Source organism: Nonomuraea sediminis (assembly GCF_018531495.1).
Taxonomy (GTDB): Bacteria; Actinomycetota; Actinomycetes; order Streptosporangiales; family Streptosporangiaceae; genus Nonomuraea; species Nonomuraea sediminis.
On sequence record NZ_JAHDTI010000002.1, the window covers coordinates 1,012,141 to 1,122,467 of the forward strand.

At 69.3% G+C, this 110,327-nt stretch carries 110 protein-coding genes, 3 tRNA genes, 4 pseudogenes and 1 riboswitch (2 of these 118 only partly in view); of the genes and pseudogenes, 58 read left to right on the forward strand and 59 right to left on the reverse strand.

Going from position 1 to position 110,327, the window contains the following annotated elements:
• Both KIK09_RS12890 and KIK09_RS12895 read right to left on the reverse strand, forming a co-directional pair.
• Positions 1-1,015, reverse strand: the 5' portion of a protein-coding gene (locus KIK09_RS12890; RefSeq protein WP_214319289.1) for a hemolysin family protein. 2 nt of this gene lie to the left of the window's left edge; the window shows 1,015 of its 1,017 coding nt (coding positions 1-1,015); its start codon is at positions 1,013-1,015; its stop codon straddles the left edge of the window (only 1 of its three bases is visible, at position 1).
• On the reverse strand, positions 1,012-2,355 hold the full coding sequence (locus tag KIK09_RS12895) for a hemolysin family protein (RefSeq protein WP_214319291.1): 1,344 nt from the start codon (positions 2,353-2,355) through the stop codon (positions 1,012-1,014). The genes KIK09_RS12890 and KIK09_RS12895 overlap by 4 nt, the downstream gene beginning before the upstream one ends.
• A gap of 245 nt (positions 2,356-2,600) precedes the next feature.
• Between KIK09_RS12895 and KIK09_RS12900 the strand changes: the two genes are divergently transcribed.
• The gene (locus KIK09_RS12900) at positions 2,601-3,809 is read left to right on the forward strand and encodes an LCP family protein (protein WP_308164056.1); all 1,209 of its coding nucleotides are present in this window, start codon (positions 2,601-2,603) and stop codon (positions 3,807-3,809) included.
• Here the strand turns inward: KIK09_RS12900 and KIK09_RS12905 are convergent.
• Complete coding sequence (locus tag KIK09_RS12905; protein WP_214319299.1) at positions 3,806-4,468, reverse strand: GOLPH3/VPS74 family protein; 663 nt, start codon at positions 4,466-4,468, stop codon at positions 3,806-3,808. The genes KIK09_RS12900 and KIK09_RS12905 overlap by 4 nt on opposite strands.
• Positions 4,469-4,491: 23 nt before the next feature.
• On the opposite strand from KIK09_RS12905, the gene KIK09_RS12910 reads away from it, so the two are divergent.
• From KIK09_RS12910 to KIK09_RS12920, 3 genes are read left to right on the forward strand one after another with little or no spacing between them, the layout of a single operon-like run.
• Complete coding sequence (locus KIK09_RS12910; protein ID WP_214319301.1) at positions 4,492-5,097, forward strand: TenA family protein; 606 nt, start codon at positions 4,492-4,494, stop codon at positions 5,095-5,097.
• 39 nt (positions 5,098-5,136) lie between these two features.
• Positions 5,137-6,015: an Fpg/Nei family DNA glycosylase gene (locus KIK09_RS12915; RefSeq protein ID WP_214319303.1), complete on the forward strand. Its 879-nt coding sequence runs from the start codon at positions 5,137-5,139 to the stop codon at positions 6,013-6,015.
• A 7-nt stretch (positions 6,016-6,022) separates the two neighbouring features.
• Positions 6,023-6,346 (forward strand): rhodanese-like domain-containing protein, encoded by a 324-nt coding sequence (locus KIK09_RS12920; protein ID WP_214319305.1) that lies wholly within the window; start codon positions 6,023-6,025, stop codon positions 6,344-6,346.
• Here KIK09_RS12920 and KIK09_RS12925 read toward each other — a convergent pair.
• Together KIK09_RS12925 and KIK09_RS12930 are read right to left on the reverse strand one after the other, a co-directional pair.
• Entirely contained in the window at positions 6,343-7,005 is a 663-nt protein-coding gene (locus tag KIK09_RS12925) for a response regulator (RefSeq protein ID WP_214319307.1), read from the reverse strand. The two genes, KIK09_RS12920 and KIK09_RS12925, sit on opposite strands and share 4 nt — an antisense overlap.
• Positions 7,002-8,105 (reverse strand): sensor histidine kinase, encoded by a 1,104-nt coding sequence (locus KIK09_RS12930; RefSeq protein ID WP_214319309.1) that lies wholly within the window; start codon positions 8,103-8,105, stop codon positions 7,002-7,004. Before KIK09_RS12930 ends, KIK09_RS12925 begins: the two co-directional genes overlap by 4 nt.
• Positions 8,106-8,197: 92 nt before the next feature.
• Between KIK09_RS12930 and KIK09_RS12935 the strand changes: the two genes are divergently transcribed.
• Positions 8,198-8,581, forward strand: coding sequence for a hypothetical protein (locus KIK09_RS12935; protein ID WP_214319310.1), 384 nt, complete (start codon positions 8,198-8,200; stop codon positions 8,579-8,581).
• A gap of 256 nt (positions 8,582-8,837) precedes the next feature.
• Here KIK09_RS12935 and KIK09_RS12940 read toward each other — a convergent pair whose 3' ends face one another.
• Positions 8,838-9,422: a site-specific integrase gene (locus tag KIK09_RS12940; RefSeq protein WP_214319639.1), complete on the reverse strand. Its 585-nt coding sequence runs from the start codon at positions 9,420-9,422 to the stop codon at positions 8,838-8,840.
• A 2,237-nt stretch (positions 9,423-11,659) separates the two neighbouring features.
• Positions 11,660-11,773, forward strand: a riboswitch (TPP riboswitch).
• Here KIK09_RS12940 and KIK09_RS12945 point away from each other — a divergent pair.
• Positions 11,763-13,073 carry a purine-cytosine permease family protein gene (locus KIK09_RS12945; RefSeq protein ID WP_214319311.1) on the forward strand — a complete coding sequence of 437 codons (1,311 nt, stop codon included), beginning with the start codon at positions 11,763-11,765 and terminating at the stop codon, positions 13,071-13,073. (Overlaps the previous riboswitch by 11 nt.)
• On the opposite strand, the gene KIK09_RS12950 is transcribed toward KIK09_RS12945, so the two are convergent.
• Entirely contained in the window at positions 13,039-13,605 is a 567-nt protein-coding gene (locus tag KIK09_RS12950) for a methylated-DNA--[protein]-cysteine S-methyltransferase (RefSeq protein ID WP_214319312.1), read from the reverse strand. The genes KIK09_RS12945 and KIK09_RS12950 overlap by 35 nt on opposite strands.
• 73 nt (positions 13,606-13,678) lie before the next feature.
• Here KIK09_RS12950 and KIK09_RS12955 point away from each other — a divergent pair, with 73 nt between their 5' ends.
• Both KIK09_RS12955 and KIK09_RS12960 read left to right on the forward strand, forming a co-directional pair.
• On the forward strand, positions 13,679-15,535 hold the full coding sequence (locus KIK09_RS12955) for a PAS domain S-box protein (RefSeq protein ID WP_308164057.1): 1,857 nt from the start codon (positions 13,679-13,681) through the stop codon (positions 15,533-15,535).
• A 136-nt stretch (positions 15,536-15,671) separates the two neighbouring features.
• Positions 15,672-16,109: an ATP-binding protein gene (locus tag KIK09_RS12960; protein WP_214319314.1), complete on the forward strand. Its 438-nt coding sequence runs from the start codon at positions 15,672-15,674 to the stop codon at positions 16,107-16,109.
• On the opposite strand, the gene KIK09_RS12965 is transcribed toward KIK09_RS12960, so the two are convergent.
• From KIK09_RS12965 to KIK09_RS12975, 3 genes are read right to left on the reverse strand one after another with little or no spacing between them, the layout of a single operon-like run.
• Positions 16,106-16,747 (reverse strand): YidC/Oxa1 family membrane protein insertase, encoded by a 642-nt coding sequence (locus KIK09_RS12965; RefSeq protein ID WP_214319315.1) that lies wholly within the window; start codon positions 16,745-16,747, stop codon positions 16,106-16,108. The two genes, KIK09_RS12960 and KIK09_RS12965, sit on opposite strands and share 4 nt — an antisense overlap.
• Positions 16,748-16,801: 54 nt before the next feature.
• Positions 16,802-17,020, reverse strand: a complete 219-nt coding sequence (locus tag KIK09_RS12970; protein WP_214319316.1) for a DUF6412 domain-containing protein — start codon at positions 17,018-17,020, stop codon at positions 16,802-16,804.
• The gene (locus KIK09_RS12975; RefSeq protein ID WP_214319664.1) at positions 17,017-17,196 is read right to left on the reverse strand and encodes a hypothetical protein; all 180 of its coding nucleotides are present in this window, start codon (positions 17,194-17,196) and stop codon (positions 17,017-17,019) included. Before KIK09_RS12975 ends, KIK09_RS12970 begins: the two co-directional genes overlap by 4 nt.
• A 95-nt stretch (positions 17,197-17,291) precedes the next feature.
• Here KIK09_RS12975 and KIK09_RS12980 point away from each other — a divergent pair, with 95 nt between their 5' ends.
• Together KIK09_RS12980 and KIK09_RS12985 are read left to right on the forward strand one after the other, a co-directional pair.
• On the forward strand, positions 17,292-17,981 hold the full coding sequence (locus KIK09_RS12980) for a response regulator transcription factor (protein WP_214319318.1): 690 nt from the start codon (positions 17,292-17,294) through the stop codon (positions 17,979-17,981).
• The gene (locus KIK09_RS12985) at positions 17,978-19,051 is read left to right on the forward strand and encodes a sensor histidine kinase (protein WP_214319320.1); all 1,074 of its coding nucleotides are present in this window, start codon (positions 17,978-17,980) and stop codon (positions 19,049-19,051) included. The genes KIK09_RS12980 and KIK09_RS12985 overlap by 4 nt, the downstream gene beginning before the upstream one ends.
• On the opposite strand, the gene KIK09_RS12990 is transcribed toward KIK09_RS12985, so the two are convergent.
• Entirely contained in the window at positions 19,048-19,578 is a 531-nt protein-coding gene (locus KIK09_RS12990) for a hypothetical protein (protein ID WP_250572913.1), read from the reverse strand. The genes KIK09_RS12985 and KIK09_RS12990 overlap by 4 nt on opposite strands.
• Before the next feature lie 199 nt (positions 19,579-19,777).
• Here KIK09_RS12990 and KIK09_RS12995 point away from each other — a divergent pair, with 199 nt between their 5' ends.
• From KIK09_RS12995 to mptB, 3 genes and pseudogenes are all read left to right on the forward strand, one after another.
• A complete protein-coding gene (locus tag KIK09_RS12995; RefSeq protein ID WP_214319322.1) occupies positions 19,778-20,125 on the forward strand; it encodes an STAS domain-containing protein in 348 nt (115 codons plus the stop codon).
• The gene (locus KIK09_RS13000; protein WP_214319329.1) at positions 20,122-20,841 is read left to right on the forward strand and encodes a glycosyltransferase family 2 protein; all 720 of its coding nucleotides are present in this window, start codon (positions 20,122-20,124) and stop codon (positions 20,839-20,841) included. The genes KIK09_RS12995 and KIK09_RS13000 overlap by 4 nt, the downstream gene beginning before the upstream one ends.
• Before the next feature lie 294 nt (positions 20,842-21,135).
• Positions 21,136-22,020, forward strand: a pseudogene (mptB, locus tag KIK09_RS57620) (polyprenol phosphomannose-dependent alpha 1,6 mannosyltransferase MptB); the annotation flags it as partial.
• Positions 22,021-22,297: 277 nt separating this feature from the next.
• Here the strand turns inward: mptB and KIK09_RS57625 are convergent.
• On the reverse strand, positions 22,298-24,640 hold the full coding sequence (locus KIK09_RS57625; protein WP_250572914.1) for a hypothetical protein: 2,343 nt from the start codon (positions 24,638-24,640) through the stop codon (positions 22,298-22,300).
• 109 nt (positions 24,641-24,749) lie between these two features.
• Between KIK09_RS57625 and KIK09_RS13015 the strand changes: the two genes are divergently transcribed.
• From KIK09_RS13015 to serS, 4 genes are read left to right on the forward strand one after another with little or no spacing between them, the layout of a single operon-like run.
• Positions 24,750-25,949, forward strand: coding sequence for a glycosyltransferase 87 family protein (locus KIK09_RS13015; protein ID WP_308164058.1), 1,200 nt, complete (start codon positions 24,750-24,752; stop codon positions 25,947-25,949).
• A 22-nt stretch (positions 25,950-25,971) separates the two neighbouring features.
• The gene (locus KIK09_RS13020; RefSeq protein ID WP_308164059.1) at positions 25,972-26,388 is read left to right on the forward strand and encodes a DUF4446 family protein; all 417 of its coding nucleotides are present in this window, start codon (positions 25,972-25,974) and stop codon (positions 26,386-26,388) included.
• Positions 26,389-26,405: 17 nt separating this feature from the next.
• Positions 26,406-27,326, forward strand: a complete 921-nt coding sequence (pheA, locus tag KIK09_RS13025) for a prephenate dehydratase (RefSeq protein WP_214319348.1) — start codon at positions 26,406-26,408, stop codon at positions 27,324-27,326.
• 51 nt (positions 27,327-27,377) lie between these two features.
• Positions 27,378-28,640, forward strand: coding sequence for a serine--tRNA ligase (serS, locus tag KIK09_RS13030; protein ID WP_214319350.1), 1,263 nt, complete (start codon positions 27,378-27,380; stop codon positions 28,638-28,640).
• Here the strand turns inward: serS and KIK09_RS13035 are convergent.
• Positions 28,604-29,968 carry a beta propeller repeat protein gene (locus tag KIK09_RS13035; RefSeq protein ID WP_214319352.1) on the reverse strand — a complete coding sequence of 455 codons (1,365 nt, stop codon included), beginning with the start codon at positions 29,966-29,968 and terminating at the stop codon, positions 28,604-28,606. The two genes, serS and KIK09_RS13035, sit on opposite strands and share 37 nt — an antisense overlap.
• 135 nt (positions 29,969-30,103) lie before the next feature.
• On the reverse strand, positions 30,104-30,307 hold the full coding sequence (locus KIK09_RS13040) for a cold-shock protein (protein WP_043619750.1): 204 nt from the start codon (positions 30,305-30,307) through the stop codon (positions 30,104-30,106).
• Between the two features lie 250 nt (positions 30,308-30,557).
• Between KIK09_RS13040 and KIK09_RS13045 the strand changes: the two genes are divergently transcribed.
• Positions 30,558-31,337: an HAD family hydrolase gene (locus KIK09_RS13045; protein WP_308164080.1), complete on the forward strand. Its 780-nt coding sequence runs from the start codon at positions 30,558-30,560 to the stop codon at positions 31,335-31,337.
• Here KIK09_RS13045 and KIK09_RS13050 read toward each other — a convergent pair.
• Positions 31,328-31,840: a bacterial proteasome activator family protein gene (locus KIK09_RS13050; protein ID WP_214319355.1), complete on the reverse strand. Its 513-nt coding sequence runs from the start codon at positions 31,838-31,840 to the stop codon at positions 31,328-31,330. The two genes, KIK09_RS13045 and KIK09_RS13050, sit on opposite strands and share 10 nt — an antisense overlap.
• A gap of 5 nt (positions 31,841-31,845) precedes the next feature.
• Positions 31,846-32,805, reverse strand: coding sequence for an NAD(P)H-quinone oxidoreductase (locus tag KIK09_RS13055; RefSeq protein WP_214319358.1), 960 nt, complete (start codon positions 32,803-32,805; stop codon positions 31,846-31,848).
• A 114-nt stretch (positions 32,806-32,919) separates the two neighbouring features.
• Here KIK09_RS13055 and KIK09_RS13060 point away from each other — a divergent pair, with 114 nt between their 5' ends.
• Complete coding sequence (locus tag KIK09_RS13060; RefSeq protein ID WP_308164060.1) at positions 32,920-34,818, forward strand: MinD/ParA family ATP-binding protein; 1,899 nt, start codon at positions 32,920-32,922, stop codon at positions 34,816-34,818.
• A 30-nt stretch (positions 34,819-34,848) separates the two neighbouring features.
• On the opposite strand, the gene KIK09_RS13065 is transcribed toward KIK09_RS13060, so the two are convergent.
• Both KIK09_RS13065 and KIK09_RS13070 read right to left on the reverse strand, forming a co-directional pair.
• Positions 34,849-35,112, reverse strand: a complete 264-nt coding sequence (locus KIK09_RS13065; protein WP_214319360.1) for a hypothetical protein — start codon at positions 35,110-35,112, stop codon at positions 34,849-34,851.
• Positions 35,113-35,243: 131 nt separating this feature from the next.
• Complete coding sequence (locus tag KIK09_RS13070) at positions 35,244-35,801, reverse strand: TetR/AcrR family transcriptional regulator (protein ID WP_214319362.1); 558 nt, start codon at positions 35,799-35,801, stop codon at positions 35,244-35,246.
• A 121-nt stretch (positions 35,802-35,922) separates the two neighbouring features.
• Here KIK09_RS13070 and KIK09_RS13075 point away from each other — a divergent pair, with 121 nt between their 5' ends.
• The 6 genes from KIK09_RS13075 to KIK09_RS13100 are packed head-to-tail and all read left to right on the forward strand — an operon-like array spanning position 35,923 to position 40,463.
• Positions 35,923-37,728, forward strand: a complete 1,806-nt coding sequence (locus KIK09_RS13075; RefSeq protein ID WP_275956087.1) for an MDR family MFS transporter — start codon at positions 35,923-35,925, stop codon at positions 37,726-37,728.
• A complete protein-coding gene (locus KIK09_RS13080; protein ID WP_214319366.1) occupies positions 37,725-38,150 on the forward strand; it encodes a hypothetical protein in 426 nt (141 codons plus the stop codon). Before KIK09_RS13075 ends, KIK09_RS13080 begins: the two co-directional genes overlap by 4 nt.
• The gene (locus tag KIK09_RS13085) at positions 38,147-38,386 is read left to right on the forward strand and encodes a hypothetical protein (RefSeq protein ID WP_214319368.1); all 240 of its coding nucleotides are present in this window, start codon (positions 38,147-38,149) and stop codon (positions 38,384-38,386) included. Before KIK09_RS13080 ends, KIK09_RS13085 begins: the two co-directional genes overlap by 4 nt.
• A gap of 17 nt (positions 38,387-38,403) precedes the next feature.
• Positions 38,404-38,883, forward strand: coding sequence for a universal stress protein (locus KIK09_RS13090; RefSeq protein ID WP_214319370.1), 480 nt, complete (start codon positions 38,404-38,406; stop codon positions 38,881-38,883).
• 32 nt (positions 38,884-38,915) lie between these two features.
• Complete coding sequence (locus tag KIK09_RS13095; RefSeq protein WP_214319376.1) at positions 38,916-39,611, forward strand: M15 family metallopeptidase; 696 nt, start codon at positions 38,916-38,918, stop codon at positions 39,609-39,611.
• A 12-nt stretch (positions 39,612-39,623) separates the two neighbouring features.
• Positions 39,624-40,463: an NUDIX domain-containing protein gene (locus KIK09_RS13100; RefSeq protein ID WP_214319377.1), complete on the forward strand. Its 840-nt coding sequence runs from the start codon at positions 39,624-39,626 to the stop codon at positions 40,461-40,463.
• Here the strand turns inward: KIK09_RS13100 and KIK09_RS13105 are convergent.
• Positions 40,452-40,766: an STAS domain-containing protein gene (locus KIK09_RS13105; protein ID WP_214319378.1), complete on the reverse strand. Its 315-nt coding sequence runs from the start codon at positions 40,764-40,766 to the stop codon at positions 40,452-40,454. The genes KIK09_RS13100 and KIK09_RS13105 overlap by 12 nt on opposite strands.
• A gap of 52 nt (positions 40,767-40,818) precedes the next feature.
• Between KIK09_RS13105 and KIK09_RS13110 the strand changes: the two genes are divergently transcribed.
• A tRNA-Ser gene (locus tag KIK09_RS13110) sits at positions 40,819-40,905 on the forward strand.
• A gap of 1 nt (position 40,906) precedes the next feature.
• Here the strand turns inward: KIK09_RS13110 and KIK09_RS13115 are convergent.
• Entirely contained in the window at positions 40,907-41,434 is a 528-nt protein-coding gene (locus KIK09_RS13115) for a GNAT family N-acetyltransferase (protein WP_214319379.1), read from the reverse strand.
• A gap of 128 nt (positions 41,435-41,562) precedes the next feature.
• Here KIK09_RS13115 and KIK09_RS13120 point away from each other — a divergent pair, with 128 nt between their 5' ends.
• The 3 genes from KIK09_RS13120 (at position 41,563) to KIK09_RS13130 (ending at position 45,708) form a co-directional block, all read left to right on the forward strand.
• Positions 41,563-43,170 carry a PucR family transcriptional regulator gene (locus KIK09_RS13120; RefSeq protein ID WP_214319380.1) on the forward strand — a complete coding sequence of 536 codons (1,608 nt, stop codon included), beginning with the start codon at positions 41,563-41,565 and terminating at the stop codon, positions 43,168-43,170.
• 103 nt (positions 43,171-43,273) lie between these two features.
• Positions 43,274-44,626: a tryptophanase gene (locus KIK09_RS13125; protein ID WP_214319381.1), complete on the forward strand. Its 1,353-nt coding sequence runs from the start codon at positions 43,274-43,276 to the stop codon at positions 44,624-44,626.
• On the forward strand, positions 44,623-45,708 hold the full coding sequence (locus KIK09_RS13130; protein ID WP_214319382.1) for an alanine racemase: 1,086 nt from the start codon (positions 44,623-44,625) through the stop codon (positions 45,706-45,708). Before KIK09_RS13125 ends, KIK09_RS13130 begins: the two co-directional genes overlap by 4 nt.
• Here KIK09_RS13130 and KIK09_RS13135 read toward each other — a convergent pair.
• The 5 genes from KIK09_RS13135 to KIK09_RS13155 form a co-directional block, all read right to left on the reverse strand.
• The gene (locus tag KIK09_RS13135; protein ID WP_214319383.1) at positions 45,690-46,598 is read right to left on the reverse strand and encodes an ABC transporter ATP-binding protein; all 909 of its coding nucleotides are present in this window, start codon (positions 46,596-46,598) and stop codon (positions 45,690-45,692) included. The genes KIK09_RS13130 and KIK09_RS13135 overlap by 19 nt on opposite strands.
• Positions 46,595-48,448, reverse strand: a complete 1,854-nt coding sequence (locus KIK09_RS13140) for a dipeptide/oligopeptide/nickel ABC transporter permease/ATP-binding protein (RefSeq protein ID WP_214319384.1) — start codon at positions 48,446-48,448, stop codon at positions 46,595-46,597. The genes KIK09_RS13135 and KIK09_RS13140 overlap by 4 nt, the downstream gene beginning before the upstream one ends.
• 1 nt (position 48,449) lies before the next feature.
• Positions 48,450-49,385 (reverse strand): ABC transporter permease, encoded by a 936-nt coding sequence (locus KIK09_RS13145; protein WP_214319385.1) that lies wholly within the window; start codon positions 49,383-49,385, stop codon positions 48,450-48,452.
• A 6-nt stretch (positions 49,386-49,391) separates the two neighbouring features.
• The gene (locus tag KIK09_RS13150) at positions 49,392-50,921 is read right to left on the reverse strand and encodes an ABC transporter substrate-binding protein (protein ID WP_214319386.1); all 1,530 of its coding nucleotides are present in this window, start codon (positions 50,919-50,921) and stop codon (positions 49,392-49,394) included.
• Positions 50,922-51,038: 117 nt separating this feature from the next.
• Positions 51,039-53,393: a serine hydrolase gene (locus KIK09_RS13155; protein WP_214319387.1), complete on the reverse strand. Its 2,355-nt coding sequence runs from the start codon at positions 53,391-53,393 to the stop codon at positions 51,039-51,041.
• A 132-nt stretch (positions 53,394-53,525) separates the two neighbouring features.
• Between KIK09_RS13155 and KIK09_RS13160 the strand changes: the two genes are divergently transcribed.
• Both KIK09_RS13160 and KIK09_RS13165 read left to right on the forward strand, forming a co-directional pair.
• A complete protein-coding gene (locus KIK09_RS13160) occupies positions 53,526-53,876 on the forward strand; it encodes a nuclear transport factor 2 family protein (protein ID WP_214319388.1) in 351 nt (116 codons plus the stop codon).
• Positions 53,877-53,878: 2 nt separating this feature from the next.
• Positions 53,879-54,937, forward strand: a complete 1,059-nt coding sequence (locus KIK09_RS13165) for a Glu/Leu/Phe/Val dehydrogenase dimerization domain-containing protein (RefSeq protein ID WP_308164063.1) — start codon at positions 53,879-53,881, stop codon at positions 54,935-54,937.
• Here the strand turns inward: KIK09_RS13165 and KIK09_RS13170 are convergent, their stop codons facing one another.
• The 5 genes from KIK09_RS13170 to KIK09_RS57630 form a co-directional block, all read right to left on the reverse strand.
• The gene (locus tag KIK09_RS13170; protein ID WP_214319389.1) at positions 54,938-55,816 is read right to left on the reverse strand and encodes a serine hydrolase; all 879 of its coding nucleotides are present in this window, start codon (positions 55,814-55,816) and stop codon (positions 54,938-54,940) included. It abuts the gene before it with no gap.
• Position 55,817: 1 nt separating this feature from the next.
• On the reverse strand, positions 55,818-57,185 hold the full coding sequence (locus tag KIK09_RS13175; RefSeq protein ID WP_214319390.1) for a serine hydrolase domain-containing protein: 1,368 nt from the start codon (positions 57,183-57,185) through the stop codon (positions 55,818-55,820).
• 148 nt (positions 57,186-57,333) lie between these two features.
• The gene (locus tag KIK09_RS13180; RefSeq protein WP_308164064.1) at positions 57,334-57,870 is read right to left on the reverse strand and encodes an HAD domain-containing protein; all 537 of its coding nucleotides are present in this window, start codon (positions 57,868-57,870) and stop codon (positions 57,334-57,336) included.
• Between the two features lie 200 nt (positions 57,871-58,070).
• Positions 58,071-58,703 carry a hypothetical protein gene (locus KIK09_RS13185; protein WP_214319392.1) on the reverse strand — a complete coding sequence of 211 codons (633 nt, stop codon included), beginning with the start codon at positions 58,701-58,703 and terminating at the stop codon, positions 58,071-58,073.
• 45 nt (positions 58,704-58,748) lie between these two features.
• On the reverse strand, positions 58,749-58,901 hold the full coding sequence (locus tag KIK09_RS57630; RefSeq protein WP_250572917.1) for a hypothetical protein: 153 nt from the start codon (positions 58,899-58,901) through the stop codon (positions 58,749-58,751).
• Positions 58,902-59,014: 113 nt separating this feature from the next.
• On the opposite strand from KIK09_RS57630, the pseudogene KIK09_RS60570 reads away from it, so the two are divergent.
• Positions 59,015-59,122, forward strand: a pseudogene (locus KIK09_RS60570) (GntR family transcriptional regulator); the annotation flags it as partial.
• 165 nt (positions 59,123-59,287) lie between these two features.
• Here KIK09_RS60570 and KIK09_RS13195 read toward each other — a convergent pair.
• Positions 59,288-61,309: an alkyl/aryl-sulfatase gene (locus tag KIK09_RS13195; RefSeq protein ID WP_214319393.1), complete on the reverse strand. Its 2,022-nt coding sequence runs from the start codon at positions 61,307-61,309 to the stop codon at positions 59,288-59,290.
• 629 nt (positions 61,310-61,938) lie between these two features.
• Here KIK09_RS13195 and KIK09_RS13200 point away from each other — a divergent pair.
• Positions 61,939-62,733 carry a CPBP family intramembrane glutamic endopeptidase gene (locus KIK09_RS13200; RefSeq protein WP_214319394.1) on the forward strand — a complete coding sequence of 265 codons (795 nt, stop codon included), beginning with the start codon at positions 61,939-61,941 and terminating at the stop codon, positions 62,731-62,733.
• A 149-nt stretch (positions 62,734-62,882) separates the two neighbouring features.
• Here the strand turns inward: KIK09_RS13200 and KIK09_RS13205 are convergent, their stop codons facing one another.
• Positions 62,883-63,548: a DUF4097 family beta strand repeat-containing protein gene (locus tag KIK09_RS13205; RefSeq protein ID WP_214319395.1), complete on the reverse strand. Its 666-nt coding sequence runs from the start codon at positions 63,546-63,548 to the stop codon at positions 62,883-62,885.
• A 303-nt stretch (positions 63,549-63,851) separates the two neighbouring features.
• On the opposite strand from KIK09_RS13205, the gene KIK09_RS60575 reads away from it, so the two are divergent.
• Positions 63,852-64,184 (forward strand): tyrosine-type recombinase/integrase, encoded by a 333-nt coding sequence (locus KIK09_RS60575; RefSeq protein ID WP_214319396.1) that lies wholly within the window; start codon positions 63,852-63,854, stop codon positions 64,182-64,184.
• A gap of 81 nt (positions 64,185-64,265) precedes the next feature.
• Here the strand turns inward: KIK09_RS60575 and KIK09_RS13215 are convergent.
• Together KIK09_RS13215 and KIK09_RS13220 are read right to left on the reverse strand one after the other, a co-directional pair.
• A tRNA-Ser gene (locus KIK09_RS13215) sits at positions 64,266-64,355 on the reverse strand.
• A 120-nt stretch (positions 64,356-64,475) separates the two neighbouring features.
• Complete coding sequence (locus KIK09_RS13220; protein WP_214319397.1) at positions 64,476-65,036, reverse strand: YceI family protein; 561 nt, start codon at positions 65,034-65,036, stop codon at positions 64,476-64,478.
• A gap of 101 nt (positions 65,037-65,137) precedes the next feature.
• Here KIK09_RS13220 and KIK09_RS13225 point away from each other — a divergent pair, with 101 nt between their 5' ends.
• The gene (locus tag KIK09_RS13225; RefSeq protein ID WP_214319398.1) at positions 65,138-65,689 is read left to right on the forward strand and encodes a MarR family winged helix-turn-helix transcriptional regulator; all 552 of its coding nucleotides are present in this window, start codon (positions 65,138-65,140) and stop codon (positions 65,687-65,689) included.
• Here the strand turns inward: KIK09_RS13225 and KIK09_RS13230 are convergent.
• Positions 65,622-66,119, reverse strand: a complete 498-nt coding sequence (locus KIK09_RS13230) for a SigE family RNA polymerase sigma factor (protein ID WP_214319399.1) — start codon at positions 66,117-66,119, stop codon at positions 65,622-65,624. The two genes, KIK09_RS13225 and KIK09_RS13230, sit on opposite strands and share 68 nt — an antisense overlap.
• 218 nt (positions 66,120-66,337) lie before the next feature.
• Here KIK09_RS13230 and KIK09_RS13235 point away from each other — a divergent pair, with 218 nt between their 5' ends.
• Positions 66,338-67,285, forward strand: coding sequence for a hypothetical protein (locus tag KIK09_RS13235; protein WP_214319400.1), 948 nt, complete (start codon positions 66,338-66,340; stop codon positions 67,283-67,285).
• Positions 67,286-67,290: 5 nt separating this feature from the next.
• The gene (locus tag KIK09_RS13240) at positions 67,291-68,076 is read left to right on the forward strand and encodes a MauE/DoxX family redox-associated membrane protein (protein WP_308164066.1); all 786 of its coding nucleotides are present in this window, start codon (positions 67,291-67,293) and stop codon (positions 68,074-68,076) included.
• A gap of 104 nt (positions 68,077-68,180) precedes the next feature.
• Here the strand turns inward: KIK09_RS13240 and KIK09_RS13245 are convergent, their stop codons facing one another.
• The gene (locus KIK09_RS13245) at positions 68,181-69,362 is read right to left on the reverse strand and encodes an ATP-binding protein (RefSeq protein ID WP_214319402.1); all 1,182 of its coding nucleotides are present in this window, start codon (positions 69,360-69,362) and stop codon (positions 68,181-68,183) included.
• 196 nt (positions 69,363-69,558) lie between these two features.
• Between KIK09_RS13245 and KIK09_RS13250 the strand changes: the two genes are divergently transcribed.
• From KIK09_RS13250 to KIK09_RS13260, 3 genes are read left to right on the forward strand one after another with little or no spacing between them, the layout of a single operon-like run.
• Entirely contained in the window at positions 69,559-70,044 is a 486-nt protein-coding gene (locus tag KIK09_RS13250) for a SigE family RNA polymerase sigma factor (RefSeq protein ID WP_308164067.1), read from the forward strand.
• Positions 70,041-71,297: a TolB-like translocation protein gene (locus KIK09_RS13255; protein WP_214319404.1), complete on the forward strand. Its 1,257-nt coding sequence runs from the start codon at positions 70,041-70,043 to the stop codon at positions 71,295-71,297. Before KIK09_RS13250 ends, KIK09_RS13255 begins: the two co-directional genes overlap by 4 nt.
• A gap of 11 nt (positions 71,298-71,308) precedes the next feature.
• Complete coding sequence (locus KIK09_RS13260; protein ID WP_214319405.1) at positions 71,309-71,770, forward strand: MaoC family dehydratase; 462 nt, start codon at positions 71,309-71,311, stop codon at positions 71,768-71,770.
• On the opposite strand, the gene KIK09_RS13265 is transcribed toward KIK09_RS13260, so the two are convergent.
• The 6 genes from KIK09_RS13265 to KIK09_RS13290 are packed head-to-tail and all read right to left on the reverse strand — an operon-like array spanning position 71,749 to position 76,484.
• On the reverse strand, positions 71,749-71,988 hold the full coding sequence (locus tag KIK09_RS13265; RefSeq protein ID WP_214319406.1) for a hypothetical protein: 240 nt from the start codon (positions 71,986-71,988) through the stop codon (positions 71,749-71,751). The two genes, KIK09_RS13260 and KIK09_RS13265, sit on opposite strands and share 22 nt — an antisense overlap.
• Positions 71,985-73,538 (reverse strand): radical SAM protein, encoded by a 1,554-nt coding sequence (locus KIK09_RS13270; RefSeq protein WP_250572918.1) that lies wholly within the window; start codon positions 73,536-73,538, stop codon positions 71,985-71,987. Before KIK09_RS13270 ends, KIK09_RS13265 begins: the two co-directional genes overlap by 4 nt.
• Positions 73,535-74,266: a prolipoprotein diacylglyceryl transferase gene (locus tag KIK09_RS13275; RefSeq protein WP_214319407.1), complete on the reverse strand. Its 732-nt coding sequence runs from the start codon at positions 74,264-74,266 to the stop codon at positions 73,535-73,537. The genes KIK09_RS13270 and KIK09_RS13275 overlap by 4 nt, the downstream gene beginning before the upstream one ends.
• A gap of 1 nt (position 74,267) precedes the next feature.
• Positions 74,268-74,618, reverse strand: a complete 351-nt coding sequence (locus KIK09_RS13280; protein ID WP_214319408.1) for a hypothetical protein — start codon at positions 74,616-74,618, stop codon at positions 74,268-74,270.
• A 13-nt stretch (positions 74,619-74,631) separates the two neighbouring features.
• Complete coding sequence (locus KIK09_RS13285; protein WP_214319409.1) at positions 74,632-75,261, reverse strand: response regulator; 630 nt, start codon at positions 75,259-75,261, stop codon at positions 74,632-74,634.
• Positions 75,258-76,484, reverse strand: coding sequence for a sensor histidine kinase (locus tag KIK09_RS13290; RefSeq protein ID WP_214319410.1), 1,227 nt, complete (start codon positions 76,482-76,484; stop codon positions 75,258-75,260). The genes KIK09_RS13285 and KIK09_RS13290 overlap by 4 nt, the downstream gene beginning before the upstream one ends.
• A gap of 133 nt (positions 76,485-76,617) precedes the next feature.
• Between KIK09_RS13290 and KIK09_RS13295 the strand changes: the two genes are divergently transcribed.
• Entirely contained in the window at positions 76,618-77,163 is a 546-nt protein-coding gene (locus KIK09_RS13295) for a hypothetical protein (RefSeq protein ID WP_214319411.1), read from the forward strand.
• Positions 77,164-77,219: 56 nt separating this feature from the next.
• A tRNA-Arg gene (locus KIK09_RS13300) sits at positions 77,220-77,292 on the forward strand.
• Positions 77,293-77,420: 128 nt separating this feature from the next.
• On the opposite strand, the gene KIK09_RS13305 is transcribed toward KIK09_RS13300, so the two are convergent.
• Complete coding sequence (locus KIK09_RS13305; RefSeq protein WP_214319412.1) at positions 77,421-77,798, reverse strand: hypothetical protein; 378 nt, start codon at positions 77,796-77,798, stop codon at positions 77,421-77,423.
• 510 nt (positions 77,799-78,308) lie between these two features.
• On the opposite strand from KIK09_RS13305, the gene KIK09_RS13310 reads away from it, so the two are divergent.
• On the forward strand, positions 78,309-78,812 hold the full coding sequence (locus KIK09_RS13310) for a hypothetical protein (RefSeq protein WP_214319413.1): 504 nt from the start codon (positions 78,309-78,311) through the stop codon (positions 78,810-78,812).
• A 62-nt stretch (positions 78,813-78,874) separates the two neighbouring features.
• Here the strand turns inward: KIK09_RS13310 and KIK09_RS60580 are convergent, their stop codons facing one another.
• A complete protein-coding gene (locus KIK09_RS60580; RefSeq protein ID WP_372455653.1) occupies positions 78,875-79,264 on the reverse strand; it encodes a transposase domain-containing protein in 390 nt (129 codons plus the stop codon).
• 944 nt (positions 79,265-80,208) lie between these two features.
• On the opposite strand from KIK09_RS60580, the gene KIK09_RS13325 reads away from it, so the two are divergent.
• The 3 genes and pseudogenes from KIK09_RS13325 to KIK09_RS13335 all read left to right on the forward strand — a co-directional run.
• On the forward strand, positions 80,209-80,778 hold the full coding sequence (locus KIK09_RS13325; RefSeq protein WP_214319416.1) for a cupredoxin domain-containing protein: 570 nt from the start codon (positions 80,209-80,211) through the stop codon (positions 80,776-80,778).
• A complete protein-coding gene (locus tag KIK09_RS13330) occupies positions 80,775-81,743 on the forward strand; it encodes a metallophosphoesterase family protein (protein WP_214319417.1) in 969 nt (322 codons plus the stop codon). The genes KIK09_RS13325 and KIK09_RS13330 overlap by 4 nt, the downstream gene beginning before the upstream one ends.
• 51 nt (positions 81,744-81,794) lie before the next feature.
• Positions 81,795-81,989, forward strand: a pseudogene (locus tag KIK09_RS13335) (helix-turn-helix domain-containing protein); the annotation flags it as partial.
• A 237-nt stretch (positions 81,990-82,226) separates the two neighbouring features.
• Here the strand turns inward: KIK09_RS13335 and KIK09_RS60585 are convergent.
• Positions 82,227-82,418: pseudogene (locus KIK09_RS60585) on the reverse strand (response regulator transcription factor); the annotation flags it as partial.
• A 782-nt stretch (positions 82,419-83,200) separates the two neighbouring features.
• On the opposite strand from KIK09_RS60585, the gene KIK09_RS13345 reads away from it, so the two are divergent.
• On the forward strand, positions 83,201-83,395 hold the full coding sequence (locus tag KIK09_RS13345) for a DUF5999 family protein (RefSeq protein WP_214319418.1): 195 nt from the start codon (positions 83,201-83,203) through the stop codon (positions 83,393-83,395).
• Positions 83,392-83,868 (forward strand): ATP-binding protein, encoded by a 477-nt coding sequence (locus KIK09_RS13350; protein ID WP_214319419.1) that lies wholly within the window; start codon positions 83,392-83,394, stop codon positions 83,866-83,868. The genes KIK09_RS13345 and KIK09_RS13350 overlap by 4 nt, the downstream gene beginning before the upstream one ends.
• A gap of 320 nt (positions 83,869-84,188) precedes the next feature.
• Here KIK09_RS13350 and KIK09_RS13355 read toward each other — a convergent pair whose 3' ends face one another.
• The 6 genes from KIK09_RS13355 to KIK09_RS13380 form a co-directional block, all read right to left on the reverse strand.
• Positions 84,189-84,614, reverse strand: coding sequence for a hypothetical protein (locus tag KIK09_RS13355; protein WP_214319420.1), 426 nt, complete (start codon positions 84,612-84,614; stop codon positions 84,189-84,191).
• Positions 84,615-84,795: 181 nt separating this feature from the next.
• The gene (locus tag KIK09_RS13360) at positions 84,796-86,349 is read right to left on the reverse strand and encodes a sugar ABC transporter ATP-binding protein (protein WP_214319421.1); all 1,554 of its coding nucleotides are present in this window, start codon (positions 86,347-86,349) and stop codon (positions 84,796-84,798) included.
• On the reverse strand, positions 86,346-87,332 hold the full coding sequence (locus KIK09_RS13365; protein WP_214319422.1) for an ABC transporter permease: 987 nt from the start codon (positions 87,330-87,332) through the stop codon (positions 86,346-86,348). The genes KIK09_RS13360 and KIK09_RS13365 overlap by 4 nt, the downstream gene beginning before the upstream one ends.
• A complete protein-coding gene (locus tag KIK09_RS13370; protein WP_214319423.1) occupies positions 87,329-88,390 on the reverse strand; it encodes an ABC transporter permease in 1,062 nt (353 codons plus the stop codon). The genes KIK09_RS13365 and KIK09_RS13370 overlap by 4 nt, the downstream gene beginning before the upstream one ends.
• Positions 88,387-89,469, reverse strand: a complete 1,083-nt coding sequence (locus tag KIK09_RS13375; protein ID WP_214319424.1) for a mandelate racemase/muconate lactonizing enzyme family protein — start codon at positions 89,467-89,469, stop codon at positions 88,387-88,389. Before KIK09_RS13375 ends, KIK09_RS13370 begins: the two co-directional genes overlap by 4 nt.
• Before the next feature lie 9 nt (positions 89,470-89,478).
• Positions 89,479-90,567 (reverse strand): sugar ABC transporter substrate-binding protein, encoded by a 1,089-nt coding sequence (locus tag KIK09_RS13380; protein ID WP_214319425.1) that lies wholly within the window; start codon positions 90,565-90,567, stop codon positions 89,479-89,481.
• Between the two features lie 95 nt (positions 90,568-90,662).
• Between KIK09_RS13380 and KIK09_RS13385 the strand changes: the two genes are divergently transcribed.
• The 3 genes from KIK09_RS13385 to KIK09_RS13395 are packed head-to-tail and all read left to right on the forward strand — an operon-like array spanning position 90,663 to position 92,532.
• Positions 90,663-91,355, forward strand: coding sequence for a GntR family transcriptional regulator (locus KIK09_RS13385; protein WP_214319426.1), 693 nt, complete (start codon positions 90,663-90,665; stop codon positions 91,353-91,355).
• Between the two features lie 12 nt (positions 91,356-91,367).
• Positions 91,368-91,688 (forward strand): L-rhamnose mutarotase, encoded by a 321-nt coding sequence (locus KIK09_RS13390; protein ID WP_214319427.1) that lies wholly within the window; start codon positions 91,368-91,370, stop codon positions 91,686-91,688.
• A complete protein-coding gene (locus KIK09_RS13395) occupies positions 91,678-92,532 on the forward strand; it encodes an amidohydrolase family protein (protein WP_214319428.1) in 855 nt (284 codons plus the stop codon). Before KIK09_RS13390 ends, KIK09_RS13395 begins: the two co-directional genes overlap by 11 nt.
• Before the next feature lie 397 nt (positions 92,533-92,929).
• Here KIK09_RS13395 and KIK09_RS13400 read toward each other — a convergent pair whose 3' ends face one another.
• The 3 genes from KIK09_RS13400 to KIK09_RS60590 form a co-directional block, all read right to left on the reverse strand.
• Entirely contained in the window at positions 92,930-93,379 is a 450-nt protein-coding gene (locus KIK09_RS13400; RefSeq protein ID WP_250572919.1) for a VOC family protein, read from the reverse strand.
• Positions 93,380-93,808: 429 nt separating this feature from the next.
• The gene (locus KIK09_RS13405; protein WP_214319429.1) at positions 93,809-94,582 is read right to left on the reverse strand and encodes a methyltransferase domain-containing protein; all 774 of its coding nucleotides are present in this window, start codon (positions 94,580-94,582) and stop codon (positions 93,809-93,811) included.
• A gap of 272 nt (positions 94,583-94,854) precedes the next feature.
• Entirely contained in the window at positions 94,855-95,112 is a 258-nt protein-coding gene (locus tag KIK09_RS60590; protein ID WP_372455661.1) for a GMC oxidoreductase, read from the reverse strand.
• Between the two features lie 707 nt (positions 95,113-95,819).
• Between KIK09_RS60590 and KIK09_RS13415 the strand changes: the two genes are divergently transcribed.
• Genes KIK09_RS13415 through cydB form a run of 3 tightly spaced genes read left to right on the forward strand, consistent with a single transcriptional unit; the run spans position 95,820 to position 98,446 of the window.
• Positions 95,820-96,011 carry a hypothetical protein gene (locus KIK09_RS13415; RefSeq protein ID WP_214319431.1) on the forward strand — a complete coding sequence of 64 codons (192 nt, stop codon included), beginning with the start codon at positions 95,820-95,822 and terminating at the stop codon, positions 96,009-96,011.
• A 19-nt stretch (positions 96,012-96,030) separates the two neighbouring features.
• A complete protein-coding gene (locus KIK09_RS13420) occupies positions 96,031-97,419 on the forward strand; it encodes a cytochrome ubiquinol oxidase subunit I (RefSeq protein ID WP_214319432.1) in 1,389 nt (462 codons plus the stop codon).
• Between the two features lie 7 nt (positions 97,420-97,426).
• Positions 97,427-98,446, forward strand: a complete 1,020-nt coding sequence (gene cydB, locus KIK09_RS13425) for a cytochrome d ubiquinol oxidase subunit II (protein ID WP_214319433.1) — start codon at positions 97,427-97,429, stop codon at positions 98,444-98,446.
• Here cydB and KIK09_RS13430 read toward each other — a convergent pair.
• From KIK09_RS13430 to KIK09_RS13445, 4 genes are all read right to left on the reverse strand, one after another.
• Complete coding sequence (locus tag KIK09_RS13430) at positions 98,418-99,761, reverse strand: NAD(P)/FAD-dependent oxidoreductase (protein ID WP_214319434.1); 1,344 nt, start codon at positions 99,759-99,761, stop codon at positions 98,418-98,420. The genes cydB and KIK09_RS13430 overlap by 29 nt on opposite strands.
• A 20-nt stretch (positions 99,762-99,781) precedes the next feature.
• Complete coding sequence (zwf, locus tag KIK09_RS13435) at positions 99,782-101,155, reverse strand: glucose-6-phosphate dehydrogenase (protein ID WP_214319435.1); 1,374 nt, start codon at positions 101,153-101,155, stop codon at positions 99,782-99,784.
• 97 nt (positions 101,156-101,252) lie between these two features.
• Complete coding sequence (locus KIK09_RS57635) at positions 101,253-103,802, reverse strand: helix-turn-helix transcriptional regulator (RefSeq protein ID WP_250572920.1); 2,550 nt, start codon at positions 103,800-103,802, stop codon at positions 101,253-101,255.
• 86 nt (positions 103,803-103,888) lie between these two features.
• Positions 103,889-105,730, reverse strand: a complete 1,842-nt coding sequence (locus KIK09_RS13445; RefSeq protein WP_214319436.1) for a glycoside hydrolase family 15 protein — start codon at positions 105,728-105,730, stop codon at positions 103,889-103,891.
• Positions 105,731-105,990: 260 nt separating this feature from the next.
• Here KIK09_RS13445 and KIK09_RS13450 point away from each other — a divergent pair, with 260 nt between their 5' ends.
• A complete protein-coding gene (locus KIK09_RS13450; RefSeq protein WP_214319437.1) occupies positions 105,991-106,395 on the forward strand; it encodes a hypothetical protein in 405 nt (134 codons plus the stop codon).
• Positions 106,396-106,629: 234 nt separating this feature from the next.
• Positions 106,630-107,829 (forward strand): cytochrome P450, encoded by a 1,200-nt coding sequence (locus KIK09_RS13455; RefSeq protein ID WP_250572921.1) that lies wholly within the window; start codon positions 106,630-106,632, stop codon positions 107,827-107,829.
• Positions 107,830-107,994: 165 nt separating this feature from the next.
• Here KIK09_RS13455 and KIK09_RS13460 read toward each other — a convergent pair whose 3' ends face one another.
• Positions 107,995-109,131, reverse strand: coding sequence for an FAD-dependent oxidoreductase (locus KIK09_RS13460; protein WP_214319439.1), 1,137 nt, complete (start codon positions 109,129-109,131; stop codon positions 107,995-107,997).
• Between the two features lie 165 nt (positions 109,132-109,296).
• Between KIK09_RS13460 and KIK09_RS13465 the strand changes: the two genes are divergently transcribed.
• Both KIK09_RS13465 and KIK09_RS13470 read left to right on the forward strand, forming a co-directional pair.
• Positions 109,297-109,920: a TetR/AcrR family transcriptional regulator gene (locus KIK09_RS13465; protein WP_214319440.1), complete on the forward strand. Its 624-nt coding sequence runs from the start codon at positions 109,297-109,299 to the stop codon at positions 109,918-109,920.
• Positions 109,921-110,011: 91 nt separating this feature from the next.
• Positions 110,012-110,327: the 5' portion of an ATP-binding cassette domain-containing protein gene (locus KIK09_RS13470; RefSeq protein WP_214319441.1), read on the forward strand. Its footprint extends 629 nt past the window's final position; only the first 316 of its 945 coding nucleotides appear in the window; the start codon lies at positions 110,012-110,014; its stop codon lies off the right edge, out of view.

Genomic DNA, 110,327 nt, shown 5'->3' on the forward strand with positions numbered 1-110,327 from the left:
ATGCTGCCGTGGTTCGGGTGTCCAGGAGTTCGCCCAGGAGGTCTGTGAGGCTGACCATGCCGATGACCTGCTCTGATTGGTCGATCACAAGCGCCAAATGCGCTCGCGCGTCCTGGAGTGCGGCTACGGCTTCCGGGACCTGGGTGACGCAGGCCAGGCGTGGCATGGGTCTTGCCAGCTCCTCTGCGGTGCGCTCAGGGGCGAGCAGGGCATCGCGGGCGTGGAGGACGCCTTCCACACGATCGTTGGTGCCCACCAGGAGCCTGAGGTGGCCGCTTGTTCTGGCCGCTTCTCTGATCTCGGTGGCGGTTGCCCTGGGGAGGACCATCGTGGTGTCGGCGATGGGGACCATGAGGCGTTCTATGCCTTCTGCTTCCAGGCGGAGGGCTCTGGTCAGGAGGTCGTGTTCCTGTCTGTCCAGCAGGCCCATGCGGCCCGACTCGCCCACGAGCATGGCTAGCTGGCGGGGGGTTCTGGTGGTGGCCAGCTCGTCGCGGGGCTGGACGCCGAACAGGCGCAGGATGCCGTTCGTCAGGGCGTTCAGCACGCTCAGGAGCGGTCTCATCAGCCAGGTGAAGGCTCTGAACGGGAACGTCAGCAGCAGCGCGGCGCGCTCGGGGTGGGTCAGCGCCCAGGACTTGGGCGCCATCTCGCCGACGACCATGTGCAGGAACGTGACCAGGGCCAGCGCGATGGTCAGCGAGATCGCGATCCGCAGGCCGTCCGGCACGCCGACGGCGCCGAAGACCGGCTCGAGCGCGTGCTCGATGGCGGGCTCGGTCACCTGACCCAGGCCCAGCGTGCACAGCGTGATGCCGAGCTGGGCGCCGGCCAGCATGAGCGACAGCCGTCGCCCGCCGCCCACAGCCGACTTGGCGGCGAGCCTGGTCAGACGGTTGCCGCCGGCCGCCGCCTCCTCCAGGCGGTGGCGGCGTGCCGAGACGAACGCGAACTCCGCGGCCACGAACAGCGCGTTGAAGGCCAGCAGGGCCAGGCTGACGAGCAGCATCGTCATCGGGCCACCTCCGCGGCCTGCTGGACGGGCGCCAGCCGCACCCACTCGGGCACCCGGCGGTTGAGCGACAGCACGGTCAGCTCGGCCTCGGCCTCCTGCGGCTCGTCGGCGAACGGGTCGCTGTCGGGCGTGAAGGACACCGTGACCGCGTCGCCCGGCTCGGGCATCCGTCCCAGCCTGGCCAGGACAAGGCCGCCGAGCGTGTCGTACTCGTCGCTCTCGGGCAGCGCGATGCCGGTAGCCCGCTCGACCTCGTCGAGCCTGAGCCGGCCCGGCACGTCCCAGCCGCCGTCGGGCTGCTCGACCACGCCGGCGGGCTCCGGGTCGTTCTCGTCCATCAGCTCGCCCACCAGCTCCTCGGCCAGGTCCTCGACCGTGATCACGCCGGCCAGGTCACCGTACTCGTCGATGACGCAGGCGATCTCGTCCTTGCCGGCCCGCATCCTGTCCAGTACGGCAGGCAGCGGCAGCGAGTCGGGCACCAGCAGCGGCGGCCGGGTGACGTCGCCCACGGTCCCGTCCTCGAGCCCGGCGGCCAGCAGTTCGCGCACGCCGGTCACGCCGAGCACGTCGCCGTCATCGCCGAGCACCGGGTAGCGGGAGTGCCCGTACATGCGCATGGCCTCGAGCAGCTCGGCCAGCGGCTGCCCGCCCCTGAGCACGACCACGCGCGGCCGCGGCACCATGATCTCCTCCGCGGTCCTGTCGCCGAACTCCAGCGCTCGCTCGAGCAGCTCCGACAGGCGCGGCGGCAGCTCACCGGCCTGGGTGGACTCGGCGATGATCCGGGAGAGCTCCTCAGGGGTCGCGCCGTGCTCCACCTCCTCGACCGGCTCGATGCCGACGCGCCGCAGCAGGCCGGTGGCCGCCGAGTCGAACAGCCGGACCAGGGGCCCCACCGCGGCCAGGTAGACCAGCGTGGAGGCGGCCAGGAACTTGGCCACGGGCTCGGGCCTGGCGATGCCCAGGTTCTTGGGAGCGAGCTCGCCCAGCACCATCTGGACGACGGTGGCGACGAAGACCCCGATCGCCACCGAGACTCCCGTCACCATCGGGCTCGGCAGCGCCGTGAGCCAGGGACGCACCAGTGCGGCGATGGCGGGCTCGGCCAGGAAACCCACGAGCAGGGCGGTGACGGTGATGCCCAGCTGCGCGCCGGACAACATGAAAGAAAGACGTGAGGTCACCTGCAGGGCCTTTTCGGCTGCTCTGTCGCCGGAGGCGGCCTGCTCGCGCAGGATGCCGCGGTCCGCGGCGACGAAGGCGAACTCCTGGGCGACGAAGTAGCCCGTCGCGGCGGTGAGCAGGAAGAGGGCGATCAGCCCGAGATAGGCGCTCACCGCAGTGAGCCTTCAGAGGAACCCGTGCACGCGCACGGGCGACTACTCCAAGGGTCCGGAGCGGACACGATCATCCTTTCGATAGACGCAGTCCGTAAACGGTAACGATCCTGGTGGCTCCAATGTTTCCGGGGTGGCGTTCCGCGAGTTTGTGCGTACTTTTCCGTTGCAAAACCTTGGCGAGATGTCTGCACTGGTTGGTGACCCGACGTAGCGTTTATGGCACCCGAAGGAAGAGGACACCAGTGCAAGAGGACGAGCGGACGCGAGCCATGCGCCAGCCGGGCGACGGCCGGCCGCTGCCGCGCCAGGAGCCTGACCGCCTGCGCTCCGGTGGCGCTCCGGCCCACCAGATCCCGTCCGCCCCCTCGGACGACGACGAGCCTCGCGCCCGCTCCCGGGTGTACGGCAAGCAGCGTGGCGGCAACAGCCCCGTCCAGCCCCTGAAGTCCCGAGGCGAGCCCGCGGGTCCCAAGCCGCCGCGCGGCCCCCGCAGGGGGTTCCCGTGGAAGCTGGCGCTCGGCCTGCTGGCCGGGCTGCTGGTGGTGCTGCTGGTGGCCGCGGTCGGCGGGTTCTTCTGGATCAACGGCCGCATCAAGGGCATCGACGGCGTCCTGGCCGACTACCCGGGCAGGGTGGCCGACACGCCGGGCACGAACTGGCTGCTGGTCGGTTCCGACAGCCGCAAGGGCCTGTCGGCCGCCGATCGCAAGAAGCTGGCCACCGGCCGCGCCGCGGGCCAGCGCACCGACTCGATGATGCTGCTGCACATCTCCGACAACGGTGACAAGCCCACGCTGGTGAGCCTGCCGCGCGACTCGGCGGTGACGATCCCCGGCAAGGGCCGCAACAAGCTCAACGCCGCCTACGCCTTCGGCGGACCCAAGCTGCTGGTCCAGACGGTGGAGACGGTCACCGGCGTGCACGTGGACCACTACATGGAGATCGGCTTCGCCGGCTTCGTGGGCATCGTCGACGCGGTCGGCGGCGTCGAGATCGACGTGCGCGCCGACGTCAACGACCCCAAGGCCGGGCTGAACCTGAAGAAGGGCAAGCAGGTGCTCACCGGCGGGCAGGCGCTCGGCTACGTCCGCACCCGCAAGGGCGGCGCGCTGCCCGACTTCGAGCGGACCAAGCGCCAGCGCCAGTTCCTCGGCGCGGTGCTGAAGAAGGCGACCAGCCCCGGCGTGCTGATCAACCCGTTCACCTCGATCCCGCTGGCGATGGCCGCGACCGACTCCGTCACCGTCGACGCGGGCGCCGGCGCCTTCGACATGCTGTCGCTGGCCAGGGCGATGGGCGGCGGCCCGGTCACCACGGTCGTCCCCTTCGGCGGCAACACCAACGCCGGCGGCGGCTCGGCCGTCCAGTGGGACAGGACCAAGGCGCTGGCCCTGTTCAACGCGTTGAAGGACGACAAGCCCGTCCCGCAGGACGTCCTGGACAAGGGCTAGCCGCCCGAGGCGCCCGCCGTGGTGCTGACGCTGACGGCCGCGGAGATCGCCGCGATCATGGCGCCGTTGATCGCCGCGATCGTCTGCGCGACGGCGTCGGCCGCCCAGGTGCCCTCGGAGATCTCCTTGATCCGCGCCTTGCTCGCTTCGGGGAAGGCCTTGCGGTCGAGCTTGGCCGCGTGCAGCAGCGCGATGAGCACGGCGGTGCGCGGCTCGGGCTCCCCGCCCGCGAGCGCGCTGGAGACCCGCTCGCGGACCTCGAGCTCGACGGAGGGGTCGGCCTCCGGCCAGCGGCTGGCGGGGAACATGCCGAGAACCTTGCGCTGCTGCTCGCTGAGCACGCCGCGCTCGGCCAGCCCGTTCAGCAGCCGGTTGCGGAGCTTGCCCGACTGGAGCTTCTGCACCCACCACGCCGGCCTGCGTTCCTTGCCGTCCTCGGCCATGCGGGCGAGCGCGGCGTCGAGTTCGGTCTCGCCGAGCGGGGTGGCGTCCCTGACAGTGACCTTCTTCTTCGACAGCTCCAGCCGCTCGTTCACCGCCAGCTCGGCCAGCAGCGCTCCCGCCAGGGCCGCGTCGAGCGGGATGCCGCTGATGACGGGCTTGCCCTCCTGATCGGAGTAGGCCAGCAGGAGCAGTTCCTCCGCGATCGTCACAGTCATGCCTCAGACACTAACGTGCGGTTATGGCTATTTCAGCGGACCTGCACGCGCTCGGCACGCCCTTGTTGGACAAGCAGCTCGCGCACCCCACCGTGGCCGGGATCGGGCGTGGCGACCTGCCGGAGCCGGTGTTCCGGTCGTGGCTGGAGCAGGACTACCTGTTCCTGCTGGACTACGTGCGGGTGTTCTCCCGGCTGGCCTGGCAGGCGCCCGCCGGGCACCTGGGCGACCTGGTGGACCTGGCGCACACCACCTTCCACGACGAGCTGAACCTGCACAGGTCCATGTCGGCGGAGTTCGGCGCCGACCTCGACGGCGCGGTCAAGGGGCCCGCCTGCGCGGCCTACACCGCCTTCCTGCTCGAGTCGGCCGGTAACTACGCCGAGGGACTGGCGGCGCTCTACCCGTGCATGTGGGGCTACTCGAAGCTCGGCAGGAAGCTGGCCGAGAACCCGCCGGCCGAGCCGCGCTACCGGGCCTGGGTGGACACCTACGCCGATCCGGGGTTCGCCGCCCTGGCCGAGCGTATCGCCCAGATGATCGACGAGGCCGCCCCCGACCCCGGACGGGCCAGGGAGCTGTTCGCCCAGGGCATGGCGCACGAGCTGGCGTTCTGGGACGTGCCGTAACCGTCCACAGGCTGTGGACAGTGCCCGTACCCTGGTGCCATGCCGGAACTTCCCGAAGTGGCCTCGCTCACCGACTTCCTGCGCGAGCGGGCCGTCGGCCACGCGGTCCTCGGCGTCGACGTGGTGGCCTTCCAGGCACTGAAGACCTTCGACCCGCCGGTCAGCGCGCTGAGCGGGCTGACGGTCACAGGCGTCTCCAGGCACGGCAAGTTCCTCGACCTGGACTGTGACGGACTGCACCTGATCATCCATCTGGCCAGGGCGGGCTGGCTGCGCTGGAAGGAGGACCTGTCGGGCGCCAAGCCGGTGCGACCCGGCAAGGGTCCCCTCGCGGTCCGGGTACGGCTGTCGCCGAACGAGCTGGGCCTGGCGCCGGGGTTCGAGCTGACCGAGGCCGGCACGCAGAAGCGGCTGGCCGTCTACGTCACCAAGGACCCGCGGGAGGTGCCCGGCGTCGCCGCGCTCGGCCCCGACCCGCTCGCCGAGTCGTTCACGGTCGAGGTGCTCAAGGGGATCCTGGGCGGCAACCGTACGCAGATCAAGGGGTTGCTGCGCGACCAGAAGGTGATCGCGGGGATCGGCAACGCCTACTCCGACGAGGTGCTGCACGCGGCGAGGATGTCGCCGTTCAAGATCGCGGCGACGCTGACCGACGAGCAGGTCGCCGGCCTGCACGAGGCCATCGTGACCACGCTGCGCGAGGCCGTGGAGCGGGCGCACGGGGTGGCGGCCAAGGACCTCAAGGCCGAGAAGAAGTCCGGGCTGCGCGTGCACAACAGGACCGGGCAGCCGTGCGATGTATGCGGCGACACGATCCGCGAGGTGTCGTTCGCCGACTCCTCGCTGCAGTACTGCCCGACCTGCCAGACCGGCGGGAAGCCGTTGGCCGACCGCCGCATGTCCAAGCTGCTGAAATGATGGAAGCATGACGGTTCCCGAGATCGAAGTGAACGACGTCCCCGCCGACGGCTACCTGCTCGACGTGCGCGAGCGGGAGGAGTGGGTGGCGGGCCACGCGCCTGAGGCCGTGCACATCCCGATGTCCGAGATCCAGGGCAGGGTGGACGAGGTTCCCGCCGACCGCACCGTCTACGTGGTGTGCCGCGTGGGCGGCCGCTCGTTCCAGGTCGCGGCGTGGCTGACCCAGCTCGGGCGCGAGGCGGTCAACGTGGACGGCGGCATGCAGTCCTGGGAGGCCTCGGGCAAGCAGATGGTCAGCGAGTCAGGACAGCCGCCCTTCGTGGCCTAGCCCTCGCCGGGCGTGACCAGGCCGCTCTCGTAGGCGGCGATCACCAGCTGCGACCTGTCACGCGCGCGCAGCTTGGTCAGCAGCCTGCTCACGTACGTCCTGGCCGTGGCGGGACTGATGAACAGGCTGCGGCCGATCTCGTCGTTGGACTCACCCAGGCCGACCTGGCGCAGCACCTCCCGCTCGCGCTCGGTCAGCCCGGCCAGCAGGTCGCCGCGGCGGGACGCGCGCGGCCTGCTCGCCACCCAGCCCATCACGCGGCGGGTGATCGCGGGGGACAGCAGCGCCTCGCCGCCCGCGACCACGTGGACCGCCCTGCGCAGCTCCTCCGACGGCATGTCCTTGAGCAGGAACCCGGCCGCCCCGCAGCGGATCGCCTCCACCACGTTCTCGTCGTCGTCGAACGTGGTCAGCACCACGATGTGGACCCCGCCGAGCGCGGGGTCGGCCACGATCCGCCTGGTGGCCTCGAGCCCGTCCACCTCGGGCATGCGGATGTCCATCAGCACCACGTCAGGCCGGTGCTCGGCGGCCGCCCGTACGGCCTGGCGGCCGTCGCCCGCCTCGCCCACCACGCGGATGCCCGGGTCGCGCTCCAGCAGCGCGCGCAGCCCCGACCTGATCAGCTCCTGGTCGTCGGCGATCAGCACCGAGATCATGAGACGTCCCCCAGCGGCAGCGTGGCCCGCACCTCGAACCCGCCCGCTCGGCGCGGCCCGGCCAGCACCTCGCCCTCGACCAGCCCCGCACGCTCCTTCATGCCTCGGATGCCCGCCCCCTCCGGTCCCGGTGGACCGGCTGTTCCGTCGTCGACGACGGTCACCTCCAGCCGGTCGGTGTGTCGTCGTACGGTGACCCAGATGCCCGTGGCCCGCGAATGCTTGATCACGTTGGTGACCGCCTCCTGGACGATGCGGAACGCGGTGGCGTCCACCGCGACCGGCAGGTCGTCCGCCTCGACCTGCGCCTCGGCGGTCAGGCCGCTGGCTCTGGCGTCGTCGAGCAGCGCGTCGAGCCGTGCCACGGACTGGACGTCCCGCTCCGGGCCGCCGGTGTCGCGCAGCAGCCGGACCGTGGCCCGCAACTCGCGCATCGCCCGGGTGGCCGCCTGCTTGATGCGCACCAGCGACGCGCCGGTCTCCTCGTTGCCCGGTGCGAGCGCCTCGCGGGCCACGTCGGCGTGCAGCGAGATGATCGCGATGCTGTGGCCCACGGCGTCGTGCAGGTCCCGCGCCAGCCGTACGCGCTCCTCGCGGACGCGGCGCTCGGCCTCGCGCTCGCGCTCGAGCCGCGCGGTGCGCACCCGCTCGCCGAGCAGCACGGCCGCCGCCATGAGCGCGACTGTGGAGATGAGCTCGTAGCCCAGCAGGTAGCGTGCCGACTCGCCCTGGCGGAGGCGGAAGTAGGTGGAGACCAGGACGAGGATCACGCCCGTCACCACGCAGGCCCACACCCGGCCCGCTTCGGCGGCCGAGTACAGCGCCGCCACCACCGGCACCGCCAGCCCGATCGCCGGGTAGCCCAGCCCGTAGTAGGTGAACAGCGCCAGTGCCGTGGCCGTCAGCACCGCGCGGGGGAAGCGCCTGCGGGCCAGCATGAGCGCGCCGAACCCCAGCGCGAAGCCGTACGCCACCAGATCGGGCCGCTGCTTCCCGCCCTGGTCGGAGGCCATCACCAGGGCGAGCACGAGCGCGACCGCCACGCCGAGCAGGGCGTCGATGACCACGGCCGGGACGTGGCCGTTCGGCCGTGTCTCCATGCGAACAGCTTAGAGAAGCGTCGAGTCTCGACGTATCCCTCGTCGACACGCGGCGGATGCCGATCCATGTGATCGTTTCCTAGCGTGCAGGTATGAAATCACCGCAGTGGTCACTGGTCATCGTTCTGGGGGCACTCGCTCTGATACGCCCCTTCCTCAGCATCGTGGGGATCATGGACGCGCTCGGCAAGCCCGCCGCCCCCATCGCCGTCACCATCGCGATCTCGCTGGCGTGGCTGCTCGTCGTCGTCCTGTTCAACGCGCGGCAGCCGCTGCTCACCCTGGTCGGCGCGGGTCTGGTGTACGGCGTGCTGGCCATCGTGCTGGGCGCCACGCTCGGCACGTTGACCGGGGAAGGCGGCATGTCGATCCTCAGGCCGCTCACCGTCGTGAGCATCCTGATCACCAATGCCATCTGGGGCGCCGTCGTCGGCCTCATGGCGTTCGGCATCCAGAAGGCCAGGGGCAGGGGGTAGTTGCCGGATGACGAATGGTGCATCATAGGGGCGCACGTTAGGACAAAACCGGCGTGCGATCACAGCTGAACCGCGGGAGCTTGGGGCAACCAGGCTGAGAGGGCAGATACCGCTGCTGCCGACCGCATGAACCTGTCCGGATGGTGCCACTCTCCGGTGGTAGGTCGCTCCGGTGCAGGTCAAGGGCCACTCACGGTGGTGTGAATGGCCCCAGCGCTCCCCGTACAGCTACGAAGTACAGCAGTAGCCGCCTGAATCAGCCGTCCAAGGCACTCCCGAGCTTCCGCAGGGCCGCCCCGGTGGCCTCGTCAGTGGCGTCGGTGTAGACCTCCATCGTCATCTTGATGTTGCTGTGGCGAAGAACCCGCATGGCCACGCGAGGGTGGACGTCCAGGGCCGCGAGCAGAGTCGCGCACGTGCCGCGCGTGCCGTGAACGGTGATGCGACGCACCCCTGCCCGCATCACGCGGGCATCGAACCGGCCGTTGAACTTCGTCGGGTCCAGGGGCTTGCCGACTGGTGAGGTGAAGGCCAGACCGGTGTCCTGCCAGGCGTCCCCGGCTTCCTGCCTGTCGAGTTCCTGCTGCCGTTTGCGCAGCCTGAGCGCGGTCAGGCAGATGCCAGGGAGGGGAAGTGGGGCCTCGGAATCCTCGGTCTTCACCGGCCGTCGGCGTAGCTGATCGCGGATGCGTTGAAGCTGCTCGCCGACATACAGCTCTCCGGCGTCCAGGTCCACGTACTTCCAGTCGAGCCCGAGCACCTCACCCTTGCGCAGCCCGAGTACCAGGATGAGGACGTAGACCGCATACAGCGGGTCGGCCTCATCTCGCGCGTTCTCCAGGAAGCGGTGCCGAGTGGCTGCATACCGCGGTCGGCGAACTCGTCAAGACAGTCCATCGGCGGTTCCTTGCCGCCGATGGCAGGACCATCATGATTTCCGACATCTCATATCCCCGAGATCGCTACGACGCGTTCATGTTCGTTATGGCTCTTTGAGAAGAGACCTTCGCATTCCGCGTGGGGGGCTCGTTCGCTGTCCCCAGTGTCCCCGCTGTCCCCGTTCAGGTTCTGACTAGGGGAAACGCTCGGAATCTGTGGGGACACTGCCGGAGATATGGCCTCCCCCAGTGTCCCCGGCAGGCATTGAACGCCTGAGGGCGCTTCTAACAAGACCATCCCCGGCGGGAAGCAGTTCGTCAGAACGAGCGAGAACGACCATCTACGGCCGTCTCAAGGCTCCGAGTCAAGCAGGAGAGGCGCTTCGCGCGTCTATCAGCGCTTCGCGCATGAGCTGAAACACTAGGGGGTAGCGGCGAGACGTGGCCCCCCGCTACCAGAGGAACGCCCTCCCGATCATCGATCCGGAGGGCGTTTTCATGTCTATGTAACCAGAACGGTAACCACTGAGGCCCTAGGAAGCCGCTTGGCCGGCCGGATCGTCTCTTGCCCCGACCGGAGCCGAGCAGGTTTACACACAGTCCGGCGGCCCGTGCCGAGGGTGATCCTGTGATGGCTGCCGCCAGCCAGCGGCCAGCTACTGGCTGTTTGGTAGCCGACCATTTGCCAGCTGGCCGGACGGGTCATCAGCTGGGACGGACACCGGTGTTCGGAGTGTACGGAATCGTACGGGATTCTGGCTGCCACCCAGCGCCGCCCATAGGCTCGGCCGAGAAAAGAGCATCCGTTCTCGTAGCGACAGCAGCTAGATATTCGAGCAAGAGAAAAGGCTCTATCAGGCCCCCCCAACGGGCTCGAAAGCAGAATGTGCGCAGCTTTCCTCCTGTCAGAACCCAGCACGGTTGAGCTTGAGCCGACCGCTTCGATGACAATGCACGCCGCGACTGTGGGCGCTTGCATCCCCTAGGCCGGACTGCACGCGAGATTCCCAACTCAAGAAAGGCCTGAAGAAAATGCGAAGACTGCGAAACCACCTGACCAGCACAGCCGCGAAGCCGCGTCCAGACACAACCGACTACCACAGCCTTACAGCCAAGACCGGAACAAGCCCACGCCGGCGGGGATGGCGCCGATTGATTCTGCTCGCCGCCTCGCTCCTCGTTGGAGCCTTCGGGATCACCGCTCCGGCACACGCATCATCAGGCTACACAATTGTGAGCTGGGGCGAGAAGACAAACGATTGTCTGGACGCGGGTGGTGGCTGGCTCAGCACCTGGCCCTGCAACGGCAACGCGAACCAGCGATTCACCTTTGCTTCGGTGGGAACGGCGGGACATTGGGGCTTCCAGGCCCGCTCCGACAACGGCCTGTGCATTGATGCCGGGACCAGTAGTGGCCTGGGATCATGCGACACCTCCCGCACTTCGCAGTGGTTTACCACCACTTCGTTGGGCAGCACCGAACATATGCATCCATATGCATCGTCGAACCTCTGTTGGGATGCCGGCCACAGCCACCAATGGCTACTCATCCAGCCCTGCAACATTAACTACATTAACCAGCAATGGTACACCTCGAATAGGTAGCGGCCTGCGGGCTCCAGTCAAACTGGAGCCCGCACCGGCACAAACTTCGGGCCGGATCCGACGTCCGTTGCGGGCAGCTGGAATCGTCGTCTCGCGCAGTGGCGGCAAGCCCTGGCGGGAGAAACCAAATACCGGCGGTGAACGGCGTCGGTGAGCCGTGTGCTGGAGAACGGCATGCACGGTTCGATGCGGCGGGAGCTGGAAACGGAACGATCGCGACCACGGTCACTGGGGGAAAGCACAGCTGACCGGAAAACCGGCGGAAGATGATCGCCAGCGCGCCAGCTCCCGACCCTACCGCCAACGGCTGTTCCTGGGGTCCTTGACCCCGGTATCCAACAGCCGTGTGGGTCTACCACAAGGACTCCGGCTGGCAACCGGCCGCGTTGGACACGTGCGCCCAACGGTGTAAAGGGCCTGGTCAGGTGGCTGCCGTACAGCTGGAAAGTACAGCTACCGCCACGGATGTAGCTGTACTTTGGCGGACGTTGAAGGACTCTCACCGCACGGCGGATCTCGGCACCCCAGGGTGGCCGAACGCGGGCGTATGGGGCATCATGGGGGCCGCGAGCTGGGGAAGCCCAGTTCTGGATATCAACTGAACCGCGGGAGCTTGGGGCAACCAGGCTGAGAGGGCAGATACCGCTGCTGCCGACCGCATGAACCTGTCCGGGTAATGCCGGCGTAGGGAGTGTGCGATGACGGACGTCGTCGACGATGCGAAGCATGCCGAAGTTCCGCTGACCCTCGAGGGCGCTCCTCCGCCCAAGACGCTCGGCGTGCTCGACCAAGGAGCGCTCTGGGCCAACCTCGGCGTCAGCCTCCTGGGCTTCTCCGGAGCCCTGCTGCTCCTCGAACCGATCAAGGGCCTGCGGCTCTCGGTGCCCGCCGCGCTGGTGGCGGCGGTCGTCGGGAGCCTGATCGGCTCGGCCATGGTGGGCCTGTCCGCGATCCCCGGCACCCAGACGGGGCGGCCCGCGATGGTCCTGCTCCGCGGGCTGTTCGGGGCCAGGGTCTCCTACCTGCCCACCGTACTGAACATCGTGCAGATGCTCGGCTGGGGCGCCTTCGAGCTCTGGGTGATCGCCACCGCGGCCCAGGCGGTGTTCGGGGCCGTGCCGTACTGGCTGCTGGTGGTCGCGGCGGGGGTGCTCACGACCGGGCTGACGATCTTCCCGCTGGGGGCCGTCAGGCTGCTGCGGCGCTACGTGACGATCGGGGTGATCGTCTCGCTCGTCTGGTTCGCCGTGGCGTTCCTGCGGGAGGCGCCGCCGCAGAGCGGTGGATCGTGGACGGCGTTCGCGCCCGCGGTGGACTACGTGATCGCGCTGTCGGTGTCGTGGGTGCCGATGGCGGCCGACTTCGCCAGGCACTCGCGCTCCAGCGCGGCCGCCTTCACCGGCGTGGTCGGCGGTTACACGATCGCCCAGGTCGCCTGCCTGGGGCTGGGGATCTACGCGGTGGCGATGGGCGAGGGGTTCGCGCCGTTCATCGCGGCGCCGCTGGGAACGCTGTTCTTCTCGATCCTGATCCTGCGCGAGACCGACCAGTCCTTCGCCAACAACTACTCCACGACCATGTCGCTGCAGAACCTGATGCCCCGGATCGACCGGCGGATCCTGTCCGCCACGATCGGCGTGGTCACCGTCGGGATCGCGCTGCTGGTGGACGTGAACTCCTACGGCGCCTTCCTCGGTGTGATCGGGGCCGTCTTCGTGCCGATGTTCGCCGTGCTGGCGATCGACTACTTCGTCCTCGGCGGCGCCAGGAACTGGGACACCTCCGAGGAGGCGCCCACCCGCTGGTCGATGCTGATCCCCTGGGCGCTGGGGTTCGTCGCCTACTGGGTGACCACGTCCACGCCCACCGTCGAGGCCTGGGACGCCATCTGGCAGCCCATGCGCGATGCCATCAGGCAGCCGTGGATGAACGGCGCGCTGGGCGCGGCACTGGTGGCCTCGCTGGTGACGCTGGCTATCGGCCTGCCACGGCGCGGGCTTCGACGTTGAGCAGGTGGCGCTTGGCGGCCGCGCCTCCTGGGTAGTCGCCCTGCTCGCCGTTCTCGACCCGGTGGGACGGCACGATCACGCACACGGGGTTGGCGTTGACCGCGTTGCCGACCGCGCGCAGCGCGCGCGGCCGCCCGATGAGCTCGCCGATCTCCTCCAGGGTGGTGGCCGTGCCGTACGGCACGGCCATCGTCTTCTGCAGCACCGTGCGCGCGAACGGCGTGGCCAGCGCCAGGTCCACCCGCGTGGCGAAGGTCCGCAGGCGCCCGGAGAAGTAGGCGTCCAGCTCCCTGCGCACCGGGTCGAGCCGCCCCGGGTCCGGCCCGATGAACGTGCCCACGTGCCGGGTCAGCTGCTCGAACACGCTGTTCTCCGGCTCGAAGCTGCAGGCCGCGATGCCCCTGGCCGTCACGGCGAGCACCAGCCTGCCGACGGCTCCGTCGTAGGTGCCGAAGGCGATGTCGGGTGGAGTTTCGCCACGATATGTGCCAGACGTCACCCGCAGCAGTGCATCGAGGTCGCCAGCCGACATACCCTCACCTCCTCGGGCAGCGTATCGGACGGATCCGCCGTCGTCGGCGCGATGGCACGGGCACTATGGAGGTGTGGGGGACGACAGCGCCGGAGGTGACGACGAGCTGGCCCGTGCGGTGCTCGCCAGCTCGCCCAACGCCGTCGTCGCGCTCGACAGGGATCAGACCGTCCTGGTCTGGAACCCGGCCGCGGAACGCCTCTTCGGCTGGAGCGCCGAGGAGATGCTCGGCCGCAGGGCGCCGATCGTGCCGGAGGAGCTGACCGCCGAGCACAACGCGGTGCTCGAGCGGGTGCGCACGGGCGGCCAGGTCTCGCTGCGCACCAAGCGGTTCCGCAGCGACGGCACGATGCTCGACCTGCGCGTCGACACCAGCGCCCTGCGCCAGGGCAGCTCGGTCGTGGGCTACGTGTGCGTGCACCACCTGACCGAGGTGGACGAGAGCGCCAAGCACCGGATGGCGCGCAGGGCCAGGCTCGTGCGCCGGCTCACCGACGTGGTCGGCGACATCAACGCCGAGCTCGAGCTGCCCGCCGTACTCGACCGGATCTCCGCCAGCCTGACCGAGCTGACCGGCGCCGACGCGGGCGGGTTCGTGCTCATCGAGGGCGAGCGGCTGCGCCTGGTCAGCACCTACCAGCTGCCGGGCTCCATCCGCGACACCACCACCGACCTGCGCACCAGCCTCGTCGGCAAGCTGTTACGCACCGGCAAGACCGTGATGCTGGAGTCGCAGGGCCTCGACGACCTGGTCTGGGCCGAGCTGGACGGCCTGCACACGATCGCGCTCGGCCTGGCCGCCGTGGGCGGCCGCCCCTATGGAGCGCTCTACGCCCTGTTCGCCGGCACCAAGCCGGAACACGTGGAGCTCGAACTACTCGAACTGCTCGCCGGCCACGCGGGCATCGCCGTCGGCAACGCGATGGCCTACCAGGACGCGGTACGGCAGCGCGCCCACGAGCGGGCCGTCTTCGACGCCAGCGCCGACGGCATCGCCGTACTCGACGGGAAGGGCAGGGTGATCCAGTGGAACCCGGCCGCCGCCGAGCTCACCGCCTTCTCCGCCGACGTCGTGCTGGGCGGGCCGCCGCCGTTCCCGCTGCCCGAGCCGGGCGAGAAGCTGACCTTCCAGCTGGAGACCGGACGCTGGCTCGACGTTGTCAGCGCCACGATCGACGAGACCGGCGAGGTGGTCGTCGACTTCCGCGACGTCACCAGGGCCAAGGAGCTGGAGGAGGCCAAGGACCTGTTCCTGGCCACGACCAGCCACGAGCTGCGCACCCCGATCACGATCGTGCGCGGGTTCGCCAGCACGCTCGACTCCCGCTGGGACAAGCTGACCGACCTGGAACGCCGCTCAGCCGTGCACACCATCGCCGAGCGGGCCAAATCCCTCGGACACCTGATGGACCACCTGCTGCTCGGCTCCAGGGCCGGCGCCGACGAGCTGGCGGTGCGCATCGAGATCTTCGACCTGGGCGAGCGCATCCACGCCGCGACGCTCGGGCTGCCGGTGCTGTCCGACCGGCATCGGGTCGAGGTGGTCATCCCCGACGGCCTGCCGTACGTCAGCGGGGACGCGCTGGCCACCGACATCATCCTGGGGCAGTTGCTGGAGAACGCCTTCAAGTACTCGCCGCAGGGCGGCCTGATCAGCGTCGAGGCCTGGCCGGAGGACGAGCACGTGGTGGTCGTGGTGGACGACGAGGGCGTCGGCATCGCGCCGAACGACCGCGAGCGGGTCTTCGAGCGGTTCGTCCAGGTCGACAGCGGCGACAGGCGCCGCTTCGGCGGCGTCGGGCTCGGGCTCTACATCGTGCGCAGCCTGGCCAGGGCGCAGGGAGGGGACGTGACGGCGCATCCGCGGCCCGGCGGAGGGACGCGGATGAGGCTGGTTCTGCATAGCGGATCCGACACACCGATGCGGTAACGAGGTGGTCACGGATCTGCTGATCTATCGTCCAATGTGTACAAGCTGTGATCGAGATGCGGTTTCTGGGAATGGGGAACGGGGCATTTCGGTCGTACCGGGGAGTGTTCCCGCGGGGGGCACTGGGAGCGGGGAGGTGAGCGTGTCCAGCGTGGTGCTGTTGCCATACGCACCGTCGAGCGTCGCCGTTGCCCGTCAGCGTCTCAGCACCGATCTCGAGGACAGCGGGGTCTCCACCGGCTGCATCGACGATGCCGTGCTCGTGGTGAGCGAACTGCTCAGCAACGCCCTGAGGCACGCGCATCCGCTGCCCTCCGGGATGGTCAGGGTCGCCTGGCTCTGGAGTGAGGACCACATCGAGGTCGCCGTCAGCGACGGGGGAGCGGCCACCGAGCCGCGCGCCGGCCGGCCGACCCTGTCCTCGCTGGGTGGCCGGGGGCTCGGAATCGTGGAGTACGTGGCCGAGAGCTGGGGAGTTCGCCACGACGGCGACACCACGACGGTCTGGGCGGTGCTGCCCGCACCGAACGGATCGGTGAACGGGCGCACGCCCGCGCTCAAGGAGGCCGGCTAGCCGGCCCTGCCTGCCAGCACGGCCCGTTCGGTCGTGGCCCACGTCGTCGACACCAGCAGGTACAGCCCGGCGGCCAGCGGCAGCCAGAGCGCGGCCAGCACCGAGGTGAACGGCAGCGCCGGCAGCAGCCTGCGCATCCAGGCCGGCTGGTCCTCCGTCACCGTGATCCGCCGCGACGACCACCAGGCCACGAGAGCCGTCGCCACGATCAACAACGCGAAGACCAAAAATGGCCAGCTGAGCAGACCGTAACCCGCCACCACGCCGGCGATCGGCTGCCCGAGAGGCGCGCCGAACAGGTAGTGGCCCGCCAGCGCGGTCGGATGCGTGGCGACCCTGAACATCACCCACATGAACGGCAGCTGGGCCAGCCCCGGCAGGATCCCGGCGAACGGCGAGCTGCCCTCCTTGGCGTAGAGCGCGGTCAGCTCCCTGCTCAGCCGCTCAGGGTTGCGCCCGTGCCGCTTCTGCAGCTCGCGCAGCTTCGGCGCCAGGCGCTCCTTGAGCTTGGCGCTGCGGGCCTGCTTGACGCTCAGGGGCAGGATGGCCAGCCGTACGGCCAGCGTGAACACGACGATGGCCAGGGCGGCGTTGCCACCGGCCATGCCGACGATGAACGTGACAAGAGAATCGATCATGAGCCCTTCGTTTCATGAGAAGTTGACGGGCTCGATCGACGAGCCCCGCTGGAATCAGAGAGCGGGGCTGGGTGATGGTGCTCGTGGACGCGGCCTGCCCGCCGCGTCGGGATCGCGCTGGCGCTGGAAGGACGTGCGCCGCGCGTAGCTCAGCGGGAACGCGGGCGATCGCCCTGTGCCGAGCGGCAGCAATCTGGCGGCCCACTCCACCAGGAGCAGGACTGCCAGCATGGTGACCCCGATGAGCCAGGGGTCGAGGAGGAACAGCGTCACTGCGACGAGGAGGATCCCGAGCCGCTCATCACCCGGACGGCGATGAAGACGATGACTCCCACGACGGCCACCAGCAATGCCACCTTCAGCAGGGTCGCGAGCAGCGGAAGGATGAAGGTGAACAGCACGAACATGGCGGCCAGGGCGCCAATGACGAGCATGATGACTCGACTCATGGATCCCACCGTACGTCCTCCCGGGGTGATCCGCGAGGCTTACGAACCAATGACGTGCATATGGGAACCGGACCCGCACGCCGTACCGTGAAGGTGTGGACACCCGCATCCTGGTCGTGGACGACGACCCCACGGTCGCCGAGGTCGTGGCGCGTTATCTGGAGCGCGACGGGCACCGTGTCGAGTGCGTGGGCGACGGCGCCGAGGCGCTGCGCCGGGCGCTGGCCAGCCCGCCTGATCTGATGGTGCTCGACCTCATGCTGCCCAAGGTCGACGGGCTGCAGGTGTGCAAGAAGCTGCGTGAGCGCTGGCCTGTCCCGGTGATCATGCTGACCGCCCTCGGCGAGGAGATCGACCGGGTGGTCGGCCTGGAGACGGGCGCGGACGACTACGTGACCAAGCCGTTCAGCCCGCGCGAGCTGGCGCTGCGCGTGCAGTCGGTGCTGCGCCGCGCCAGGGGCGCGTCGGTCACCGGCGGCACCGGCGTGCTGCGCGACGCCGACCTGGTCGTGGACGTCGGCGCGCACGAGGTACGGCTGGGCGGCGCGGAGATCATGCTGACCGCCAGGGAGTTCGACCTGCTGGCCTACCTGATGCGCAACCCGCGGCAGGCCTTCAGCCGCGCGGCGCTGCTCGACCAGGTGTGGGGATGGTCCTTCGGCGACACCTCCACGGTGACCGTGCACGTCAGGCGGCTGCGCGAGAAGATCGAGGCGGACCCCACGGAACCGCGGCGGATCGTCACGGTGTGGGGCGTCGGATACAGGTACGAGCCGATACCATGATCGTCCTTCCCGCCCTGCTGTCCGGGCTCGTGGTGGCCTTCATCGGCCTGCTGGCGATGTGGCTGCTGCGGACGCGGTCGATCGGCGTGATGCTGGCGCTGGCCGTGGTGGTGGCCGTGGCGGCGACGCTGGCGGGCGTGATCGTGATCATCCTGAAGATGATCATCGGGGGCGAGGCGCAGGACGTCGTGCTCATGGTCGTGGCCGTGGGCGGGCTGGTCGGCCTCGGGGTGGCCTTCGTGCTGGCCCGCCGGGTGCTCACCGAGAGCAGGCGCTTCGCGGACGCGGTCCGCTCGATGCCGTTCACGGCGCCGCGCGGGCTGCCCGCCGAGCTGCAGACCATCGCCAACGCCCTGGAGGAGTCCTACGCCCGCGAGCAGGCACTGGAAGGCGCGCGGCGGGAACTGGTGGCCTGGGTCAGCCACGACCTCCGCACGCCGCTGGCGGGCATGCGCGCCATGGTCGAGGCGCTCCAGGACGGGGTGGTGTCGGATCCGCCGACCGTCAACCGCTACCACGCCCAGATCAAGCTGGAGGTGGAGCGGCTGTCGGGCATGGTCGACGACCTCTTCGAGCTGTCCAGGATCCACGCCGGCGCGCTGCGCCTGTCGACGGCCAGGATCGGGCTGGCCGACCTGGTCGCCGACACGCTGGCCGCGGCCGAGCCGCTGGCCAGGGCCAAAGGGGTACGGCTGGCCTTCGAGCCGGCCGAGGCCGTGCCCGTCGAGGCCGACCCGGGGGCGCTCGGCCGGGCGCTCGGCAACCTCGTGGTGAACGCCATCAGGCACACGCCGTCGGACCACACGGTGGTGCTACGGGCGGCGACGGTGGAAGGGATGGCATGCCTGTCTGTGGCCGACGCCTGCGGCGGGATCCCGGTGGAGGATCTGCCGCGGGTGTTCGACGTGGCCTTCCGTGGTGAGGCCGCCCGGACGCCCGCCGCAGGGGGTGGGGCGGGGCTCGGGCTCGCCATCGCCCAGGGGATCGTCGAGGCGCACGACGGGGTGATCGGCGTGGTCAACGAAGGGCAGGGGTGCCGGTTCGAGATCCGGCTTCCGCTGGAGCACTAGGCGGACTCCGGCATCGGGGCGCGGGCCGCGGCGTCTTCGGGTGCGGTGCTCGGGATGTTGGTCAGCGCGACGCTCGGCGCGCTCGCCGCCAGGGCCGCGTTCGGGCCCGGGGGTGTGATGGTCAGGTCGGTGGGTTCGCTCGCCGTACTCGCTGACGTGGAGCCGAAAGACTCGGACATCGCACGAAATGTCGGGCAGGGCCAGCGCCACATGCAGCTGCGGCAGCGCAGGATCGGGTGCGCCGCGTCGCTGGTGATGCCGCCCGCGTCGCGCGGCTGGTGCAGGTCGAGCAGGCGCAACCCGAGCTCGGCGAACGTCAGCAGATCGTCGCGGGCGCCGGCGAGGAAGTCGAGGTCCTCGGTGGCCAGGCGGGTGCTGACCGGCACGTATCCCTCGTGGTTCACCAGGCCACGCAGGCGTCCTGCCTCGTCGTGCCATGAGGATGCCTTCGCTGTGCGGATCTGAATCTCCTCCAGCCGCTCGCGCACTCGCGCGCGCTGGGGGTCATCCGGTTGGTCTGTTTTCATCGATGCTTGGGCCCGTACTCCCTTTTAGCCACGTTGTGACCTGACTCGGGCCACCCCCCTTTCTGGCCTCGCCGGTATCACAGTGTCAAGCTTCGCGTACTCTCTGTTTTCATGGAGGCCAAATGGGGGACAAAAACCAGTCGTTCTCCGATCGGCGTGAGAACGTGACCCAGGGCGCTCGCGCCGCTAGCCTGCCCATGTGGAGCTCAAGGTCTCGACTCGATCACATGCCGGCCATGCCCTGGTGGCCATCGCCGGTGAAATAGACCTCTATACGGCACCCCACCTGCAGTCGGAGTTCACCCGGCTCCTGCAGGAGGGGCCAAGCCGCGTGGTCATCGACATGTCCGCCGTCGACTTCTGTGACTCGACGGGGATGAACGTGCTGCTTTCGGCACTCAAACGGATCAAGGAGCAGGGAGGCGCGCTCGACGTGGCCGCCCCGCGGCCCGCCGTCCGCAAGATCCTTCAGGTGACAGGGCTCGACTCGGTGTTCACCGTGCACGACGAGGTGCCCGAGGAGTTCCTGATCGCCGAGGGGTCATGACGGCCGACACAGCGGTGGTCATCCCGGCCAAGAACGAGGCCGGGCGGATCGGACCGACCGTCGCGGCGGCGCTCGCGCTGCCCGGCGTCGACCTCGTCGTGGTCGTCGACGACGGCTCGGTCGACCGGACGGGCAAGGTCGCGCGGGAGGCGGGCGCCCGGGTGGTCCGCCACAGCCGCAACAGGGGCAAGGCCGCGGCCATGGAGAGCGGCGCGGAAGCGGTGCGCCTGCTCGACGGCGAGACGCCACGGCACCTGCTGTTCCTCGACGCCGACCTGGGCGAGACGGCCGCGGCGGCCGCGGCGCTCGTCGAGCCGGTGCGCGCGGGCAAGGCCGACCTGTCCATCGCGGTCTTCACCACGCTGGTGAAGCTCGGCGGTCACGGGCTGGTCGTACGGCTGTCGCGTGAGGGCATCAAGCGGGCCACCGGGTTCGAGGCGGCCCAGCCGCTGAACGGGCAGCGCTGCATCACGCGCGAGGCCTTCGAGGCGGCCAGGCCGCTTGCGCACGGCTTCGGCGTGGAGACGGGCATGACCATCGACCTGCTGCGCAAGGGATACCGCGTGGTGGAGGTGGAGGTGCACATGGCGCACAGGGCCACCGGCACCGACTGGCGGGCCCAGCTGCACCGGGCCGTCCAGTTGCGCGATGTCGGCCTGGCGCTGGCGGCCCGCGAGCCGATCATCCGCGACACGATCCTTCCGCGGCGTTCCTGACGGCGCTCCCCCCGCGTTGTCCACAGGGCTGGTGGGGGGTGGCCGGTTGTCCACAGGCGGGCGACGAAGGCGTGGCGCGCGTGGTGGATGTGCTGGAATCTCTGCGTGACCTCGACGACCCCTCTGATCCGCCGGCTGCCCGTCGCCGCAGCCGTGGCGATCGGCGCGTCCATCGTCCTGACGATCACGATCTCCCTGCTCGGCCCGTCCGCGATGGTCCCGGCGCTGCCGGGCCCCGCGTGGCAACCGCCTTACTTCCTGAGCCTGCATCCCGCCCCTCATCTGGTCGTCGCCATGGGCGCGGCCGCGATCGTCCTCGGCGCCCTGGGGCTGCTGCTCGGGCTGCGCGGCCTGCCGGGGAAACCGTCGACGTGGGTCATGATCGGCTGCGTCGCGGCCGGGCTGCTGGCGTTCCTCCCGCCTTCGGGGTCGGGCGATCACCTCAACTACGCCGCCTACGGGCGCATGGTCGTCCTGGGCGTCAACCCGTACACCCACGGCGCGACCGCCCTTCCCGGGGATCCGATCGCCGACGCCGTGGAGGCTCCCTGGCGCGAGGAGCCGAGTGTCTACGGTCCCGTGGCCACGGCCGTCCAGGCGCTGGCGAGCTGGATCGGCGGCGACTCCGTCCGGCTCACCGTCTTCGTCCTGGCCTTGGTGAACGCCGCGGCCTTCATCGCGACCGCCCTCCTGATCGACCGCTTCACCCGTGACGACCCGGCCGTGCGCCTGCGCGCCGCCCTGCTGTGGACGGCCAACCCGCTGCTGCTGTACCACCTGGTGGCGGGGATGCACATCGACACGCTGGCGATCGCCTGCATGGTCGCCGCCGTCCTGTCCCGCACCCGCCTGGTCCGCGCCGGTCTCCTGCTGGGGCTGGGCGTCGCCGTCAAGCTCAACGCCGGTCTCGTGGCGCTCGGCCCCGCCTGGGAGCTCCGCCGCCGTCCTGCCCGCCTGGCGGTGATGGCGGGCACGGCCGTGGGCGTCGTCGTCCTGGGCTACGCCCTCACCGGCCCGTCCGCGCTGGCGCCCGTGAGCAGGACCAGCAAGTCGGTCTCCTTCGCCTCCTACTGGAAGCTCGTCCAGGGCTGGCTGCAGTCACTGTTCGGCTCGGGCGCCTACCGTGCCGAGCTCCAGGTCGCCTCCGTCGCGGTCATCGTCCTGCTGGCCTACCTGCTCTTCCGCCTCGTGGCGGCCACATCTTCCGGTGGCGCGCCCGGCTTCCTCGGGGTGGGTCGGGAAGGGGTGAGCGCGCCCGTGGTGGCGGTGGTGGTGGTCACGGCCTACGTGTTCGCCACGCCGTACATCCTGCCCTGGTACGACGGCATGGCCTTCGGGTTGCTCGCGCTGGTGGCGGCCTCGGCGCTCGACAGGTTCCTGATGGTGCACCTGCTCGTGCTGTCCCTGGGTTACCTGCCGGCGCGGGTCGCGGGGCAGCCGGAGGATCTGGTGTGGCTCACGACCGTGGTTCGGTCCCGGATGGTGCCGTGGGCGCTGCTGGCGTTGACGATCGCGCTGGGGTGGTGGGCTTGGCGAGCTGCAGCGCGCGCACGCAGGCCGCGAGCGTCAGCGGGACGGCCACGGTGAGCGCCATGGCCGGGATGGCGATCCCGGAGTCGTTGCTCAGGAAGCCGATGAAGGCACAGGTCAGCGCGCCGAACAGGCCCGCGCGCAGCGCCGGCGCGAGCCGGTAGGCCTGGCCGAGCGCCGAGGCGCCCCAGCGCGACGGCCGGTCCAGGACGAAGAACAGGAAGGCCAGCGCCACCACCGTGAGCAGCGTGAGCGACCAGTTCCCGACGGTCACGCCGACCATCGCGCTGAACTTGCGCCACACCACGGTCCATGCCTGCCCGTCGATGACCTGCTGCACGAACGTGCCCAGGTGGGTGCGCTGCTCGGCCGGCCGTAGCCAGTCGAACACCGCGATCGCCGAGATCAGCGCGGCTCCCCCCACCGCGACGAGCAGCAGCTTCACCACGGAGACCCGGCGGCCTGACAGCAGGATCAGCAGGACGGCGACGCCGATCACGAAGGCGGGCACGCCGCCGAAGTCGGCTCCCCAGGACGGCCAGCCATCGGCGAAGACGGCCAGCCCGCCGTACGTGGCGCAGAGGAGCACCACGAGTGCGCGTGGGAAGCCGCGCTCGCGCAGCCACTGCGCGACTCCGGCCAGGGCCAGGATGGTGCCGGTCGAGTACACGGCGAAGGCGATGTTACTGAAGCCGTAGAACCGGCCGCCGGTGACGGGTTCGTAGCCGGTGACGGCGTTGACCTGCAGCGTGGATCCGGTCATCACGTCGATCAGCAGCGCCACCGAGCTGATGCCCGCCACGACGGTCAGCGGGCCGAGCACGTGTGTCCGCCACGGTCCCGCGAAGGCCAGGGCGGTGATCAGCACGGCGATGCCGAGGATGGTGCCGATCAACGCGGCCATCGGGGCCCCGAGGCTCCACCACGGCACCAGCTGCGCCAGGAACGTCGACACCGCGATGGCGCCACTGACCACGGACACCAGCTGCACCGCCACCAGCAACCGAGACGTCGCCGCATCGCCGGTCCCGCTGCGGTCGGTGGCCTGTGGGCTACCCGGCCCGATCCTGCCCGTGACGCCGCTTCCGTTCTGCCCGGAACCCGCGGGAAGCGGCCCGTGATCGTGCGCGCTCTCGGCGGGGTTCGAGTTCTTAGCGGGGGTGCTTGCGGAGCGGCGGCGGCGGAGGGCCAGGGCGGCGAAGGCGTAGAAGAGGAGCTGCACGGTGACGAACACCGCGAAGAAGGGGCCGCGGACGTCGCGGAGGACCTGGCTGGCCAGGTCGCTGTCGGCGAGCTGCGTGACCGTGTCCGCGACCGTGGCGGGGGTCGCGCCGTCGTTGTCCCAGGTGCGGCCGACCACGGCGCGCGGCTCGGGCAGGCCGAGCAGGTGGATCGCGGTGGCCGTCAGGTCGGTGATGGTGACCAGGCCGTCCTGGCGCGTGGACGTCGCCGTGAGCAGGCCACGGCGGTACGGCGTGCCGTCCGGTGACGGGCCGGTGGCGATGGCGACGTGCAGGTGGGCGTTGGGGGTGACGTCGGAGATCCCGGCCACCAGGACGGTCGTGTCCGCGGGGAGCTCGCCGAGCAGCGCGCCGATGCTGCTGTCGGCTTCGGCGACGGCCGCCTGCCTGGCCGAGGCCGAGAGCGGGAGAGGCACGCCGTACTCGTCGAGCGGCTGCCGCAGCCAGGCGTCCGACAGGGCGCCCGCCTCGAAGACGACCAGGTTGTACGGCGTGAGGTCGCCTGCCGATCGCGTGGAGTCGGCGTACTTCGCGACCATGCCGGTCTTGTCGGCGGCGCCGATGGCGGCTCCCGGGCCGATCGCCGCGACCTTGCCGCCGGAATCCTTGACGAGCTGCCCCAGAGTGCCCAGCTCCGCGTTGTACCCGGTCGACGCCTGGTATGCCACCAGGTCTGACCAGCCCGGCACGCTCGCGCCCCCGCCCTCCGGCTGGGGTGTGGGCGGACGCGGGCATCCGCGGCCTGCCGTACCTGCTCGCTGGCCGGCCGAGACGGTCAGCCAACCCGCGGTGGGGCAGGTGATGCCGCGGTCGGGCGGCGGTACGGCACGCGTGGACAGCGACGCGGCGCCGCCCTGGCCGACGAGCTTCCACAGGTTCGGCGTGCGAGCCTGGTCGAGGTCGCTCCATTCGAGCCCGGGCACGCCCACGACGGCCACCCGCCCCCGCGCACCGTCGGCCGCGCCCGCCGTACCGGCTCCCAGCACCATCACCGCCAGCCCCGCGAGGACCGCCCCTACCCACCGCAAGAAACCGCAGGGGAGGGCGGGAGGGGTGGGGGTGGTGCGGTGTGGCATGAGTGGAGACCCCCGGTGTCAGCGCGCTCGATCAGCAATAGCCACGGTAACGTGCCACACCGTGACAGGTGGTGTGGCGACGACGATCAGGCGGCAGTGGTGGGCGTGGGCTGTCGCCGTGCTGCTCATCGTGGCGGCGGCGGCCCCGCTGGTGCTGCAGTGGCTGACCAACCCGGACGACCAGCGCCTCGTCGACCTGGACGTGTACCGCACCGGCGGGGAGATGCTCCTGCAGGGGCGGCCCGTGTACGACTTCTTCACGCCTGCCCCGCAGTTGCTCCCGTTCACCTACCCGCCGATCGCGGCGATGCTGGCCGTACCGCTGGCGGAGCTGCCGTGGACCACGGCCCAGTGGGTGTGGACCGTGGGGATCTTCGTGTCGCTGGGGGTGACGGTCGCCTTCGCGTTCCGCCAAGTCCTGACCAGGCGCGAGGTCCAGGCCAGGTACGCGCCGTGGCTGTTCGCCCTGTTGATGATCGCGTGCACCTACCTGATGCCCATCCGCGACCAGGTGCGCTTCGGCCAGGTGGACATCCTGCTGGTGGCGCTGTGCGTGGCCGACTGCCTGGCCAAACGGCCGTGGTGGCCGCGCGGCTTCCTGATCGGCCTGGCCACGGCCGTCAAGCTGACCCCGGGCGTCTTCCTGATCTATCTGCTGGTGACGCGGCAGTGGCGCACGTTCTGGATGGCCTCGTTCGTCACCGCGCTGCTGACGTTGCTCCCGTTCGCGGTGATCCCGAAGGACGCGGCCGACTTCTGGTTCAAGGCGCTGCTCGACCCCGAGCGCCTGGGAGCCAACGCCGCCACCACGAACCAGTCGATCCGCGCCATGCTGCTCCGGCTCTACCTGCCGAGCGACACGCTGACGTGGGCCTTGTGGCTGGTGCTGGTCGCGGTCGTCGGCTGGTACGGCTTCCGCGCCGCCAAGCGGGCGCTCGACGCCGGAGACGAGACCACGGCGGTGGCGCTGACCGGCCTCATGGCGGTGCTTCTGTCGCCGGTGGCGTGGATCCACCACCTGGCCTGGGTGGTCGTGGTGCTGGCGGCGATCGTCGGCGACGGGCGCGACCGGGTGCGGCTGTGGGTGGCGGGGGGCGTCTGGCTGTATTACGTGGTGCCGGTGCCGTGGTGGGGCGTGTCGCTGAAGGTGGCCGGGTGGAACGTCGTCGGCAAGATCGTGCAGGACGGGTTCGGGCTGGGCGCGCTCTTCCTGGTGTGGCTGCTGGCGAGTTGGTTGCCCAAACGTCGCGGCATTTCATGACCAACTGATTACTCTCTGTGGTGTGCTGGTTACCGTATGGGTCATCGTGGGGGTCGTCGCCGGGGTCAGCGGCGTCGCCATCGGATATGTCGCGCTGAAGCAGGCCCGGGCCGCCGTGGACGACTGCCGGCAGATGCTCACCAGGCAGACGAGCGAGGGCAGGGGCGACCTGAAGGCCATCCGTGACGTGGCGGTCTTCCGTTACGACGCGCTGGAGGAGATGACGGGCAGGCTGTCGTTCTCGGTCGCGATGATCAACGGGCTGGGCGACGGGATCGTGCTCACCTCCATCAACGGCCGCTCCGAGACGCGCACGTACGTGCGTCCGGTGGTGGGCGGCAAGGGCGCCCAGCCGCTGTCGCCGGAGGAGGAAGAGGCGGTCAGGGCGGCCCGGCTGGGACTGGGTCCCGAGGTTGCGCGGCAAATGGCCAGGTGGTAAGGGCATAATCTATTGCTATGGCAAGACTCGCCTATCTCGGTCCTGAAGGTACCTTCACCGAAGAGGCCCTGCGGCTCCTTGAGCCGGAGGCCGAGCGCCTGCCGTGCGCGAACGTCAGCGCCGCGCTCAACGCGGCGCGCTCCGGTGAGGCCGACGGTGCCGTCGTCCCGCTGGAGAATTCGCTCGAAGGCGCGATCACGACGACGCTGGACGAGTTCGCCTGGGGCGAGCCGCTCCTGATCACCGCCGAGCTGCTGCTGCCGGTGCAGTTCTCGCTGCTGGCCCGGCCCGACACCGAGCTCGTGCACATCAAACGGGTCTACACCCATCCCGCCGCGATCACCCAGTGCCGCGGCTTCATCGCCAGGGAGCTGCCGGACGCCGTCGTGGTGGCCGCGCCGTCGACCGCGGCGGCCGCCCAGGAGGTGGCTCTGCCCGGCTCGCCGTACGACGCCGCGATCGCGGCGCGGATCGCGGGCGAGCACTACGGGCTGGTGGAGCTGGCGGGCAACATCGGCGACCGCACCGACACGGTGACGCGTTTCGTCCGGGTGAGCCGTTCTGGCGCGCTGCCCGAGCCGACCGGCTCCGACCGCACGACGCTCGTGGTCTTCCTGGCGGACGACCACCCGGGCGCTCTGCTGGAGATGCTGACCGAGTTCTCGGTGCGCGGCGTCAACCTGACCCGCATCGAGTCGCGGCCCACCGGCGACGGCATCGGCCGCTACTTCTTCCACTTCGACTTCGAGGGACACGTGGCCGACGCCCGTGTCGGCGAGGCCATCTCGGGCCTGCACCGCATCTGCGGCGAGGTCCGCTTCCTCGGCAGCTACCCGCGCGCCGACGGCGTCACTCCCCAGATCAAGCGGGGTACGGCTGACGCCGAGTTCGCCGAGGCGGGCGAGTGGCTGGCCAGGATCCGGGCCGGGCAGGTCTGAGCGCGGTAATCCGGGAGCGGTTGGTCGCCCCGGGTCGGTAGCCTTTACCTCGTGATTGACCTGCGTACCATTCGTGAGGCTCCCGACAGGCTGCGCGCGTCGCAGCATGCCCGCGGCGAGGACGACTCGATCGTCGACACGCTGCTCGACCTGGACGAGCGTCGCCGCTCCGCGCTGACCTCGTTCGAGTCTCTGCGCGCCGAGCAGAAGAGTATGGGCAAGTCGGTCTCCAAGGCGCAGGGCGAGGAGAAGCAGGCGCTCCTCCAGCGGGCCAAGGAGCTGGCCGCCGAGGTCAAGAGCGCCGAGGCCGAGGCCGAGCGGCTGGCCGCCGAGCTGGACGAGGTCCTCCACACGGTGCCCAACATCGTGGAGGAGGCGGCCCCGCACGGAGGCGAGGACGACTACGTCGTGCTCGAGACGGTCGGCAAGCCGCGCGAGTTCGACTTCGAACCCAGGGACCACCTGGAGCTGGGCGAGCTGCTCGGCGCGATCGACATGGAGCGCGGCGCCAAGGTGTCGGGCTCGCGCTTCTACTTCCTCAAGGGCGTCGGCGCCCGGCTGCAGCTCGGCATGCTCAACATGGCCATGCAGCACGCCATCGCCAACGGCTTCACCCCGATGATCACGCCGGTCCTGGTCAAGCCGGAGACCATGCAGGGCACGGGCTTCCACGTCGCCCACGACAAGGAGATCTACCGGCTCCCCGACGACGACCTGTACCTGGTCGGCACCTCGGAGGTGGCGCTGGCCGGCTACCACGCCGACGAGATCATCCCCGCCGACCAGCTCCCGCTGCGCTACGCGGGCTGGTCGTCCTGCTTCCGCCGCGAGGCGGGCTCCTACGGCAAGGACACCCGCGGCATCATCAGGGTCCACCAGTTCGACAAGGTCGAGATGTTCTCCTACTGCCGTCCCGAGGACGCGCACGAGGAGCACCAGCGCCTGCTGGCCTGGGAGAAGGAGATGCTCGCCAAGATCGAGGTCCCGTACCGGATCATCGACACGGCGGCGGGCGACCTGGGTATGTCGGCCGCCCGCAAGTTCGACTGCGAGGCCTGGATCCCGACCCAGGGCCGCTACCGGGAGCTGACCTCGACCTCCAACTGCACCGAGTTCCAGGCGCGCCGGCTCGCCGTACGCCTGCGTGACGAGGACGGCAAGCCGCGCCCCCTGGCCACGCTGAACGGGACGCTGGCCACCACCCGGTGGATCGTGGCGATCCTGGAGAACCACCAGCAGGCCGACGGCTCGGTCGTGATCCCCGAGGCGCTGCGGCCCTACGTCGGGCTCGACGTCCTCGAGCCGGTCAAGTAGGCCTCCCGCCTGATCCAGGCGATGGTCGCCGCCATCACGCCGCCGGTCAGCACGACGGCGAGCGTGAGGGCGGTGCCGTAGCTCTCCGGCGTGCCCTGCGACCAGCCGTGGAACGGCAGGTACACGGTCGCGAAGACCAGAGGCCCCGCCGCCAGCGCCCCGAGCACCGTGCCCGGCCTGGCCCGCCCGGCGGCGGCCAGGCTGACGCAGGCGAGCGCCCCGATGCCGATCAGCGGGATGCCGAGGGCGAGCTTGAGCGCGTCGATCCCGATGAACGACGACTCGGTGGGCGCGGTGTTCACCAGGTACACGCCCACGCAGGTCAGCATCGCGAAGATCGAGTAAGGCGTGTAGAGCCTGCGCAGTCCCGCCCCGATCGTGGCAAGGAGCATGGCCACGGCCAGTTCCCAGGCGGCCGTCCGCTCGGGTGCCAGTGGATCGCGGGCCAGGTCGTCGGTCTGGCCGCCGTCGGGCCAGCCCACCTGCCGCCAGGCTCCGCCCGCGTCGCGCATCAGGATCCCGTCGACCCCGTTGGCCACCACCACGACGTGCCCGCCGGGCCTGTCCTGTACGGCCAGCGTCCGCGTCGATGAACCGTCGCGCCCGCCGGACTCCCTGTCCACCCAGTCCATCCTGGCCGGCGGCATCGACCACGAGTCGTGCCAGGTCCTGCCGTAGTCGTCGGACTCCGCGACGGCGAACCTGCCGGGGACGACCCGGTAGCACCGCTGGGGCAGCCGGGGCACGCACGCCGCCGTCGGTGATTGCAGATCGTGTGTGGCATCGGTGACCCGGGTCCAGGTCAGGCCTCCGTCGGAGGACGCCAGATCGTCCGCCCCGTTCACGTGGGCCCTGATCCACTGACCCTGGATCTCGATCGACTCCACGCTCGGCCGCGGCGCGGCCGAGGTCGCCGTCACCGCCAGTACGGCGAGCGGCACGCCCACGACGGCACGCCAGCGAGCAGGGACGCTCCTGCCGCGGATCCACCACGACAGCCCGAGCACCGGGAGCGCCAGGAGGTCCGTGGGATCCGCCAGGACGCGCGAGGGACCCGCGACCAGGGTCCACAGGTGGGAGGCGACCTCAGCGCCCGTCTGCGTCGTCTTGACGAGCGTGAAGAGCACTCCGGTGACCAGGAGCGCCACCAGATCCGCCCGCCGGGCGAAGAGGAGGGCCAGCAGGGCGGGCGCGACGACCAGTCCGGCGACGTCGCTGAGCTTGCCCGTCACGAACCCGGGCCAGGCCTGCTTGAGCAGGTGGTCGTTGAGCAGCAGCACGATCACCGCGACGAGCGTCGCCGGGTGGCATAACCACGCATACCTCATATGGAGGTAGATGGGGGAGAAAGATCGCAGGTTCTTCGTCAGTGTGAGTCGACTCACACCTGTGACCTGCCCGTGAAAACGCGAAAGCCCAGAGGCCGCTGGAGGCGGACCCTGGGCTATCTCGCTAACTACAGGTCAGATGGCACGGACCTGGGAGGCCTGCGGCCCCTTCTGTCCCTGCGTGATCTCGAACTCGACCCGCTGGCCGTCTTCAAGGCTGCGGTAGCCGTTGCCGACGATCTCAGAGAAGTGCACGAACACGTCCGGCGCACCGCCGTCCGGGGCGATGAAGCCGAAGCCCTTCTCGGCGTTGAACCACTTGACGGTTCCCTGAGCCATAAAAGCTCTCCCTCAGGATGTGAATCTATGGGACCCACACCTCGTGGGTCCCGGTGTGTCGTACAGCAAGCACCCGGGGTGGCTCAGACAAAGTCATGCTGGTTTTCACTACGGGATCAGCTAATACAACGCCATCACATCTAACACCATTCTGGCGCGTCGGTGTTCCCGTCCATCCGAAGATTTCTTGCTGGCCGCATCACCGGGCAAACTGGAACCCGTTATGAGAACCCAGTCTGCGCCGCGCTTGGTGGCCACGGACCTCGACGGCACCGCCTTGCGTGGCGACGGTTCCGTCTCCCCGCGGACGGTGGCGGCGTTCGCGAGGGTCGAAGATTCGGGCGCTGTACTCGTCTTCGTCACCGGTCGTCCACCTCGTTGGATGAGCGGTGTGGCCGGGATCGTACGGCATCGCGGGCTGGCTATCTGTGCGAACGGAGCACTGATCTACGATCTGCACACCGAACGGATAGTTGAATCACACCTCATCGCCGTCGAGGTGCTCGAGCAGGTTGTCGCTCAGCTTCGAGCGAACGTGCCCGGACTCGCATTTTCGGTCGAGTATGAAGGCGGTTTTGCGCACGAGTCAGATTACCTGTTGGGAGGCTGGGACAGCCGGGCCGTGGGTGGCCTGCGCGTGGGCACCTCGACGCTGACCTCGCGCCCGTGCGCCAAGCTGCTGGCCTTCCATCCGTCGATGAACCCGGACGCGTTGCAGATGGCCGTATGCGACATGGTTGGACATTTGGTGACACCAACGCATTCGAGCGGCAAAGGGCTCATTGAGATGAGCGCGCACGGCGTGACCAAGGCGACCGCGCTGGCCGCGCTGGCCGAACAGCACGGCATCGACCGCTCACAGATCGTCGCGTTCGGCGACATGCCGAACGACCTGCCCATGCTGAGTTGGGCAGGCACGTCCTACGCGGTCGCCAACGCGCACGCCGACGTGCTGGCCGCCGTCGACCACGTCACCGCGGCCAACGACGACGACGGCGTCGCGCTGGTGCTCGAGGAGCTCTACAGGTAGGGCCCGGAGCCGTGCGGCCGCTGGTCGTCACTCTGCGGCACGCCGGGCAGCGCCCTGCGCATCTGCTCCAGCTGGGCCCGTGCGGCCATCTGCTGGGCGAAGAGCGTCGTCTGGATGCCGTGGAAGAGCCCCTCAAGCCATCCGACCAGCTGGGCGTGCGCGATGCGCAGCTCAGCCTCGCTGGGCGGGGTGCCGTTGTCGTCGGTGAACGGCAGCGACAGCCGCTCCAGCTCGTCGACCAGCTCGGGCGCCAGGCCGTCCTCGAGCTCCTTGATGGAGGACTCGTGGATCTCTTTCAACCGCTTACGGCTGGCCTCGTCCAGAGGCGCCGCGCGCACTTCCTCCAGGAGCTGCCGGATCATGCTGCCGATGCGCATCACCTTGGCGGGCTGCTCGACCAGGTTGGCGACCGATCGCTCTTCCTCGCCGTTATCGCCCTGATTCCCCTGGAAGTCCGGGCCCACCACCACGATGTGGGGGGTGTTGTTCTCCTCAGCATTCATAACACTCACCGTACTAGCAGGATCTTGCCGACGTGCTCCCCGGAATCGAGCATTCGTTGCGCTTCGGCCGCCTCGGACATCGGCACTTCCGCGTACACCACAGGACGCATGGCCCCCGCACTGACCAGGGGCAGCACGTTCTCCGTGACGCCACGCACGATGACGCCCTTCTCGTCCACCGGGCGCGCGCGCAGCGTGCTGCCGATCACGGAGGCCCGCTTGTACAGCAGCGTCCCCAGGTCGATCTCGGCCTTGCTCCCGCCCTGCAGCCCGATGAGCACCAGCCGCCCGCCCGTGCGCAGCACCTTCAGGTTCCCCGCCAGGTACGGCGCGCCGACGATGTCGAGGATCACGTCGACGTCCTCGACCAGCTCGGCGAAGTCCTGCGTCCGGTAGTTGATCAGCTGGTCGGCGCCCAGCTCCTTCAGCTTGGCCAGCTTCTCGTCGGTGCCCGCGGTGGTGATCACCTGCGAGCCCAGCGCCTTGGCCAGTTGGACGGCCGTCGTGCCGATCCCGCTGGCGCCGCCGTGGACCAGCAGCCGCTCGCCCCTGCGCAGCCTGGCCTGCATGAACACCGTGCCCCAGACCGTGCACGCGGCCTCGGGGATCGCCGCGGCCTCCTTGAGCTCGATGCGCTCCGGGGCGGGCATGACCTGCTGCCACGGCACCGCGACCCTCTCGGCGTACCCTCCACCGGCCAGCAGCGCGCAGACGCGATCGCCGACCTTCCACTGCTCGACGTCCGCGCCGACCTCGGCCACCACCCCCGAGCACTCCAGGCCCGGGTACGGCGAGGCGCCGGGCGGCGGGGGATAGAAACCTATCCGTTGCATCACATCGGCCCGGTTGACCGCGGAAGCGGTCACGTCGATGAGCACTTCTCCCCGGTCAGGACGCGGATCTGGTACCTCGCGCCACTCCAGGACCTCTGGTCCGCCGTACTCGGCGATCACGATTGCGCGCATGCTCACCACGCTAGCGGGGGAGAGAAGTTGCGGGTTGCCGACGTTCGGCGCAACCTTGGGCGTTAACCTGCAAGGTATTTGCTACCCCTTTAGACCCACCAGAGGGGGAACACGGTGGCAAGACACGATCGTGAGGAATCTCTCGAGGAGCAGCTCGCCTGGCTCGATGCGATCAAGGAGACGGAGGAGGCGCCTATCGCGGTGAGCGCGAAGACCGGACCGGTCGCATCCGGCGAGGACTCCTCTCCTTATCCCAAGGACCCCTGGCAGTCCGTTCCGACTGAGCACGAGACGCCGACGCCGCCGCTGTTCCGCGCGGCGGTCGATTCCGTGTACGGCTCGGCCGCGGCGGAGGAGTTGCCGGAGTCCGAGGCGGAGGCCGGCGAGTGGCTGGACAAGGCCTCGCCGCCGGCGAGCCTGGGCAAGGACGAGGACGCCTTCATGGCGCCGCTCAAGCCGCTGCCCAGGCCCGACGACACGGATTCCTACCTGCTGGGGAAGCTGGAGCCGGACAGCTCGGCCGAGACGCTCGAGAACGTTCCATGGCCCAAGCCGCCCTCGTCGGCGTCATCGGCTCCGTCGGCCCCTTCGGCTTCGTCGGGCCCTTCGGCGCTGGAAGAGAAGGCGTCGGGCTGGCCTTCGCTGGAGTGGCGGGACCCCGAGCCCACCCACAAGCCCGAGCGTGACGCGGCCGTCACGACCGAGGAGCCCGCCGAGGAGGAGCCGGATTCGGGCGACACCGAGCCTCGGCTGGCGGAGTCGTGGTCGTCCGAGTCGTGGTCGTCGGAGCCGCTGAGCTGGATGTCGGAGTCGAGTTCGGGCTCCACGGTGCCGGCGGAGCCGGGTTCGGGCTCCACAGCGCCGGCAGAGTCGGGTTCGGGTTCCACGGCACAGGCGGAATCGGCTCCGGCTCTCGCGGAGGCCCCGTCCGTCCCGGCGGAGCGTGAAGTAGTGCCGGAACCGGTCGAGTCCTGGACGGCTTCCGAGGCCAGGCTCGACGAGCCCGAGCCTCCCGCGCCGCGGCGTCGGCCCGCTCCCGTGCCCGTGTTCAGCGCGCCGCCGCGGCCGCCGGTGACCGGGCGGCCCACCGCTGACAGCCTCGCTCCCGAGTCGCTGCTGCGCGGGCGGCGCAACGCGCCCTCCAAGGGGTGGCGGCGCCTGATCTACAAGGCCTCCGGCGGGTGGATCAAGCCGGGTGAGCCGCCGGAGGTGCGGCGCCGGCGGGAACTGGTGTCGCGGGCGCGTATCCCGGTGGCCACGGGGCACCACCGCGTCGCCGTACTGAGCCTGAAGGGTGGTGTGGGCAAGACCACGACCACGGTCGGGCTCGGCGCGACGCTGGCGCAGATGCGCGGCGACCGGGTGATCGCGGTGGACGCCAACCCCGACCGCGGGACGCTGTCGGACAAGCTGGAGCTGGAGACGTCGGCCACCGTTCGTGACCTGCTCAACGAGCGCGAGCAGGTCAAGCGGTACGTCGACATCCGGGCCTTCACCTCGCAGGCGCCCTCGCGGCTCGAGGTCCTGGCCTCCGACAGGGATCCGTCGGTGTCCGAGGCGTTCAGCGGCGCCGACTACCAGGCGGTGTCGCAGGTCCTGGAGAACTTCTACTCGATCTGCATCACCGACTGCGGCACCGGGCTGCTGCATTCGGCGATGGGCGGGGTCCTCGGCCTGGCGGACCAGATCGTCCTGGTCAGCTCGCCCTCGGTGGACGGCGCCCGCGCGGCCTCGGCCACGCTCGACTGGCTCGAGGCCCACCACTACGGCGACCTCGTCAGGGACGCCACGGTCGTCCTGTGCAGCGTCAGGCCCCGCTCGAAGTCGGCGGTCGACATCAAGAAGCTGGAAGCCCACTTCGCGGCCCGCTGCCGCGCGGTGATCCGCGTCCCCTACGACCCCCACCTGGAGGAAGGCGCCGAGATCGACCTCGACCGCCTCCAGGAGGCCACCAGGGACGCCTACCTCCAACTGGCCGCCTCGATAGGCGACGGCTTCGCCGACCCGACCTGACCACCCGGGCCCTCCCTCGGAGGGCCCGGGTCACCCGGCCGGGTACAGCAGATACACCCCCACGATCGCCATCGGCCACGTCATGATCCCCGCCAGCGCGGCCACCCGCGCGCCGTACAACCGCCGCGGGATGTACGAAACCAGCGCGCCGAGCATCACACACCCGACAGGCGCGAACAGCCACGCGTAGAACATGACCCTGGCCAACGTCCCAACGGGCCCGCACTTCGCGGTCCGGTGCCCGGTCAGCGGGTCGATCCCGCACACCTTGTTCTCCAGGCTGGACATCGCCATCGAAGCGAAGAACCCGGCATCCTTCAGACGACGCCCACGACCACGGGCACCAGCGAGTGGGAATCGTCCTGCGTCTCAATCGTGCCGAAGGTCAGCTTGGCCATTCACCGGCTTGACCTCCTGCCGGCGCGTCATAGCAGGCAGGTCTCGAACATGACGGTGAGGCGGTCGACGTCGGCCGGGGTGACCGGTTCCGGGCCCAGGAGGCGTCTCATGGCGCCGACGCCGAGGAAGACCGCGGTGGCCAGGCGGGCGCGGGCGTGGGCGTCGGGGGCGTCGATGAGGGCCGACAGCGGGCCGATGACCGACGTGCTGAGGCGATCCCTGACCAGGGCCTGAATCTCCGGATCCCCGGCCGAGCGCTCGAGGGAGCGCAGGATCGGGCTCTCCGGATCGGCGTGCATGCGTTCCGCGGCGTACTCCGCCAGGCGTCGGGGCAGCCCGGCCGGGTCGCCCTCCAGCAGGCGGCGGAGGGTGGGCTCGCCCTCGAGAACCGCGCCGAACAGCCCGGCCTTCGAGCCGAAGTAACGCCCCACCAGCGCCAGGTTCGCACCGGCCGCGGCGGCGATCTGCCGCACGGTGACCTGCTCGTAGCCGTGCTCGGCGAAAAGCGCGCGGGCGGCCTCGAGCAGCCGCTGCCGCGTGGCCTCGCGATCGCGCGGCCGCACCTCCGTCACCTGGGCCTCCATGCCTCGAACTCTAATCGACGAAATGCCTGTCAACTGCGCACGACAGGCCACTTGCCGCGCGGCTAGTAAACGGGCGTATACTCCTTGGGTAGTAAAGAACCAAGTAAGGGGATGTGGTGTCTTGGTAGCCCAGACATATGCCGCAGCCCCCGCGAGGCGGCAGTACACCCACCGCGAAATCCTCGAGGTCATGTCCGGGCTGATGCTCGCCATGCTCACCTCGATGATCTCCACCTCGGTGGTGGGTACGGCGTTGCCGACGATCGTCGGGGAGCTAGGCGGCCAGGACCAGTACTCCTGGGTGGCGAGCGCGACCATGCTCACCATGACGGTCTCGACGCCGTTGTGGGGCAAGCTTTCCGACCTGTGGGGCAGGAAGCTGCTCTTCCAATCCGCCCTGGGGTTGTTCGTGGCGGCCTCGCTCGTGGCCGGTCTGTCCCAGAACATGGGGCAGCTCATCGCCGCGCGAGCCGTACAGGGTCTGGGCGTGGGTGGCCTGTCGGCCCTTGCTCAGGTGATCCTCGGCGACATCGTGCCGCCGCGGGAGCGGGGCCGGTACTCCGGCTACATGGGCGCCGTGTTCGGCATCTCGACGGTGGCGGGGCCGCTGCTCGGCGGGTTCATCGTCGACACCGACTGGCTCGGCTGGCGCTGGTGCTTCTACGTGGTCGTCCCGTTCGCGGTGGTCGCGTTCGCGGTGATCCAGCGCGTGCTGCGGCTGCCGAAGGTCAAGCGCAACACCTCGATCGACATCTGGGGCGCGACCACGATCACGGCCAGCGCTAGCGCGCTGATGCTGCTGCTGACGCTCGGCGGCAACCAGTTCGAGTGGAACTCCTTCTGGACCTACTTCCTGGCCGCGGTCAGCCTGCTGATGCTGGCGCTGTCCGTCCTGGCCGAGCGTACGGCGCGCAACCCGATCCTGCCGCCGAGGCTGTTCCGCAACCGGACGTTCGTGCTGACCAGCGTCGCCTCGCTGTTCGTCGGTATGGCGATGTTCGGCGCGATGATCTACCTGCCGCAGTACCTGCAGATCGTCAAGGGGCTCAGCCCGACCGAGTCCGGGTTGATGACGCTGCCGATGGTGGTCGCCCTGTTCCTCGCGGGCGTCGTCTCAGGGAAGATCGTCACCCAGACGGGCAAGTGGAAGATCTTCCCGGTCGTCGGCCTGCTGATCGTGGCCGTCGGGCTGTTCCTGCTGTCGCGGCTGCACGTCGACTCCAGCGAGTGGCTGATAGGCGCCGACGTGGCGGTGCTCGGCATCGGCCTGGGCCTGTCGATGCAGATGCTGATCCTGGCCGCGCAGAACGGCTCCGAGATGCGCGACATGGCCTCGACCACGTCGGGCGTGTCGTTCTTCAGGTCGCTGGGCGGCGCGGTGGGTGTGGCCGCGTTCGGCGCCATCCTCACCAACCGGCTGAGGGACGAGATGACCTCCATGCTGGCGGCCGCCCACATCAAGGTGCCCGGCGGTGGATCGGTCAAGCTCGGCAGCCCCGGCGCCATCCAGCACCTGCCGGGGCCGATCAAGCACATCGTGCTCGAGGCGTTCACCCGGGGCCTCGAGACCGTCTTCCTGGTGGGCGTGCCGATCGCGCTGCTGGGCTTCGTGGCCGCGCTCTTCCTCAAGGAGCTCCCGCTGCGCACGAACCAGGCGCCCGCGCCCGGGCCCAAGCCGCTCAGCAAGGACGACCTGGTCCTGGCCGGGCTGCTGCTCGAGCTGATCTCCCAGCGCATCGAGCGGATGAACGGCAGGCCGTCCGCGCTGCTGTCGGCCGTGGCAGGAATGGCGCCCCCCGACGACCGCTCGGAGCGGGAACGCGCGAGGACCGTGGCGCAGACCGTGCTCAGGCCCACGTCGCGCGCGCTGATCGCGCAGGCGACGCCACCACACAAAGACCTCGTCACAGGAGGAGTCCCCCAATGATTCGCAAGTTCGTGGGCGGCGTAGCGGCTGCCCTGGCGCTCATCGCCGGGCTGTGGCTGATGATCGCTCCGTTCGCGCTCGGCACGCAGCCCGAGAACGGCGACTGGACCGACATCACCAACTCCGAGTTCTGGACCGGGCTCGGCGTCGCGGTGGTCGGCCTGATCGGCGTCGTCGCCTTCGTCGCGGCCATCTACGAGGACCTGCTCACGCGCGGCCTGGTGACCAGGCGTGAGCGCCCGGTCGAGCAGCCCGAGCCGGTCCCGGCCGCGGCTCCCGCCGGCGCGTCGTCGGCCGAGCTGGCCAGCCTGCTCGCCCCGCTGGTCGAGGCGCTGCGCGAGGACCTGAACAGCAACGGCCGCTCCGGCGAGCACCGCCAGAACGGCACGGCCCCCCTGGTGGGAGTGGAGGAGAACCGATGAAGGCCAAGCTGGGCGTATCCGCCCTCGTCCTGCTGTTCCTGGGTGGCCTGTGGCTGATCGCCGCGCCGTTCGCGGTCGGCTACCAGCCGCGTGGCGGCGCCTACGTCGACGCCACGATCAACGACCTGTGGCTCGGTGGCCTCCTCGCCGGCGTGTCCTTCGTGGCCCTGGTCGTCTACGCGGCCGACGCGCTGCGCGAGCTGGCCAACCGCGGCAAGCACGTCGCCGACGCCTGACCCTGCAAGGACGTGCCGTGTACGGCGGTAGCACCAATCCTCAAGGGGAGCGGCTGCCCCTGCCCGAGGGGCGGTTCGAGATAGGCAAGGACGGCGCCGGCCTGCTCGTGGTCGGCTTCGACGGATCGGGCCCGAGCCGCAACGCCCTGGCGTACGCGGCCGGGCTCGCCCGCAGGGACAACGCCGAGCTGATGATCGCCTTCGTCGAGTCGATGACCGCCGCCACCCTGTGGTTCTTCGCCGGGTCCCCGATCATCCCCGACACCGCCGCGGACCTTACCGAGGATCTGCGGGACGAGCTCAGCGGCGTGGGCGTTCCGTGGCGGTTCGTCAGCGTTCGCGGCGACACGGCCAAGGAGCTCGAGACGCTCGCCAGCGCCTGCATGGCCGACGCCATCGTGGTGGGCAGGTCCCGTTCGATGTGGCACAACTTCGGCGGCTCGGTGGCCGTCGGGCTGGCGAAACGCGCGCGCCGTACTGTGCTCATCGTGCCGTGACCTAGGCTGGCCTGGTGAAACGTACTGCCGCAATGACATTCGCGCTGCTCGCGTCCGTTTCATGTGCCTCCGGCGGGGAGCAGCCCGCCCAGGGCCAGGCCGTGGCGGCGCCGACCACCTCACCGCCCTCCCCGCACGCGAGCCCGACACCCTCCGGTCCGCCGGTCTTCTCCGCGAAGGTCACCAAGGTCTCCCGCGACCGCCTGCCGTACTCGTGGAAGCGCGGCTGCCCCGTGCACTACCAGGACCTGCGGCTGATCACGATGACCTACTGGGGCTTCGACAGCAAGGCGCACACCGGCGAGCTGGTCGTGCGCAAGACCGTCACCGACGACATCGTGACGGTCTTCAAGAAGCTGTACGGCTGGCGCTGGCCGATCCGCAAGATGCAGCTGGTCGACGTCTACAAGGGCGACGACTTCGACTCGATCGAGGCGGACAACACCTCGGCCTTCAACTGCCGGGCCGCCACCGGGTCCACGCACTGGTCGAACCACGCCTACGGCGAAGCCGTCGACATCAACACGATCGAGAACCCGTACGTCACCGCGAGCGGCAGCACGGCCCACAAGGCCTCGAAGAGGTACACCACGCGCCCCATGAAGGGCAAAGGCGTGATAAATCCGGATGACAAGGTGGTTCGCGCCTTCGCCGCCGTCGGCTGGGAGTGGGGCGGTACCTGGTCAGGCGCGAAGGACTTCCAGCACTTCAGCAAGGGCGGAGGCTGACACAATCGGATGATGGCGGCCAAGGACGGCGACGGTTGGACCGAATGCGCGCTCGGGCATCGGCACTGGGGCGTGCACGGGGCTTCCGGGCTGCTTGCCGTACATCACGATGACAGCGGCACCCCGCACGTGCTGATGCAGAAGCGGTCCTGGTGGAGCCATCACGGCGGCACCTGGGGGCTGCCCGGCGGGGCGCGCGACAGCCACGAGGACGCGGTCGCCACGGCGCTGCGCGAGGCCCGCGAGGAGGCCGCGCTGCACGGCGACGGGCTGCGCGTGCTCGGCGTCTACCTGGACGACCACGGCGGGTGGGCGTTCGAGACGGTGATCGTCGAATCGCCCGAGCGCTTCCACGCCGCGCCCGCCAACAGCGAGAGCTCCGAGCTGCGGTGGGTGCCGCTGCCGGACATCGCGAGCAAGAAGCTGCATCCCGGCTTCGCCGACTCCTGGCCGGAGATCCAGGGGGCGCTCAGGCCCGAGACCGTGGTGCTCGACGTGGCCAACATCGTCGGCGCGCGGGCCGAGCACGGCTGGTGGAAGGACCGGCTCGGCGCGGCGAGCAAGCTGCTGCGCGACGTGGCCCAGCTGCGCCTGACGCATCCCGTGCTCGACCAGTGGTATCCGCGCATCGTCGCGGTCGTGGAGGGCGCCGCCCGCGAGGCGACCGCGCCGGAGGGCATCGAGGTCGTCGCCGCCCTCGGCAGCGGCGACGACGCGATCGTCGACGTCGTACGGCAGGCCAGGACGTGGGAACGGGTCCGGGTCGTCACCGCGGACCGAGGCCTGCGCGACCGCGTCACCGAACTCGGCGCCGAAACCGTGGGCCCCAGGTGGCTGCTGTCACAGCTGTGAGGCGAACAGCGGCCTGAGCCCCGTCACCTCCAGGACCCTTCGCAGCACTCCGTGCACCCCGGTCAACTGGAGCGTGCCGCCCATCCCGGACAGCGTCCGCTGGTGCTCGACCAGCACCCACAGCCCGCTGGAATCGCAGAACGCCAGCCCCGCCGTGTCGACGACCACCTCGACACAGCCCTCCTCGGCGAGGCCTGCCAGGCATTTCCTGAACGCCGGGGCGCTCACCTTGTCCAGATCCCCTTCGAGGCGCACGAGCGCCGCCCGCGGGGCTCGCTCGACCTCTACGCAGAGATCCGTCATCTCCCGAACGTACACCGAGGGTCCCGAGGCCGCTATCGTGGTGTGCGCGCTTGGAGGGTTCGCATAGTGGACGAGTGCAGCCGCCTTGAAAGCGGCCAGGTCAGCGATGGCCTCAAGGGTTCGAATCCCTTACCCTCCGCTCAGTTCTTCAAGGCGTCGACGCCCTGCGAGGTCCAGGTGTACTCGATCACGGGTAGCTCGAAGCCCGGCGGAAGGCGTTCCACGAACTCCCGGGTGACGCTGCCGCCGCATCGCTCGTAGAAGGCGATGGCCGAGCTGTTGTCCTTGAGCACCTCCAGGTAGACCGGCTTACCGGGGTGCTGGGCGGCCGCCCAGGTGAAGGCGTGACCCATGAGCCGGCGCCCGATGCCGGAGCGCTTGAGCGTGGGGCGGACGTGCAGGTTGTCGAGCAGGATCCGGCTGTCCGGCTGCGCGATCAGGTAGGCGAACCCGTGCAGCGCGTCGTCCCGCTCGGCAAGCAGAAGATGGGAGGCATCGCCTGGGACTTCAGGAGTGAGCCGGGTGGCCCACAGCTCCCTGCGCTCCTCCAGAAGCGGCCCGTCCAGATAGGAAGCAGGCATGATCCCCGCATAGGCGCTCCGCCAGCTCTCGGTGTGCAGCGCCGCGATGGCATCGGCGTCGCCCGGGGTTCCCATCCTGAAATCCATGCGCGACAGCGTGGCACAGCCGTGAGGCGTGCTCCGACGGGGGTATAGCAGGCTGTACCACGGTGGGCCCGCAGGCTGGATCGCGAGGGTGGGTGCCCGTCGATAGCCTCCACGGATTGGAGGCAGCCATGAGCTTGACGATCCCGCTCGTCCAGGTCCTTGAGGAGTTGGGCGCGACGCTGCTCGACCTGGTGGCAGGTGATCCTCGTTCGGCACGTGAGGTCACCGGGCTCACGATCCTGGACCCTCATGACCACCTGGCCGTGTCGGACGGCGTGCTGGTCCTCGGCGTCGGGGTCAGGGAACCCGACGAGGTCGTCCCCCTGCTCCAGAGGATCGCCGACGGCGGTGGGTGCGCTTTGATCGTGCGCGCCCCCGTCCCGGTGACCGCGGGCATCGAAGCGGCGGCGGCTGAGACCGGCGTTCCGCTGCTGGGCCTCACGCCCGGCGGGTCGTGGGTCCAGTTGGCCGGCCTGGTGCGATCCTTCCTCGGGGAACCCGAGCCGCCGGCGCGGGACGAGCCGATCGGTGTCCGGGCCGGGGACCTGTTCGCGGTCGCGAACGCGGTGAGCGCCCTGCTCGACGCGCCCGTGACCATCGAAGATCGCAACCTGCGGGTGCTGGCGTTCTCCGGCAGGCAGGACGAGGCCGACCAGAGCCGCGTGGAGACCATACTCGGGCGCCAGATGCCGGAGCGCTACCTCCGGCTCCTGGAGGAGCGGGGCGTGTTCGGCCAGTTGTACGGCAGTGCCGGGCCCGTCCATTTCGACCTGCGGATTCCCGGTCTGCTCGCGCGGGCCGCCCTCGCGGTGCGCGCGGGCGACGAGATCCTCGGCTCGATCTGGGCCACCGTCCGCGGCCCGCTGACGTCCACCAGGCAACAGGCCTTCGCGGAGGTGGGCAAGCTGGTGGCCCTGCACATGCTGCATCATCGTGCGCGCTCGGACGCCGATCGGCAGCTGCGCTCCGAGCTCGTGGCGACGGCCTTGGGGAGCGGACCGGGTGCGAGCGCGGCATCGGTCCGTCTCGGGCTGGGAGAGGGGCCGAGCGCTGTCATGGCATATGCGCTGTCGTCCCAGTGGGATGCCGAGCAGGCCGCGCGCGGTGAGGCGGCCCGCCGCCGCGCCGCCGACGCCTTCGCCGTCCACCTGTCCGCGGTGCACCCGCGATCGGCCAGTGCCCTCATCGGCGACGTCGTCTACGGAATCATGCCGGTCCCGTCGTACGGCGAGGAGGGAGCGCGGCGGGCCAAGCGGATCGCGGCCGAGTTCCTCGAACGGATCGGGGAGCGGGGTCGCGGGGCGATCGGCATCGGCATGCCCAGCGCGGGCGAGCAAGGTCTCGCGGCGCCGAGAGCCGACGCTGACCGGGTGCTGAGCGTGCTGCGGGCCGAACCCGGATCGCGGCCTGTGGCCGGGATCGACGATCTCTACATCGAGGTGCTGCTGGCGGAGCTGTGGCAGTCGGTGGCTCCGTGGGGCCACCGACCCGACGGGCCGGTCGATCGGCTGCTCGCCTACGATCTCGCCCACGGCGGCCGCCTGGTGCCCACGCTGCGCGCCTGGTTGGACTCCTTCGGGGACATCCCCTCCGCGGCTGCGGCCGTGCACGTCCACCCCAACACGTTCAGGTACCGTCTGCGCAGATTGACCGAGGTCGGCGGCATCGACCTGGACGACCCGGAGCAGCGGTTCGCGGCGATGCTGATCCTCCGGCTCTACGAGTGCCGTTCGTAACCCGTCCACCAGTGCCCACCGCATTCTTCGTCGGCCGGCACGAATCCCCGTCTCGACCTGGGTTCCTACGCTCGCGGTGCGATCCACCGACGAAGGAGCCAGCGTGGAGCCATTCAAGATCAAGATGGTCGAGCCGTTGCCCATGCTCAGCCGCGAGCAGCGGGCCGCCGCGCTCCGGTCCGCCGACTACAACCTGTTCCGTCTGGGCGCCGACCAGGTGACGATCGACCTGTTCACGGACTCGGGCACCGGGGCCATGTCCGCGGCGCAGTGGGCGGCCCTGATGGTGGGCGACGAGTCCTACGCGGGGGCGCGCTCGTTCTTCCGGTTCGAACGGGTCGTCGGGGAGCTGACCGGCCATCCGCACATCCTGCCGACCCATCAGGGCCGCGCCGCCGAGCGCATCCTGTTCTCCTGCCTCCTGCGCCCCGGGCAGGTGAGCGTGAGCAACACGCATTTCGACACCACCCGCGCCAACGTGGAGCTGATCGGCGGCCGGGCCCTCGACCTGCCGTGCCGGGCCGCCGCCGAGCTGGACGGCAAGGAGCCGTTCAAGGGGAACCTCGACGTGGAGGAACTGGAGTCGCTGCTGGCCCGGGGTGTCGACGTCGGCTGCGTCGTCATGACCGTCACCAACAACGCGGGTGGTGGTCAGCCGGTCTCCATGGCGAACCTCGAAGCCGTCAGGCGGGTGTGCGACCGGCACGCCGTACCGTTCTTCCTGGACGCGGCGCGCTTCGCCGAGAACGCCTACCTGATCACCCAGCGCGAGCCGGGGTACGAGAGCCGCGCGCCCCGCCAGGTCGCGGAGGAGATGTTCGCACTCGCCGACGGCTGCGTGGCCAGCCTCAAGAAGGATGCCATCGCCAACATCGGCGGCCTCATCACGCTGCGCTCGGCCGAGCTGGCGGCCCGCTGCCGCGAGCTGCTCATCGCGACGGAGGGCTTCCCCACCTACGGCGGGTTGGCGGGCAGGGACCTGGAAGCGCTGGCCCAAGGCCTGCTGGAGGTCACCGACCCGGCCTACCTGCGTCACCGGGCCGACACCGCCACCTGGTTCGCCGACGAACTGGAGAGCGCGGGTTTCCCCTGCGTACGGCCCGCCGGTTGTCACGCCGTCTACGTGGACGCGCGCCGGGTCCTGCCGCACGTCCCCGCACGCCGGTTCCCCGCGCACGCCCTGGCCTGCGAGCTGTACCTGGAAGGCGGGGTTCGCGGCTTCGAGGTCGGCACGCTGAGCTTCGGCAGGGTCCTGGAGGACGGCCGGGAGGAGGAGGCGCCCCACGAGCTGCTCCGGCTGGCGTTGCCGCGCCGCGTCTACACCCGCAGCCACCTCGAGCACGTGGTCCGCTCGGCCGCGGCCGTCTCGGCCCGCGCCGGATCGATCTCGGGATACCGCATCACCGAGGCGCCGCGGTCGTTGCGGCACTTCACGGCGAAGCTCGTACCGGCATGAGCCCGTGGCCCGAGGTTCGCACGCCCGCCCTGGTCGTGGACGAGGCGGTGTTCGAGCGCAACGTCGATCGCGCGATCAAGCTGATGGGCGCGCCGGGCAGGTGGCGGGCGCACATCAAGACGGCCCGCGCTGCCTGGGCCATCGCGCGGTTGCGCGAGAAGGGCCTGACCGCCTTCAAGGCGTCGACGACCGCGGAGGTGGCCGCGGCCCTGGCCGTGGGAGCTCCCGACGTGCTGCTGGCCTATCCCGCGCTGGGCCCGGTCCTGAGCCGCGCCGTGGAGCTGGCCGATGAGCATCCGGCCGCGCGGGTGTCGGTCCTCGTCGACTCGACCGAGGCGCTCGAGGCCGGGAGGTGCGGCAGGCTCGGCGCGTTCCTCGACGTGGACCTCGGGATGGAGCGCACGGGTGTCCCGGTGCGCGACCATGCCCGCGCCCTGGCGGTGGTGGAGTCACTCGCCACGCGCGGGATCGAGCTGCGCGGCCTGCACACCTACGACGGGCACCTCGCCGACCTGGCTCCGGACGAGCTCAGAGATGGAGTGGCCGAGGAGGCGCGCGAGCTCGTCGCTCTCGCCGAGGGGCTGGAGAGGGCGGGACATCAGGTGCGGGAGCTGGTGATGGGCAGCACCTCCTCCTTCGCGGAGTTGCTCGCCCATCGGCTGCCGAGCCCCTGGATGGAGCGGCTGACGCTGGGACCGGGGACGATCGTCTACAGCGACCTGCGGACCGTCGAACGGCTGGGCGGTGTGTTCCCGCCGGCCGCCACCGTGCTGGCCAGGGTGGTGAGCCGGCCGCGCCGGGGCCGGCTCACGCTGGACGCGGGCCTGACGGCGATCGGCGTCGACGCCGGGCGGCCGCACGCGGCGGTGGCCGGGCGGCCGGAGTTGCGCGTCGGCCTGCCGTCGCAGGAGCACCTCCCGGTCGAGGCCCCCGAGGATGCCGCGCCTGCCGTGGGAACCCTGCTCTCGCTGGTCCCCCGGCACGTGGACACCGCCATCGCCCAGTTCGAGCGCATGTACGTGATCGGCAGGTCGGGCGACGTGCGCGTCGAGCCGATCGTCAATCACCGCGATCCGGCGTAGTGGCACGCCACACGGTGCTCCCGCTCCCGCGCCCCGGCATGCGGGTCGGCCTCCCCGCAGAGCACCCGCTCCGGCAGAACCAGAGGGCCGGAGGGGCACTGCGTGTGGAAGCGGCACCCGGCGGGCGGGTGACGCGGGTCCGGGGCCTCCCTCTCGGGGCCGTCCGCCTCGCCGGTGTCCAGCAGCATCTTCGTGTAGGGATGCCGGGGGCTGTCCAGCAGGTCGTCCACGGGCGCGCACTCGACGATCCTGCCGAGGTGCATCACCGCGACGACGTCGCTGACGTAGCGGACGACCGCGAGGTCGTGCGAGATGAACAGCATGGTCAGCCCGAGCTCCCGCTGGAGAGAACGGACGGTGTTCAGCACCGTGCCCTGGACGGAGGCGTCCAGCGCGGAGGTGATCTCGTCGGCCACGAGCACGCTCGGCCGGGATGCCAGCGCCCTGGCCAGCGCCACCCGCTGGCGCTGGCCGCCCGACAGGTGCGCGGGTAGCGCGGCGGCGACCTCGGGATCGAGGCCCACCAGATCGAGCGCCTTCCCGACTTCCTCCGGCCACGACCTCGCGCGCGTACGGTCGCCCGCGCGCAGAGCCTCGGTGATCGACGCCGCGATCGTCATGCGCGGGTCGAGGGAGGAATAGGGATCCTGGAAGACGAGCTGGATCGCTCCGGGACGGGGCGTGGCCCCGTCGACCAGGATCTGGCCCGCGCCGACCGGGATCAGGCCTGCCGCCGCGCGCGCCAGCGTCGACTTGCCCGACCCGGACTCGCCGACGAGGCCGAGCACCTGGCCCGCCGGTATCTCCAGATCGATGCGGTTGACCGCGGTGAAGGCGCGGCGTCCCTCGCCCACGCGTACGGACACGCCGCGGAACTCGAGCGTGCTCATGCTTCATCCTCCGGATGCCGTGGGTGCCAGCACGCCACCAGGTGGTGGTCGGCCTGCGGGGTCAGTACGGGACGTTCGTGCCGGCAGCGCTCGTCGGCATGGGCGCACCGGGCGGCGAAAGCGCACCCGGCCGGCCTTTCCCGTGGGTGGGGTTGCCTGCCCGGGATGGTGGCCAGGGGCAGATCGCGAGCGGTCGCCATGGTCGGCACCGCGGCGACGAGAGCCCTGGTGTAGGGGTGCAGGGCCGAGGTCGTCAGCCGGTCGACGGGAAGGTCCTCGACGACCGAACCGCAGTACATGACGAGCACGCGGTCGCACGCCCCGGCGATCGCGGCCATGTCGTGCGAGATCAGTAGGAGCGCGGCGCCCGATCCGCTGCTCAGCTCGCGCAGCAACCGCAGGATGCGGCGCTGGACGCTCACGTCCAGAGCCGTGGTGGGCTCGTCGGCTATGACAACCTCGGGCTCGCCCATCAACCCCATCGCGATCATGACCCGCTGCCGCATGCCGCCGGACAGCTCGTGGGGATACTGGCGGACGCGGTGGTGCGGGGCCGGTATGTGCACGCTGCGCAGCCGGTCGACGGCCCGCCCGAGCGCGGAGGCGCGGGGAAGCCCGTGGTGGACGCGCGAGACCTCCGCGAGCTGCGCCCCGATACGGAGTGCCGGGTTCAGCGAGGTCAACGGGTCCTGGAAGACCATGGACACCGACGAGCCGAGGGAGCGCCGCCGCCGGCGTCCCGTCATGGCGAGCAGGTCGGTCCCGGCGACCAGGAGACGGCCCGCGCGAACGTGCGCCGTCGCTCCGAGCAGCCCCGCGACCGCGAGCGCGGTGAGGCTCTTGCCCGATCCCGACTCGCCGACGAGGCCCACGCGTTCGCCAGGGCCGATCTCCAAGGAGATGCCGTCCACGACGGTGATGTAGCTGCCGTCACCGGGGACGGCGACCGTCAGGTCCGCGACGCTCACGACGGACTCCGGCGCGTCTTCGCTCGCCTCGGACCCCGGGGAATCCACCGGACGCGGAGGCCGGGCGAGGCTCCGCCGTACCCCGAGGATCTGGGCCAGCGCCTCTCCCACCAGGGAGAAGGTGATGCCGGCGAAGACGATCGCGGCGGCCGGCGCGAGCGCGGCGGACGGGTTGACGTAGATGTTGTTCAGGCCCTCGTTGAGCAGCCTGCCCCAGTCGTAGGCCGGCGACTGGACGCCCAGGCCGAGGAACGACAGCCCGGCGAAGGCGAGCAGGGCCTGGCCCGCGCCGATGGTGGCGTTGACGACGAGCGGCTCGGCGATGTTCGGCAGGATGTGGCGGGCGAGCAGCCGCCCGCGGCCCACGCGGAACAGGCGGGCCGCGGCGACGTAGTCCTTGGCCGCGACGGTGGCGGCCAGATTCCTGGTGAGCCTGGCGAAGGAGGGCGCGCCCGCGACGCCGACGGCCAGCACGGCCCCCGTGGCGCCGGCACCGAAGATGACGGCGAGCACCAGCACGAGCAGCAACCCGGGAAACGTCATGGCCAGGTCGATCGCGGCGGTGACCAGCCGCGCCGCACGCACTCCCAGGACGGCGGGCAGGCCACCGGCGAGCGCTCCCAGGGCCACGCTGATGAGCGTCGCGAGCAGCGCCAGGCCGATCGAGAGCCGGGTGGCGACCATGACCCTGGCCAGGACGTCCCTGCCCAGGTCGTCGGTGCCGAACGCGTGCCCGGACTGGGCGGCCCGCAACGCCGCGTCCATGTCCACACGGGCGGCGGCCGCACCCCACAGCAGCGGGCCGAGGACGGCCGCGGCCAGCAGGAGCGAGAGGGCGATCACGGCGATCGCGCCGAGCGTGGTGTGGCGATGCCTTCGCATGTCAGCTCTCCCTGACCGTCGAGCCCGGAGACAGGACGCCGAGCGCCGTGTCGACGAGCAGGTTCACCACCAGCACCGCGGTGCCGTAGACGAGCACGATGCCCTGGACGAGCGGATAGTCCTTCTGCTGGATGGACTGGACGATCGTGGCGCCCAGCCCGGGCCAGGCGAACACGGTCTCCACCAGCACGGTCCCCGCGATCAGGCCGACGACGAGCATGCCCGCGATGGTCAGCGCGGAGGTGAGCACATTGGGCAGCGCGTGACGCAGGTAGAGCAGGCGGACGGGCAGCCGTTTGGCGCGTGCCGTCCGCATGTAGTCCTGGTCCAGGACGGTGAGCGTGTCCACGCGGACGACCCGCGACAGGCCGGCGATCGGCCCGGCCGCCAGCGCGAGCACCGGCAGGACGTACGAGGCGGGGCCGCCTTTGCCCGCCACCGGCAGCCACTGGAGCGTGATCGCGAAAACGAAGACCAGGCCGACGGCGAGCAGGAACTCGGGGATGACGGTGAGCATCCCGGTGATGCCGGCGAAGCCGAGTTCGGCGGCGCGGCGGCGCCCGCCGTGGGTGAGGACGGCCATCGTGATGCCGAGCGGGAGCGCGACGGCGAGCGTCAGCGCGGTGGCGAGAAGGGACAGCTTGAGCGTTTCCGGCAGCCTCTCGACGATGATCGTGGAGACGGGCAGGTCGGAGCCGATGGATCTGCCGAGATCGCCGCTGATCAGGCCGCGGACGTAGCCGAGGAACTGCTCCCACAGGGGCAGGTCCAGGCCCAGGGCGCTGCGCCGGGCCTCGACGAGCTCGGCGGGGGCGGTCGTGCCGAGCGCGGCCCTGACAGGGTCGCCGGGCACGAGATGGATCATCGCGAACGAGGCGGTGACCAGGATCGCCAGGGAGATGGCGAAGCGCGTGGCCCGCCGGAGGAGGAATCCCATGAGCCTCTACCGGGTGGTCATGCGGATGGACTGCGGGGACACCTCACCGGCGACGACCTCGAAGCGGGCGCCGCCGGCGAAGATCGGGATGGTGTCGTCGGCGAACGGGACGACGTCGACCCGCCGCACCAGGGCGCTCTCCGCGGCCAGCCAGTCGGTGCACCCACCGCCGCCCGCCGCCTTGGCGACAGCGCGTTCGTAGTCGGGGTTGCCGATGTGGGCGAAGTTCGACCCCTTGGGCGGTGTGGGGCCTGACACGAAGGGGGTCAGGTCGGTGGGCAGCGAGGCGCCGATGGGGAGCAGGGTGATGTCCCAGTCGCCGCTGCCGAACACGATCTGCGCGAACTCCCCGCGTACGGCCTGCTTCACGGTCAGCTCGATGCCGAGCGGCCGCAGCCGCTGTGCCATCAGTTCGGCCGTGGCGGTGGCTCTGGCGCCCAGTTCGGAGGTGTAGAGCAGGGTGAGTCCGAGGGGCTTGCCGTTCCTGCCCCAGCCTGCCTGCGCGAGCAGTGCCTTCGCCTGCTCGGGATCGTGCGCGGGCAGGTTGCCGGTGACGCTGTCGCCCGCGCACGCCTTCGGCTCCACCGTGACCAGGCTCTGAGTGGGCAGGCCTGTGCCGCCTGTGAGCGCCTTGGCGAGCTCAGGCAGGTCCAGGGCGGTGGCCAGGGCACGTCTGACCCGTTCGTCGGCCCCGGGGCGGCCCTTGGCCTGGTTGAAGAACATCTCGCCGAGTACGGCTCGCGCCTGACGGGTGAACAGCTTGGCCGCCTCCAGCCGTTGCCGGTCGGCGCCCCTGACGGAAGCCGCGTTGATCTGCCCGGCGAGCAGCAGGCTGGCGGCCGTCGTCTCGTTCTTGACGACCTTGAAGACGACCTTGTCGGGCAGGCCGGGTTCGGCGGAGGTGAGGCCGCCTGGCCCCCAGCGGTAGCCCGTCCGCTTGACCAGGGTGTAGTGGTCGTCGGCGACGGCCTCGGAGAGCGTGTAAGGGCCTGTCCCGTCGGCCCCGCGCTTGAGCAGACCGGGATCGCGCAGGCCGCGCGGGCACACGAGCAGGACGTCGGCGGTCTTCCTGAGGAGGAAGGGGTCGGGCTTGGTGACGGTGAGGGTGAGCGTCCCGGCCCTGTCGTCGGCTTTGGCCTTGAGCCCGGCCGGCACGTTGCCGCCGAGCAGTTGCGAGCCGTTGCGCGGGTCGGTGACGTAGGCGAAGTCGGCCGCGAGATCGGAAGGCTTCAACGGCGTCCCGCCGGCGCAGGTGATTCCCTTGCCGAGGGTGAAGGTCACGCCGGTGGGGCCCTGCTTCCACGAGGTGGCCAGGCCGGAGGTGATCGACCCGTCGGGCCGGAGGTAGACGAGGGAGTCGTACATGAACCGGCCGATGGCGTGCGTGTAGGCCGAGCTGCTGGCCAGCGGGTTGAGGTTGTCGGGGTCAGCGGCGATGGCCATGGTGAACGTGCCGTCGGATGAACCCTGCCCGCCGTTCGCGGAACATGCCGCGGCCAGCAGCGCGAGCCCGCAGAGCGCCGCACGATGCCTCATGGTGCCTCCTACCAGCGGAAGTGTGATGTGGCAGTCTGTGCCTCCTGCCTGCGCCGCCACCTCGTCCCGGTGCACGACAATCGGGGCCGTCACCTAGTCGGCCGTCACCAATCCGCATCACCGGCTCCTGGGGAAGACGCGGCCGAGAGCCGAGGCGAAGGCCGGGCGCCCGCGCCCGTCAGGCTCCAGGAAGTGCACGTACTGGTCGCCGCCGTCGACGGCGAACGTCTGCGCGTTCACCGGGGTCAGGCGCAGTGCCTCGGGAGGGGGCGGCGGGTTGTCCGCCAGGTCGGTGCGCAAGGTGGCCAGGAGCCCGGCACCGTCCGCGGTCACCTCCATCGTGGCCAGGGCGCCGTCGTAGAAACCCGCGTAGGCGGCCAGATCGAGCGCGGGAGGCTCCTGCGACCTGTCGACCGGGTCGGCGACGACGGCACCGGTGCGCTCCAGGAGCACCTGGTCCACCACCCGCTGCCCGAGAGCGCCGCCGCCGGCGCTGTTGGTCAGGACGACGACCGCCACGCCTGCCTCGGGCACCACGTCCAGAGCCGACACCTGCCCGAGCGTCGTCCCGCCGTGCCCGACCACCCTGCGACCGTCGGCGAGCCTGCGCAGGGCCCAGCCCAGCCCCCACCCGTAGGTGCCCCGCATCGGGGGGATGGCGACCTGCTCTTCCCACATCCGCTCGGCCCGCTCGAGGTTGGCCAGGTGGTGTCTGACGAACCGCAGGACGTCCTCGGCGGTCGACACGGTGATGGACCCGGACGGAGCGCACCACGGCTGTTCGAGATAGACGGGGGCGACCCTGATCTTGCCTGTGACCGGGTCGGGGACATGGCCGACGGCCGCGCGCCTGAGCAGGATCTCCTCCGGACGGAACAGCATGCTGTCGGCGCCGATCGGCTCCGCGATCCGCTCGCGCACGGCCCGGTCGTACGGCAGGCCCGTCAGACGCTCGACGACCCTGCCGAGCAGGATCATGCCGCTGTTGGAGTACGACCACATCCGCCCCACCGGGTGGAGCTGAGGAACGTCGGCGAGCTGGGCCACGTAGCGCGCGATGTTGTCCGCTCCCCAGCCGAGATCGCCGTTGCCCGGGAAGTCGCCGAGGAACCCGCCTCGATGGCTCAGGAGATGGCGGATGGTCACCGAGGACGCGTCGGCATGGCGGAGCCGGAACTCCGGCACGTAGTCGGTCACGGGCGCGTCCAGCTTGATCAGACCCTCGTCGACGAGCTGCATGATCAGTTCGGCGGTGAGCAGCTTGGTGTTGGAGCCGATCTGGAAGACGGTGTCCGCCGTGACCTCGACCCCGGTGTCCAGGTTCGCGATTCCCGCCGTGTACGTCGTGATCTTCTCGCCGTCCAGGATGCCGACGCTCACGCCTGGCACGCCGTACCGTTGCGTCAGCGACTCCAGCAGAGCCCGCATCCGGGGGCGCGGGGGCCTTCGACGGTCGCGGGCCCGGTCCAGCCGTTCCTGGGCGGACAGCGTGGCCGCGGCCAGTGAGGTGAGGCCGTGTGCGTCGGCCATGGCGTAGACGTCGCTCAGCGTCCGGCCGATGCCGAGGACGCGCTCCCGCACCTCGGCCGGCGAGCGGCCCATCAGGTCGGCCGTCGCCGCGTGGATGACTCCGCCCGCACCGACCAGGAAGTCGGGGGCCCAGAGGATCCCGCGGGCGGCGAGGAGGTCGGCCACGTCGTCGCCGGCGAGCTGGTTGTCAGCGGGACCGACGATGGCGGCACAGCGCAGCGCGGCGACGTCGTCCCGGCCGACGGCAGGACCGACGGCGGCGGGGACGAGGAGGTCGGCCTCGGTCGCCAGCACCTCCGCTCCCGGCTCGGCCCACCAGGCGCCGAGCTCTGCCGCCAGTTCCCGCTTGGCGGGGTCGACGTCGGAGAGGACGAGGTGGGCGCCCTCGGCTGCGAGCCGTCGCGCGAGCCGCCCGCCCACCTGCCCGATCCCCATGATCGCGATCCGGCGCCCGGCTGGGTCGGGCGTGCCGTACAGCCTTCTCAAGGTCGCGCTGATCGCGGCGTGCGTGCCCGCGGCGGTGGGTTCCTCCCCGTTTCCCCCGTGCGTGACGTGGCCGGTGCGTTCCCTGACCACGAGCATGTCCTCGGCCGTCGTCCCGACGTCCTCCCCGGTGCGGTAGGCGCCGTCGAGGGACTCGACGACGTCACCGAGATCGAGCAGGGCCGCCCGGCGGGTGACCGCCGTGAGCTCCTCGCCCTCGCCGAGAGCGATGACGGCCTTCCCGCCGCCCAGCTCCAGCCCCGCCAGGGCTGCCTTCCAGGTCATCGCCCGCGAGAGCCGGAGCACGTCCTCCAGCCCGTCCCGCCAGTCGGGATAACGCCACAGCCTGCATCCGCCGGCCGCCGTCCCGAGCGCGGTCGAGTGCACCGCCACGATGATCGTCGCGCCGGACCTGGTCCCCGTGCGGACCACCACCTGCTCATGCTCCGGTGCCGTCACCGGCCTCACCTCCGCGGCCAGCTTGTACGGCAGGCCGGGCCCGATTCCTGTCCCGGCGGTACGAAGCCGCGCGAGCGGGTTCGTGGGCGCACACGATGTGCCGGTCACGGCATGCCGCGAAGACTCCACGCCATGACCGAGCGTGAGCTGGCCCTGGCCTACTACGAGGCCGTGGACGCGGCGGACCACGACCGCCTGCTGTCGATGTTCCATCCCCGAGTGATCTACCGACGTGGCGGCTACCCTCCGATCGAGGGCGTGGACGCGCTGCGCGACTTCTACGAGAACGTCCGGATGATCGAGCGGGGAACGCACGCCCTGGACGCGATCGTGTGCGAGGCGGACCAGGTGGCGGTCCGCGGCGGGTTCACGGGCGTGTCGCGCGACGGGCGGGCGCTGTCGGCCGAGTGGGCGGACTTCCTGACCTTCGATCACGGCCTGATCCGCGACCGCGTCACCTACTTCCTCGCCCCGGGGGTGTGAGCGTGTTCGATCTCATCCGGGAGGGCGGTCACGAGCTGGCGATGCTCTGCCACGACGCGGAGAGCGGGCTGCGCGCCGTCATCGCCATCCACGACACCACACTCGGACCGGCGCTGGGCGGTGTCCGCATCGCCCCCTACGCGACCGACGAGGACGCCGTTCGAGACGCCCTCCGGCTGGCCAAGGCCATGACCTACAAGGCGTCGCTGGCCGGGCTCAACCTCGGCGGCGGCAAGAGCGTGATCATCGCGGACCCCGCCAGGGACAAGAGCGAGGCGCTGCTGCGCTCGATGGGGCGCTACGTCCAGGTGCTGGGCGGCCGCTACATCCCCGGTGTCGACAGCGGCACCACCCAGGACGACCTCAGGGTGCTGGCACTGGAAGCCGACCGGGTCTCATGCGTGGGCGCCGACCCGTCGCCGTTCACCGCCGCCGGCGTCCACGCCGCCATCCACGCCGCGATGCGCCACCTGCACGGCAGCCCCGAGCTGACCGGACGGCGGGTCGCGGTGCAGGGAGTGGGCCACGTCGGAGCCGCCCTGGCTGGCCTGCTGGCCAGGGACGGGGCCGAACTCGTCCTCAGCGATGCGCGCATGGACCTCGCCGAGGCCGTGGCAGGACAGCTGGGCGCGCGCACGGTCGAGCCTGACCAGATCGCGGCGGTGGCGTGTGACGTCTTCGCGCCGTGTGCTCTGGGAGGCGCGATCGACGACGCCGTCTTGGGCGCGCTCGACGCCGCCGTGGTCGCCGGTGCGGCCAACAACGTCCTGGCCGAGCCGTACCACGGCGTGGAGCTGCATCGCCGAGGCGTGCTTTACGCTCCGGACTACTGCGCCAACGCCGGCGGCATCATCCTGCTGGCCGAGGAGTTGCTCGGCCACGACGCGGCCACCGCCGAGCGGCGCGTCCGGGGCATCGCCGACACCCTGGACAGGATCTGGCGGCGGTCCCGCGTGGAGGATCTGCCGCCGGAATCGATCGCCGACCGCATGGCCGAGGAGCGGATCTCGGCGATCCGGCGGCTCGGACCGCCGCCGGTGCCGCAGCGCGGAACCTACTGATCAGCGCCTGGAGACCAGCCACCGGGTCGCCAGGCGCGCGGCCAGTCCCATGGCCCGGTCGATGTCGGGGCGGTTCTGCTGATGGTCGCGCGCCCTGGTGAAGATCGCCAGGGCCATCTGGCTGCCGTCGGGGAGCGTGACGACCCCGGCCTCGTTCCGTACGGCGGGCAGCGTTCCCGTCTTGCCCGCCCACTCGTATCCATCGGGGAAGCCCGAGGCGATGCGGTGGGGCCACACCTGCAGCCCCATCACCCGGCGAACCTCGGCGCAGGCGTCGGCCGGTGCCGCCTGGTCGCGCCAGATCCCCGACAGCAACGTGACGATCTCCAGCGGCGTGCTGCTGCACGTCCTGACCGGATCCAGCGCCGTCAGCCGGTCGACCACCTCGGCGTGAACGGCGGAGAGCTCGCCCCCGGCGGCCTCCACCGCGGGGCCGAGCTCACGCATGAGGGATCCCACGATCTCGCGGGTCCCACTCGTGATCACCGTCTCCCGCAGGCCCACGGCCTCGATCACCTCCGCCACGCGGGCGACTCCGCCCAGCCGCTCCAGCACCACGTCGGTGGCGGTGTTGTCGCTCACGGTGATCGTCTGCATCGCGAGGTCGCGAAGCGACAGCTCCACCGGGTCCGTGAACACCGACAACCCGGTAGGTCCTGGGACACGCTCCTCCGGGGCGACCGTGACCCGCTCGGCCGGATCGAGCCGCCCGGAGGAGACGCCCTCGGCGTAGGCCAGCATGACGGCGATCTTGAAGACGGAGGCGAGCACGACCCGGCGGTCCGCGTTGACGCCGACACCCTCCTCGGTGGCCAGGTCCAGCGCGTACATCGACACCTCGGCGCCCACCTCGTCGAACAGCTCGGTGATCTCGCGCACCTCAGCCCCCGATCCTGCGCAGCGCGCGCCCGTTGCAGTGCACGTAGCGGCTGCCGTCGGCAAGGCGCAGGAAGACCACGGCCTGCCAGTCGCCCGATCCGAGGTGCCTGGCGACGTAGACGTCGCCGGCGGAATGCACCAGCGGTCCCGTGAACCGCGTTCCTCCGAGGTTCTCGGCGGCCAGGCTGCCCAGGGTGAGCGTGAGCTCCAGTGCGTCCTCGTCCCTCTCCGCCACCTCCATGCCGACGTTGACGCTGTCGTACCTGCCGAGCCACTGCCGGGCATCGGCCGGCAGCGGCCCGCCTGAGGGGGCCGGTCCCGCCGGGGCCGTGGCTCCCGCCAGCGAGGAGAAGATCTCGGCGAACAGGGCGTCGCCCGCTCTGCCGAACTCGCCGCCGTTGGCCACGAGAGCCACGGCGAGGTCGGCGTCCGGGGCGAAGCGCATCATGCTGCCCTGCCCGACGTTGCTGCCGTCGTGACCCGCGACGGTCAGGCCGCCCCAGCCGGCGATCATCAGACCCAGCCCCCAGTGCTCGGCCAGCGAGGTGTCAGGCACGCGAACCTGCGGGGTCCGCATCATGCGCGCGCTGTCACGGCTGAGGACCCGCGTGCCGTTGATGGGCGACACGCCGTCGGCGGCCAGCATCGCGGCGAAGGCCACCACGTCCGGCGCGCTCGCCGTGAGCCCGCCTGCCGGGGTCATCGACCGCCGGTACTCCCACGCGGGCGCCGGCACCGCCGTCCCGTCGGGGCCGGGCACGTGACCGTAGGCGGCCCTGTGGCGCAGCACCTCCTCGGGCAGGCCCGCCGTGTGCTCGACACCCAGGGGGTCGAGCACGTACCGCCGCATCGCCGCCTCGAACGTACCGCCGGTGACCTGCTCGACCACCCTGCCCGCGATCGCGTAACCGCTGTTGCAGTACGACATGATCGCGCCCATGGGATGGGCCTGCCGCAGCGCGGCGCAGGATTCCACGTACCGTTCCAGGGCGTCGTCGCCGCGGCCGGTGTCCAGGAAGTGGTCCCCGTCGATGCCGGAGGTGTGGCTGAGCAGGTGCCGGAGCGTCACGGCCTTCGACACCTCCGGATCGGCGACCTGGAAGGCGGGCAGGTACGTCCGGACGGGCTCGTCGAGGGCGACGAGCCCCTCTTCCACGAGCTTGAGCACCAGGGCGGCCGTGTACGCCTTGCCCACCGAACCCAGCTGGAAGACCGAGTCGGCGGTCGTGGTCACCCCGGTCGCCAGATGGAGGACTCCCGTGGCCACCGTGAGCCCCTCCCCACGGTGACGAACGGACAGCACGGCCCCCGGCACCCCGTGCTCAGCCGTCAAGCGGTCCAGCCGGGCCTGCCAATGCTCCTGATCCATGGATGCTCCCTTCACCAGCGATGAACGCAGCCTCCACTTCCCGGCCCGGCCGCTCCTCGTGAGCCGACGAGAGAATCAGCGACAAGAGTCGTACGCGAGAACAAACCAGCCCCCTCAACAGGCACGACCCGGGTGGAGTGGTTGACGCCTACCCCATCGGGTGGTCGCCGCGTAGCCAGTCGGCCAGGGCGAGGTAGTCGGTGTCGGTGAGTCCTGTGGTGGCGTCCACGCGATGGAGGAGCGCCCGCCCCGGGTGGTGGGCGGCGACCCAGGTGTGATCGGCTGTGGTGATCTCGTCGTCGACCCAGGCGAAGTCCCGTCCCGCTGCCCGTTCGACGAGGCTGCGGGTCTTCCAGTGCATCCCTGTTCGCGCGTCCTGGTCGTCGGCGGCCGAGGGCTCACTCCAGGTCACGACCTCCAGCCGGGGCAGACCGATGCGCGGACTGACGTAGTCGTTGGCGTCGGCCATCCAGGTCGTCGCCCAGACCAGCTCGCACGGCAGCGCCATCAGCCGGGGACCGTGCGAGGGATCGAGCCTGGCCAGGAGCGGATTCGAACCGACCTCGTACGGTTCGGAACGACTGAGCTGGTGAGTCGCGTGTCGCGTCCCGCCGAACGGGATCAGTGGGCCATCGACATCCAGGAAGAGCAGGGGGAGCCGCGCCGAGCCGATCACAAATCGCACGATAACGCTCCGAAGCCGCGGCCGCTTCGCCTCCCGCTGCACCGCCAGCCCGGCCGCGGACCTCGACCTGTTCATCCAGGCCGCGGAACTCGTGGTCACCACTCAGTTCGGCTGCTGCAAGCTCCGCGTCGGCCTCGCCGACTCATGGAGCTGCTGGAGTCGCGCGGAGTAGTCGGCCCCGGCGAACACGCACGCCCTGGTCATTCGGTACGGATGTCCTGCTTGACCACGGCGGACACCTGCGTCGCCGTCATCTGGATGTTGACCGCCCGCGCGGTCCAGCCCGGGGCGCTCGTCCTGCACGACAAGACGATGGTTCCGGGCTCCGTCAGGGTGAAGGCGTGCTGCATGCTGTAGTACGCCTGCCGCGGCACGAGCACGTTGAAGATCGTGTAATGGTCCGTCTCGGGGTCGCCGGGCGGGTAGTTGGCCGCGAGCTTGCAGTTCGCCTCGTGGACGTCGTTGTCGTAGTCGTTGCGCAGCGCGAAGTACGCGGTCATCACGTAGGAGCCCGCGGGCACCGTCAGCTTGGCGATCGGTTTGAGGATGTTCTGGAACTCGGGGACGTAGTTGCTGCTCGGCGGGTTACCGCTGGTCTCGTATCCCTGGTAGACCGTGCTGACGCCCGCGGGCCCCTGGGCGTTCCAGTCGATCGGCCGTTCCGCTCGCGGCAGGCACTTCTGCCCGGCGGCTGGATCGATCACGCGCAGGTTTCCGAACGCCACGCCCGCGCACCCGTGGATCTCTCCGTCCGCGGTGTCGGCGACCGCCGAGCTCACCGTCAGGCCCAGGAGAAGGGCGGCTGTGCCTAATGTCAGGTATGCACGTCTCATGCGAAAGATCGTGCTTCCCGAGATCGGCGAGCACCTGAGTAGGCCCTACTCAATCGCGCGACCACGCCGCCGGCCGATCCGCACGCAGATCAACCGCCGGCGGGCGCGCGCCACACCTGGTTCCCAGCCCGACGGTTCCTCGGACTCGAAGTCGTTGCGCAGGCTATCGGCGAGGATGCGCTGGGCGGTCAGCCGCACGGCCCCGGTGGAACCCGTGGTGTGGCTGGGAGGCCGCGCCCCCACCGCGCGGCGCTCCCAGCCCCTGCGGTCGCCGATCCCCGAGGCCAGTTCACAAGCAACCGGCCGACCTGATTCGCACCGACATCGCCGCAGGCCGCCTCAAGCCGGGCGACCCCATCCCCTCCGAGTCCCGGTTGGTCGAGATCCACGGTCTCGGGCAGCCGGCCGTACGGCAGGCACTGTGGGTGCTGCGCGGCGGCCGGTGGGCAGCGCAAACGGGCTCGGGGAGCCGGCCGTACGGCAGGCACTGTGGGTGCTGCGCGGTGGTCGGCGGGCAGCGCGAGCCGTACCACGTGGTGTGGCGACCGCTACACGCTGGAGTACCGACAGCTGAGTTGAGAACCCTAAGGCAGGGTGAGGGGGAAGGTCGGCTCGAAGGGTTCCAGGAGTGCGTTCAGGTCGGAGATCGGCTTGATCGTCCCCTGGAGGATGGTCAGGTCGGCAGGGCTGAGGTCCTTCGGGGCGGTGCCGAGGGTCCAGGCGTTGATGCCCGCGCGCGTCATGCGGTAGACGGCGCTGGGCGGGTCGTCCCTGGTGGCCGAGGGACTGAGTTGCGTGTAGACCAGCACGCCGTTGCGCACCCGCAGGAGGATGTCGGCGTTGCCGCCCTCCACCGTCGGGTCGTCGGTGACGAAGATCTGGATGAAGGGCGGCTGCGGCAACTTGGCGGCAGCGGGACCGTCGAGCCGGATGCCCATGTAGTCGAAGACCATCTCCAGCGGCATCGCGTCGATCACGTCGTCGCTGATGATGGAATGCGCCTTCGCCTTCTTCTTCCCCTTCGGGGCAGGGACGGGCCGGTAGCGCAGCTCCTGCGCGGCCGCGAGGTAGTAGTTGCGCCAGGGACCGCTCTCGGCCTGGTAGCCGAGCTGCTCCAGGAAGGCGGCCTCCAGCAGCTTGGCGTCCTCGTGGTGCGGATCGGCGAAGACGACATGGCTGAGCATCTCGACCGCCCACCGGTAGTCCTCGACCGTTGCCTGGTTGTTCCCCCAGATGACCTCGGCCCGCTTCACCACCGTCAGCGCGCCGCCCATCGCCTCCACGTACCGGCGGGCGACCTTCTCCGGCGGAAGCGTGTGCAGGTGCGCGGCGTTGCCGTCGTACCAGCCGAGGTAGCGCTGGTAGACGGCCTTCAGGTCGTGGTTGACGGTGCCGTAGTAGCCGTGGTTGTACCACTGCTTGCTCAGGCTGTCGGGCAGCTGGAGGTCCTCGGCGATCTCGAGCATGGTGTAGCCCTTGTTGGCCAGCCGCAGCGCCTGGTCGTGCAGGAAGCGGTACATGTCCGCCTGGCTGGTGAGGAAGTCCACGATCTCGGTGCCGCTGTCGCCGGCAGGACGTGGCCAGAAGTGGCTGGCGAACAGGTACTTCGCGTCCTGCCCGAACAGGTCGATCGTGGCGCGCAGGTACTGCGACCAGACCTTGGCGTCACGCACCTGGGCGCCGCGCAGGCTGTAGAGGTTGTGCAGGGTCGGGGTGGCGTTCTCCGCCATGCACAGCGCCTGATACGCGGGGATGTAGAAGTTCATCTCGGTCGGCGCCTCGGTGCCAGGGGTGAGCTGGAAGGTGATCTCCAGCGGCCCCACGGGGATGGTCTGCCCGTCGAGGGAGGAGTCGATGGTGACGTCCGGCGTCAGCAGGCTGATGGTGCCGCCCACCGGGACCGACTTGCCCAGACCGGCGTCCACCTGGCCCTTCTCACCCCTGTGCAGGAGCGCGCCGTACATGAATTCCGCCCGCCGCGACATCGCGTTGCCGGCGTAGACGTTCTCGCTGACCGCGTGCTCGACGAACCCCTCCGGCGCGAAGATCGTCGCGTTGGCCCGCTCCTCGTCGGTGCGGAACAGGCCGCGTACACCCCCGTAGTGGTCGACGTGGGAGTGGGTGTGGATGACGGCCCCGATCCACTTCGACTGGCGGCTGCCGTAGGAGCGGTACACCTGCATCGCCGACGCGGCGGTCTCCATGGTGCCCAGCGGGTCGACCACCACGATCTCGTCGGTGCCCGGGGCTTCGAGGAAGCTGATGTTGGCCAGGTCGCCGCCGCGGATCTGGAACACGCGGTCCGGGATGACCTCGTACAGGCCGCAGTTCATGTTGAGCTGCGCGTTGCGATACAGGCTCGGGTTGACCGTCAACGGGCGGGTTTCCGGAGCCTCCAGGAAGGCGTACGGGCGCAGGCTCCAGACCGGGATGTCGCTTCCCTGCCTGTCCACCTGGTAGGTGGCGTCGAAGTCCACCTTCTGGTTCGGCTTGGCCAGAGCCCACTCGGGGTCGCTCTTCCGGTCGGGGATGGTGCGGGCGACGGCCTCGTTGAGCAGCCGGGTCAGTTCGGTCGGGGGCTGGGGGTCTCTGCCAGGTATGGCCATGATCGTGTTTCCCCTCTACGGTGACGAACTTGCGGTAGGGGTTCGATTCGCGGCGGCTGGCCTGCAGGCCTCCCCAGCATCCACCCGCCCCCACCCGCCGTCACCCCGCCAACAGCGTCCATAACCGGACACTTCCTCTAGTGCCTGTTTCATCTGCGCGGCGCCATCTTGTGGATGCGAAGCCTCCACCCCGCCCGTACGGCGGGTTTGGCGATGGGTTCCAGGAAGCGGATGCCCGGCTATTCGGTGTTGCTAGATACCGGTAGTCAGTGTTAATGTGTACTGGTAGTTAGCGTTACTGGGTAGCTGAGTGTTCCAGGCATCTACGCGCTGCTGGTCGGGATCGAGCAGCGCGGCCTTAGATCCCGCCAGAGAAGGGGCCGCCGCGCCCTGAACGCCATGGCCCGCAATGTCACCGAGGCCCTCGACGCCGCTTGATCGCAGGGATCGTCACGGTCGGCTACGCCTGGTCGCGCGGGCCCTGCACCGCCGGGACCCGTCGAAGTAACTGCACCACCCCATCAAGCCCCGCCGCGCCGATCATCGAGCCTCGCGCGGCGAACGGGCCGGCTCTGTGGCTGGAGCCGAGCCACCCATTACCGCGTCATACACCCCCATGAGGTGCAGCTATGGCCACCACGGAAGACACTCGACCGAACCGGATAGTTGAGCGGCTGCTGAGCGACCACCACTCCCTGCCGCTTTCCATCGCGCTCCACCTTGTCCCCGGAGCCCTGATCGTCGCCGTCTACCTGCTCATCACCGGGCCGCTCGTCAAAGCCATCGGCCTTCCGCCGTTCCTGGGCTGGGCGGTCGCCATGTGCCTGGCTCTGGCGCCGGTCGAGCTCGGCCTGTTGCTGTGGTTAGCCCGCCGGCGCAACGGCCGGTTCTCGCTGCGTGGAGTGGTGAGCTACCTGGACAAGCCGATCTCACGCGGGAAGCTTGTCGCCATCGTCGCCGTCCTGATCGTGCAGATGGTGGTGCTGTCGTTCGCGTTCACACCTGTGGACAACCTTGTCTACCAGTGGCTGTTCCGGTGGCTCCCGTTCGAGGGCGCTGGCAGCGTCACCGGATACTTCACCGGATACTCGCGCACTGCCGTCGTCGTCGCGCTGGCGTCGTGCATTCCGCTGACCGGACTGGCGTTCCCGATCATCGAAGAGCTCTACTTCCGCGGCTTCCTGCTGCCCCGCCTGTCCCGGCTGGGCCGGTGGGCGCCGGTGGTCAACACGGCGCTGTTCTCGCTGTACCACTTCTGGGCGCCCTGGGTGTTCCTGTCCAGGGTGGTGTTCTTCATTCCGGCCGTCTGGCTCGTCTGGCGGAAGAAGGATCTGCGGGTGTCGATCGGGATGCACCCCGGCACCACTCTGCTCATGTCGACGGGCGGCGTCATCGCCATCCTGCTGAACCTCGTACCGCTGTAGCGCCCGGACCGAAGGGCGGCGTCCACAGTGGACGCCGCCCCTTGGTCGGTCGCGTGGTGGCCGTCTGCGCGATGAACTCCTTCACGTCAGGGCTGGTCAGGCTTCTGTCCTTCCTGGTCCGTGGCCTGCGTTCCCCCCGGGGCTGCGGGTCACAGGCTGCGGGCGGTGATGTCGCCGTTGGAGGTGGTGGCGCGGATGTCGAGTTCGGTGGTGCCGTCGTTCTTCAGGGCGTTGGTGATGCGGCCGTAGCTGGTGCCGGCGTCCAGGGCCGCCGAGACACCGGCGGCGGCGACGATCGAGATGTCGCCGGACTGGGTGCTGAGCACGACCGTACCGCCCGCGGCCTCGGCGATCCGGATGTCACCCCGGGAGGTGCTGATCTCCGCGGAACCGCCCAGCCGACCGACCTCGACATCGCCGTCGACCGCGGTGAGCCGGACGCTCGCGGCCTCATCGATCTTGATCTGGCTGTAGGCGCCCTCGAAGGCGACATCGCCCAGACGGCCGACAGTCCGCAGCTCAGCACTGGCCGCCTTCGCCTCGACCCGGGAGCCGGCGGGCAACTGGACCGTCACCTCGATGGATCCGGACGGGCCGAAGTACTGGTTCTTCGCCTCGGCACTTTCGATCCGCAGGACGCCGTCGGCGTACGCGACCGTGGTCTGCTCGGCCGCCTTCACATCGCGGCTCTTGGAGGCGTTCGCGGGCAGGACCTCGACCGCGGTGTCGGCTCGGTCGGCGGCGATGAACTGAACACGTCCGGCGGGGATGTTCAGGACGGCGGAGATCGCGGCGGGGGTGTCGAACTTCTGCATCGTGTGCTCCTGTGCTGCGTTGTTTCGAGTTCGGTGTGGCCCAGTTCGCGGCCCCGAGGCCGCGATCGCTGAACCGTTCATGGCGTCTACCTTCGCCGACCGCTCTGATACCGGGCTGTCACCGCCCTGATGCCGCCGCTGACATGGCCCGGAACTCCCGAAGGTACGGCGAGCAGCACGGTAGGGCTCGGCAGCGTCATGGGTGGTGCGCACGGCGGCCAACTCCTGGTGCCGCTGACGGCGTAGTCCCGGCCAAGCACGTGAAACTGCCGAAGCGAGTGCGCCCGTTGGTGTGGACCGCCGATGGGTAGCTCCGTGACTGCAAGAAGCCCGGTCACAACTGCTACAAGCGTCCCTGCCTCAAGGACTGCCAGGGACACGCGGACAAGTGCCCGAAGCGGACGGGCGGCGGTCTGGTCTTCCGGCATCCTCAAGCAGGCAGGCGTTCGAGACGCCAGGGTTCACGACGCCCGCCACACGGCGGCAACGCTCCTCATCGAGCAGGGCGTCCACATCCGGGTTGTCCAAGAGGTCCTCGGCCACACAAGAGTGACCACTACGGAGAGGTACACACACGTCGCCAGCATGCAGATGAAGGACGCGAGCGCCCGTATGGACCAAGCCCTATGGGGCTAATTGCAACTGGAACTGCAACTTGAGCCCACGCGGAAAGATCAAAAGCCCTTCCCCGTACACACAGGGAAGGGCTTTCATCTGCGGAGGATCGGGGATTTGAACCCCGGATGGGCTTAAGACCCAAACCGCATTAGCAGTGCGGCGCCATAGACCTGACTAGGCGAATCCTCCTGGTAGCCACGTGGCTCAGGACAGCGTACCGGCCTTCTGGCGACGCGGCAAAGCGGTTGTCCCGTGCGTCGCGACAGAGGGTTATCCACACCCTGTGGGTAACCCTCTGTGGACGAAGGGTCAGGCGCGGTTGGCCTCGCCCTCGATCTCGACCTTGATCTTCTTGCCCACGAGGACGCCGCCGGTCTCGAGAGCCTGGTTCCAGGTCAGCCCGAACTCCTCGCGGTCGAACTCGGTGGTGATGCCGAAGCCCCAGACGTCCTGGCCCCACGGGTTGGTGCCGGCGCCGCCGTACTCGACCGTGAGCTCGATCTCCTTGGTGACGTCGCGGACGGTGAGGTTGCCGAGGACGGTGAACTCGTCGCCGGAGTGGCTCACGACGCGGGTGCTCTTGAAGGTGATCTCCGGGAACTTCTCGGCGGCCAGGAAGTCGTCGCTCCGCAGGTGTCCGTCGCGGTCCGGGGCGCCGGTGGTGATGCTGCCGGTGTTGATCGTGAGCTCGGCGGACGACTCCAGCGGGTTCTCCGCGATCGTCACGGAACCGGCGAACTTGTCAAAGCGGCCGCGGACCTTGCTCACCATCATGTGCTTGACGACGAAGCCGATCTGGGTGTGGTTCACGTCGAGGTTGTACGTGCCGGCGGCCGGGATCGTCAGGCCTTCCCAGGTGCGAGTGCTCATCGTTGGTTCTCCCTCAGGGTGGGTACTTGCTGTGCGGATGTTTGCGACAACAAATGTCTACACGAGGAATATTCCGCGCGTCAACTAACGTCCGATAGACTATGAACGTGATCCCCTTTGACGACCGCCGGCTGACGGCGATGGGCCTGCTGAGCGAGGTGAATGCCGGTCTGGCCGCCAGGATGAGCCCGGTGTTCAGCGCGGCCGGGTTGTCCGAGATCGATTTCGAAACGCTGATCAGGCTGGCCCGTTCTCCCAGGCAGAGCCTGCGCATGACCGACTTGTCGGCCCAGACCGGGCTGTCGACCAGTGGTGTGACGAGGGTCGTCGACCGGCTCGAGCGTGAGGGTCTGGTCGCGCGGATCGCCTGTGCGACAGACCGGCGCGCCTCCTACGCCACCCTGACCGACGAGGGGCGGTCGCGCCTGGAGAAGGTGCTGCCGCTGCATCTGGAAGACATCGACGAGTGCTTCACCGGCCTGCTCGGCGAGGAGGAGCTCGAGGCGTTCCTGGCCACGCTCCGCAAGATCCGCGACGTGGTCCGCCCGTGCGCGACGGCCGGTGCCGAGACCCCGGGCCGCACCCTCACTGCTGAGGGGGGATCCCCAGCTCGCAGCGGAGCTTCGCCATCGCCCGCGACACCGTACTCTTGACCGTCCCCAGGCTGATGCCGAGCGTCTTGGCGATCTCCGGCTCGCTCATGTCCTCGTAGTACCGCAGCACGATCGCGGCGCGCATCCGTTCGGGCAGCCCCGCGAGCGCCTGGTCGAGCCGCTCATGGAGATCGCCGCACTGCTCGGCCCCGCACGCCTGCTCAGGCAGCTCGTCGGAGGGATACTCCGCCACCTTCCGCCGCCGCCACTGCGAGATGTTGATGTTGACCATGGCCCGCCGGACATATCCATCCAGTGCCGCCCGATCCTGGATGCGGTCCCACGCCAGATATGTCTTGGTCAGTGCGTTCTGAAGCAGATCCTCCGCATCCGACGGGTGTCCGGTCAGCTGGTGCGCCGTGCGCAGCAGAGCGGCTCCACGAGACCTGACGTACTCGCGGAACTCCTCTTCCCAGCCGGCAGTCTGCATCGTGGCCAGAATCGCAGCCCCAGGCCCCGATGTAGCTGAACCGCAATTCAGGATTCGGCCTCGCCGCGATAAAGGTAGGTCAAGGTCGGTGGCGGTTTCTACGACGAGGAGTGTCAACTCCTTCCCCGGAGGATGCGTATTTTGCTCTCTTTCGGGATGTACGGCATGAGCCGCGCCGGAAGCCGTGTGAGTCTGGTAACGCGTAGAAGGAGGGGCATATGGGGTATCCGAGCGTGGAGCGCCGCCGGGTGCTCGCAGCCGCGGCACTGGGACGCGAGACCGGCACCCCGGGCCCCGATCCCGAAGGCGGCGACCCGCTGCACGCGGTCACCGGCGAGATCCTCGACATCAGCCCCCACCTCGTGATCGTGGAGACTCCGGACGGCACCGAGGAGCGGCTGGTCATCGCCCCCTGGGCCAAGGCGTGGAACGGCCGTGACGCGGCGCCCGCCGACCTCGCCGTCGGATCCATGGTGATCATGCGCGCGCTCCGCGAGGGCCGGGTCGTCGAGCAGATCTGGGCCGACACGACCCGCATCACCGGCACGATCCTGTCCATCGAGGGCCGCAGGGACCTGACGGTCGAGCTCGACTGCGGCCCCCACCGCGGCCACCGGACGGTCGTGATCCCCTACCGAGCCACCGGCCGCATCCGGGTCCGCCACCCGCAGTTCGAACCCGGCTACCTCTTCGACGCGATCGGCGTCCGCCAGGACGGCGGCTGCCTGGCACTGCTGCCCGCCACCTCGCAACCGCCCTATCCCACGCGCGCCGTGCCCAGCCCGCCGCCCGCCTACGCCGGCCTCCAGCCACGCGTCTCGGGCACCGCCACCTGGTCGGACTCCTTCGACGAGGAGGAGCGCGGTGCCGCCTATCCGATGGTGGAGCGTTCCGACGCAGGGTGCCCGGACGCTGAGGTCTCCTGCGCCGGCCTGCCGTACCTGGCGATCGGGTCGTTGCTGCAGGTGCGCAACACCTGCACGGACCGGGCGGCCAACGTGCCGGTGGTGGCGTGCGGGTGCATGGCGGGGCGGTTCTGCGACCGATGCGTCGAATGCGGCACCTCGCCGCGCGGGCGGATCGTCGAGCTGTCGCCCACGGTCTACGTGGAGTTGGGGGGCGACCTCCTCAAAGGGTGTTTCAATGCTCAGATCGGATTGGGGTGACGCGTGTGCTTGAGTCGCAGCTGCCGGTTCTGATCGTGCTGCTCCTGATGGGTACGGTGGCCAAGGTGGCGACCGTCCGATCGGGAGCCGAGCCAGGAGCGCTGGCCAGGCTGGGGCCGGCCGTCCTGGTGCCGGGACGCCTGCAGGCCCCGGCGCTGGTGTGCTGCGCCGTGGGCGAGGTCGTGCTCGCGGCCGGGCTGCTGCTCACCACGCATCCGTTCTTCCGCTGGGGTACGGTCGCCTTCTTCTCGCTGTCCACCTACGTGCTGCTCGAGCTGCGCCGGCGGCGCCCCGACGCGGGCTGCGGCTGTTTCGGCGAGGTGAGCTCGGCGCCCGTGGGCCTGCGCTCGATCGGCAGGACCGTGGTGCTGACGGGCATGGCCGCGATGTCGGTCTGGTCCGCGGTGCCGGGCTGGATGGTCTTCGTCCACCCGCCGTGGGCGATGATCGCGGCCGGGGTGGTCGCGCTCGCCGTACTGTCGCCTGAGCTCGAGGAGCTGGTGGATCGGGCTCGCTACCGGGCGCCGTGCGAGCAGCGGCCCGCTCCGGCGGAGGGCGTCACGCTGTCGCGGCTGCGTGCCAGCAGCACCTGGCGGGTGCACGCCGGCGACCTCGTCTCGGCCGAGCCGTACGACAGCTGGCGTGAGCTGTGCTGGCGGTTCTTCGTCTTCCAGAGCCGCGACAAGGCGGACGTCGTTTTCGCCGTCTACCTCAGCGGACGCCGGCCGGCGGTCAGGGTGGCAGTGGTCAGCCCGGAGTCTCTGCCGGAATATACGCCAGTATCGGCCTGACGCTAGACAGCCGTAGATTTCCCTCGACGGGCATGATGATTTGACTCTATTGGGCTATCTAGCTTCCCCACTAGACAGCCCAATAGAGGACTAGGGGTGCCGGTCTAGATCGGTTGGGCACGCAGGAACCTCCCGAAATGCGGCACGGTGAACGCGATCAGGCCGCGTTCGGCGCTGTAGATGAGACCCTTCTTGATCAGGCTGTCGCGGGCCGGCGACAGGCTGGACGGCTTGCGGCCCAAGGCGTCGGCGACCTCGGCGGTCGCCACCGGCTCGTCGCCGATCTGGGCCATGGCGTGCATGTAGTCGCGCTCGGCCGGGGTGGCGCGCTCGTAACGGCTGCCGAAGAAGCCGACCGCCAGCTCCTGCTCGGCTTCCGGAGCCGAGACCTTGACGTCGTCGACGGTGATCGGGCTGCGCGGCGCCAGATCCCAGGCGACCTTGCCGTAGGCCTGCACGAAGTACGGATAGCCGTCGGCCGCCTCGTAGAGGGCGTCGAGGGCATCCTGGGTGAACTCCACCTCTTCCTCGCGCGCCGGGAGCAGCAGCGCCAGGTCGGCCGCCTCCCGGTCGAGCTTGTCGATGCGCGCGTAGCGGAACAGGCGCTCGGAATAGCTCTTGCTGGCCGACAGCACGCTCGGCAGATGCGGCAGCCCGGCGCCCACCACGATCAGCGGCCCGCCCGACTGGGACAACTCGTGGCAGGCGGCACACAGCGCCGAGACGTCGCCGGCCTGCACGTCCTGCATCTCGTCGATGAACAGCGCGATGCCGACGCCCAGGTCGGTGGCCACGCTCGACGCGTCGACGAACAACTCGGTCAGGTCGATCTCCAGGTCGCCGGAGTCGGCGCGGCCCCGGCTGGCCGGGACCTCGATGCCCGGCGACCAGTGGGAGGTGCCCTTGGCAGCCGCGGGGTCGCGCATGGCGAATGCCTTCAGCACGCCGAGGAACTCCTCGATGCGCTCGGGGGCGCGGTGGCGGGGGGCCAGCTCGCGGATGGCCATGTGCAGGGCGGCCGCGACGGGACGCCGGATCGACTGGTCGGGGCGGGCCTCGATCTTGCCGGTGCCCCACAGCCGCTGCATGGCCATGGACTTGAAGGTGTTGAGGAGCACGGTCTTGCCGACGCCGCGCAGGCCGGTGACGACCATGCTTCGCTCGGGGCGGCCGCGGGCCACCCGCTCGAGTACGACTTCGAACTGCTGCAGCTCACGATCGCGTCCGGCGAGCTCCGGCGGACGCTGGCCGGCTCCGGGGGCGTAAGGGTTGCGCACAGGGTCCACGCTCTCGGACTTTATTGCGGGGTATAGCGGGCGTCGTAGATTTGGGAAGAAACACCTACGGCGTGTCCGAGTCAGCATGACACCCCCTCCCACCTGGCCGAACCTCTGTTCGAGTCGATACCCAGAATAGTAGCGCCGACTCGAACACGTGCGCGATGGTTTCGAGTAAAGATCTTTGCAACAGAACGAGCGGCCCGTGCGTCCCGGAGATGTGGAGTTCGAGGATTTCGTCCGCGCCAGAGGTTCGGCCCTGCTCAGGTACGGCTATGTGCTCACCGGCAACCCCGATGACGCCGCCGACCTGGTCCAGGAGGCCCTGCTCAGGCTGAGCGACACCTGGCGCCGCGTACGCAACAAGGACAATCCCGAGGCGTACGTGCGCACGATCATGGCCAGGCAGCACATCAGCTGGTGGCGCAGGCGGCGCAGGGAGCACCTCACGGACGACGTCCCCGAAGGCTCCTACCTCGACAGCCATGTCTCCGGAGAGCTGTGGAACGCGTTACGCACCCTGCCGCGCAGGCAGCGGGCGGTGCTCGTGCTGCGCTACTACGAGGACCTGTCGGATCAGGAGATCGCCGAGATCCTCGGCGTCTCACGGGGAACGGTACGCAGCCAGGCTTTCCGCGCGCTCGCCACGCTGCGGGTCAAGCCTGCGGTGCTCGAAAGGGGACGGGCATGAGGACTGAGGAAGAACTGGCCGACGCGATGCGGGCGGCCGCCGGCCGTGCGCCGGACACCGACCTGCTCGCGGGCGTCGCCCGGCGCCGCCACCGGCGCTCGAGGCGACGGGCACAGGCTCTCACGGTCGTCTCCGTCGTCGCGGTGGTGGGGGTGAGTACGGCTGTCGCCAGGGGCGTTCTCTCCACCGGGGGCGGGAACGACACGGCGGCGGCCCCCACGGCCCCGGCTTCGGTGGCCGACTCCACACCGACCGACGATCCCAGTGAGATCACCTTCACTTCGGAGAAGATGGAATCCCAGCCGATCGAGAAGCTCTGGCCGCAGGCGATCTTCACCATGCCCGCCAAGAGTGCCGACGGCTGGCGCTACCGCCCCATCACCGGGCTCAGCGCCACCGAGGTGCTGCTCGCCGCCGAGTCGTCGTTCGAGAAGATCGGCAGGATGGAGATCTACGACACGGCCACGGGCCAGTTCCGGGTGCTGACCGATGTCCCGACCACGCCGGGGCTGAAGGAGTACTACCCGCAGGACCCCGACCTCGACAACCAGAACGTCGCCTGGTACGCCAACGCCAAGAAGCCCGACGGCACGCCGGTGGTCGAGTTCTGGAAGCTGCCCAGGTCGGGTGGCACCCCCGAGCGCTTCGGCACCTTGGAGGGCACGCAGGCCAAGGACCTCAGGGCTTTCGCGATCGACGGCGACCGGGTCGTGTGGTCCCGCGGCGAGCAGGGCGGCGTCTACTCGATGTCTCTGGCGGGCGGCCTGCCCTCTCCTGTCGCGGGAGGCGAGGGCCTGTTCATCATCGACTGGCCATGGGCGGGCGACATCCCGGCCTATGGCAAGGGCGCGGAACGCAACCAGACCAAGGTGGTGAACGTCAAGACCGGCGAGGTCCGCCAGGTGCACCAGCCGGAAGGCATTTCCAATCTGCGGTGCGGCGCCGTGTGGTGCTTCGGGCTGAAGAAGGACAGCAGCGACTCGATCATCCAGCACGTCGACGGCAGTAACACCGGCTCGCTGCCCAGCACATCCCCCGACGGTTACCCGATCCTGGACCGCTTCCTCAACACCGGGGATGCGGTGTACGACCTGGAGACCAACACGATGGCGACCTACAAGAGGCCCGGCGACTGGTTCGGCGTGGGCACATCCTGGGAGCCCAGCACGACCCTGTACTGGGGGGCCACCAAGGGGGAAAAGCCGGACGAGTACCGGATGATTAACTTGGCAGCCGTCCCGCCAGCGCAATAGCGTTCCGACCCATGCGGACCTTCGCGAACGTTCAGGAACTCAAGGCGGCCGTCGGCGAGAAGTTCGGCCCGACCGAGTGGCGCACCGTCACCCAGGAGCAGGTCAACCTCTTCGCCGACGCCACCGACGACCACCAGTGGATCCACGTCGACGTGGAGCGGGCCAAGGAAGGGCCCTTCGGCGGCCCGATCGCCCATGGTTACCTGAGCCTGGCGCTGCTCCCGTCGTTCATGATGGAGCTGATCAAGGTCGAGGGCATCGTGATGGGCGTCAACTACGGCCTGAACAAGGTCCGCTTCCCCCGCCCCGTGCCGGTCGGCGCGCGGATCAGGGCCACCGGCGAGCTGACCGACGTCAAGGGCACGCCCGCCGGCTACCTGTCCAACCTCAAGATGACCATCGAGGTCGAGGGGGAGAAGCGCGCGGCCTGCATCGCGGAAACCCTCAGCCTCTACGTCCCGGCCAGCGAGTAGACGATCGCGCCGGCCGCGACCAGCGCCAGCAACCCCAGGTAGGCGAGCACCAGCCGGGTGTCCCTGAGCAGGCACTTGCTCCGGGTCAGCCCGGCCCGGCGCGCCTTCCAGTACCCCGCGAAGCCCAGCGCCGCGAACCCCAGCACCGCCCACGGCCCGAGCAGCCACGCCAGTGCCGCCACCGTGGCGTAGACGCACAGCCGCAGCGGATCCTTCACGAGATCACCTCCAGCGGCAGCGGTACCCGTGGCTGCGAGGCCGTCGCCGACAGCCGCTGGGCCGACAGCTGCGGCCAGGCCTGCACCGCGCAGAACGGCGCGCACTGGTCCTGCGCCGACCGCGTCCCCACATGCACGCAGCACTGCGTGAGCCGCTCCTCGATCATCGTCGAGATGTCCATGAACGGCTTGACCGTGATGCGCACCACCCGCTCGCCCAGCATCCTGCGCAGCTTCGCGCGCCTGCCCGGCAGCGCCGACGAGGCCAGCGCGAGCAGGGTCGACACGCCGAGGTCGCAGTTCTCGCAGATGTCGCGCCACAGGTCGCCGATCTGCGGGTGCGACAGCGACGACTGCTCCGACAGCAGCCCGAGCAGCGACTCCTGTACGGCGAGCCGCACCTGCTTGGGCAGCTCCGTGTCGGCGATCCGGTTGGAGACGAGCCCCAGGTTCGCCTTCAGCCGGTCGTGGCCGATCAGCGCCACCAGCGAACGCCACGCGCCGGAGTCGTCGCGGATCATGTAACCCACCGAGCAGCAGTGCGGATGCGAGCACGGCAGCGCGGTCAGGTCGCGCCAGGTCACCAGACCGCCGGTCTGCGGGCCGAGCCGCCCGAGCACGCCCGTGTGGGTGAGCCGGTCCACCGGGTCGATGGGCGCCGACCTGCCCGAGCCGAACTGCGGCTGCAGCGACACCCCGCCCACGAACGGCGTCTCCAGCGCCAGCCGTACCACCTCGCCGATCTCGCCGTCGTTGACGCCCAGCGCGGCGGTCATCACCAGCGTCGTGAAGATCTCCCGCCCCGACAGCCGGCGTACGGCTTCCGCCTTGAGCCGGCGCAGGTCGCCGCCGCGGTGATGGCGGGAGGCTTCGGCCGAGGAGCCGTCGTACTGCAGGTAGACCTCGACCCGCTCGCGGTGCTCGGTGAGCAGGTCGAGCAGGGCGTCGTCGCGGGCGATGAGGACGCCGTTGGTGTTGATCAGGACGCGCGTGATCGGGCGCCTGGCGAGCTCGGCCAGCAGGTCCTTCAGCTCGGGGTGCAGGGTGGGCTCGCCGCCGCTGAGCATCAGGACGTCGAGCTTGCCGTTCTCCCTGGCCAGGCGCTGGTCGACGTTGGCCAGGACCTCCTCGACCGGGACCACGCCCGCCAGGTCGGGGGAGCTGTCGGCGAAGCAGGTGGGACAGCGCAGGTTGCACGCCTCGGCGATGTCCTCGAGCAGGATGCACGTGTGCTGGGTCTGCATCTCGGGCAGGCCGTCGAGGTAGGCCGCCGGTACCGGCCGGAAGTTGCCGGAGACGTCGGGGACGTGCTGCTTGGTGGGAGCGGTCCATTCCTCCAGATAGGCGAGGATCTCCGGGTCCTCGTCGTACAGCGTGCGGACCAGGCCGTGGCGCCGGCAGCCGCGCTCCAGCCACACCCGGCCCTCGCGCTCGGCCAGATAGCCGCTCAGCCGCTCGACCTGCTCCAGGTCCTGACCGTGGCAGTGCGGGCAGAAGGCGTTGACGTATCTGAGGATGCGGTCGCCCCGCAGTCCCATTCCCGTGCTCATGCCATGACCCTTCGGTTGAGGAGGGGATCGTAGTAGCCGCGGCGGTAGCCGTACCTGAGCCTGAGCGCGAGCAGGGCCAGGCCGGGGATGAGGAACCACTGCGGGCGGGTCAGGTCGAGCCAGACCGTCTCGTTGGCCCTGGTGAACTCGACCAGGAAGCGGAAGGCGGCGTAGGCCGCGAGATAGAGGGTGAACAGCTCGCCCGGCTGGGTGAGCCTGCCGCGCGCCCAGAGCAGGGCGGCGAAGACGGCCAGCTGAAAGATGATCTCGTAGATGAACGAGGGGTGCATGGCCTGCCCGGTCAGGCATCCGGGGCATTCCGGCGTGGTCGGCGGGGCGTGCACCCCCCAGGGCAGGCTCGTGGGGCGGCCCGGCGCCTCGGTCAGGTGGCAGCCGATCCGGCCGATCGCCATGCCGAGCGCCACCGCGGGCGCGAACAGGTCGCCGGTCTTCTCCCGGTAGCCGATGAACCTCTTGGCCACGAGCACGCCGACGTAGGCGCCGGTCAGGCCGCCCAGGATGCTGCGGGAGCCGTACAGCCACAGGTCGGACAGGTTGAGCGTCTCGAGCCAGCCGGACAGGCGCATGCCGATGGCGCCACCGACCAGGGCGCCGGCCACGGCCACGAGCGACTGCTCGTTGAGCGCGCCCCTGCGGCGGGCCTCGAGGAAGAACATCACCGAGGCGGCGAGCACGCCCAGCCCGACGAAGATCTCGTGGAGTGGCATGTCAGCGGTAGAACTCCGGGTTGAGGCCGGTGCAGATGCCGGCCGACAGGATGGACCACAGCGCCCAGCCGATCATGAGCCCGAGGCCCAGGCCAGTGGCCCACGGCTTGCGGACGAAGAGCAGGCCGATCCCTGTGCCCAGGCCGATGAGAGCCAGCACCCCGGCGATCACTCCGGCGAAGACGGGGTTGGACCTGCCCTCGTTGAACGAGCCGAAGAAGAGGAGGAAGCCGAGGATGACATTGACGACGCTGTAGATGGCGAAGCCGGCGAAGGCCAGCCCGACGATGACGCCGGTGTTGCCGCCGCTGGGCGGTCCGGGGGGTGGGGGATGGTTCGGCGGTGTGGTCATGAGCGCTCCCTGGTCAGCCGCTTTCTGAGTAGAAGATCGCCGCTTGGACCCTGCTCTTCAAGCCCAGCTTGCCGAGGACCCTGCTGACGTGCGTCTTCGTGGTGGCCTCCGCCATGTCGAGCTCGCCGGCGATCTCGGCGTTGGACAGGCCCCTGGCGATGCACGCCAGCACCTCCTGCTCGCGGGCGGTCAGCACGGACAGGTCGCGCGTGCTCGGCTCGCGGGCGGGCTGGGCGGCGAAGGCGGAGATCAGCTTGCGGGTCACGCCCGGCGAGATCATCCCGTCACCCCTGGCCACCAGGCGTACGGCGCCGACCAGCCCGTCGGCATCGGTGTTCTTCAGCAGGAACCCGGCCGCCCCCGCGCGCAGCGCGCCGAAGACGTACTCGTCGATGTCGAACGTGGTCAGGATGAGCACGTCGGTCACCCCGGCCAGCTCGCGGGTGGCCGAGATGCCGTCGAGCCTGGGCATCCTGATGTCCATGACCACGACGTCGGGCCGCAGCTCGCGGGCCATCGCGACCGCCTGCTCCCCGTCGGCCGCCTCACCGACCACCTCCAGATCCGCCGCCCCGTCGAGGATCAGCACGATCCCCGCCCGCACCGCCGCGTGATCGTCGGCGACCAGCACCTTGATCGTCACGCCACCTCCTCCTCGACCGGCGCGGGCAGCGTGACCTCGACCCGCCACTCCTGATGATCGTGGCCCATCGGACTTCCGCCCACCTCCGTGTGCCTACTCATCTTCCTTTGGGTATTCAGACCCGCTCCGAACGTCTCGCTTGCGGTATTCAGACCCGCTCCGAACGTGCCGCCCACCAGCGCCGCGCGTTCTTCCATGCCGACCAGCCCCGCCTCCGAGCCGGGAAGCCGGGCCTGACCGTCGCTGACCGCGTTGTCCACTGTTAACGTGACGTGCTCCGGCTGGTAGGCGATGCGGACCTTCGCGGGCGGGTCGCCGTGTTTGAGGGCGTTCGTCAGGGCCTCCTGCAGGATGCGGTAGCCCGCCAGGTCGACAGAAGCAGGCAGGTCCCTGGGTACGCCGTCGACCCGCAGCTCCACCTCCATGCCCGCCTGCCTGGAACGCTCGACCAGGCCTTCCGCGTCGGCCAGCCGCAGCCGGGTGGCCTCGGGCTCCTCGCCCTCCTGGCGCAACAGGCCGATCATGGAACGCATCTCGGCCATGCCCTTCAGGCTGTTCTCCCGGACGGACTCCATGATCTTGCGGATCGTCGCCGCATCGAGGTCCTCGCGCGAGAGCGCCGCCGTGGACTGGATCGCGATGGCGCTGAAATGGTTGGCGATCATGTCGTGCAGCTCGCGGGCCATCCGGGTGCGTTCGGCCGAGATCGCCGCCTGCCGGTCGAGCTCGGCCAGGTGCGCCACCTGCTCGGCCCTGGCCCGCTCGGTCTCCGCCTGGTCGCGCTGCTGCCGCAGCACCAGCGCCGTCGTCACGGGCGTGACCAGCACCAGGCCCGCCTGGATGCTGATCACGGCCACCACCCGGAGGTCCTTGAGGACGAACCCGCCCACCGCTCCACCGAGCACTGCCAGCACCGAGGTGATCCCCAGGAGCCAGCGTGACAGCCTGGCCGGGCCGTACAGCGCGGCGGCGTAGAGGTTGTCGGTGAACACCAACACCGTGGCCAGCGACGGGCCGACGACGATGTCGAGCCCGATGCCCGCCGTACCCAGTGCCAGGGATGCGATCGGATGGCTCCGCCGCACGAGCACGCCCGCGCACGTCAGCGCCAGCGGCGGGACCAGCAGCCAGGCCGAGACGCCGCGCGGGACGGAGGCCCCGCCCCAGATCAGGAGCAGGCCAAGGGCGAAGGCCAGAGCCGCCCACGGCGCCGCGCTTTTCATGGCCCCATCCCACCATCGCCGCGGGGTGCTCGCGTCCATCGCGGGGTCGCCTGTGGATACACACTTCGATGTATCCACAGGCTCGTATCAGGTGAGGATGTGGCACACCCCCTTGCTTCTGGACAATTGACGCATGATTTTCGCGGTCATCATCGGTTGCGAGGTCGGCTTCTGGGTGCTGCTCCTCCTCGGCCTCGCCAGCCGCTACCTCTGGCGGCGCCGCCGGCTCAGCACCGCGCTGCTGCTCGCCGTACCCCTGCTGGACGTGATCCTCCTGGTGGCGGCCGTCATCGACATGCGCGGCGGCGCCGTCGCCGACGTCCGCCACGGCCTGGCCGCCGCGTACCTCGCCTACTCCATCGTTTTCGGTCACCGTACGATCCGCTGGGCAGATGCCAAATTCCACCACCGCTTCGCCGGCGGCCCGCCACCCTGGAAGCCCCCCTCCGGCGGCATGGTCCGCGCCCGGTACGAATGGGGCATCTGGCTACGCATCGTCCTCGCCTACGGCATCGCCTGCGCCCTCCTGCTCGGCCTGGTCTGGCTCGTCGACGACCCCTCCAGGACGGGGGCACTGGTGGACTTCATGTACGGCATGCTCAAGGTGCCCGTGATCGCCCTCCTGTGGCCGATCAGCTACACCCTCTGGCCCAAGAAGCCCCGTCCGGAGAGCACCTGAGCGGATAAGTGGTTCGAGGCACTGGGCGGGAGCCGCTATGCTTACTTAAGCACCGAGCGGCCGTAGCTCAATGGATAGAGCATCTGACTACGGATCAGAAGGTTACGGGTTCGACTCCTGTCGGCCGCGCTCCAGCTCAAAGGCCCTCTGGGATCATCCCGGAGGGCCTTTTTCGTGGCCGTACAGCAGCGTTGTACAGCAACGCGACCCTACACAGACGGTCTCCTACGACATCAGAAGGAAGCCGGCCACCTTGCTCAGGCACCACCGAGGCCCTCTCGCAGGCGGTGAACCCAGTCCGCAGGGAAGACCTGCTCGAGTCGATCCCTGCTGATCTCCAGCATCCCTTCTTTCGCCAAGGGGAGAAGGGCGCCGTCTTGGACGGCCTTGTGATCCTCGGGTGCCGGGCAGATCAGGACGGCGAGGATCCGGCATGTCCGTTGAAGTTCCTTGTCGATGCCAGGAACGGAGATCATGCTCTTGATGGGCTCCCATGCTGTCCGTACGGCAAGACCTACCAGTGCTTCGAGGAGTGGGCTGCGACGCTCGGCCTTGCGGGACTGCATGATGACCGTCGTCACGTACTCCGGTATTTGGTCCAGGGCTTTCGAAAATTTCTCGATGGCCTCCGCCAAGGCGACAAGGAGATCGCACCAGAAGTGATTGGTGAGTCGTCTTCTGGCCTCTCGTGGCTTGCTGCCGCCGAACCTCTTATCGAGCTCCTGGATTACAGGGCCAGCTAGGACGTCTCCGACTTCCTGGATGCGTTCGATAGCGCCGGGGTTTTCGGATAGCCAGTCAACGAGATCGACTGTGGCACTATCGGTGGCAGCTGCTTTTCTCCGCTTGGATGGCTCTCGTCGTCCTCTGGGAGGTTGGGTTGCGGCCCAGTCGGTTTCGGTTCTCGTTGATCGGGCTGGGGCGATCGACGCCGAGGCCCTCCTTCGTCGGGCCCCGGCACCGGATGGCCAGGGCTGGTGTGACAGCAGCATCACAGCAACATCCACACGTAGCGACACATCCGCGCCACCGTACACGCGCGGGTGAGCGGCGGGGCGAGTCACGCGGCTCATGAGGCGGCGCGCTTCGAGGACGACTACTCGGACGAGGGCGCCTGAGCGTTGCTGGTGGGCCAGTCCGGATCGGTGACCGAGTTGTTCAAGTACAACGGGTTTCACGGCACTATTCCGTTCCACTGGAACACCATTCATGCGCTGGCTTGCCTGCGCACCGTCTCCCTGGTCGAGCAGAACAGGGCACATAAGACCCCACAGCGCCGTACTGTTCTGGAACGCAGCAAGATTCCACCTCGATTCCAGCTTCTGCGAGGAGCAACGATGAAGGACTTCGATCCTCTGACAGTTCCAGACGACATCGCTAGCCCCATGATGAAGTACGTAGAGAACCAAGATCTGCAACGAGGCGATTGGCAATCTCCCCGAGCAGGTGAGATGCCTGCCCCTCCCTGGCCCGATCAGGACAACCCGACGCTTCGCTTCCTGCTGTGGAAAGCCGACCAACGAGTCAGGAACGGGATGCCGCCCTCTCAAGTGATGTTGGATCTGGCGGTTCACGCCTGGTTTGAGGGCGGAATCGAAGGCTACGACCGCGGCCAGCGAGATGCCCGCAAACCTCGATCTGTCGGTTGATGTTCGGGGCGTTCGATCGCTACAACAGCGGGCCCGCGGCTCACTGGGGTCTCACGTCCTCGTTAGGCATTCGAGTCGAGCGGTGTGCTGTACAGCAGCCGATACAGCAACGCCCGTGCACACTGCCTGATCGCGTCAGCCCACGCCATACAACTGACCAGCGGTGAAGCGGTGTGAGCAGGTTCTTGCCCCTCCCTTGTAAACAGAAGGTCAGGGGTTCGATTCCCCTCGTTGGCTCTGCAGCTGAAAGGCCCTTTCCAGTGAGCAGGAGAGGGCCTTTTCCGGCTCACCCCAGCCTGACGTGAAGACGTAGGTGTCCTTGCCCTGGCGACCTGTTGGAACACTTCTCGCACAGCCTCGAACCCTAGGCGCTGGCGGGCTTGAGTGATCGCGCCGCGGGTCAGTGCCTCCCAGCATGCTCGTCGGCTTCTCCGCAACCTCCTCATAGTCATCGTCGGGGTACAGGCACAGCGCGATCAGCAGGTAGACGACCACATACGCGGGAGCTTACGTACACGCCGCTCCCGACATCCATGCGCGGCGATGGCCGCGTTCAGGACCTGGCGGGGGATCAACGACGTCAACGCGCCGACCGCGATCAGATCCGTCATTCGTCCCGCACTGCTCCCGGTCCCGACATGATCACCAGGCGAAGCCACCAGCAAGATCACTATCTAACGGCATTGGACGCCGGGGCCGTGCCGGACGTAACCGTCGATGGCGCGAGGAAGACGCGGCGGTTGGCGCAAGCGTGTTCTCGGTCGGTACCTACGGAAGCGATCCGTATCGATGCGCATGAATTGACGGGCGAGGAAACCCGGCGGGGCGATAATCTCAGGTATTTCTCAGTAAAATATCCCCGCGAATTTCAGGGCACAGCAAAACCTAGCATTCTACGGTTCCTGGAGATTGACGCCGGGGATACCGCGAAGGTGGGACATAATTGACTATGCATCTATCTCCGGTGATATGAGTGGCAACATTGCACATCCAGTGGTTTTGCGTTGCTTCGGTCAGTTCAGGAAAACGCTCTGGATCGGGTTTCAGCGCATCGGCGCAGTCGAATTCCGGCGACGGTCGGCGCTGGTGAACGTGCCGGAGCGGTCTGTCACCTTCCTTCAAACTTGATCAGGAGGAGGATCATGTACCCGGCGCAGAAGACCAACCTGGACCACCGATTGGCCGCCGACCTCGCCTGGCATCCCGCCGGCTCCACAAAACAGGCCGGTGCCCAGGCGCCCGCGACGGCGCAGACGCCACTCCGCCACCACCGGCGACTACCGGCCGACCCATCCGGACTTCAGGGCACCGGAGTTCACCCACTGGGGCAACGTCACCCCATTGCTGCTCCATACCGGCCACCAGTTCTGTGGGTAGCCCGGCGTGCTATCTCGCAATGTCGATGCCGATTCGCGCTGAATGGATCGGCACTCCAGCCATCGAGAGGGATATGAGTATGAGTCACGATATTCATCCCCGCATACCGCGCCTACCGGCCCTGATCGGCATACTTGCTCTGATCGACGTACTTGGTCTGGTCACCGCTTGCGGCGGCTCGCCGCACCGCGGCCCGGCGTCCGCCGGGATCACCCCGGGCGCCGGCCAGAACCTGCCCGGCATGCCCGGCGGCACCGGCTCGGCATCTGCCATCCCGGGGATGCCCAACACGGCCACAGCCGCACCCACAGGCAGCGCGCCGGCCACGGCGGTGGGCCCGAACTCCGTGGCGATCAAGAATTTCGCCTTCCAGCCCGCTGCGCTGACCGTCAAGGCAGGCACTACGGTGACCTGGACCAACCAGGACCCTGAACCGCACACTGTGACGAGCCAGGGCCAGGGTCCGCTCCACTCCACCGCACTGGCGTCCGGTGCCCGCTACCCCTACAAGTTCACCACGCCGGGCACCTACAAGTACCAGTGCAGCATCCACCCGTTCATGACCGCCACTGTGACGGTGACCCAGTGACCGGCCCTATCGATCCACGTGGAGCCGAGCCGACGCCGGAACACGGGATGACTCGCCGCCAACTGCTGCGCCACACCAGCTGGTTCGGCGCCGCCGTGGTCTTGACGGTGGCCGACGGCAAAGTGATCAGCAGCATCGCAGACAGCCAGGACAGCGCCGCCGCACAGGCCGCCGCCGCCCCTGGCGCGCTGCGGTTCGTGCAGATTTCCGACAGCCACATCGGCTTCACCGGCGCCGCCAACACCGACGTGACCCAAACGTTCACCGAAGCTCTCAATCAGGTCAACAGCCTGGGCTTCCAGCCCGACTTCGTCATGCACAGTGGCGACCTCACCCACCTGTCCACCCCGGGCCAGTTCGACCAGGTAAAACAGATGTTGACCGGCCTGCGTACCGGTCGCGTCTTCACGGTGCCCGGGGAACACGACTCGATCGGCGACGCCGGACATGCGTACCGGCAGCGATTCGCCGCAGACACCCTCGGCGACGGCTGGTACAGCTTCGACACCCATGGTGTCCACTTCATCGCTCTGGTCAACACCCTGCACATGGAGCGTCTCGGGCACCTTGGCCCCGACCAGATCGACTTCGTCCGCAAAGACGTCGCTGGTCTATCGGCTGACACTCCCATCGTGGTGTTCAGCCATATCCCGCTGTTCGCCATGTACCCGGCCTGGGGCTGGGGCACCGATGACGCCATCAAGGTCCTAAGCATGCTACGCCGCTTCTCCTCTGTGACCTGCCTGAACGGCCACGTGCACCAGCTGTTCACCAAGACCGAAGGCAACGTCACCTTTCACAGCGCCACCACCACCGCCTACCCACTGCCCAAACCGGGCATCGGACCGGGACCCATCCCGCAGGTGGTACCAGCCGGCCGCCTCAAGGACGCACTGGGCATCCGTACTGTCACCTACCGTAAGGGCGTAGGCGGCCTGGCCGTCACCGACCACAAGCTGACATGAAGGCGTCCGCCGCCATCGCGCCCCGCCTGAGCAGGGCCGCCGCGTCTGCAAGGCCGGTATCTGGACGAGGACGACCGGATCGTCATCGCCGACCGGTTACGCGAGAAGGTCTCGGTCCGGGCCATCGCCGCCGATCTTGGCCATGCGGCCTCCACGATCAGCCGGAAAATCAGGCGCAACTGCTACCCCGACAGCGACGACTACCGTCCGCACGCGGCTCAGGCTCGGGCTCGCCGTCCGCGGCCCAACTGATGCTGACCCACGGGTTGCCAGTGCGGACCGAATCCACATCAGGCTGGCCTATCACAACGGGATCATCGCCCTGACCTTCCGAATGGGACTTCCCGGGTTACCGGCGGTGATCGTCCCTGCGATCCTGACCGTGAATCTCTTCTCCGTCATGGGCAACCGGATGTCCGACGTCTGGAGCCTAGAATTCCGGCGCTGTTGCCGCCCGTGCGACGTACATACACCGGACTTTTCCTACTGATCCGCGGAATGTCGCAAGATCCAGACTGCCAGCTGGGTCCGGTCACGCAGACCGAGCTTGCGTAGACGGTTGGAGATGTGGTTCTTGGCCGTGCCTTCGGTTATGTGCGACTGTCGAGCGATCTCACGATTGGACGCGCCCAATCCGATAAGCATCGCGATCTCGTACTCGCGCTCGGAGAGCCCGCTGCCTACCCTGATCGACGCCGGATCGTCGCTCGCGACGTCGGAAGGGTGCGTGGCTGGTTCACTGGCTGCGGCGGGCGGGTCCGCTTGTTCGCGCAGGGCCGCCACCACGCGTTCAGCCGCAAGGCCGCCCAGCCACCCCTGGAGGTACTCAACGAGTCCCTCTCAACCCAAACGACCGCATGGGCTACGCCCATAAGGCGGCTGTCCGGAACCACCGTGGCCCCTCATGTACAGCAGCGCCATACAGCAACACCGCCATACGCGACCGCGTGCTACCGATCAGCATCCACTGCGTGACCAGGACGGGAAGCCGTTGACAGGGCATCCGCCTTTCCCTACGGATCAGAAAGTTACGGGTTCGACTCCTGTCGGCCGCGCACAGCTGAAAGGCCCGCTACCAGGGACATCCTGGAGCGGGCCTTCGTGTTTGTCAGGACAATCTCGCGATCTTTCTAACACCTTTGCTAACAGGGCCTATTCGCCGATGGCCTGAGCAAAGACGGCCAGCTGGACCTTGCGTCTGGCGGTCTCCTTGGTCGCCGAGGGCGCCGTCACCACTGCCGCCATCTCCGACACCCGGACCGCCCACCAGGCCCGCGATGCCGCCCGTACCCTACTTGGCCGTCGGCCGTCGTCCTGGCGCGTACTTCCATACCTACGTACGTAGGAATAGGTACCTATACGGGGATGTATCCCGTCTCGCCTTGGGCATCCTTATGCGCATGCTGGTGACGTCAATAAACATGCCATGACATAGGCGAGGACCTAAGGGACGAACCATGTGCCAGCACCAGCCTCCGTGCCCATCCGCGTACGCCTCAGACCACGATGCCGCCTGCCTGGTGGCCTTCCACCCCGAGCAGGGATGGGGCCTGCTCTGCAACGGCGTGGTCGTCTTCGAGGACACCGGCGAGCTGCTGCCCGACGGGCGCAGCGTCCCCGCCCACCGCAGCCACTACGGATGTGCGGCATGAACCAGCCAGCAGTCATGGACGTGAGCACCCGTTGGCAGCTCGACCGGACGCCGGGAACGGCCGAGTCCCAGCAACTGGTCACTACGGTCCAGGAGCCGCACGATCACTTCGCCTCCTGGCCCCTCTTCCCCACCGCGACCTCGGTACCGCTGGCTCGACGCCTCACGCGTGACCGCCTGGTCGAGTGGGGGCTCGACGGGCTGGGCGAGGACGCCGAGCTCCTGGTCAGCGAGCTGGTCACGAACGCGTTGTGCCATGCGGGCGGACCGTACCGGCTCACCTTGTGGGCCATCGACGGTCTGCTGCGTTGCGAGGTCGAGGACGGCAACGCCGCCCCGCCGTTCGTCCGGCACGCCGGCCCCGAGGACGAGCACGGCCGCGGGATGGACGTGCTGGAGCTGATGGCCTGCTGCTGGGGCAGTGAGCGCACGACCGGGGGAAAGATCGTCTGGTTCGAGCTCCCCACCGGCTGATCCCGTGGCAGGGGGAGGAGACGATCGAGGGCGTGCCTCACGTGACCACCCGAGATGGCGTCAAGCTGTCTTAGCAGACCCGCGGCAGCGGCGAGCCCCTCGTCCTGCTGACCAGGCAGGCCGACCCGCCCGGGTCCGCGCGCCGGCGCTGGGCTGCAGCTCGCCCGGCGGCGCCCACGGCGCCGAGCGGAGCAACGAGGTCCGCGAGTCACTGGCCCAGCCGCACGCGTGCCCCGGACCCTTGGTGACCTTGATGCCCGCGACCCGCGACCGGCGGCATGAAGCCTGGTCAAAGGGGGCTGCGGGCGGTCGCGCACGTGTCAGATGCCGCACACCTTCTTGGTCAGCGCCTCCGACTTGTCCATCTGGTCCTGATCGGCCTTCAGCGCCTCCATCGGGTCCTCGCCCGCGTCGCTGGCCTTCTTCACTTTCGCCGCCAGCTCGACGTTGATCTCCAAGGCCTGCTTGAGGTCGGCAGACTCGGTCTTCTCGACCAGCTTGGCGCTGAGTTCCCCGGCCCCCAGGACCAAGCCGACCGGATCCGGCGCGCCGCCGGTCTCGGAGTCCTTCAGGTACGCGGCGATCTCGGCACAGGCGGGGTCGGCGCCGATGTCAGAGGACGGCTTCTCCGACGCAGCAGCGGTCGGCTGCGTGGCGGCCGCGGGTTCCGACTTGGCGCCGCACCCGGTCAACATGATGAACCCCGCTATACCCAGGGCGACAATGCCCGTCAGCTGCTTGCTCACTGCCCATCCTTTGCGATGTCGAACGGTGTCGCCGCCGATGTTCGGGGACAGTGATCGACGTGGCATGGACAGATGGTTGACAAGGGCGACCGGTCGAGGGGGCGCCGATGCGGCCGGTTCCGATCGGCAGGCACTCCTGCATGATCTTCGATTCCGCCCAGCCTCATCAGGGTGTGCCTGCTCAGCGGGTCGGGACCGTCCTTCCGGGGTTCATCCGCGATCCGGCGGATGAGGCGTGGATGGCGCGGATGACTTTCGCGCTGGTGGTGTCGTAGTCGTGGTCGTTGTCGATCTCCGCGGTGGCGCGGTAGTCGCGGAAGACGACGATGCGGTCGGCGAGGGTGATGGTCTCGTGCAGGTCGGAGGAGATGAGCAGGACCGCGAGACCCGACTGGGCCAGCCCCCAGATCAGTTCGTGGAAGGCGGCCTTGGTGCGCACGTCGATGCCGATGGTCGGCTCGTCGATGATGAGGATGTCCGGACGGGCGGCCAGCCACTTGGCCAAGGACACCTTCTGCTGGTTGCCGCCGGAGAGCTGGCCCGCGGGCTGCTCCGGGGAGGAGACCTTGATACCCAGCGCCGCGATCTGCTCGTCGGCGACGGCGTGTTCGACCTTGGCCGGGACGTAGGAGAACAGGCGGGTCATCCGCGACCAGGTCGTGGCGGCTATGTTGCGCTGCACGGACTGATCGAGGAAGACGCCTTCCTCCTTGCGGTTCTCGCTCACATAGCCGATGCGGTGCCGTTCGATCGCCTCGCGTACGGATGTGATGCGTACCGGCTCGCCCTGCACTCGGACCTCGCCCGCGGTGATCTCGTGCAGGCCGATCAGGGCACGGGCCAGCTCGCTGCGGCCCGCGCCGACGAGCCCGTACAGCGCGACGATCTCCCCGGCCCGGACGTCCAGGTCGACGTCGTGGTGCCCGACGTCGGTGCCTACCCCGCGCAGGCTCAGGACGGGCAGTGCGGAGTGGTCGACGGTGCGGGGCGTGAACCTCAGCGCCTCCATCGCCCGGCCGACCATGTGGTTGAGGATGTCGTCGTGAGAGAACTGGGAAAGGGGCTGGGACTCCACGACACCGCGGCCGTCGCGCAGGACGGTGACGGTGTCGCAGAGGGCGAAGACCTCATCCATTTTGTGCGAGACGAACACCACCGAGGTTCCGGCCTCAGCCAGGCCGCGCACCGTGCGGAACAGCACCTCGGCCTCGTTCGGGGTGATCGAGGCGGTCGGTTCGTCCAGGAGCAGCACCGCGGACTCGCTGTCGAGCGCCTTGGCGATCTCCACCAATTGCACCTGCGCGGCGGACAGACCCGCGATGGGCTGGTCAGGGTCGAGGTCGAGGTCGAGCCGCTCCAGCGCGGTACGGGCGCGCGCGCGGACGGCGGCCCGGTCCACCACGCCCCAGCGCTGGGGCAGGTTCTGCAGGACGATGTTCTCGGCGATGGACATCTGCGCGACGACGTTGCGTTCCTGGTGCACGACGCCGATGCCCGCGTGCAGCGCCTCCAGCGGCGAGCCGAACCGCACCGGATCGCCTGACACGGTCAGTGTGCCGCCGTCGTGCCGGTGCACCCCGGTGAGGATCTTGATGAGAGTGGACTTGCCCGCGCCGTTCTCGCCGAGCAGCGCATGGATCTGACCTGGCCGCAGGGTGAGGTTCACCCCGTCGACGGCGCGGACGCCGGGAAACGTCTTGATCAGGTCGGTGGCTTCCAGGACCGGGGTGCTCATGGTGTCCTCCTGACCGGCCGCCACAGCCGCAGACCGTTGCGTCGCGTCGAAAGCAGCACGGTGCCGAGCACGACCGCGCCGATGATGAAGGACACCGAGCTGGGGTCCCACGAGTACAGCGAGTGCGCCGCGTCGACGAGCCGGACCAGCACCGCGGCCAGGATGGTCCCGAGTACGGCGATCCCGCCGCCGGTCAGTGCCACGCCGCCGATGATGGGGGCGGCGAAGCTCGGCAGCATCCAGTCCCCGCCGACGCTGCGGTTGATGCCCGGCAGCGAGGCGACGCTGACGACCGCGGCGACGCCGACGAGCAGGCCCGACAGGGTGTGGGCGAGGATCAGGTGGCGCGACTCCGAGACGCCTGACAGCCTGGCGGCGAACGGGTTGCCACCGAAGGCGATCATGCGCCTGCCCACGGCCATCCGGCGGTAGTAGAAGGCGAGTACGCCCGCGACGGCCACCGCGAGGAGGAACACCAGGGGCAGCGGGCCGATCGCGGTGGCGCCCAAGTCCTTCAGCCAGGGTGAGTACCCGTCGACGGTGAACGAACGGACCAGCTTGTACTGCAGTCCGGTGAGGATCGTCATGGTGGCGAGGGTGACGATGAACCCGTTGATCCGGGTGACCACCACGATGACACCGTTGACCGCCCCGCCCAGCGTCGCCGCCGCGATGCCGATCAGTAGCGCCGGGACCGCAGGGACACCGTGGTCCTGCATCAGCACCGCCATGAGGGCGGCGGAGAAGCCGCCCAACGCACCGACGGCGAGGTTGAGCTGACCCACGCTCAGTGTCACCATCTGCGCCAGTCCGATCAGGATCGGCACGGCCAGGAAGGTGGTGAACCCTCTGATCGAGTTCCCGGACAGGAACGTTCCGCCGGAACTGATCGTCAGGACAAGCGCGCCCAGGACGCAGACAGCGGTGAGCACGACGATGTTGGGGTTGCCCAGCCTGGTGCGGGGCTTGGTCGTTGTGCTCATCGTGGACGGCCCGCCTTCCGTTCGGCGATCACGGCCCGGATGCGGTCTGCCGACAGCGCCGCCAAGAGCACGACCCCGATGTAGATGTTGAGGTCTTCCAACCCGACCTCCATGAGGTTGAGACCGCGCCGGATGACCAGGGTCAGCGCGGTGCCGAGCATGGTCCCGAGCACCGAGACCGCGCCACCCGCGAGCAGCGTGCCGCCGAGCACGGGTCCGAGGAACGACGGCAGCATGAAGTCCGCGCCGATGGTCGCCTTGAACGAACCGGTGGAGACCGCGAGCAGGAACCCCGCCAGTGCCGCCAGGGCGCCCGACATGCCGTGGGCGGCGATCACGCGCCGCTTCGTCGGCACCCCCGACAGCTCCGCGGCCTTGGCGTTCGCGCCCACCATCAGCAGTTCCCTGCCGATGCGGGTACGCGAGTACACATAGCCCACCACCGCCATGGGGACCAGTGCGAACACGATCATCTGCGGGATCGCGGCGGTGCCGCACACCTCACCGACGCAGAGATCGGCGAAGGAGTAGGCACGCAGCTCGGCCATGCCGGCGGGCTTCGCAGTGAACGCCGCGCCAGTGGTCAGTCCTGTGTAGACGAGACTGACGATGCCGAGCAGGAAGAAGTCCATCGCCAGGGTGACGACGAAGGAGTTGACCCCGGTCTTGGCGATCAGCCAGCCGGTGAAGGCGCCGATGGCCCCGCCCGCGACGATCCCAGCCACCAGGCCGGCCCACAGAGGCAGGCCCAGCAGTTCGTAGCACAGGCCGGACGTCATCGCGCCGAACGCGGCCATCCGGCCGACCGCCAGGTTCATGTGCCCGATCGAAAGCGCGCACATCTGCGCCAGGCCGACGACCGTGTAGATCGTCAACTCGCGCAGCATCGGAAAGACGACGAGCTTCTCGTCGAACATCGCGGGGCGGGCTGAGCCGAACGCCGCGTAGAGCCCGATGATGAGGACGAACAGCACCAGCGGAGGGGCCGCGATCCGCCTGCGCGACTTCCCGCCGCCGCGTGGGGTGGTGGCGGGCCGGTCGGTGAGCGTCGAGGTCATGCCACCCTCAGATCGTCGAGGGCGTCGTCGTTCCAGTCGATGCCCAGGCCCGGGGTCTGCGGCGCGATCGCGTGCCCGTCGGCGATCTCCATCTCCGCGCGGGTCAACGCGCGCAGCTGCGGGATGTGCTCGACGTACCCGCCGTTGGGGATGGCGGCGACCAGGCTGACGTGCAGTTCCATCAGGAAGTGCGGGCACACCACGACGTTGAACGCCTCCGCCGTGTGCGCGACCTTGAGCCACGGCGTGATCCCGCCGACGCGGGCGACGTCGACCTGGATGACCGAGGCGGCGCGGGCAGCGAGGTACTCGCGGAAGTGGCTGATCGAGTACAGCGACTCTCCCACCGCGATCGGGATCGAGGTGGCCGCTGCCAGGGCGGCGTGCCCGCTGATGTCGTCGGCGGGCACCGGCTCCTCGAACCAGCCCAACCCGACCTGCTCGAACAGCTTCGCCCGGCGGATCGCTTCCGCCGTGGTCAGCGCCTGGTTGGCGTCGACCATGATGTCGTGGTCGTCGCCCACCGCCGCGCGCACGGCGGCCAGCCGCTCCAGATCCTCACCTGGGCGGGGCTTGCCGACTTTGAGCTTGACCCCCGGCCATCCCGCCTTCTTGCTGGCGAGTGCGCCCTTGACCAGTTCGTCGGAGCTCAGGTGCAACCACCCGCCCTCGGTGTCGTAGAGCGGCACGCGGTCGCGGAACCCGCCCGCGAGTCGCCACAGCGGCAGCCCCGCGCGCAGTGCCCGCAGGTCCCACAAAGCGGTGTCCACCGCGGCCAAGGCCAGCGAGGTGATGGCCCCGACCGCGGTCGCCCTCGTGGAGAACAACAGGTCCCGCCAGATCGCCTCGATGTCACGGGAGTCCCGGCCGATCAGCCGGTCGAGCAGGTTGTCCCGCAGCAGGGCCAGCACGGCGGTCCCACCGGTCCCGATCGTGTAGGAGTATCCGCGGCCCACAGCGCCGTCGTCGGTGACGATGTCCACGACGATGGTCTCCTGCTTGAGGAACGTCTGGATCGCGTCGGTCCGCAGCGTCTCGACCGGGACGTCGGCCAGGACGGCGGTCGCTTGAATGATCATCGGCACCTTCTATGCGCAGGTCAGCAGCTGAGTTGCGAACTGCTGCTTGACCTCGTCGGACTTGGCGACCCGCTCCTTGTCGTAGCTGTCGACGTTGGCCTTGGTCACGACGAACGACCCGGAGTCGATCACCACGCCTCTCTCCTTCATCTGGCACTGGCCCGAGGCCAGCAGCGCGAGCACCCACGAGCCAACGGAGGCCTGACCGCCTGGGTTCTGCGTGACGGTCGCGGCGACCGACCCGTCCTTGATCCCCGCGAGGATCTTGGCGTCGTCGTCGATGGCGACGACCTTGATCGGCAGTCCCGTGCTCTTGACCGCGCCCGCGGCGGCGACCGCGGGGTTGTACGCGGTGCTGACGATGCCCTGGATGCCCTTGCCGTGGGTGGTCAGCAGGTCGGTGACGGCCTTGGTCGCGGTCTGCAGGTCGCTGTCGATATCGGTGACGGTTTGCGTCAGGGTCACCGCGCCCCCGGTCTCGTCGATGGCCTTCTTGACGCCCGCGATGCGGCGCTGCGTGTTGGAGTCGACGTTGTTGCCGGTGAGGTGGACCAAGGCGCCCTTGCCGCCCATCGCCTCGATCGCGGCCTTGGCCGCCTTGTAAGCGGCCTGCTCGGTGTCGGTTGACAGGCAGAAATCCGCCTCGTTCACGTCACCCGCCGGGCACGAGGCCAGCGAGCCCACCGCGAAGCCCTTGCCTCGCAGGTCGGCGAAGGTGGTGTTGATGTCGGTGGGAGAGACGCCGAAGATGCCGAACGCGTTGTACCCCTGTGCGGCCAACGACTCCAGTGCGGCGTTCTGCTTGCCCTGGTCCCACTCGCCGGTCTCGTTGAAGGTGAACCCGCCCAGGCCGAGCTCGGTCTTGGCCTGCTCACCCGCGGGCTTCCACGGCTGGAAGTAGGGGTGGGCCCCTCCGGGGACCAGCGCCAGTTTCACCTTGGCACCGTCCTTGAGCTTGACCACACCGCCGGACGCCGTCGCGAGGCCGGTCGGCGCGGCGGTGTGGTTCGCCGAGGAGTCGGCTCCCTTGGTGGTGCACGCGCTCATCAGCAGGAGCGCGCAAGCCGCGATCGCGGCGCTACGGGTGGTATGAAACATCTCCGACCCCATAAATCCTATAGGCTATGGAATGTATGGTCCGGTATCCTGACTTCGTTCACACCGGACGTCAACCCTCGGTTAGCGGAGGTTCCATGACCGACCAGCGGATCGGCGATCGCATCCGCGTGCCCATCACCCGGAGCACCCTCGTCCCCGAGGTCCGCGACGCCATCGAGTCGCTGATCATGGACGGCGTGATCCCGCCCGGAACGCGAGTAGGCATGGAGGCCCTCGCCCGGGAACTGGGCACCTCGCCCACCCCGATCCGCGAGGCGCTGGCCAGCCTGGAATCGGCGGGGCTCGTGGTCAAGGAGTCCCTCAAGGGTTACTCGACCACCCCGCTGATGACCCGAGCCGAGGTCGAGGACATGTTCAGGTTCCGGCTGCTCATCGAACCGTGGGCGGCCGAGACCGCCGCCAGGGCCGATCCGGAACAGACCGCCCCGCTGACCACCGAGGTGGCCTCCGCACTGGCGGCGGCAGGCGACGGCGAAGCGAATTACCGCGACATTGCCCGCCACGACGCGCGATTCCACGACATGATCACCGAACTGGCGGGCAGCGACCACGTACGGCAGGCGCTCGCCCGAACCCACTGCCACCTGCACCTGTTCCGGCTCTCCTACGGCCCGGTGATGGCCGCGCCGACGTTCGCCGAACACAGGCGCATCGCCGAGTCCATCGCCGAAGGCAGGCCCGATCTGGCCAAGGCGGCCATGGTCGACCATCTGACGACAGCCCGCGACCGCATCCTCAAGTCGATGTCCTCGGACCCGCGCACGTAAGGAGACCGCACCATGCAGCGGTTCGGATCTGTGGTTCGACTGCGGCCGGAGCAAGAAGAGAGATACCGCGCGCTCCACGCCGCCGTGTGGCCGACGGTGCTGCAGCGGATCCACCGCTGCAACATCCGCAACTACACGATCTTCCTGCGTGACGGCCTGCTCTTCTCCTATTACGAGTACGTCGGCGACGACCACGCCGCTGACATGGCGGCGATGGCCGCCGACCAGAGCACTCAGGACTGGTGGAAGCTCACAGGCCCGTGCCAGCAGCGGCTGGACACCGCCCCGGACCAGCAGTGGGCTCCCATGGAGGAGGTCTTCCATGTCGACTGAGCCCCGGCGCGTCGACGCGCACCACCACGTCTGGGACCTCGCGGTGCGGGACCAGCCCTGGACGGTGGAGCTCCCCGCGCTGCGGCGCAGCTTCCACTTCGACGACCTGGCCCCCGACCTGGCCGCTCACGGCATCGCCGGCACAGTCCTCGTGCAGACCATTACGGTCGCCGAGGAGACGCCCGAGTTCCTGTCACTAGCCGACGACCACCCCGAGATCCTCGGCGTGGTGGGGTGGGTGGACCTGACCGCACCCGATGTCGCCGACGCGATCGCCGCGCTCCGCGAAGGCCCCGGCGGGCGCCGGCTCGTCGGCATCCGCCACCAAGTGCAGGGCGAACCGGACCCGGAGTGGCTGCTGCGGGCAGACGTGCGACGGGGCCTGGCCGCGGTCGCCGACGCGGACCTGGCCTACGACCTGCTCGTCACCGCGGAGCAGCTCCCCGCGGCGGTCGCGGTGGCGGACCGGGTGGCCGGGCTGCGCTGGGTCCTCGACCACGCGGGCAAACCGCCGATCGCGGCTGGTGAACTCGACCCGTGGCGGAAACACATCACCGCACTCGCCGCGAACCCCGCCGTCGCCTGCAAGCTGTCGGGCCTCGTCACCGAAGCCACAGCGGATTGGCACGACGACGACCTCGCCCCCTACGCCGACCATGTCATCACGTCGTTCGGCCCGGAGCGCGTCATGTTCGGCTCCGACTGGCCCGTGTGCCTCTTGCACGCCACCTATACCCAGGTCACCGCCTTCGTCGACAGCATGACCGCCGCTCTCGACGACGCCGAACAGCAGGCGGTCTGGGGCGGCACCGCGACCCGCTGGTACCGGCTTCCCGCGGGCTGACACCCCGCCTGGCGAAACGTCCGGCGAATCCAACACCCAAGGAAGGTTGCGGGTTCTAGTCCTGATCCGGCGCATCGCGATCTCGTCTTGGCCCACGAGACACTTTTCGTAGGTGTGGTGGAGGACTGCCACGCTGTTTCCCGCCTGTTCGGCGACCTGCTTGGGCGGAACACTCGCGTCGAGCCAGGTGGACAGGCAGGCGTGGCGAAGGTCGTACGGTCGCCGGCCCAGCGGCCGAAGCTTGCTCTTCGGGCGTGAGGGCTTGCTCTCGAGCCTTGGCCCAGGTGCGTTGGATGGCGCTACGTCACCTTGGATGCCGTGGAAGAAGACGCGTCCAGAAGGACCTGAGCCGAAGTGCGGAGACGCGAGATAGCGGTGATGACGTGTGGAAACGGCGCTAGACCACGTCGAACTCGTTCCCCTCGGGATCCACCATCGCCACGGCATAGTGATCAATCCCGGGGGGCGACTGCACCTGCACAACGGACGCCCCCGCCTGGACAAGGCGCTCCACCTCGGCATCCACCCGCGCTTTCCGGGTCTCCAGCGGTACGTCCTCCCGCTTGCCGCCCACCTTCACATCCAGGTGGAACCGGTTCTTGATCACCTTGTCCTCAGGCACCTGCTGGAACCAGATCCTCGGCCCGTGCCCCTCGGGATCGACGATGCTGTCGCTGCCGTCCCCTTCGCCCAGCTCGTCGTCCGGCACTCCGATGCTGCGCCAGTAATCCCGCCACGTGTCGAATCCACCCGGCGGCGGCTCCACCGTGTACCACAGCGCGCCTGCCCAGAACCGGGCCATCCGCTCGGGTGCCGCACAGTCGATGACCAACTGATAGGAAACCATGGCAGTCATCCTGCCGGACCCATCCGACAATTCTTGGCTCAACGGTCTGAATGGGTCACGGCCTGGACGGCTCCTGGGCCGCTGGTGCTTCGGCCCAATCGAGGGGCAGCGCTCGGAGGGTGATCGAGGGGTCGGCATGAGCCACGACCCGCTCGCCCTGAAGATCACCAAGGGCGGCAAGCCCGTCACCGACCTACAGCCCTACTGGACACCTACGCTCACCTCACCTCCTTCCACGAGACAGACATGGCCTTCGCACGCCTTCACCCCGAGGACGGGGCCGATGGCGACATGGGCGGCCCCGAGCTGCCAAGCCCGGTAACCGGCGGATGTTCTTGAACCGGCGGCGAGCTCTACGCTGCCGCGCTGACGCTGGAGGTCTCCTGACTCGCGCCGCCCCGACGGGCAGGTGCCCCGCGCGCTGGGCGGTCACCGGCGCGTGGCCGCGGCAACGAACAGCGGGACGGCGAGGAACAAGCGCCCGCGCCGACCACGTTCACGCTGCTCGGCGACCCAGGCTTCGGCCTGTGCGTCGCTGATCGCGCCGGCCGAGCGCGCCCCTTCGGCGAGATCGGCCAGCACGGGCACGCTCGACGCGTCGGTGAAGATCCAGGTGTGGGCCTCGACGGTGACGTCGGCGAAGCCCGCGTCGAGGAGGAGATTGCGATGGCGGCGGGCGACGCGCGGGTCGGCGACCAGGTCGGCGCGAGCGTGCACGATGGTGCGGGTGAGCGCGGCGTCGTCGGCGTCGATGACGAAGGTGTCCCAGTCCTGCCCGATCAGCACGATGCGCCCGCCGGGGGCGAGCACGCGCCATGCCTCGCCGGCCGCGCGGGCGGGGTCGTCCAGGACGTGGTACACCTTCTCCGCGCGGTAGCCGTGCAACTCGCCGTCGGCGAAGGGCAACTCGTAGGCGCCCGCCACGCGGAAGTCCGCGGCGGGCCACCGCCCGCCGGCCACGGCGACCATCCGCTCGTCGAGGTCGACGCCGACCGCCCGCGCGCCCCGCTCGGCCATCTCCGCGACCGCGCGGCCGGACCCGCACCCGACGTCGACCACCGCCGCATCCGGCGCAATACCGAGCAACTCGTAGGAACGCGCACGTAGTTCGCCCGCCCCGGGAATGTTGTCCCCGATGTCGAGCAGGGCGATGAGCGCGTCGGTGTCGTCGCTGGTACGGCCTGTCGTCTGAGTCTGGTCCATGTCCAAGATCCTGCGACTTCAAGTCCGCTTGAAGTCAAGCGAACCATCCGGGTCGATGACCATTCGAGGGCGGTTCAGGACGGGCGGACAGTGGCAGGAGATGCCGAAGGAGTTCGGCCGACGGTTTCCGGCAGCGGAGGGACGCCGGTGTCGGTTCAGTCGAACCAGGGTGCATCACGCGAAGATCACCGGGATCGGCGCCTACGTCAGCATGCGCCTGATCAAGAGAGGCCCGAGCGCCACCCCCACATGAACAGCACGGCCGTGGACGCTTATGCCAGCCGGTGGGTCAGGTGGTCGGCTACGCGGAGGGCGTTGGCCATTGCGGTGAGCGCTGGGTTCACCGCTCCGATGCTCGGGAAGAAACTGGTGTCCACGACGTAAAGATTGTCGACTTCGCGAGGCCCGCGGAGTGCTCGTCGGAGGCCGACCGGAGCAGGATCTTGGCGCTGTTGGCGGCGCCGGCCGAGATCACGACGATGTCGCCTTCCTAGAACTCCTGGACGCCTTGGCGGTTGACCTGCACGTATCTGACGATGCGGCCTGAGGCGTCCGTGACGAGCCGTTCGACCTCGGCGTTCACCAGGAGCATCACGTTCGGATTGCCGAGCAGCGGCCGTACGGCGATGACGTCGGCGTCGGCCTTGGCAATGCACGAGACATGGGTGGCCGTCGCAGGACGCGCACCGGATGCACGCGCTCGCGGCCCGGTTGGTCTCGTCGAGAAGGATGCCGCACGGGGCGTGGAACGGGTGGTAGCCACCTTCGGTGAGCGATTCGGAGATCTCCTGGATCCGCGGCTCGTGGGAGACCGGCGGCCACGGGTAGTCCTTGGAGCAGTGGCCTTCGGTCGGGTCCTCGCCGTGGACACCGTGCTCCTGGTACATCCACTCGGCCTTGGTGTACCGGGGCTCGAATTCGCCGCCCACGAAGTAGTGGGCCTGCGGCTGGAAAGGCTTCCCGTCGGCGTCGTACCAGATGTCGGGGGAGATGTACCGGCCGCTGCCCGCGATGATCACGTCGTAGTGGTCGGCCATAGCACCACTCTCAAATCGGCCCAAGCGTTCGCATCACCCGTGCGGGGTGGTCGTCACGCTCCGTGAGATTGAACGGTCGCAGGCCGGGGCAGGAAAGCTTTCGAACCGGCACGATCCCGCTTGACCTGCCGAAACAGGAAGCAGTGCCGCGACGGCTGACACAAGCCACAAGATCGTCAATTGGTTTCGAGGACGGTGTCATGTCCCGCACGGAGAAGTCCAAGAGCCCGCTGATCACCGGCGCTGTCCTGGTCACGGCCGGTGCCCTGATCTCCCTGAGAGGCGCCGCCATGCTCGGGATGCACGCGACGAAGCGTCCGCGCGAGGTGGCCAGGCACCAGTGGGCCAAGATCCGTGCCGGCGCGGCCGCCTGGCGCACCACCGAGCGCTGACGCGCAGGTCGAGCGGCAGATGAACGTCGACCTCGCGCGGTTGCAGTTCGCCTTCACCACGATCAACCACTTCATCTTCGTCCCGATCTCGATCGGGCTGGGATTTCTCACCGCGATCCTGCAGACGGCGTGGTTCCGCACCAAGCGTGAGGACTATCTGCGCCTGACCCGGTTCTTCGGCACTCTGCTGGTCATCAACATCGCGATCGGTGTCGTCAGCGGCATCGTCGAGGAGTTCCAGTTCGGGATGAACTGGTCGGCCTTCTCGCGCCTTGTCGGCAACGTCTTCGGGGCGCCGCTCGCGATGGAGGGGCTCGGCGCGTTCTTCATGGAATCGACGTTCCTCGGCGTGTGGCTGTTCGGCTGGGACAGGCTGCCGCCCCGGCTGCACCTGCTGTCGATCTGGCTGGTGGCGTTCGGCGGCATCCTGTCGGCGGCGTTCATCATGGCCGCCAACTCGTGGATGCAGCATCCCGTGGGCTACGCGATCAACGCCACGACCGGCATGCCGTACCTGACCGACATCTGGGCGCTGCTGGTGAATCCGGTGTTCCTGTGGGGGTACGCGAAGGCCGTGCTGGCCTCGCTCGTCACCGGCGCGGTCATCATGCTGGCGGTATCGGCCTGGCAGCTGCGGCGCGGCAAGACTCCCGAGGTGTTCGCCCGCTCCGCGCGGATCTCGCTCATCGTGCTGGTTCCTGCGATGTTCCTCACGATGGTGGTGGGCGACGCACTTGGGGTGGTCGAGGGCAAGTACCAGCCCATGAAGATCGCGGCCGCCGAGGCCCAGTGGGAGACGTGCCAGCCGTGCTCGTTCTCGCTGTTCCAGATCGGCGGGGGCAAGGAGGACCAGAACCCGGTAAAGATCATCTCTGTTCCGCACGTGCTGTCCGTGCTGGCCACCAACACGTGGAACGGCAAGGTGGTGGGCCTGAACGAGCTGCAGGAGCAGTACACCCAGCAGTACGGGCCCGGCGACTACGTCCCGAACGTCTTCATCCAGTACTGGTCGATGCGGGTGATGGCCTACGCCGGAGGGCTGGTCCTCCTGCTGGGCCTGTGGGGGCTGTGGCTGAGCCGCAAGAAGAAGCTGGCCCGCTCCTCCAGATTCCTGTGGCTGGCGACATGGGCGTGCGTGCTCCCGTTCGTCATGAACACCGCGGGCTGGCTGCTGACCGAGAGCGGCCGGCAGCCCTGGATCGTCCAGGGGATCATGCTGACCAAGGACGGGATCTCGCAGTCCGTCAGCACGGCAGAGACGGCGATCTCGCTGGTGGGCTTCGTCCTGCTCTACGCGATCCTCGGCACGATCTTCCTCTTCCTGATGTTGCGGTACGCCCGCGAGCAACTCCCGCCGCCCCGCGCGGAGGCCGACATGGACGGCCCGCTACCGGCCATCCAGTATTGAGGCGCCAGTGGATCTCGTCACGTTCTGGTTCATCGTCATCACCTTTCTGTGGACGGGCTTCTTCGTGCTGGAGGGGTTCGACTTCGGCGTCGGCATGCTGCACGAGTTCGTGGGCCGTGACGAACCCGGCCGCAGGGCCGCCATCAACACCATCGGGCCGCTCTGGGACGCCAACGAGGTCTGGCTGATCGTGGCCGGGGCCGCGATGTTCGCCGCGTTCCCCGGGTGGTACGCGACCATGTTCTCCGGCCTCTATCTGGCGCTGGCGCTGTTGCTGGCGGCCGTGATCCTGCGCGGGGTGTCCTTCGAGTACCGGGCCAAGCACCCCTCGGCCCGCTGGCGCCGCGGCTGGGACGGCCTTCTCACGGCGGCGAGCTTCCTGGCCCCGTTCCTGATCGGCGTGGCACTCGGCGATCTGCTGTACGGCCTGCCGATCGACGCCGAGCAGGAGTTCACCGGGTCGTTCTGGGATCTGCTCCAGCCGTACGCACTGGTCACCGGGTTCGCCGTGATGATGATGTGCATGCTGCACGGCGCGACGTTCCTGGCGCTGAAGACCACGGACGACGTGCGCGCACGGGCGGGACGCCTGGCCCGCTTCATCGGCCCGGTCACCGTCGTGGCCGTCATCGCGTTCGTGGTGCTGACGCACGTCGGCACGGAGAAGGGCCACGCGCTCAACGCGATCGAAGTGCTGGCCGTCGTGGCCGCCGTCGCCGCCACCGTGTTCGTCTACCTGCGTCGCGAACGGCCGGCGTTCGCCGCCACCACGGTCACCATCGCGTCCGGCATCATCACGATCTTCGTCGACCTGTATCCCAACGTGATGGTGTCCAGCACGAACGCGATGTACAACCTCACGGTGCACAACACGGCGTCGCCGCCCTACTCGCTCAAGGTCCTGACGGTCGTCGGCGTCGTCATGCTGCCGATCGTGCTGGCCTATCAGGCGTGGACCTATTACGTCTTCCGCCGGCGGGTCAGCAGGAACGAGTTCCTCACGGAGGCGGCGCCGGAGAACGGGTAGCCGGCGGCGCGTACACGTCTCGCTGGATGTCGATCCGCTCGGTGGTGAAGGCCCTTTCACGGCGGACGCCGCGGACGAAGGCGAGCCACCAGGGGAACAGCGTGGCGATGCGATTGCGGTAGCCGGTGAGGAAGGCGAGGTGGATGAACAGCCAGATGCACCAGCCGGGGAAGCCGCCGACCTTCAGCGGTCCCGCCGACACGACCGCGTCGCCGCGGGCGATGTAGGCGGCCGAACCGAGGTCGCGGTACGTGAACGGTTTGTGCACGGGCTTCCCCGCCGCTCGCTGCTTGAGGCGGTGCCCGGTGTACAGGCCGGTCTGCATCGCCACCTCCGCGACGCCGGGCAGGTCGTCCAGGTTCATCATGTCGCCGATGACGGAGATCTCGGGATGGCCGGGAACCGTCAGGTCCTTCTCGACGATGATCCGGCCGGCCCTGTCGGTCTTCGCGCCTGTGGCCGCGGCGAGCGCGCGCGCCACGGGGGGCGCCTCGACGCCTGCCGTCCACAGCACCGTCCTGGCGTCGTACCGCGTCGTCTGCCCGGCGCGGTCCTTGACGAGCACTCCCTTCTCGTCCACCTGGGTGACGAGCGAGTTCATGTGCAGCTCGACGCCCATCTTGAGCAACGTGTCCGCGGCCTTCTTCGACAGGGCGGTTCCGAACATGGCCAGCGGCGCGTCGCCGCCGTCGAAGAGCAGGACCCGGGCCTCCTCCGGCTGGATGGTCCGGAATTCCGAGCGAAGCGTCTTGGTGGCGAGTTCGCGGATCTGGCCCGCCAGCTCGACCCCGGTCGGGCCGGCTCCCACGAGCGCGAACGTCAACCATTCGCGCCGCTCCTCCGCGGTCCGCGCAGTCTGTGCCATCTCGAACGCGCCGAAGAGCCGGCGGCGGATGGCCAGCGCGTCCGAGACCGTCTTCATGCCGGGAGCCCAGCGGGCGAATTCCTCGTGGCCGAAGTACGACTGCCGCACCCCGGCCGCCACGATCAGGTCGTCGTAGGCGAACTCCAGGCGGTCACCGCCCACGCGCTCGGCGATGACGCGCCGGCCGGCCGTATCGAAATCGACCACTTCGGCCAGCACACAGTCGACGTTCTGGTGCTTCTTGAGCAGGCCTCGCAGCGGCGTGGCGATCTTTCCCTCCGACAGGATCCCGGTCGCGCACTGGTAGAGCAGCGGCTGGAACACGTGGTGCTGGGAACGGTCGATCAGGGTCACCGCCACCTCGGCGCCCCTCAGCTCGCGTGCCGCGAACAGGCCGGCGAACCCGCCGCCCACGATCACGACGCGCCGTCGGCCGGATGGCTCGGTCATCGCGTCCTCCGGTCCCTCGCTCAGCCCTCGGGGTCGTGCCAGGTGCTCTGACCGGGCAGCAGCAGGTCGGCCTCCTTGGGGCCCCACGTTCCCCGGGCGTACGGATACACGGGCGTGACGTCGCCGAGGATCGGACCGACGACATTCCACGCCGCCTCGACGGTGTCCTGCCGGGCGAACAGCCAGCGTTCGCCGGACAGTGCCGCGCCGATGAGCCGGTCGTACGGGCGCATGTCGGAACCGGGAGCCTGCGCGAAGCTCAGTTCTTCCGGCTGAGGTTCCATGCCGCCGCCGGGCTTCTTCCCCAGGACCCCGAGGCCGACCGCGGTCTCCGGCCAGATACGGAACCGCAGCGAGTTGGAGGTGCGGGCGCCGATACCGAACACGTCGTAGGGCGGCCGCCGGAAGCGGATGTCGACCTCGGTGGCGGTGACCGGCATGCACTTCCCGGCTCTGATCAGGATCGGGACGTCGGCCCATCGCCAGTTGTCCACGGCGAGCCGGACGGCGACGTAGGACTCCGTCGTGGATCCCGGCTCCACGCCGTCCACGTCGTGATACCCCTCGTGTTGGCCGCGCACGATGTCGTCAGGACGCAGCGGGCGGATCGCGGATATCGCCCGCGCCTTGGCGTCCCGCCAGGACTCCTGACCCGCTCCGTCCGGCGGCTCGGCCAGTACGGTCGCCAGCACCTGGAGCATGTGGTTCTGGACCACGTCCCTGATCGCGCCCGTCCGGTCGTAGAACCGGCCGCGGTCGTCGACGCCGAAGGCCTCGGCCATCGTGATCTGGATCTGCTCGACGTAGGTGCGGTTGAGCAGCGGTTCGAAGATCGCGTTGGCGAAGCGCGTGAACATGACGTTCTCCACGGGATCGAAGGCCAGCCAGTCGTCCACCCGGAAGATCGCCTCTTCAGGGAAGTACGTGCGCATGGTCTCGTTGAGTGCCCGGGAGCTGGCCAGGTCGGTGCCGAACGGCTTCTCGACCATCACCAAAGAGCCCTCGCTACGGCCGGCGGTGGCGATCCCTTGAGCGATGCGTCCGAACAGCGGCGGCGGGACCTCCAGGTAGAACAGGAGGCGCCCGCCCGCCCCGGCCTCATCCGACATCGCCTGGTAGGTGGCGTCGTCGCCGAGGTCGCCGTCGACGTAGCGGAGCAGGCCGAGCATCTTGCGGGCGGCCTCCCCCTCAGGATCGATGTCGTTGTGCCTCAGCGACGCCTCCGCGTACGCGCGGAACTGCTCCAGCCCCCAGCCGCTCTTGGCCACCCCGACCACGGGCACGTCGAGGACGCCCCGCTCGACCAGGCCGACCAGGGCCGGAAACGTCTCGATCTTGGCCAGGTCACCGGTCGCTCCGAAGATCACCAGAGCATCGGCTCCATCAGCTGCCATCTCAGCTCCTCCGTCGGCCAGCACGGCACGTCCTCCCATCAGATCGCGGCCCGTAGCGGCTGCCATCCCTCGTGGCGGGTGAGGGCGGGCGGGCAGTTCAGTCCAGGAGGGAGTGGGCGCGAGCCCGCTGTACGGCCTCGCCCCTGCGCGTCACGGCGAGTTTGCGGAAGATGCTCTTGAGGTGCGTCTTGACCGTGTTGACGGAGAGGGAGAGTTCTCCGGCGATCTCTTCGGTGGTCATCATGAGCGCCAGCAGGCGCAGCACCTCGAGTTCGCGAGAGCTCAGCGGTTCGACACCGTTCGGCATCGGCAGGTCGACACCCGGAGCGAAGGAGAGAACAATGCGCAGCGGTTCGAGGAGCCGGGTGTAGTGCTGCGAGAGCTCACGATCCCGCTGGAGCACCGGTTCCAGCCAGGCCCGTGCCAGCGCGAACGGCGAGCGGATCTGTTCACGCTGCGCCAGCCGCAGTGCCTTGTCCAGTGAGCGGCGTCCCCGGGAGATGTCCGCGGCCCGGTAGGCCATGTCCGCGTCCAGCAGCCAGGCGTCCACGCGCACGTCGGCGGGAACCTGCACCGAATCGGTGAGCGCGGGCAGCAGCAGGCCGGCCGCGGCGGCCATGTCGTCCCGGTGCAGCTCGGCGCGGGCGAGCGCGACTGCCGAGGCGGCGGTCTCGCCACCACCGGCCTGTTCGGCGGTGCGGCGGCCGTCGTCGGGCCGGTCGCTCAAGGTGTACGCCTCCGCGAGGACCAGGCGCAGCCGGCGTTCGAGCCAGGGCGGCGCTCCGGTTCGCTCGAGCACCCGCGACACCGTCTCCACCGCGCCGGCCGGCCGGCCATGACCGATCTCGGCCCGCGCCCGAACCAGAGCGTGGATCGCCTCCAGCAGCAGGTCCGGGCGCGCGGCCAGGGCCTCTCCGGCCTTCGCGAGCTGGTCGTCGGCGGTCGTGAGCTCGTGCCGTGCCACACCCACCCAGGCGCGGGCGAGGTGGGCGACCGCGACCTTCGCGCCGGCCTGCTCTTCGGGCAGGCGCGCGGTGGCGGCGGCCGCCTGGGCGAAGTTGCCGCGCAGTGCCTCCGTCAGAGCGCGGAAGCCGAGGCAGGTCCGGATCTGCGGGCCGCCGCCCGCGCGTACAGCGTCCGCGGCCGCCGCCTCGAACTGGACGGTGGCGTCCCCGAGACGGCCGTGCGTCAGAGAGGAGACGGCCCGCGCGGAGACGAACATCGCGATCAGTTCCGGACGCTCGTTCCGAACTCGGTGAGGCACCCTGTTCAGCAGGTTGAGGATCCCCTCGAGGTGAGTGGAGCCGTGGGCGAGCCGGACCGCGGCGACGCACGTCCGCGCGGCGTCGCCGTCCTCTTCCGGCAGTTGGTCGATCATGTTCTCGGCCTGGTCGATCGCCTTGCGGTAGATCCCTTCGTCGCCGTCCACGACGGCCACGGCGGCCGCGACGACGGCGGGCTCCGGCGCGGATCCGGCGAAGGAGCACACGTCCGGCATGTCGCGGAAAAGCGCCATGAGCGAGGTGTCCGGAATCAGGCCGAGGACGTCTCCGATCGCGTACCGGTCGACGACCAGCCGGCTCGCGTGGTTCCAGTCTTCCGCGAGGACGGCCTGGCCGACCGCGTCGCCCAGCCGGCCGCAGTGCGCGAACCACGCGGCCGCCTTACGGTGCAGACCGCGGACCTCGGCCGCCAGCTCCTGCCCCAGAGCCATCCGGAACGCCGCCCCGAACATCGGCTGGTAGCGGAACCAGCCATCCTCCAGCCGCTCGACGAACGCGTTCTGCCGGACCAGTTCGGCGAACTCCGCCCCGCCTTCCTCTCCTGCGAGCTCGACCGCGAGGTCCGCGTTGAAACGGCCGGCCACACTCGCCAGCAGGAGCAGCAGCTTGCGCGTGCCGGTGGCCTGGGTCTCCAGTACCTCTTCGGCCAGATAGCCGACCACCGAGCGGTGGCCGCCGGAGAATGACACCGCGACCTCCTCCGGCTCGTGGCCGCCCTCCGTCATCGCCAGCGCGGCGAGCCGTACACCGGCAGGCCATCCGGCGGTGCTCTCCAGGAGCGCGCGCAGACCGGCCGCGGACAGAGTCAGGCCATGCCGCCGCAGGACCGCCGCCATCTCCGCGTCGGTCAGGGACAGGTCAGCGGCGTGGATCTCGGCGAGCTGGCCGGCCACGAGATAGCGATGCACAGGCAGCGGCCGCTCCTGCCGGGAGGTCACCACCACCCGCAACCCCGCCCCGGAATTGCCCAGCAGCTGGAGAACGCATTCGGCAGGCACAGGACCGGGTCCGACGTCGTCGAGGGCGAGCACGACAGGCGGGTCGAGGCCGCCCACATACGCGCCGATCTCGGCGAGCCCGGCTCCAGGCGGCGGGACGATGCCCTTCGCTCGCAGCCTCTCGACCAGCCCCGCCCGGAACGCGTCCGCGGAGAGGCCGTGGTCGCCCGCCGAGATCCACAGAACCGGCCCCGGGAACACTCCCGCGGCCGCCCAGGACCGCACGGCCACCGTTTTGCCCGATCCAGGCGGACCTGTGATCACCGTGAGAGGTCCCCGCACGCCTTTTTCTATTTGTTTTATTATTCGCGGGCGCTGAATGACCCAATCGGGAAGTTGACGCGCTTCACCGGAGAGCAGCTTCATTTGCGCCGCCTCCCCGGAAAAATGCGACCACCATGAATCGAGCATACGATTCGGGCGAATAACCCCCTGATGGGGGTACAGGAGAGTCAGGCTGCTGGAGAGATGGCCTCGTCGAGCAAGCGGTCCAGGTCCACGGCGGCTTTGATCAGCGCGAGGTGGCTGAACGCCTGCGGGAAATTGCCGAGTTGCTCGCCGGAGGGCCCGATCTCCTCGGCGTACAGGCCCAGCGGATTGGCGTAGGTGAGCATTTTCTCGAAGGTGAGACGGGCGTCCTCCAGGCGTCCCGAGCGGGCCAGCGCCTCGACGTACCAGAACGTGCACATCGAGAACGTGCCCTCCGAGCCACGCAGGCCGTCGGGCGAGGCTTCGGGGTTGTAGCGGTAGACGAGGCTGTCGGAGACGAGTTCCTTGTCCATCGCGGTCAGCGTCGACTGCCACATCGGGTCGAAGGGGGAGATGAAGCCCACCAACGGCATGTACAGCAGGGAAGCGTCCAGGACGTCGCTCTCGTAGTGCTGCACGAACGCGCCGCGTTCGACGTTCCAGCCGCGTTCCATGATCTGGTTGTAGATGGCGTCGCGCACTTCGCCCCAGCGCTGCAGGTCGCCCGGGAGAGAGCGGTGTTCCGCCACCCGGATGGCCCGGTCGAGTGCCACCCATGACATCAGCCGGCCGTAGGTGAAGTCCTTGTCCCCGCCGCGGGTCTCCCACAGGCCGGCGTCGGGCTGGTCCCAGTTGTCGCACAGCCAGGTGATGATGTCGCGGATGTGCAGCCAACCCTGGTGGCCGATGGGCAGGCCGTGCAGGTCCGTCAGGTAGATCGAGTCCAGCGCCTCGCCGTAGACGTCGAGCTGCAGCTGGGTGGCGGCGCCGTTGCCGATGCGGGCGGGACTGGAGCCGCGGTAGCCCTCGAAGTGGTCGAGTGCCTTTTCCTCCAGGTCGGGGGAGCCGTCGATGCGGTACATGATCTGCAGCGGCCGCCCCGTTGTGCGGGAGTCCTGGACCCGCGCGCTCAGCCAGCGCAGGTAGGCTTCGGCCTCCTCCTGAAAGCCGAGGCCGAGCAGGGCGTGCACCGAGAACGACGCGTCACGCACCCAGGTGAAGCGGTAGTCCCAGTTGCGTTCCCCACCGACCTGCTCGGGCAGGCCCGCCGTCGGGGCGGCGACCAGGGCGCCGCTGGGCGCGTACGTCATGAGTTTGAGGGTGATGGCGGAGCGTTCGACCATTTCCCGCCACCGGCCTCGGTACGTGGAGCGGCCGACCCAGCCGCGCCAGTAGTCGCGGGTGGCCTCGAGCAGCTTCTCGGCCTCGTCCGCCGACCAGACGCGGGGCGGGCCGTCAGGGTTGACCTCGAAGACCCCGCCGGCCGACCAGCCGACCTCGGCATGGACCGTGGCGCGGATGCCGCCGGTCTCGGTGATGCCCGTCTCGGCGATGATCGGGGCGCCCGGCTCGCGGATCGCCGACAGCGAGGCGTGGAACGTGTCGCTGCGGAAGGTGGCGCCGTCCTGATCGGCCTGCGTCTGGTGCTGCTCGCGCCCGTAGTCGAACCGGGGTTCGCACTCGATGACGAAGCTCATCTGCCCGCGCACGACGCGCAGGAGCCGGATGAGCAGGTGCCGGTCGGTCTCCTCAGCGCCGGTGATCGGCATGAAGTCGATGAGTTCGCCTACGCCGTCCGGGGTCATGAACCGGGTGACCAGGATCGCCGTCCCCGGCAGGTAGAGCTGTTTGGTGACGTAGGTGTCGGTGTCGGGGCGGATCTGGAACTTGCCGCCCTTCTCCTGGTCGAGCAGTGACGCGAAGATGCTGGGCGAGTCGAATCGCGGCGCGCAGAACCAGTCGATGTTCCCGTCGTCGGACACCAGCGCGCACGTCTGCAGGTCCCCGATCAACCCATGGGCCTCGATGGCCGGGTACCAACCCATGACACTCCCTCCGTTGCCGGGATGTATCCAACGGTCGGTCACCACTGCCCGGCCGGACCTCATCCGCGGCGGGTGAGGTTGACGACCCGCTCCTGGGCTGTGAGCTTCCGAGAACCAGGGCACGTTGTGACGTACGGCCGGCCCCGTCCGCGTCAGTGGCCATGTCAGCACTGCAACGGCCCGGTATCAGGGCGCTCGGCGATCGTGGATCTCACACCAGCAGTTCCCCTTGAATTTCAGACTTGAAGGAGCGCACCACGATGTCCGTCACCCTTACCGACCAGGACAAGACCACCCTGCGGACCGCCGCGTGGGGCGCCGTCTCGCTGATGTCCGCCGCTGGTGCCGCCGGCTCGGCCCACAAGGTCGCCACTTACGGCTCCATCGCCTTGACCTCCGCGACCGGTCTGGTCGGGCACGTGCTCACCAAGGCGCCCAAGGGCGTGAAGTACGGCAAGACCGTAGCCGAACTCGCCGACCAGGTGCTGCCTGCTCTGACCGCGGCCATGGGCCTGCTCAGGCAGCAGGACCCGGCTGAGGCCGACAACTTCCGCAGCACCGTCATCGTCGCCATCGACTCGGCCGCCCAGACCCACCAGGGGCGGCCCAGCCCCACCCTGGTCGACATGGCCCGCAAGATCACCGGAGCCCTCGACGCCGCTTGATGGAAGGTCGACCTGCTCCGCCGGTGGTCAGGTCTGATGCGGTGTCGTGTCAGCACGGTAACTGCCCGGTGTCAGGGCGGTTGGCGATGGTGGATGCCATGAACGGTTCGGCGATTTGCGGCCTGTGGGCTGCGAAAGGCATGGACCGGAACGATCTTTGCCCTGCTCGGGCCCGATACCCCGACATCGGGCAACCGGCTGCTCGCTGGACCTAGGCCGATGAGAGGAATGACTATGGAATACACCGTTACCGCACTGCCGACCGCGCGTCAGTCCGGCTGTCCCTTCGACCCGCCCAAGGAGCTGATCGAGGCCCGCGAGCACGGCCCGATCAGCCGCTTCACCTTCCCCGACGGGCACGAGAGCTGGCTGGTCACCGGTTACGACCTGGCCAGGTCGATCCTGGCCGACCCTCGGTTCAGCTCGCGCAAGGAGCTCATGCGCCACCACCCGCTTGTGGATCTCGGTGACTTCGAGGTCCCCCCGGCGCCGCCCGGCGAGTTTCTCCTCATGGACGAGCCCCAGCACAGCCGGTATCGCAAGCCGCTGGTGGGCAAGTTCACCGTACGGCGGATGCGGCTGCTCACCGAGCGCGTGGAGCAGATCACCGCCGAGCACCTGGACGCCATGGAGAAGGCCGGCCCGTCGGCGGACCTGGTGACCGCGTTCGCCAAGCCCATCCCCTCGATCGTCATCTGCGAGCTGCTGGGCGTGCCGTACGAGGACCGGGGCTCCTTCCAGGACAACATCGACAAGTTCCTCGGCGGGGAGGTCAGCGACGAGGACCTGATCGCCGCCTACACCGCGACCCAGGAGTACCTCGCGGAGCTGGTGGCGGCCAAGCGCGCCAACCCCACCGACGACGTGCTCAGCGACCTGCTCGACAGCGATCTGACCGACGAGGAGCTGCGGGGCATGGCCCTGATCCTGCTGTCGGCCGGGTTCGACACCACGGCGAACATGCTGGCGCTGGGCACCTTCGCGCTGCTGCAGAACCCGGAGCAGCTGGCCGCGCTGCGCGCCGACCCCGAGCTCACCGAAAAGGCCGTCGAAGAACTGCTGCGGTACCTGACCGTGGCGAAGACGTTCATGAGGACGGCGCTGGAGGACGTCGAGCTGGGCGGCAAGACCATCAAGGCCGGTACGACGGTCATCGTGTCGTACGCCACCGCCAACCGTGACCCTGAGCGCTTCACCGACCCCCACGTGCTGGACCTGCGCAGGCAGGACGGCGGGCACCTGGCCTTCGGCCACGGCATCCACCAGTGCCTGGGCCAGCAGCTCGCTCGTGTCGAGCTGCGCGTCGCGCTCCCCGCGCTGCTCAACCGCTTCCCCACCCTGCGCCTGGCCGTACCGGCTGAGGAGGTCAGCCTGCGCCCGGAGACCGCCGACATCTACGGGGTCAAGAGCCTCCCGGTCACCTGGGACGCGTGACCGCGCGCTGAGGTCGCGTACGCGCCTCATCCAGCCCACGCCGAAGGGCGGCGGTAGTCTCCCGCCGCCCTTCGGCGTTCATGTCCGCTGTCGAGAACGCCGCCGAAACCGGCACGCTCCCGGCCTCCCGGCCTGGCCCGCCGTACTCGCCGGAAAGAACCGTCGCTAGGCCTGTTCGTGGCCGGTGAGCAGGGAGAGGAGGCCGTGGGGTGCGTTGTCGCCGAAGCAGAGCTCGAAGTCGCGGGCGGCTTCGGCGGCCTCCGCGGTGCTGCGGGGGAACAGGGCCTGCTCGTATTCGGTGAGCGCGGCCTCGACGTCATCGGGGTGCGCGGCGATGGCCTTGCCGAGTTCGGCGCCGTCGTACATGGCCAGGTTGGCGCCTTCGCCGTTCGGGGGCGAGAGGTGGGCGGCGTCGCCGAGCAGGGTCACCCCCGGCGTTCGATCCCACCGGTGCCCGATGGGCAGGGCGTGGAGGGGGCGCAGGACCGGCGCGGTGTCACCGTCGGTGATCAGCGCGGTGAGCTCCGGCGCCCAGCCGTCGAACTCCTGCGCGATCCGGGCGGTCGCCGCGGCGGAATCGGTGAAATCGATCCCGGCGAACCAGTCCTGCGGCTTGGAGAGCGCGACGTAGGTGTGGAGGGTCCCGCCGCTCTCCCGGTGAGCCTGGATCCCCTGCCCCGGCCTGAGCGCGGACATCGCCCCGCCGCCGACCGCTTTCGCGCTGGCGGGGTGCCGGGTGTCGGCGTCGAACAGGTAGGTCTCGACGAACGACATGCCGACGTATTCGGGCTTCGCGTCCGAGAGCAGTGGGCGGATCTTCGACCAGGCGCCGTCCGCGCCCACGAGGAGTCCGGCGCCCACGGTCGATCCGTCCGCGAACGTCAGCTCGTGCCGACCGGCGCCGAGGGCCGCGACGCCGACGACCTTCTTCCCCCACTGGATCGTCTCCGCGGGCAGGGATTCAAGGAGAATCCGCCGCAGATCACCCCGAAGCGCCTCGGGACGCTCGCCGGTGCCGTCGTCGGGCTGGTCGAGGAGCACCTTCCCATGCTGGTCGAGCACCCGCGAAGCCTCGCTGCCCTCGTGGATGATCGCACGGAACTCCTCGGTGAGGCCGGCCGCTTCGAGCGCGAGCTGTCCGTTGTGCCGGTGGATGTCGAGCTGGCCGCCCTGCGTGCGCGCCACCGGGGAGGGCTCCGCCTCATAGACGGTCGCCCGGATGCCGTGCACGTGCAGGACTCGAGCAAGGGTCAGACCGCCGAGGCCGGCGCCGACGATGACGATCGGGTGGCTGGTGTTCATGGGCTTCCTCGCTTCTGGTCGGACAGAGCCATATGGAACGGCGATCCATAAGCAATATGGACCATCGTTCCATAATGTGTCAAGATGGGGAACGTGCCACGGACAAGAGGAAGAGCACCCGCTGGGGGACGTGCCGACGCCCTCTCTCAAGAGATCGTCATCGGCATGGCCGTCGCGCTGCTGGACGAGTACGGCGAGCGAGGGCTCACCTTCCGGCTGCTGGCCGAACGGCTGAACACCGGCACCGGAGCCCTGTACTGGCACGTGGCGAACAAGGACGAACTCGTCGCCCTGGCCGCCGACCAGGTGCTCGGCCACGCCCTCGCCACAGTTGGACGGCCCGCGGACGGCGCCGGGCTGCGCGCGCTCGCCATCGCCGTCTTCGACACCCTCGACCGGCACCCGTGGGCCGCCTCCCACGTCACCGCGCCTGCCACACATGCCAACGCACTGCGCCTGTTCGACCGCATCGGCACCCTGGTCGCAGGAACCGGGCTGCCCACCTCGCGGCAGTTCGCGGTCTCCACCGCGATCTTCTACTACGTCACCGGCGTCAGCGCCCAGATCATCGCTCCGGGCGTCACCGTCAGCGCGACCACCAGCCGCGACGCCTTCCTTGCCCAGACCGCCGAACGCTGGGAGACGCTCGACCCCGCCGACTACCCCTTCCTGACGCGCATCACCGCGGACCTGCGCGAACACGACGACCGCGACCAGTTCATCGCCGGCCTCGACCTGCTCCTTGCCGGCCTGAACACGGCTGAGGACCCGCGACCCGAAACCTCCTAGGCAGCCTTTGGTCCGTGACGCGGTGTCGTGTCAGCGGCGGCGTCAGCACGGCAACGGCCCGGTATCAGAGCGATCGTCGATCGTGGACGCCATGAACGGTTCAGCGATTGCGGCCTCGGGGCTGCGAAAGTCCTACAAGGACAAGGTCGTGCTCGACGGCATCGACCTGGATGTCCGGGCCGGCACGATCTTCGCCCTGCTCGGGCCCAACGGCGCTGGAAAGACCACGACGGTGAACGTGCTGACCACGCTGCTCACCCCCGACGCCGGGAAGGTGATCGTCGCCGGGCACGACCTGGCCACGGAGACCAGGGCAGTGCGCGCGGCGATCGGGGTCACCGGCCAGTTCGCCTCGGTGGACGACCTGCTCACCGGCGAGGAGAACCTGCTGCTGATGGCGGATCTCC

Excerpts from the sequence above, each read along its gene's own strand:
- KIK09_RS12905 (WP_214319299.1), bottom strand. The coding sequence starts at position 4,468 with ATGACTGTGACGATCGCGGAGGAACTGCTCCTGCTGGCCTACTCCGAT.
- KIK09_RS12910 (WP_214319301.1), top strand. The coding sequence starts at position 4,492 with ATGGCTATTTCAGCGGACCTGCACGCGCTCGGCACGCCCTTGTTGGAC.
- KIK09_RS12915 (WP_214319303.1), top strand. The coding sequence starts at position 5,137 with ATGCCGGAACTTCCCGAAGTGGCCTCGCTCACCGACTTCCTGCGCGAG.
- KIK09_RS12920 (WP_214319305.1), top strand. The coding sequence starts at position 6,023 with ATGACGGTTCCCGAGATCGAAGTGAACGACGTCCCCGCCGACGGCTAC.
- KIK09_RS12925 (WP_214319307.1), bottom strand. The coding sequence starts at position 7,005 with ATGATCTCGGTGCTGATCGCCGACGACCAGGAGCTGATCAGGTCGGGG.
- KIK09_RS12930 (WP_214319309.1), bottom strand. The coding sequence starts at position 8,105 with ATGGAGACACGGCCGAACGGCCACGTCCCGGCCGTGGTCATCGACGCC.
- KIK09_RS12935 (WP_214319310.1), top strand. The coding sequence starts at position 8,198 with ATGAAATCACCGCAGTGGTCACTGGTCATCGTTCTGGGGGCACTCGCT.
- KIK09_RS12945 (WP_214319311.1), top strand. The coding sequence starts at position 11,763 with ATGACGGACGTCGTCGACGATGCGAAGCATGCCGAAGTTCCGCTGACC.
- KIK09_RS12950 (WP_214319312.1), bottom strand. The coding sequence starts at position 13,605 with ATGTCGGCTGGCGACCTCGATGCACTGCTGCGGGTGACGTCTGGCACA.
- KIK09_RS12965 (WP_214319315.1), bottom strand. The coding sequence starts at position 16,747 with ATGATCGATTCTCTTGTCACGTTCATCGTCGGCATGGCCGGTGGCAAC.
- KIK09_RS12975 (WP_214319664.1), bottom strand. The coding sequence starts at position 17,196 with ATGAGTCGAGTCATCATGCTCGTCATTGGCGCCCTGGCCGCCATGTTC.
- KIK09_RS12985 (WP_214319320.1), top strand. The coding sequence starts at position 17,978 with ATGATCGTCCTTCCCGCCCTGCTGTCCGGGCTCGTGGTGGCCTTCATC.
- KIK09_RS12990 (WP_250572913.1), bottom strand. The coding sequence starts at position 19,578 with ATGAAAACAGACCAACCGGATGACCCCCAGCGCGCGCGAGTGCGCGAG.
- KIK09_RS13000 (WP_214319329.1), top strand. The coding sequence starts at position 20,122 with ATGACGGCCGACACAGCGGTGGTCATCCCGGCCAAGAACGAGGCCGGG.
- pheA (WP_214319348.1), top strand. The coding sequence starts at position 26,406 with ATGGCAAGACTCGCCTATCTCGGTCCTGAAGGTACCTTCACCGAAGAG.
- KIK09_RS13035 (WP_214319352.1), bottom strand. The coding sequence starts at position 29,968 with ATGAGGTATGCGTGGTTATGCCACCCGGCGACGCTCGTCGCGGTGATC.
- KIK09_RS13040 (WP_043619750.1), bottom strand. The coding sequence starts at position 30,307 with ATGGCTCAGGGAACCGTCAAGTGGTTCAACGCCGAGAAGGGCTTCGGC.
- KIK09_RS13050 (WP_214319355.1), bottom strand. The coding sequence starts at position 31,840 with ATGAATGCTGAGGAGAACAACACCCCCCACATCGTGGTGGTGGGCCCG.
- KIK09_RS13055 (WP_214319358.1), bottom strand. The coding sequence starts at position 32,805 with ATGCGCGCAATCGTGATCGCCGAGTACGGCGGACCAGAGGTCCTGGAG.
- KIK09_RS13065 (WP_214319360.1), bottom strand. The coding sequence starts at position 35,112 with ATGGCGATGTCCAGCCTGGAGAACAAGGTGTGCGGGATCGACCCGCTG.
- KIK09_RS13070 (WP_214319362.1), bottom strand. The coding sequence starts at position 35,801 with ATGGAGGCCCAGGTGACGGAGGTGCGGCCGCGCGATCGCGAGGCCACG.
- KIK09_RS13080 (WP_214319366.1), top strand. The coding sequence starts at position 37,725 with ATGATTCGCAAGTTCGTGGGCGGCGTAGCGGCTGCCCTGGCGCTCATC.
- KIK09_RS13085 (WP_214319368.1), top strand. The coding sequence starts at position 38,147 with ATGAAGGCCAAGCTGGGCGTATCCGCCCTCGTCCTGCTGTTCCTGGGT.
- KIK09_RS13095 (WP_214319376.1), top strand. The coding sequence starts at position 38,916 with ATGACATTCGCGCTGCTCGCGTCCGTTTCATGTGCCTCCGGCGGGGAG.
- KIK09_RS13100 (WP_214319377.1), top strand. The coding sequence starts at position 39,624 with ATGGCGGCCAAGGACGGCGACGGTTGGACCGAATGCGCGCTCGGGCAT.
- KIK09_RS13105 (WP_214319378.1), bottom strand. The coding sequence starts at position 40,766 with ATGACGGATCTCTGCGTAGAGGTCGAGCGAGCCCCGCGGGCGGCGCTC.
- KIK09_RS13115 (WP_214319379.1), bottom strand. The coding sequence starts at position 41,434 with ATGGATTTCAGGATGGGAACCCCGGGCGACGCCGATGCCATCGCGGCG.
- KIK09_RS13120 (WP_214319380.1), top strand. The coding sequence starts at position 41,563 with ATGAGCTTGACGATCCCGCTCGTCCAGGTCCTTGAGGAGTTGGGCGCG.
- KIK09_RS13130 (WP_214319382.1), top strand. The coding sequence starts at position 44,623 with ATGAGCCCGTGGCCCGAGGTTCGCACGCCCGCCCTGGTCGTGGACGAG.
- KIK09_RS13135 (WP_214319383.1), bottom strand. The coding sequence starts at position 46,598 with ATGAGCACGCTCGAGTTCCGCGGCGTGTCCGTACGCGTGGGCGAGGGA.
- KIK09_RS13140 (WP_214319384.1), bottom strand. The coding sequence starts at position 48,448 with ATGCGAAGGCATCGCCACACCACGCTCGGCGCGATCGCCGTGATCGCC.
- KIK09_RS13145 (WP_214319385.1), bottom strand. The coding sequence starts at position 49,385 with ATGGGATTCCTCCTCCGGCGGGCCACGCGCTTCGCCATCTCCCTGGCG.
- KIK09_RS13150 (WP_214319386.1), bottom strand. The coding sequence starts at position 50,921 with ATGAGGCATCGTGCGGCGCTCTGCGGGCTCGCGCTGCTGGCCGCGGCA.
- KIK09_RS13160 (WP_214319388.1), top strand. The coding sequence starts at position 53,526 with ATGACCGAGCGTGAGCTGGCCCTGGCCTACTACGAGGCCGTGGACGCG.
- KIK09_RS13175 (WP_214319390.1), bottom strand. The coding sequence starts at position 57,185 with ATGGATCAGGAGCATTGGCAGGCCCGGCTGGACCGCTTGACGGCTGAG.
- KIK09_RS13185 (WP_214319392.1), bottom strand. The coding sequence starts at position 58,703 with ATGAGACGTGCATACCTGACATTAGGCACAGCCGCCCTTCTCCTGGGC.
- KIK09_RS13195 (WP_214319393.1), bottom strand. The coding sequence starts at position 61,309 with ATGGCCATACCTGGCAGAGACCCCCAGCCCCCGACCGAACTGACCCGG.
- KIK09_RS13200 (WP_214319394.1), top strand. The coding sequence starts at position 61,939 with ATGGCCACCACGGAAGACACTCGACCGAACCGGATAGTTGAGCGGCTG.
- KIK09_RS13205 (WP_214319395.1), bottom strand. The coding sequence starts at position 63,548 with ATGCAGAAGTTCGACACCCCCGCCGCGATCTCCGCCGTCCTGAACATC.
- KIK09_RS60575 (WP_214319396.1), top strand. The coding sequence starts at position 63,852 with ATGGGTAGCTCCGTGACTGCAAGAAGCCCGGTCACAACTGCTACAAGC.
- KIK09_RS13220 (WP_214319397.1), bottom strand. The coding sequence starts at position 65,036 with ATGAGCACTCGCACCTGGGAAGGCCTGACGATCCCGGCCGCCGGCACG.
- KIK09_RS13225 (WP_214319398.1), top strand. The coding sequence starts at position 65,138 with ATGAACGTGATCCCCTTTGACGACCGCCGGCTGACGGCGATGGGCCTG.
- KIK09_RS13230 (WP_214319399.1), bottom strand. The coding sequence starts at position 66,119 with ATGCAGACTGCCGGCTGGGAAGAGGAGTTCCGCGAGTACGTCAGGTCT.
- KIK09_RS13235 (WP_214319400.1), top strand. The coding sequence starts at position 66,338 with ATGGGGTATCCGAGCGTGGAGCGCCGCCGGGTGCTCGCAGCCGCGGCA.
- KIK09_RS13255 (WP_214319404.1), top strand. The coding sequence starts at position 70,041 with ATGAGGACTGAGGAAGAACTGGCCGACGCGATGCGGGCGGCCGCCGGC.
- KIK09_RS13260 (WP_214319405.1), top strand. The coding sequence starts at position 71,309 with ATGCGGACCTTCGCGAACGTTCAGGAACTCAAGGCGGCCGTCGGCGAG.
- KIK09_RS13270 (WP_250572918.1), bottom strand. The coding sequence starts at position 73,538 with ATGAGCACGGGAATGGGACTGCGGGGCGACCGCATCCTCAGATACGTC.
- KIK09_RS13275 (WP_214319407.1), bottom strand. The coding sequence starts at position 74,266 with ATGCCACTCCACGAGATCTTCGTCGGGCTGGGCGTGCTCGCCGCCTCG.
- KIK09_RS13280 (WP_214319408.1), bottom strand. The coding sequence starts at position 74,618 with ATGACCACACCGCCGAACCATCCCCCACCCCCCGGACCGCCCAGCGGC.
- KIK09_RS13290 (WP_214319410.1), bottom strand. The coding sequence starts at position 76,484 with ATGAAAAGCGCGGCGCCGTGGGCGGCTCTGGCCTTCGCCCTTGGCCTG.
- KIK09_RS13295 (WP_214319411.1), top strand. The coding sequence starts at position 76,618 with ATGATTTTCGCGGTCATCATCGGTTGCGAGGTCGGCTTCTGGGTGCTG.
- KIK09_RS60580 (WP_372455653.1), bottom strand. The coding sequence starts at position 79,264 with ATGACTATGAGGAGGTTGCGGAGAAGCCGACGAGCATGCTGGGAGGCA.
- KIK09_RS13325 (WP_214319416.1), top strand. The coding sequence starts at position 80,209 with ATGTCGATGCCGATTCGCGCTGAATGGATCGGCACTCCAGCCATCGAG.
- KIK09_RS13345 (WP_214319418.1), top strand. The coding sequence starts at position 83,201 with ATGTGCCAGCACCAGCCTCCGTGCCCATCCGCGTACGCCTCAGACCAC.
- KIK09_RS13350 (WP_214319419.1), top strand. The coding sequence starts at position 83,392 with ATGAACCAGCCAGCAGTCATGGACGTGAGCACCCGTTGGCAGCTCGAC.
- KIK09_RS13360 (WP_214319421.1), bottom strand. The coding sequence starts at position 86,349 with ATGAGCACCCCGGTCCTGGAAGCCACCGACCTGATCAAGACGTTTCCC.
- KIK09_RS13365 (WP_214319422.1), bottom strand. The coding sequence starts at position 87,332 with ATGAGCACAACGACCAAGCCCCGCACCAGGCTGGGCAACCCCAACATC.
- KIK09_RS13370 (WP_214319423.1), bottom strand. The coding sequence starts at position 88,390 with ATGACCTCGACGCTCACCGACCGGCCCGCCACCACCCCACGCGGCGGC.
- KIK09_RS13375 (WP_214319424.1), bottom strand. The coding sequence starts at position 89,469 with ATGATCATTCAAGCGACCGCCGTCCTGGCCGACGTCCCGGTCGAGACG.
- KIK09_RS13380 (WP_214319425.1), bottom strand. The coding sequence starts at position 90,567 with ATGTTTCATACCACCCGTAGCGCCGCGATCGCGGCTTGCGCGCTCCTG.
- KIK09_RS13385 (WP_214319426.1), top strand. The coding sequence starts at position 90,663 with ATGACCGACCAGCGGATCGGCGATCGCATCCGCGTGCCCATCACCCGG.
- KIK09_RS13390 (WP_214319427.1), top strand. The coding sequence starts at position 91,368 with ATGCAGCGGTTCGGATCTGTGGTTCGACTGCGGCCGGAGCAAGAAGAG.
- KIK09_RS13395 (WP_214319428.1), top strand. The coding sequence starts at position 91,678 with ATGTCGACTGAGCCCCGGCGCGTCGACGCGCACCACCACGTCTGGGAC.
- KIK09_RS13400 (WP_250572919.1), bottom strand. The coding sequence starts at position 93,379 with ATGGTTTCCTATCAGTTGGTCATCGACTGTGCGGCACCCGAGCGGATG.
- KIK09_RS13405 (WP_214319429.1), bottom strand. The coding sequence starts at position 94,582 with ATGGACCAGACTCAGACGACAGGCCGTACCAGCGACGACACCGACGCG.
- KIK09_RS13415 (WP_214319431.1), top strand. The coding sequence starts at position 95,820 with ATGTCCCGCACGGAGAAGTCCAAGAGCCCGCTGATCACCGGCGCTGTC.
- KIK09_RS13420 (WP_214319432.1), top strand. The coding sequence starts at position 96,031 with ATGAACGTCGACCTCGCGCGGTTGCAGTTCGCCTTCACCACGATCAAC.
- KIK09_RS13430 (WP_214319434.1), bottom strand. The coding sequence starts at position 99,761 with ATGACCGAGCCATCCGGCCGACGGCGCGTCGTGATCGTGGGCGGCGGG.
- zwf (WP_214319435.1), bottom strand. The coding sequence starts at position 101,155 with ATGGCAGCTGATGGAGCCGATGCTCTGGTGATCTTCGGAGCGACCGGT.
- KIK09_RS57635 (WP_250572920.1), bottom strand. The coding sequence starts at position 103,802 with ATGAAGCTGCTCTCCGGTGAAGCGCGTCAACTTCCCGATTGGGTCATT.
- KIK09_RS13445 (WP_214319436.1), bottom strand. The coding sequence starts at position 105,730 with ATGGGTTGGTACCCGGCCATCGAGGCCCATGGGTTGATCGGGGACCTG.
- KIK09_RS13450 (WP_214319437.1), top strand. The coding sequence starts at position 105,991 with ATGTCCGTCACCCTTACCGACCAGGACAAGACCACCCTGCGGACCGCC.
- KIK09_RS13455 (WP_250572921.1), top strand. The coding sequence starts at position 106,630 with ATGGAATACACCGTTACCGCACTGCCGACCGCGCGTCAGTCCGGCTGT.
- KIK09_RS13460 (WP_214319439.1), bottom strand. The coding sequence starts at position 109,131 with ATGAACACCAGCCACCCGATCGTCATCGTCGGCGCCGGCCTCGGCGGT.
- KIK09_RS13465 (WP_214319440.1), top strand. The coding sequence starts at position 109,297 with ATGGCCGTCGCGCTGCTGGACGAGTACGGCGAGCGAGGGCTCACCTTC.